The sequence below is a fragment of the Bradyrhizobium sp. AZCC 1578 genome (genome assembly GCF_036924675.1).
Taxonomy (GTDB): domain Bacteria; phylum Pseudomonadota; class Alphaproteobacteria; order Rhizobiales; family Xanthobacteraceae; genus Bradyrhizobium.
Window position 1 is genome coordinate 1402296 of the sequence record NZ_JAZHRZ010000001.1, and the last position, 115343, is coordinate 1517638.

The window sequence follows — 115343 nt, forward strand, 5'->3', positions numbered from 1 at the left end:
ATCGCAAATCCGCGTAGCCATCGCATCGCTCAAAAGTACAAAGGCCTCCGCGAAGGAGGCCTTTTGCTTTTGAAGCGAACAAGTTTTCTTCAGATCGGCAGGAACTTGGTCAGCGTGGTCTGGTACAGCATCGATGTCGTTTGATACGAGGCCTGCAGACTAGTCTGCAGCGCCAGGATCTTGGTCGCCACTTCGTCCTGGTTGATGCCCTCGATCTGGTCGAGCATGGTCTGCGCCATCCCCTTGAGCTGGGTCTGGCGGTCGGTCGAAGCCTTGATGGCGTTCTGCGCGCCGGCGAACTCCGCCTGCATATCCTGAATCGACTGTTGGCCGGTCTGCGGCGCCAGGTTTGCCGAAATCCGCTGTTGCAGCGCGTTCACCTGCGCCTTCGAATTTGGGTTGGCGGCATTGGTCGTGACCGCTGCATACACCGCGATGTTCTGCAACTCGTAGCGCAGCGCCTGCTCGTTGGCGCGCGCGCCGTATTGCACCGTGATGGACTGGTCGATGCGCGCGATCGCCGTGCCGCGCGGCGGATCGGTGCCGACTTCGCCGGTGTACCACGAGACCGTGTTGGCGGTTGTGCCGCCGATCAGATTGGTGGCGGTGGCAAACGGCGGACCGTTCACACGCAGCGGCGCCGGATTTGCGCTCGCCGTGGCGCTGAAGCCCAGCGCCGCGAAGGCGGCCGCGTTCGAACTGGAAATCGTCAGGCTCGCGCCGTCACCACCATGCAGCGCAATCACGCCACCAGTGACGGTCGACGGGGTACCGGTGCCGGTGATCGAATCGATCTTGGCCAGCAAGGCCTGAACGCTGTCGGTGATGTTGAGCTGGTTGCCGGTCGCTCCCGATGCGACGAAGGTGATCGGCGTGCCGTTGACCGTGATGGTGTCGCCGGCCGCAAAGCTCGCAGCCAGCGAGTCCGTCCCCGCCAGGCCGGACAGCAGCGTGGCACCGGTGATCGGCGCCGGCACCGCGGCCTGGTTGTTGACCGCACTCCCGGTGACGGTTGCGGACGGATTGAAGAAATTGTCCGACGCCGCGATGGCGGACGCGGCAACCAACGCCGTGTCGCCCAGTGTCTGGATCGAAGAAGTCAGCGCCGCCTGCATGTTCGCGGTGGTTGCAACCGTATCGACGCCAATCAGAAACGAGCCGGCAGGCGGCGGATTGGTGGTCGTCGCGGTCAGCGCGATCGACTCCGTGGTGCCGTCGGGCAGGTTGAAGTTGAACGTGATCTTGTCGCCATTGTTCGGATTGACGGCGCCGAGATCGACGGTGGCGGCCGGCGGCGCGCCGGTCGGCTGGGTCACGGTCGCCCCGGTCAGTGATGAGCTGATCGCACCGAGCTTCAACCCGAACGATGAACCGTCCTCGGCGAGGCTGGTCACGGTGGTCGTCAATGGCGGCGACGAGACAGTCAGATGCGCCATGTTGCCGACGCCCTGATCGGCCTGACGGCGCTCGTTGATCAGTTGCTTCAGGCCGGCCTGCGTGCCCACGCCGTCGAGCATGACGTCGGCCGGCACCGTCGCTGATGTGTCGGTGGTGCGGCCGGAAAACAGATAGCGGTCGCCTGACTGGCTGTTGAGCAGCGACACCGCATTCGAGAACGCGGCCTGCGCCGTGATCTGGCCGGAAGTCTGACCGTTGTCGTTGAGCACGATGGTCGATGTGCTGGCAGCGCTCTTCACCGACGTGCCGATGTCGACCAGGCCCTGCAGCGCCAGGTTAACGACGTTGAGCCTTGTATTGACGTTGGTTGCGGTGTCCTTGAACGCGTCGATGCTGCTGACCTGCGCGCGCAGGCTGAGCGCGAAGCCTCGATTGGCCCCCTGCCCGGCGTAGGTCGTCGAGACCCGGCCGCTGGCGAGCTGCTGCGTAAGATCATCGAGCTGCTTGCGGATGTTGAGGATCGAGGTCCCAATATAGGATGTCCTGCCGTTAACGCCATCGATCGACATGATACCCTCACATGGCCTGGATCAGCGTGTCGTACATCTGCTTGATGGACGACATCACGCGCGCGTTGGCGGAATAGGCATTCTGCAGCGCAAGCAGATGCGCCATCTCGTCGTCGATATTGACGCCGGAGGCATCCGTCACCTTCTTCTGCAGGGTGTTCAGCACCACAGACTGACCGTCGGCGAGTTGCTTGGCCGCGGTCGCGGCTTCGCCCTGCTGGCTGATGAACTGCTTGGCGAAATTTGTCAGCGTGCCGGTGAACGGAGCGCCGGTAGTTCCGATACCGGTCTGCGGGGAATAGCGATAATTCCCCGACTGCAGTTGCGTGAGAATGAAGTCGGATCGCGTGGTGTCGCCCGAAGGCGTCAGCGGGCTCGTGGAAAACACAATGGCACGCGAGGGATCGCCGAGCAGCCCGAGATTGACGCTGATGCGGCCGGCGAGACCCGTCTGCTGCGACCCGTTGGCGGTGATCGCCCCGGAAAAGAGGCCGCCATTATCCGTGAACAGCGGAAGCTGTGGGTTGCCGCTGGTGAGCGACGACATTGTCGTGGTGACCGATGCCGCCAGCACGTCCGAACGGTTTGGCGCGCCGTCGTCCAGCACGCGCAGGGTCGAGCCCGACGGATTTGAGAACTGCAGATCGCTCGCCCCGAGCGCAGCGTTGAGCTGGGAGACGACCGACGCCATACCGCCGGAAAAATCGATGCCAAGCACCTCGTCGTTCGGATCGAGCGTTGTGGTATTGCTCAGCGGCAGCACGCTCGGATCGTCGACACGCACGATCGAGAGATTATGCGTGATGCCGGTGGTGTTGTCCTTGTAGGTGACGTGAACGACGTTGCCTGACTGCAATCCCGTGAGATCGAGATCATAGCCGGCCTGCGGCAGGACGGACGCGGGAGCGGCAGTGCCTGCGGTCGTCTTGTCCGACAGCGCGCTCGACATCGCCGCCGCGAACTGGTCGATCTGCGCCTGCGCCTTCACCAGCGTGTTGTCGCGCAGCTCGAGATAGGCAGCGATCTTGCCCGAACGAATCGAATTGGTCGAAACCAGATCGTAGCTGCCGCCGTGCGGGAAGTTGATGGTGATGGTGCCGACGTTGTTCTTGGTCGGGTCGGGATTGTACAGCGTGTTGGGCGTCACCGTGCCCTGGGGATTGAACGAAAGCTGCGCCGCCTCGGTGCCGACCAGTTGCACGCCGGAGTTCGTGAACACCGTCACCTGGTTGAGGTCGTTGACGACCGTTCTGATGTCCATCAGGCTCGACAACTGGGTGATGTATTGATCGCGCTGATCCAGCAGCGATGCCGTCGCCGCGTCCGTTTTGCCGTTGTTCTGGAGCTGATTGTTGATGAACGCGATCTGGGCCATCGCGTTGTTCGCCGTAATGATGGAATCGTTGATGCCCATCTCGGCGTTGGCGCGCAGAGCCTGGATCCCCTGCGTCGCCGCATTGAGCGTTTGCGCCATCGTCTGCGCGGCGCTGACGGCGCCGATCCGCGCCGACTGCGAGTCCGGGCTGGTGGACAGGCCCTGAAATGCGGTCAACAGCTTGTTGAACGCATCTTCGATGGTGCCGGTTTCAGCCGGATTTCCGTAGACGTTCTGCAAATTTTGAAGGTAGGTCGAGCGGATATCGGCGTAGGCTGCGCCGGAGGTTTCCGTGCGCAGTTGCGTCTGCAGATACTGATCGAGCTGCCGGTCGACGCCGTGGAGCAGGACGCTCGAGCCGTAATCGCCGGTCACGCCGGCGGACTGGATGATCGATTTCCTGACGTAACCGGGCGTTTCCGCGTTGGCGACGTTCGATCCGACCAGCGAGATCGCAGCTTGCGTCGCGCGCAGGCCGGACATTGCGGTGGAGAGAGCTTGACTCAAACCCATGACTAATTGCCCATCTCAAATCGCGTCGCGAATGGCGCATCGAACTATCGCAGCACGTTCAGGAGATCCTGCACCATCGTGTTGGAAGTCGTGATGACCTTGGTGTTGGCCGAGTACGCCTGCTGAGTGACGATCAGCTTGGTAAACTCGTCGGCGATGTCGGTGTTGGATCCTTCCAGCGACGAGCCGACGATGGTTCCGGCCTTGCCGAACAGCGCCTGTCCGGATGCGTCGGTGACTTCGAATGCGCCGCCGTTAACGCGCTTGAGGAAATTGGTGCCGTTGAACGTCGCGACCGAGATTTCGGCAAGGTCGAGGTTGCGGCCGTTGGAATAGTTGCCGACGATGCGGCCGTTGGTGCCGACGCCGACGGATTGCAACTGGCCGGCCGGGAAGCCGTCCTGCTGGATCTGGTTGACCTGCACGTTGCCGTTGGCGTCCGCGAACTGGGTGACACCGCCGGTGCCGAAGTTGATGACGGGACTGCCCAGCGCGACGCCGTTGACGACGGCATTGGTGAGCTCGATCGAAGGGATCGCCGGCGTCATCTGGCCTGAGGCAGAGAAGGTGAAATTGGTGTTGACGTTTTGCCACGCGACCTGAGTGCCGGTTGCGTTGGGATTGACCTGGTAGAACAGGTTCCAGGTGTCGGTATGGCCCGCACCGAGCGAGGCGCTGTCGACCTTGGCCCAACGGAACTGCAGGTTCACCGGAGCGCCCGAGACGTCGTAGGTCGTAACCGCACCACCCGCGATCGACTCGGCGAGGAACGTCGAATTGTCGTTGCCGACGACCTGACCGGTGCCGACGCCGCCGCCGCCGCCGCGCGTCGCCGTCACGGTGCCGGTAAAGCCGAGCGCGGCCCAAGCCGTGCTGTTTGAACTTGAGACCGAGAGATTGAAGGAGGTGCCGGAATGCAGCGTGATCGAGCCGCCGCTGATTGTGGATGCGACTGACGTTCCCTGGAGCACGTCGATCTTGCCCAGCAAGGTGCCGATGCTGTCGTCGACGTTGATCTGGTTGGGGCCGGCGGCGGTGCCCGACGCCATGAAGGTGAGGGTTTGGCCGTTGACCGTGATGGTGTCGCCCGCGACGAAGTTGGTGGAGATCGAGTTGGTGCCGGCCGCGCCGCTGAGCAGGGTCGCGGCCGTGTTCGCAACCGACGGCGTCGCTTTGTTGTTCTGGGTGGTGCCACTCCTGGAGGCGTCGGTATAGGGCGCCATAGGCGTGCCGAGCGCCAGCGGATTATGTCCGGCACTGTATGATCCGGGCACGATCAATTCCGATCCGGGAACGGAGACGTCGTGCTTGGTCGTCAGCGGATAGCTGGCGAGGTTGGCGCGATAGTCGATCCTGGTGGTTTGCTGCGCCGGCAAGAAGTCGTTCTGGAATCGGAGAACCTGCGGCGAACTGCCGGACGGGTTGCCGGTGGTCGGGTCGATTGGCACACCCTGCAGGTAATAGCCGGCGCCGTTGACGAGATAGCCGCTTTTGTCGAGCTGGAAGTCGCCGCGGCGGGTATAGCGGTCGACGCCGTCGAACACCGGCGTGCCGTCGGTGAAGTTGCCAGGCTTTTGCACCGCAAAAAAGCCGTTGCCGTTGATCGCCATGAAGGTCGCCACCGAGGCCGTCTGCACGTCGCCCTGCACCGAGTTGGTGGAGCGGGATTGCGTGGTCACGCCGCCCGCGAGTTGTGCGGTCGCTGAGGTCTGCGGAATCAGATCGAGGAAGGAGGTGTCGACGCGCTTGAACGCCGTGGTCTGCGAGTTGGCGATATTGCCCGAGACGTTTTCCAATGCGTAGGAGTTGGCGCGGAGGCCGCCGACCGCGGTGGTGAGAGCGCCGAAGATACCCATGACATTTTCTCCAAATTCGATCCGGGCGGCTCGCCGGTCCACGTAAACCCAGGCCGCGTCGGGAGAAGATGTCGCAAGCGTTGTGCCAAACAACAAAACCAATATAAATCAACGTCTTAAGAAAAAAGCCCCGGTCCAAAGACCGGGGCACATTTGCCGGGCGGGCAACAATTGCCGAGTGGTAGCCGTTACGAAGCCGACGGCCCCGCCGGGTGGAACACCAGAGCAAACCCGTCGATGCAATAGCGCAAGCCGGTCGGTTTTGGCCCGTCATCGAAGACGTGTCCGAGATGGCCGCCGCAGCGGCGGCAATGCACCTCGGTGCGCAGTATGCCGTAAGTGCGGTCCTCGGTCTTGCCCAGGGCATTGTCGAGCGGCTGCCAGAAGCTCGGCCAGCCGGTGCCGCTGTCGTATTTGGTTTCCGAGGAGAACAGCGGCAGATCGCAACCGGCGCAGGCGAAGATGCCCTTGCGCTTTTCCTTCAGAAGCGGGCTCGAGCCCGGCCGCTCGGTGCCGTGCTTGCGCAGGATTTCATACTGCTGTGGCGTGAGCTGGGCACGCCATTCGGCGTCGGTCTTTTCCACCTCGAATTTCCCGGCGGCCTGCGCTGGCGTGGTGCGCAGCCAGCGGAAAGCGGCCAGGCCAAACAGGCCGGCTACGGATGCGAGCAGGAAACGGCGGTCGAACATGGAATTCTCCGTGCGAGGCGGGCCTAACGGTTCGCCATCAAGTACGGCCCGGAAGCGCCGAAGTTACACCGATCCGTCCCGGATCTTCTCACTTTCCTGCGAGGGAACGACCGACATCCCGCCGTCCCGGGCCTCTGCCGGCCGTGGCGGCTGTGGACGCACGGAGCGCGGCGCGACCGGCGGACGGCGCGGCGGCCTGGTTCCGGCCTGCCGGTTGGCCTCCGCCAACCGCGCCTCGCGCACCCGTTCCCGGGCGCGGGCGCCTTCGCGGTAACGGGCCAGCGCGCCCGCCGCCGCGGAATGGCCCCGCCCCCACAGGCCGATCAAATGGCCGGCTACGCGGCCGGTGGCGCCGCCCGCCCAGACCAGTTCGAATGGCGAGAACAGTTTCCAGCGGTCCTCACCCCACAGGATGCTGCGCGCGATGACCTGGCCGGCCATCGCCGAAGTGTTCAGCCCGTGGCGTCCGAAGCCGCTGGCAACCCACAGCCCTTTGCGCAACTGGCCGATCTGCGGCATGCCGTGCACGGTCACCCCGACCGCGCCGCCGAACACGTCTGATATCGGGACTTTGCCGAGCGCAGGGAAGATGGTGGCAATGCGGCGCTGAATGAGGGGGGCAAAGCGGCGCGGCCGCGCCTCCCAGGTGGTTTCCGGACTCGCCCACATCAGCCGGTCGCCGTCGATGATTCGGAAATGATCGATGCCGTCGCTGTCGGCCACCGAGCCCCTGAAGGCGATCACCTCGCCGAGCCGTTCGCCGAGCGGCTCTGTCACGGCGGCATAGCGCCAGACCGGCAGCAGCGTCTCAGACAGGCGTCGTAACGGGGCGCCGAGATGAACGTTGCCGGCCAGCACGATATGAGAGGCGCGCAGCCGCGCCGACGGCGTCACGATGCGCTTGCGAATGCCCGACGGATCGATGCTGACGACCGGGGTATCTTCGAAAATGCGCGCGCCTGCCCGCCTTGCCTGCGCGGCAAGGCCATCGATGTATTTGCGGCCGTCGATCTGGAACGCGCGCGGATAATAGATGCCGTGGAAATAGCGTGCCGTCCCGAGCTGATCGCGAACGCGATCGACCTGCCATCCCTCGACTTCAGTCTCGAAATCCTCGCTCAGCGTCTGCAGCCGGCTGATCAGCGTCTCGCCGGCATCGACGTTGGAAACCTCCAGCGCGCCTTCAGTGAGCGCAATTCCCGGCATCGCCTCTTCGGTTGCGGCGGCGCGAACGTAATCGGCGCCCTCCTTCGACAGCGCCCACAATTCGCGCGCGTCTTCGATGCCCACGCGCTCGATCAGGTCGCCGATCGGAAGACTGTAGCCCGGCATGACCGTACCGAGTTGATGGCCGGACGCGTTCCAGCCGACATGCCGGCCTTCGAGTACGGCCACGCTGGCGCCGCGTCGCGCGGCCTCCAGCGCTACCGTAAGACCGGCAAGTCCGGCTCCCACCACGCAAATGTCGACATCCAGGTCGAACGAAAGACGCGAGCGAAAAGGGCCGTCGTCGGGGCCGTTGGTCGCACTTGAGAAAGTCTCGGGCATGGCGTTTCTTACGGCCGGCTGCAGCGCTTGTCACCTCGTCCCAGACATGAGCTTGTAGATTAGTCCAGACTAAGACCGAATCGAGATCGCGCCAATGCGCCGTTTGATACTGCTGCGTCACGCCAAGACCGAACACGATGCGCCTTCGGGCCATGACCACGACCGCCGACTCGACGAGCGCGGACGGCGGGATGCCGTCGCTATCGGAACCTGGATCGGCCGGCATCCGCCTTTTCCCGACGCAGTTCTGGTTTCGACCGCGGTGCGGGCGCGGCAGACCTGGGAAATCGCACGCGACGCGATTAAGGATGCAGTGCGGGAACGGCCGCCGAAGCCGCAGGTCGAACTGCTCGATGAACTCTACGGCGCTGAGCCGACGCGGCTCCTGCGGATCATCCGCATGGCCGAGGTCACCGACCCCGCGCGCCTGATGCTGGTCGGCCACAATCCCGGCATGCATGAGCTGGCGCTGATGCTCGCCGGCAGCGGCGACGCGGCGGCGAAGAAGGCGCTTGAGGACAATCTGCCGACCGCGGGACTGGCGATCCTCGACTTTGCCACCGAGGACTGGAGCGAGGTGGCGTTCCGCCGCGGCAAGCTGGTGCGCTTCACCAGCCCGAAATTGCTGAAGCAGGCGCTGGACGATTGAGGTGCGCGGACATCCAGGCTCTCCCGTGCTAAACTCGCCACGATGCAGTTTTCGAGCGAGTTAAGAACAAGTTCGCGTAAAAGAAAGCGCGTCAAAACAAAGGGCTGGAGTCGGGTTCTGACAAATCAGAACCGGACGGGTTGCAGCGGGAGGCTCAGATGTTCAAGTCGATTCTCGTGCCGATCGATCTGGCTGATACCGATCTGGCCAAGCCCGCGATCGCGACCGCCGCAACGCTGTCGCAAACCTGGAGCGGCTCGGTACGATTGCTCAATGTGTTGCCGATGACGCCAGTGATGCTGGCGGAATACGTGCCGGCCGATTTTGACGTCCAGCAGCGCGCGACCTCGGAGGAAGCGCTCGCGATCGTGGCGCAGGAATCCGGCATCGAGGCGCCGCGCATTTCCACCGCAGTGCGGAAAGGCGGCATCTATCACGAGATCCTTGAAGAAGCGGCGGCGGTCAAGGCCGACCTGATCGTGATGACCTCGCACCGGCCGGCGATGCGGACCTATTTTCTCGGCTCCAACGCCGGCCATGTGGTGCGCTATGCCAAGTGCTCGGTGCTGGTGGTCCGCCATTAGGCCACCTGAGTACCGCGCGATTCTGGTGACCCTTCCACCCGTGCAGGACCAGCGCGAGAAGGGACGTCAGCGCCAGCACGGTTCCAAGCCCGATGGCCGGGTCGCTGGAGAGGATCGCCGTGAGCGAGGCGCCACATGCCGCCCCAGCCATTTGGGAGAAGCCGAACAAGGCTGCCGCCAGGCCGGCCTTACTACCGAATGGCGACAGCGCGGCCGCACTCGACAGCGGGCTCGCGATCCCCACCCCGAACAGAAAGATGGAAGCGGCGACGAGAAACAGCAGCAGCGAGTTCCTCACGACCATAGCCGCGAGAAGCAGCGCGACACCTCCTATAACGACCGATACCAGGCCGACCAGCGTCGCATGATAGGAACCGAACCGTGCCGAAAGTCTCGGCGCCAGCATACCTGCTCCAAACACCAGGAAAACAACGGCTGCATACAGCAGACCCAGCATAACCGGGGACAAGCCGAAGCCTTCGAGAAATATGCGTGGCGCGCCTGAGACAACGGCGTACAGGCCGGCCATCAAGAGACCTGCAGTCCTGGCAGGCGCAACGAACCGGGCGTCTCGAAGCAGGCCGAGATAGGAACCGGCAATGTCGAGCGGATGCAGGGAACTGTCGGAGGCCATCTTGGTTTCGCCGACGAATATCGTATACGCCGCCCCGGCGCAGATCGTGAAGATCGCGACAAAAGCAAACTCCGAGCGCCAGCCGAGAAGATGATCAAGCGCACTGCCCACGAGCGGTGAGAACCCCGGGGCAGCGGCCGTCGCGATCGTGATCGATGCCATCACCTTTGCCAGCGCCTGGCCATCAAACAGATCCCGGGCGATGGCGCGCGAGAGCACGGCAGCCGTACATGCGCCGCAAGCTTGCAGCGATCGGCCAACCAGGAGGCCCAACAGATCGCCCGCAAACGCGCACCAGATCGTTCCGAGCACGAAAATGCAGAGCCCGATCAGGATAGGCATTTGCCGTCCAAGTCGGTCCGACAACGGGCCCACAATCAACTGTCCGACGGCAAAAATCGCCAGAAAAACCGTAATGGTCGAAGTGACGGCCGCGCTGGAAACGCGCAGATCGGCCGCTATCACCGACAGCGAGGGCAGAAAGATATTCGTCGAAAGAATTCCCGTAGCTGCAAATGCACAAATCACTGCCCTGGACGCTATTGCTGGTCGCTGCCTGGGCGCGGTCGCAGGCAATTTGCTCAGAACGACTTCGATGCTCATGGCTTGCGTGCCTTCCGCCGATCGGGACGCTGGCCACCTTGAACAGTTGATTGTTGGGTGTCGTCCTACGAATGCCGGAGAAACTCGCAAATCAACATCCGGGCCCGACCGAACGTCGCGCTCAGTCGGTCAGCGGCGTCGCATAGCCGGCGACGAGCTTGACGAGATCTGCCTGCCGCGCGGTGCCCGTCTTTTCGAACAGGCGGCTGACATGCGTCCTGATCGTCGTGTCGGCAACGCCAAATGCGATCGCGACTTCCGGGATACCGCCGACTTCGACGATCGCCAGCAACACGCGAAGTTCGGTCGGCGTCAGCTTGAACGCGCTGCCGATGGCTTGAGGCGCGGACGAGACCGCCAAGGCCGCCTTGCGAACGAACAAAGCCGCGGCAGCGGTATAGACAACACCGGCGCGGCGGCGTGCGCCCGAGGTCAGCGGCAGGGCATGGGCGACATAGCGCTCGCCATCGCTTCCGATCAGAGGAACGGCGATCCCCTTGTTGCCGAGCGCCGCATCGCCCTGCCCTGCAGCCGCAAAGACGTCTCGCAAGGCGCGGTCGACCTGCGCATCATTGGCTGCCAGCCGCCCGCCCACCGAGCTCAGAATGTCGCTGGTGCCGAGAATGGCGTTGCCGGCGGCATTGGCGTGAATGAGGCGTCCTGCCGCATCGACGAGATACATGCCCGCACCAAGCCCGTCGAGCGCATCGACGAATGTCGCCACCTCCGCCGCCTTGAACTCGAACAGCCGCCCGATCAACACGGCGCGCCTGATATGCGGGGCGATCAGCCTCATCTGTCGGCGCGCGTAGTCGTCGACCATGCCGTTTCGCTTGTGGCGGAACACTCCGAAGATGGCTGAGCTGATCACCGTCCTGTCGAGGACCGCGCTCAGGAAATCAACCAGGGCCCTGAGGCTCGGCCCATTGTCGATAAAAGTCGGTCTGAGCATAGTCTGCGAAAGGCATCAGATCGGTGGTGGCAATCGGCACTTCGAGATCGCCGAGAAAGTGCCCCTCCGCAGCCGAATAGATCTGTCGAAAGAGGGCAACGGGCAACGGCCGCTCAAAGCCAACGCTGTGCGGTATCGCGGCGTGCGGCACTCCGACGTCCTTGCAGAAAAGTCCGGCGCCGGAGCCGCCGACAAAAAGGGCGACCCTTTCGAGGGTGCGCTGCCAAAGCGATGGATCAATGGCGGCATCATAAACGATGCCAATCAGGTCACTGAGCTGTTGCTGATTATGGAAAGCGCCTTCGGAGACCGACCGCAGATGTGACACTGTGTTCATTCCGAAACGCTTCCCGGTGCAGGCGTCATGATGCGCGCTTGCGTACTTGCGATGATCCGGGCTCATCGTCGCCTCAAATTATATTGATCCGGTCGCCGGGAATAACAGCCATCCTCCGAATGGAGGATGGCTGTTGGGGCTCAGGCCAATCGCGGTGCCGCGGCGCATCATTACGATCGCGCCTTACCGGCGCGGGATGGCCTGCCCCCGTCAGAAGGCGACGCGTATGCCACCCCTGGCAGTCCCGATGCGGCTCTGGTCGGACATCGCAACGCCTTCCACGGCGCCGAACAGAGCGACGTTCTTGGCGGTGTGGTAGTCGAAGCCGGCGCCGAACACCGCGCCCATCGTACTGCCCTTGCCCGGTGTCGCGAACGAAAGCCCCTGCCCGATCAGCACCGTGTTGACGGTGGTGTCGCCGACGCGTTGCTGCGCGATCACGCCGCCATGGACACTGGTCTTCAGGCTGTGATCGCCGCCGAAGAAGCTCGTCGTCTTCGACACTTCGAGTTGGCCGCGCTCCTCGAAATTCTGCAGGGTGCGGCTGCCCACCGTCAGCCCCTGCGCCGAACCCGTCTCGGAGTAGCCATCGAAGAAGCCCGCGACATAGCGCACGCGCGCCGTGGGCGTCAGCACATAGCCGTTGCCTATCTGGTAGCGCATGCCATAGGCCAGTTCCGGACTGATGAACCAGCCGTCGTATCGCGCCTTCGCCGTCTCCGCAGCACCGTTGTTCAACACCAGCCGGTCCGACTTGTTGGAGGAGCTGCCGCCCTGCACCGTGAAATCGAAGAACTGAGCGGCCCATTCGAAGCGGCTGTAGGCGCCGGCGAACAAATAATCGGTATCGACATGCTGCGAGCCGAGATCGACCGACAGCCGTCCCGAGCCGCCGCCGATGAAGGCGCCGACCAGCCAATCCGGCCGCACCCTGCGGTCGATGCCCAAGGCGCTGCTCCAGGCGGTGTTGGTGGCGCGCAAGGTGGCGCTGGTCTCGTCCTGGGTGCGCTGACCGCCGAAACTATTGGCCCATACCGTGATCGGCGCAGCGTTGCTCCAGCCGGCAGCGCTGGGAGCCTTGACGAAGCGCCCGGCATCGGTGCTCTCCGGCGCGTATGCCATCGCCATCATCGATCCGTTCGCCGACGGCGGCGCACCGTTCAGCCGGCCCTGCACCAGCGACGACACGCCGCCGGTGAAATCCATCACCGCGCGATCGGCCAGCGCCAGCGCGGTCGGATCGAGGGTTGCGAGCGTCGTCCCGGCCGAGACCGCCGGATTGTTGTTGCCGGTGGAGAAGCTGGTGTTGAGGACACCCGTGAAATTTATGAAAGTTGGAAGCGCCACTGACGTCAGTGACGACACCCGGGTTTTGGGCGCGCTGATCGCAACGTTAACGATGTCGTCGCCAAAACCCATGTCGACCACGCCGACGATGCGCGAACCGGTCCGCAATGTCAGCGTGTCGGCGGCGGAGGTCAGCTTGATTGCGGTACCGCCAGTGCCGACGATGCTACCGGAATTGTCGATGGTGCTGCCGTTACCAAAGGAAAGGATGCCAACGTCGCCCGACACCGTGCCGGAATTGGCTATCGTGCCCCGGTCAACAAGGATGCCGCTAAGCGCTCCCGAAATGCTGCCGGAATTGGTGATGGTCGCAGCGTGTGCCGCCACACCGAACCTGCCTCCCGCAATCGAGCCGGAATTGATGCCCTTGACGTTGTCGCCGAAAACAGCCGATTCGCCGCCAGACATGGCGCCCGAGTTGACGAGATCGATATTGTTCGCGCTGATCGCTCTATTGCTGCCGGAGATATTGCCGGAATTAGTGAGGTTGACGACGCCGGCCGAGAGCGCGATGTCGCGCGAGATGATGCTACCGGAATTGGTGACGTCGATCCTGCCATTACCGCCGTTTCCGGCGGCGATGCCGAATACGCCACCGGAGATGATGCCGCCGTTGTTCACGGTCGTGCGCGTGAAGGCAGTGATGCCGCTGTTCCCGCCCGAGATGGTGCCGGAATTCACCACGTTGGCGACGTCGCCTCCCCGAATGCCGGTGCCGTCTACAGCCGTGGCCTCGATGGTGCCCGCGTTCTCTACACTGGCGACACGGGCGGAAATGCCGAGCTGCCCACCCGAGATGGTGCCGCGGCCGGCATTGTTCACGCTAGCGGTATCACCCTCGATGGCGGCGCTGCTTGCTCCCGCGATCGTGCCGGAGTTGTTCACGTTCAGGGAACCGAGGGAGACAACGCCTCCACGAGCACCCGCAATGATGCCGGTGTTGCGCGTCACGTTGATGTTGCCGCCATCGCGACTGACACTGACAATGCCAAAATTGTTGCCTGAGATGGTGCCGGCATTCGCTACGTTCGCGAGCGTCGTGACGTCGATGCCAGCGAATCCGCCCGAAATGGTGCCGGCGTTAGCCACATCCGCGAAGGTGAAAGTCCTGATGCCCGCCAGCCCACCCGAAATGGCGCCCGAGTTGTTCACAACGGCGGTGGCAGCCGCGATACCGTCCGCGTTGGCCGAGATTGTGCCCGTATTGACTACCTCGGCATTGGCAGCACCGATCCCGATGCCGACACCGTTTGTGCCCGGCGCCAAGATACTGCCGGCATTGTTCACCCGGGCGGTTTCGGCATTGATCCCAATCGCCCCACCCGAAATCGTGCCGGTAACCCTATTAATGGTATCGGCGAAGGTGGCGCTAATGCCGATACCGCTGACGCCGGTCGCCGTTATCGCGCCAGCATTGTCCACCTTGGCGGTGACAGCGCGGATGCCCTGCACCTCACCCGAGATGGTGCCGGTCGACCTGTTGATCACGTCGCCGAAGGTATTCGCAAGGATGCCGGCGCCGTCTGTGCGCGTCGCCAATATCGAGCCGGCATTATCTACTTTGGCAGTACCGGCGGCGATGCCCGCTTCCTCGGCCAATATGGTACCGGAGTTCGTCACGGTGGCGGGGCCCACGGCAATGATACCGGCTGTAGCGGCAATAGTGCCGAAATTATTAACCGTGCCGTCGTTAAATACCAAGCCAATGTCGGTTCCGGCCACCAGGCCACCAGACAGGACGTTGATGGTGTTGCCGCTATCGGTAAAGCTGCCGTAACCGTCAAAGCCATTTGCATTGGTCGTCGTCCCGGTACAGGTGACGGTGACATTGCTGGCCGGCGATGCCGGATCGCACGCGGCCTCGGCGCGGTCCACCGGTGCGGCCAGGGCAATCAACGGCGCCAGCCCGATTGCGTGTCGCAGCATAGAATGGGGTTGAGCCAACAATTTCATTTCCATCTCCAGATTCGTTCGATTTCGCGCTGATCGTTGGGGTACCGATCGCGCACGAAGTCCGCGTCCTACGAACCTGGGAGATGACGACCCGCTTCCTTTCTATTCGGGGTAGTGAGCTATTTTAGCCACGCTGCGTGATCGCGCGTTGCGCGGTACGCGATCCGACAAACAATTTCGGCCCGGTCGATCGACCGGGCCGTTTGATGTGCAGAGCGATTAATCCGGGCACTTCACATGATGCGCCCGAAATCCGGATCGACGGTGCCGCGCACGGCCGATTCAATCCGGCTGTGTTCGATCCCGATGTCGCGGAGCGCACGGTCGTCCAGTTCGCTCAGGGTTTGGATGGCGTAGCGGCGCGGGAAATTAATAATGATCACACATGGCCGGCGCGGGATGGCCTGCCCCCCGTCAGAAGGCCACACGAATTCCTCCCCTGGCAGTCCCGATGCGGCTCTGGTCGGACATCGCAACGCCTTCCACGGCGCCGAACAGAGCGACGTTCTTGGCGGTGTGGTAGTCGAAGCCGGCGCCGAACACCGCGCCCATCGTACTGCCCTTGCCCGGTGTCGCGAACGAAAGCCCCTGCCCGATCAGCACCGTGTTGACGGTGGTGTCGCCGACGCGTTGCTGCGCGATCACGCCGCCATGGACACTGGTCTTCAGGCTGTGATCGCCGCCGAAGAAGCTCGTCGTCTTCGACACTTCGAGTTGGCCGCGCTCCTCGAAATTCTGCAGGGTGCGGCTGCCCACCGTCAGCCCCTGCGCCGAACCCGTCTCGGAGTAGCCATCGAAGAAGCCCGCGACATAGCGCACGCGCGCCGTGGGCGTCAGCACATAGCCGTTGCCTATCTGGTAGCGCATGCCATAGGCCAGTTCCGGACTGATGAACCAGCCGTCGTATCGCGCCTTCGCCGTCTCCGCAGCACCGTTGTTCAACACCAGCCGGTCCGACTTGTTGGAGGAGCTGCCGCCCTGCACCGTGAAATCGAAGAACTGAGCGGCCCATTCGAAGCGGCTGTAGGCGCCGGCGAACAAATAATCGGTATCGACATGCTGCGAGCCGAGATCGACCGACAGCCGTCCCGAGCCGCCGCCGATGAAGGCGCCGACCAGCCAATCCGGCCGCACCCTGCGGTCGATGCCCAAGGCGCTGCTCCAGGCGGTGTTGGTGGCGCGCAAGGTGGCGCTGGTCTCGTCCTGGGTGCGCTGACCGCCGAAACTATTGGCCCATACCGTGATCGGCGCAGCGTTGCTCCAGCCGGCAGCGCTGGGAGCCTTGACGAAGCGCCCGGCATCGGTGCTCTCCGGCGCGTATGCCATCGCCATCATCGATCCGTTCGCCGACGGCGGCGCACCGTTCAGCCGGCCCTGCACCAGCGACGACACGCCGCCGGTGAAATCCATCACCGCGCGATCGGCCAGCGCCAGCGCGGTCGGATCGAGGGTTGCGAGCGTCGTCCCGGCCGAGACCGCCGGATTGTTGTTGCCGGTGGAGAAGCTGGTGTTGAGGACACCCGTGAAATTTATGAAAGTTGGAAGCGCCACTGACGTCAGTGACGACACCCGGGTTTTGGGCGCGCTGATCGCAACGTTAACGATGTCGTCGCCAAAACCCATGTCGACCACGCCGACGATGCGCGAACCGGTCCGCAATGTCAGCGTGTCGGCGGCGGAGGTCAGCTTGATTGCGGTACCGCCAGTGCCGACGATGCTACCGGAATTGTCGATGGTGCTTCCTTTGGTGAAGGTTGTCCGGACGCCGATATCGCCCGAGATGGTACCGGAATTGGTAATGGCAGCACTAGCCGCAAAGATGCCGGTCTCCGCTCCCGATATGCTGCCGGAGTTGGCGACAATCGAATCTCCCGCGTCCATCCCGAATCTACCTCCGGCGATCCTACCCAAATTCACGATGTTGACGTTACCACCCAGAATGGCGGATTCGCCGCCCGACATGACACCCGAATTGACGAGATTGATATCGTTCGCGCTGATCGCTCTGTTGCTGCCGGAGATATTGCCGGAATTGTTGACGTTGATGGTGCCGGACGCGAGAGCGATGTCGCGCGAGGTGACGCTGCCGGAATTGGTGAGGTCGATCGTGCCATTACCGCCGTTTCCGGCCGCGATGCCGAACACACCGCCGGAGATCATACCGCCGTTTCGCACAGTCGCGCGCGTGAAGGCGGTGATGCCGGCGTTCCCTCCCGAGATGGAGCCGGAATTGATGACATCCGCGGTGGCTTGAGCGCGGATACCTTTGCCGCTCACATTCTCGCCCGATATGTTGCCTGCATTATTTACCCTAGTGGCGCCGGCGCTGACGCCGGCGTCATTTCCTAAAATGATGCCAGAATTGTTCACCGTGGCATCTGCGGCGCTAATCGCGATTCCGCCCGCAATCGTCGCGCGGATCAGGCCGGTGCTTGAATTGGTTACATCGACCGCGCTCCCGCTGCTGATCGCTTGTGTGATACCGAAGAGGTTGCCCGAATTAATCACCTTGTCCGGGCTACCGCCGATGGCCTCCACGCCCGTAATCGTGCCTGTGTTGTTGATGGCACCACCGGAAAATCGCACGGTCTGGCCAAACGATGAGATCAGGCCGTCGTTATTGATAGTGCCGTCGACAACAGCAATCGCAGATGTTCCTCCGAATATCCTGCCTGTCGCGAAGTTGTTGATAGTAGCACTAGTGATGGCATTGATGCCGATACCGGCCGCATCGGTCGCTGCAATGCGGCCCGCATTGTCGATCCTGACGGTGGCGGCTTCGATGCCAGCGTGAAAACCAGAGATGTTGCCGCTAACCCCGTTGGCCACATTGACCTCGGCATCAGACCGAATGCCAAACGCTGCAAGCCCAACAATGTCGCCTGTATTGGCAACGTTAAGAGATTTGAGGCTTGATATACCGTCGATATCGCCCCTGATGGTGCCGGTGTTGGAGATTTCGCCGATTCCGCCGTCCCTAAGAAAACTGACACCGGCACCTCCGCCCGAGATAGTGCCCGCATTAGACACCTTGGCTTGATCGACAATCAGAACACCATCACTACCGGTGATGGTGCCGCTTTGCGCGTTCGTCACCTCGCCGCTTTGCAGTTCAACGCCGACTCGCAGTCCGGAGATAATCCCAGAGTTGTTTACAGCCCCTAACAATGCCCCAAAAATTCCGCTGGAGCCTCCCGCAATGGATCCGGAATTGTTGACGGTTCCGCGGCTAAACGTCAGGCCATGGCGCGTTCCTGTCACCGAGGCGCCGGAAGCGACGTTGATGGTGTTGCCGGTATCGGTATCCGTGCCATAACCGTCGGTACCGTTGGCGTTAGTCGTGGTACCCGCGCAGGTGATGGTGGAATTGTTGACCGGCGACGTCGGATCACATGCCGCCTGAGCGCGATCGAACGCCGCGATCGGCGCGACCAGCGGCGCCAGCGCGATGGCGTGCCGCAACATAAGGTGGCTTGCGCGTAACAAGGTCATTTCCATCTCCAGATTCGCTCGGTTCCGTTGCGTTGATCGTTCACGTACCGATCGCGCACGAAGTCGGCGTCCTACGAACCTAGGAGACGGCCACGGGTCTTCATTCTATTCTGGTAGTGGGATATTTTAGCCACGCATGCGCCATTGAACGCCGCCCGGGAGGCTCGCTCGGTTCAACGGAGCGGCGCACGACGCAAGTCGGCCCGATCGATTGACCGGGCCGTTGGCATTGCAGATCGATGAAGCCGAACGCGTCTCACATCATTCGCCCGTACATCGGATCGATGACGCCGCGCACGGCCGCTTCAATTTGGCTGCGCTCGACCCCGATGTCGCGGAGTGCGCGATCATCCAACTCACCTAGTGTTTTGACGGCCTCGCGGTGCGCAAAATGAGTAACGATGGCGTTCACCCAGCGTCCGAGCAGGCCGAAAAATCCGACCGGGCCCTTCCTGGAAGCAGGCTGACCTGCCGTCTGGGATATCGTCGTCATCGTTCTTCTCCTTGCTTTCGCGCGCAAAGCGCTACCGCCGACGCAAACGCTGTCCGAGCGCTTGCACCTATTGAGCTCTGATTGCTTGCACCTCTCTCAGTGCAATCACGGGCTTGATGGGTTCAAAATGATCCGATACACTTCTCGGTGCAAGGAAAACATTGCTCTCGGTGCAATAATGTCGAAGTTCGAGTATTTGAAGCTTGCCGATACCGTCGCCGCCGAGATCGCCAACGGCGCGCTTAAGCCCGGCGATCGCCTGCCGCCGCAGCGCAGCTTCGCCTATCAGCGCAAGATCGCCGTCTCGACCGCGAGCCGCGTCTACACCGAGCTGTTGCGCCGCGGCCTGGTGGTCGGCGAAGTCGGGCGCGGCACGTTCGTTTCGGGCGAGACGCGCCGCGGTATCGCCATGCCGGCAGAGCCGCGCGGCGCGCGCATCGATCTGGAAGTCAATTATCCAATATTGCCGACGCAATCGGCGATGATCGCGAGAAGCCTTGCAGGGCTGGAACGCCCCGAAGTGCTCGATCTCGCGTTGCGGCACTCGACCACGGCAGGCACGCTGGCGGCGCGGACCATTTCCGCCGAGTTTCTCTCCCGCGAGGACTGGTCTCCCGCCCCCGATCAACTCGTCTTCACGGCGAACGGGCGGCAATGTATTGCCGCGGCGCTAGCGGCGGTGGTGCCGAGCGGCGGCCGCTGCGGCGTCGAGGCGCTGACTTATCCGTTCATCAAGGACATCGCCGTCAGGCTTGGCGTGACGCTGGTGCCGCTTGCGATGGATGAGAACGGCGTTCGCCCGGACGCGGTGCAGAAGGCTCACCGCGAAGCGCATTTGTCGGCGCTGTACGTTCAGCCGACGATTCAAAACCCGCTCGGCATGACCATGCCAGCGGCGCGCCGCGCCGATTTGCGGCGCGTGGTCGAGAAGCTCGGCCTCACCGTCATCGAGGATACGGTCTACGGCTTTCTTGACGAAGAAACCCCGATGGCCGCGCTCGCGCCGGATAGTTGCATCACGCTCGACAGCCTGTCGAAGAAGGTGGCGCCCGGCCTTGCACTCGGCTTCATCGTGTCGCCGCCGCGGCTGCGCGAACGCGTGATGTCCGCGGTTCGATCGGGCGGATGGACGGCTTCGGGATTTGCGTTCGCCGCCGGACAACGATTGATGGCGGACGGCACGGTTGCCGAACTGTCACGCCTGAAACGCATCGATGCGGCACGGCGCCAGCAGATGGCGGCCAAATACCTGGCCGGATTCGAGGTCCAGGCCAACGTCAAATCCTACCATCTCTGGCTGAACTTGCCCCAGCACTGGCGCTCGCAGACATTCGTCGCCGCTGCGGCCCGGCGCGACATCGCGTTGACCCCTTCGACCACCTTCGCGGTAAGTCCAGGCCACGCCCCCAACGCTGTCCGCCTGGCGCTCGGCGCTCCCAGCACCGAACAGCTCGAACTGGCGCTGCGAACGTTGTCGGGAATGCTGACGGCGAAAGAAGACGTCGATACGACCGAGTAGAACTATCGGTCGCCTGCCGGGCCTGCCGGCCATTCCGCGATGAAGCCCCTCGCCTGGTACGGCTCGATCTTGTCCCATTCCTGGAGCATGCGGCGGCTGAATTCGGCGTCGGTGTGCCAGAGCGCCCGCGGCGTTGTGAAACTGTCGACCATGACCAGCATCTTCTCCACTTCCGGCCAGTGTCGGTGCAGCGTCATCGGATAGCGGCGCGCGGTCCATGTATTACCGAGGCAGATCACGCTTCGGATGTTGGCAAGGCCGAGCGCAGCGTCGATGATCGGCAGCGAAAAGATCACGTTTTCGCCGGTGTTCATCGCGCGGTCCTCTCTCAGGATGATATCGGCCGGAACGCCCCGCGCGATCATGGCATCCGCAATGACCTCGCATTCCGACAAATCCGATCCCGGCGTCACGCCGCCGCTTACGATCGCCCAGCGAAAATATCCGTCGCGCCACAGCCTGCAGGCTTCATCAACGCGCTCCTCGACATCCTCGCGCGTTCCGAATACGAACAGCAGATCGGCCGGCCGTAACGGCGTCTCGATCAGATGCCGCGTGTTGATCGCGGCAATCTCGGCCTCAGTTGGCGATCGCCTGTTTCGATCCGTCACGGCAGTTCGTCTGATAGCGAAAACGGTCCGATCATCATGCCGTGCGTCACGCGTCCGGCGAAGTCACATTTCATTTCGCCGGATTGCGAGGCGCCGCCGGCAGCAACGTCTCGGGCAGCTCATCGAACGTGTAGAGCCGGGGCTTGTTGCGCCAGATGAAGCCGCCCATCTGCCATCCGAACAGGGCGGCGAACCCGACCAGAAACAAAGCGCCCGCGAATTCACCCGTAGCGACTGCGCGCGCGAGCAATCCTGCGATCGCGATCGCGACCAACGCCAATAGCAGACAGCCGCCGGCATAGGTCATCGGCCCGATGCCGCCGACCAACGCGACCGTGCCGCGCGCGGCCTTCAGGCGCGCATGCAATTGCTCGATAAAGGCGCGGTAATCGCGGTCCTGCGGCGTCATCAGCACGACCGTGTGCCAGCTTGTCGAAAAAGCGGTGATGCGCTGGCCGCTCTTGTGTTCGATGTCGGCGCGAAACCGGCGCGACTGCATCGACATTGGCCGGTAGGAGAGACGCACAGCCACGATATCGACGTACGGCCAGATCCCGGCCTTTCCCCTCGCCTGCCACGACAGCCCTTCATCCCTGAGTTCGAATTCATGCGCCGATCCGACCAGCGATGCCTTGTAAACATAGCGGGTTCCGGGCGTGCCCTCCCCTGCTGTCGTGGCCTGTTCCGTTAATGAAGGGGGCAATTCAAAAATCCCGTTGTCGGTTGAGTGCGGCCTGCTTGCGCGGCGAGCTGGCTTTACCTTACAAGCGGGCCATGGCCGATACGACTTATTTTCCGCGTCGCCTGATCCTGGCCGGCGCGATTGTTTCCGGAGTGCTGCTGGCGCTGGCCGTGCACATGCTGGGCGCGCGTTACGGGCTCGATCTCGGGGGCCTGTGGCGAACCGACACAAGCGAATTCATGCCCGCGGGCGCGGCAATCGCGTGGTGGCTGATCGCGACAGTGGGCTTTTCCGGCGGCTATTCTACCGCCAACCTGATGCACAGCGCGGCCTCGGGCCAAATTCCGCAGCGGATGCGACAATTCCTGATCGCGGTCGGCGTGCTGATCCTTGCCGGCGCCGGACAGGCCGCCTCGGCGCCGAGCCCGGTCCCGACCGTGTCGGGCGTGCTCGCCGGCCTTGCGGCCTTGTGCCTCGGCGCCGTGATGGCATTCTGCGGCGCGCATTTCGCGCTGCGCAAGGCTTAGAGAAGCAAGACTTGAGAAACTAAGCGACGACCCGCGCCCGTGGCTTCGATAGCATCGTTTCCACTTCGGCAGCGGGGCGCGGCGGGCTGAACAGATAGCCTTGCGCCTGCGTGCAGCCCTCCTGGCGCAAGAGGTCGAACTGCGCGTCGGTCTCGACGCCTTCAGCCGTGGTGATGATACCCAGGCTCTTGCCGAGGCCGGTCACGGCGCGGACGATCGCCATCGAATCATCGCGCGTCGCCAGTTCGGTGATGAACGAGCGATCGATCTTGATCTTGTCGAACGGGAAGCTGCGCAGGTAACTGAGGGACGAATATCCGGTTCCGAAGTCGTCGAGCGAAATCCGGACGCCGAAGGCGCGAAGCTCGTGCAGAACCGAGAGCGTGGCCTCGCTGCTCTGCAGCAGCACCGATTCCGTGATCTCGAGCTCGAGCCGGTGCGCCGGAAGACCCGAGGCTTTCAGCGCCTCCGTCACCGTCGATACCAGATTGGGATTCTTGAACTGCACCGGCGACAGATTGACGGCGACGCCGACCTCCTGCGACCAATGGGCCGCGTCGAGGCAGGCTCGGCGCAACACCCAGTCGCCGATCGGCACGATCAGGCCGGTTTCCTCTGCCAGCGGAATGAAGTTGGCCGGAGAGATCATGCCGCGGAGCGAATGATTCCACCGCACCAGCGCTTCGAAACCGACGACGACATCTTTGGCGACGTCGCGGATCGGCTGGTAATAGACTTCGAATTCTCCGCGCTGCAGCGCGGCGCGCAAGTCGAGCTCCAGGAGCCGCCTTGCCTGCGCGCGGGCGTCCATCCCGGTCTCGAAGAAGCGGTAGGTGCCGCGGCCGTCCTCCTTGGCGCGGTAGAGCGCGAGGTCGGCCTTCTTGAGGAGCTCGTCGGGGTTCTTGCCGTCCTCCGGCGCCAGCGAAATGCCGATGCTGACCCCGATGACGAGTTGATGGCCGGCAATCTCGTAAGGCGCGGAAACCTTCTCGACCACGTGGCTGGCGAGCAAGGAAACGGCGGACGGGTCGCAATCGTTGCAGAACTGCACGATCGCGAATTCGTCCCCACCCAGCCTCGCCACCGTGTCATTCTCGGTGATGCATTCGCCGAGACGGCGGGCGACTTCTTTCAAAAGCGCATCGCCGACTGGATGGCCGAGCGAATCGTTGATGTCCTTGAAGTGGTCGAGGTCGAGACAGAGCACCGCAAGCTGATCGCTGCGTTTGGCGAGCCGCAACGCCTTCTCGAGTTGCTCGCGGAACAACGTCCGGTTCGGCAGATTGGTCAGCGCGTCATGGCGCGCCATGTGGGAAATCTGTTCCTGGGCAGCCTGCCATTCGGTGATGTCCTCGAACGTCGCGACCCATCCGCCGCCCTTCATCGGCTGGTCGACGACGCGGAGCGAACGTCCGTTGCGGCCGATCGACTTGGTCACGGTGTTGCCGGCCTTGGCATCCGCTACCACCGCGGCGAAGAATTCATCGGGATCGCCGTCCCATTCGCCGACCGATTTCAGTTCGCGCAGAACGTCGATCAGCAACCGGCCTTGCAGTGGCATGCCGGACCGGTCCATCAACTCGACGTAGCGTTGGTTGAATAGCAGGATGCGGCCGTCCGCATCGAACATGCAAAGTCCCTGCGACATGTTGTCGAGCGCGGTGTCGAGCAGGACTTTCTGTTGATGCAGCTCGCCCTTGGCGCGGCGATCGATCATGGCCGCCAGCAGCGATAGCCCGAGGATAGCGAACGCCGCCACCGCTGTCAGGAAGGAAAGCGCGGTCGGTGAAATCGACAGCCCGTCGGTCCCGAGCGTCGGGTCGGGAATCAGCGTGACGGCGCCCATCGCCGTGAAATGATGCGAAACGATGGCAACCGTCAGCAGTCCGGTGGCGCCCATGGTATAAACGGGATCATCGCGACGCACGGCAACAAGAAGTGCCATGGCGGCAAACACGCTGCCAAAAACGATCGAGGCCACAACGATGCCGGGCGACCACACAATGAACGCCGGAAGCTCGAGTGCGGCCATGCCGGTATAATGCATCGCGGCGACGCCCGCGCCAATCACGGCACCACCAATCGCAACCACCGGCCACAGTGCGCTCGACAGCGCAATGCACAGACCGACAGCGACGATGCCTATCGCGAAGACCAGCGACAACAGCGTAATGGGAATGCTGTATCCGGCTCCGGCGCCGGGATCGTAGGCCAGCATCGCGACGAAATGGGTGGCCCAGATTCCGCAGCCGCCGACCGCTGCGTCGAGGCCGATCCAGATCGCGCGCGTACGGCCGCGCGAGGCCCTGGCACGATGAAACAGACTGATGGCGACTGCGCTGGCGAGCCAGCAAATGGCACCGGCGAGCACGACCAGACGCCAGTCATGCTCGGCAGTGAGGCAAGTTAGGACGCGGTACATACAGACCCCCGAAGGCCTGTAACAGCACCCTATTGGTATATTTGGCGTAACCGCCGCGACGCAGTTGCGCGGATGGTGAACAAACGCTTTTTGGCATGCCAGGCATGCCGGCACGGAGACGCCGCGCGAGCCACTTGACCGCGCGGCGTTTTGCCTCAATGGCGCGATGAATCAGCTTGCGGCTCGCAGGTTAACCTTGCCTTCCGCCAGCGAGGTCAGCTTCTTGTCGACCGTCTTTTCCTCATCGAGCGTCTTCTGCAGGATGCTGGCGCAATCGTTGCGGCCGAGCTGCCGTGCCCACGCGACCAGGCTGCCGTAACGGGTGATTTCGTAGTGCTCGGCAGCCTGCGCGGCGTTGATCAGGGCCGCGTCCAACACGGCCTTATCAGCGATCTCGCCCGCGACATCATCGGCTTCCTCGATGATGCCGTCGATCGCCGGGCAATCGACCGCCTTCACCTCGGCGCCGTGCATACGGAATATCTCTTCGAGGCGCTGCACATGCGTCTTGGTTTCGTCGAGATGGCTCAGGAATCCTTGCTTGAGCTGCTTGTCGGTGGCCTTTTCGGCCATTTTTGGCAGCGCTTTCACGAGCTGCTTCTCGGCATAGTAGATATCCTGCAATTGATGGACGAACAGGTCGTTCATGGTCTTGATGTCTTTGGTGAACAGTCCCATTGCGGTTCTCCTTCATTTGGGAACACGCAGGGCGCAGGCCTCGTGCTGGCCGGGCGCGCGCTTCATGTTCGGTGCTGTTAGAGGCTAACTTGCTTGCGAAAAGGACGTTCCTGAAAGCCGCGAAAACGCCGCGATGGAACGGACGGAACGGCGCGGCAAAAAGTGCCCGCGGAACGGACCTCGTTGCGACTCAAATTCGTTAACGCCGCGACATATGTATGGCGTATGACAAAGGCGGCGAACGACGCCAAAAGGCATGCTTGTCAAGGGCTGCACAACGGCCCGGTTTTGGCTTATGGGTTTCGCGCACGGTGCCTCTGACCGTCGACTGTCACCCGTCGTGACAGGCCCCATCTTTACGTACTGCCGCCCCGCCGGGAGGATGAATGCATCGGCTGCTGACCGCGCTCAGGCGTGGCTTCAAGGAGAAGGTCGGCTGGAAACGGCTGGGAATTGTCGCGAGTCTTCTCATCATAGCTCTTGCGATCACCCATCTGGTGCGCACCCTCAAGGGCGTCGACACCGGGGTCATTCTGACTGCGCTGACCGAAATCGCACCGCATCGCATCGCGCTGGCTGCGCTGTGCGTGGTGGGAGCGTTTTGCACGCTGACTTTCTATGATTTCTTTGCCTTGCGAACCATTGGCAAGACGCACGTGCCCTATCGCATCGCCGCGCTGTCGAGCTTCACGAGCTACACCATCGGCCACAATATCGGCGCCACCGTGTTTACCGGCGGCGCGATCAGGTTCCGGATCTATTCGGACTACGGTCTGACGGCGATCGATGTCGCAAAAATCTGCTTCCTCTCGGGCCTCACCTTCTGGCTCGGCAATCTGTTCGTGCTCGGCCTGGGCATGGCTTGGCATCCCGAGGCGGCGTCGGCGATGGACCTGTTGCCGCCGGCCATGAACCGCTTGATCGCGATCGGCTGCCTTGCCGGCATCGCCGCCTATTTCGTCTGGCTATTGATGGGCGAGGGCCGCCGCGAACTCGGCCAGAACGGCTGGAAGGTCGTGTTGCCCTCCGCCCGGCTGACGCTGCTGCAGATCCTCATCGGCGTCGTCGATCTCGGCTTCTGCGCGCTGGCGATGTATCTGTTGATGCCGATGGCGCCGCACATCGATTTCGTTTCGCTGGCGGTGGTATTCATCCTGGCGACGCTGCTCGGTTTTGCCAGCCATGCGCCCGGCAGCATCGGCGTGTTCGACGCGGCGATGCTGGTGGCGCTGCCACAGTTCGGCAGGGAAGAATTGCTGGCGACGCTGGTGGTGTTCCGGATCCTCTACTTCCTGATCCCCTTCGGCATCTCGATTTCGATCATGGGGACGCGCGAAGTCTGGCTCAGCGTGGTGCAGCCCTGGCAGGAACGGCGCCGGCTCAGCGAAGCCTGTACGGCCAAGGCCAGGGTGCGGCAACCGATCAAGGGCCGGCAACCCTGAAGCTGGTAACGGCGTCGTTATCTGCGCCGTCTGGTGTTTTGGGCCGGAGCTGCCTCATTCTCTTATTTCTGCCTTACCACTAACGTCAAACGACGCCATGGCTGGAATTCTCCTACGTTCGATGATGTCGGCCGCGCTGCTTGCCGGCGTGCTGACTGGAATAGTCACGTCCGCGGCGGAAGCCCAGACCGCCGGCGGCTACGGGCCGCTGCAGATTTCCTGGGAGGTGCGTAACCGCTTCCGCCTGTTCCGCGAGGAGCGGGATTTCCTGCTGCATGCCGAAACCGGACGCGGCCGCAGCGTGCTGGCTTCGGAGCAGGTGCTGGCGATCCAGAGCGACGGCCGCGGCTGGGCGCGCAACACCGTGAACCGGCTCTGTATCGATCTTGCAGGCCGCGTCAGCGAGCCCTGCACGCGCGACAACACCAAAGAAAGCTATCTGACGCCGATCGATCATCCGGTCGTGATCCGTCTGACGGGCCCGGTGCCGGTCGGCGCGACCTGCGCCTGGACGGTCGACGACGGCGACGGCCCGCAAACTTCCACTTTCGACTGCGCCGAACCGGTCAATCTCCGCGTCCGCTATGGCCGCACCACAGTCGTGACCGCCGACATATCCAGCTCCGAGGGCAGTCAGCGCGCTTTCACCGAGATCGCGGTACGCGACATCTTCATCGCGGGTCTCGGCGACAGCATCGCGTCCGGCGAGGGAAATCCGGACCGTCCCATTGCGCTCGCTGATGAAGGTTTTTGCTTCCGCTCCTATCTCGGAACAGCGGCCTCGCAATATTACCGGCCGAGCCGCGCGGGGTATAAAGGCGGACGGGCCTGCGAGGCGCCCGATTCCCTCGCCGTATTGCAGCGGCAGAGCGCGCTCTGGTTCAACCCTGCCTGCCACCGTTCGCTGTACAGCTATCAGACCCGGACCGCACTGGCCCTTGCCATACGATATCCGCACATCGCGGTGACCTATCTGCCGCTGGCCTGCACGGGCGCCACGATTGCCGATGGGCTGTTCGGCTCGCAGCGCGCCCGCGACTGCTTGCCGTCGAAATCGGGCGGTGCGTGCCAGGGCACCGTCAACGGGCAACTAGCCGAACTGCGTGAAGCCGTGACTGCCGCGAAACGCCGCCAGCCGGACCGCCAGCTCGACTTGGTGCTGCTGTCGATCGGCGCCAACGACATCTACTTTTCCGGCCTTGTCGCTGACGTCATCGTGGACACGACGACCGAACGCGCGCTGTTTCGGCGCAGCGGCGTGATGGCCTCGGTGGACGACGCACGCAGTGCGATGACGCGGGACCTGCCGCAGGGCTTTGCCAAGCTGCGCGAGGCGCTGAAGCCGCTTCTCGGCGGCGACCTGTCGCGGGTGGTCTACACCGCCTACGCCAATCCGACGCTGTCGAATGGCGGCGCGCCCTGCCCCGGCGGACGCGCCGGCTTCGACATTCATCCCTCGTTCAATGCCCAGCCGCAGCGGCTGGCGGCCGTGTCGAACTTCGTCGAAAGCGAATTCCTGCCGCAGTTGCGAGCGCTGGCGCTCTGTGAGGGCGGCATCCTGTGCCGCAATCCGCGCGCCGACCGCATGACCTTCGTCGACAGCCATCAAGCCAGTTTTGCCAATCACGGCTTCTGCGCACGCGCCGAAAACGACCCCGAATTCGACCGGCAATGTTTCTCGGCGACCGGCGACAGCTTCGATCCCGATCTCGTCACCGCCGCCAACCAGCCAATGCTGTGCGGCCGCAGCGCCGGCGAGTACCGCGCCTATCTACCGCGGGCGCGCTGGATCCGCGACGCCAACGACAGCTACTTCGCCGCGATGACCTACCCGCAGGGCCTGCCGGCGTCGCAGCAGCCATCCGATATTCATGATGCGACCTGGGGCGTCTTGTCCGCGGTCTATGGCGGCGCGGTGCATCCGAGCGCCGAGGGCCACGCCGCGATGGCCGATGCCGCCGTGCCGGCGGCCGCGGCCGTGCTGCAGCTCGATGCGGCGGTGCCTGAAGTCACCTCACAACCAATGCAGCCGATACCGGTTTTGCCGGGCGTGCCACGTCCGCCAGGCAGAACCGGATTGAACTAGCGTGCAGGTGCAGTAACTGGCGCCGGCGCCGTGGTCTTCTTGGGCGCTGCCGGGGCCTTTGCCGAACCTGCGGGTTGCTTCGTGACCGCGGCATGCGCCGGCAGATATTTTGCGATGACAGCAGGATCGACCTGCGCCAGCGCCGTATCAGGCAGCCGGGTCCATACTTCATCCTTGCCGAACAGCGAAATGCCGAGATAGCCGCGCATCGTCAGCGTCTGCCCATCGGGACTGAGCGTCATCTTCGCCTTGTAGATCTTGCCATCGCGCGGATCGAGCACGTTGCCATTCTCGTACTTCAATCCCTCGCGCTTCATGTCGCGGATGAAGGAGAGCCCGAGCCACGGCGCATCCTTTCGATCGTCAGTGCATTTCGAGCAGGTCGGATTGGGAGCATCGCCGGGTTCGGAAAAGAGCTTGGCGAACGCGCCTTCGAAGGTGCCGTTGCGATCGACGACGAGAAACCATCCGACCGGCTTGCCCTTCTCGACCTTCTCCCACAGCCCGGCGGCAGAAGGTTCCGCCGGCTGCGCGGCGAGTTCACCGGCGAACGCGAGCCCGATCAGAAGCGGGAGTATCAGTTGAAATCCGGCCAGCTTGCGCATCGTCATCACCTGATCAATTCGCTAGAGGAATGGCCGCAGACTAAGGCCATTTCGCGGACGGTTCCAGCGACGATCGCCGCGCGCCCCGACAAAGCTCCGCGAGCCCAACTGTCATTTTTTGGGAATCAGCTGACCCCGAGTTTCTTCTGCAGGCTCGACGACGAGGTGGTGTACTGGAACACCAGCCGCTTGTCCGGATAGACGTAGCGGTGCGCCTTCTGCGCCATCAGCGCGCCCTCATGAAATCCGCACAGAATCAACTTGAGCTTGCCGGGATAGGTGTTGATGTCGCCGATCGCGAAGATGCCGGGAACATTGGTTTCGAACGCCGCGGTGTCGACCGGCACCAGATTGTTCTCGAGCGCGACGCCCCAGTTCGCAACCGGACCGAGCTTCATCGTCAGCCCGAAGAACGGCAGCATCGTATCGCACTCGATCCTTGAGACCGCGTTGTCGTTGCCCTTCATCATCGCCGCGGACAGCTTGCCGCCCTCGCCTTCGAGCGACGTCACCTGACCGATCTTCAGATCCATCTTGCCGCTCGCGACCAGCGCACGCATCTGCTCGACGCTGTGCGGCGCGGCGCGGAAATCGTCGCGCCGGTGCAACAGCGTCACGCGCTTGGCGATCGGATGCAGATTGAGCGTCCAGTCGAGCGCGGAATCGCCGCCGCCGACGATCAGGATGCTCTTGTCGCGGAACTGCTCCATCTTGCGCACGGCATAGAATACCGAAGTGCCCTCATACGCCTCGATGCCCGGCACCGGAGGACGCTTCGGCTGGAACGAACCGCCGCCCGCGGAAATCACCACCACCTTGCACTCGAACACCTTGCCGGCATCGGTGGTCACGCGGAACAGCCGATCGCCGATCTTCTCGATCGTCTCCACCATCTCGTTGAGATGGAAGGTCGGACCGAACGGTTTGATCTGCTCCAGCAGTGCGTCGGTGAGACCCTGCCCGGTGACGAAGGGAATGCCGGGAATGTCGTAGATCGGTTTCTCCGGGTAGAGTTCGGCACACTGGCCGCCGATCTTGTCGAGGATGTCGACCAGATGCGCCTTCATGTCCAACAGGCCCAATTCGAAGACGGCGAACAGGCCGCACGGACCTGCGCCAATAATCAGCACATCGGTTTTGATCGCTTCGCTCATATCAGCTTCTTTTCGGTTGAACCTGGCGAAATGCCGCATCTGTCTAGCCAAGGCAGCGGCAACAGGAAAGCCAAATATCGCGCTCCTGGCCGCGGCAACCCCTTGCCGTCACTCGACAAGTGGGCTGTAAGGAAACGAGACTTTCGGAGATGGCCCCGTGAATGCCCACTTGCGTCCCGACGCGACCCCGCGTCTGGAGGATTTTCCGTACCGCTTGTCGGACAACGTAAGATTTGCCGACCTCGACCCCAACCAGCACGTCAACAACGCAGTCTACGCGACCTATTTCGAAACCGGCCGCGTCACGCTGATGAAGGACCGCAGCTACGGGCTGATGCCGGACGGCGTCACCTGGATCATGGTCCGGCTCGACATGCATTTCCGCGCTGAATTGCGCTGGCCTGGCACGATCGAAATGGGACTGGGCGTCGTCAAGTTCGGCCGAACTTCGGTCACCTTCGATCAGGTGGTTTTCTCCGAAGGCAAATGCGTTGCATCGGCGCAATCGGTTTCGGTGCTGCTTGACGAAGCTACGCGCAAGCCAACGCCATTGACGCCGGAGATCCTGGCCAATTTTGAGCGCTGGATTCGCCGCGGAGCAAGACCGGCATGATGCGCGCGGTGACGTCTTCCAGAGTTCAGGCCTGCCGTTCCGGCGTCGACACCACGAGGCCGTCGAGGTCGTCGCTCACCTTGATCTGACACGACAGGCGCGAGTTCGGCCGCACGTCGAAGCCGAAATCCAGCATGTCTTCTTCCATCGGAGTCGGCGCGCCGACCTTCTCGCGCCAGGCCTCGTCGACATAGACGTGACAAGTTGCGCAGGCGCAGGCTCCGCCGCATTCGGCTTCAATGCCTGGAATGGCGTTGCGGATCGCGGCTTCCATCACGGTCGCGCCGTTCTCGACTTCAATGGTTCGTTTTTCGCCCGTGTGGTCGATAAAGTGGATTTTGGCCATGATCGCTCGTGCTGCCGGATAGGTAAGGAGTCCCGGCAGTCCTATAACGGGTCGATCCGCGCAGCGCCAGCGGTCGGGAAGAAAACCTGAGGCAGCATTTTACCGGGATTTTGGCCGATCCGGACCGCTTTCCGATCAGGAACGATGCAGAACCGCTTCGATCGCTGCCCGCGCCTGCGCAACGGCCTCGTCCAGTTCGGCGAGCGGCGCTGATGCATTGGAGCCACCAGCGATTGCCGCCTCCAGCCGGGCTGCAGCGTCGGCGACCGCAAAAGCGCCGATCGCACGGGCCGAGCCCTTGAGCGTGTGCGCCAGCGTCCCGGCATCCGCAGGCATGGCGGCGAGCCTGTGCACCAGTCTTGCCGATTGGGCCGAGAACATCGTCAATACCTCCCGCTCGAGGCCAGCATCGCTGAGCGTCATGCGGTCGAGATGTTCGAAATCAATCGGCCCGTCGCCGGGAACCAGCGGTGGCGATGGCATCCATTCTACCCGTTCGAGATGAAGCGGCATGGCAAGGTCCGGATCGCCCTGCCGCGTGATTCCCGGAGGGCATTTTGGTCAGCCAATCACGACAGCAGTTAACGGAACGTTCTCGGAATGCGCCGCAACTTTGCCTTGCTTTTGCCGACAATCCGCCTTGATTCCAGATTCGGTTCCAAAAAATTGTGTATCCTTAGGGCCTTAAGGAACAAAGCTGTTAACGATGATTAAGAATGTCTTAATCACGGCCATTTCATTCGTATCGCTCAACCAATAGGATGTTCGCGGATGAGCGGACAAGCTGCCGGCGGGCATGCTTGCGGTCCGCGGGGGATTATGAATCCGGCTTCGAGCTTGCGGGGGCATTTTTGCCAGAGCGGCCGGATGCGTAAGTTTAAGAGGGCTCGGACTGCACATGGCGAACAATCCCAAGAAGGTCAAAGATCCCACTGAAGTCGCGCTCTCCGCCATTCAGGAAGCGCTCAACATCAGCGATACGACCGTCGACCCCAGCCGAAATTCGATCGGCGGCGAACTCACGCAGCCGATCATGCCCTCCGCCGCGCCGCCCTATTCAGAAACGCAATTCGACACGCGCGCAGGCGCCGAGCGACCGGCGTTTGATTCGATCGAAGAGCCGCGCGGCCCCCGCCGCGCCGCCAACGACGATCGCGAAACCATCGGACAGATTCTGCAGGCGATCCAGAAGAACCATCCTGCCCGCAGCGTCTACACGCTTGCCACCGTGTTTGGCGGCGTCTGGGTGCTCGGTTGCGCCCTTCTGACCGCCAGCTTCCTGCCCTCGCTGCAGGCGGCGATCGGACAGAGCGGCGGCGTGCTGGTACTCGCCGGGCTTGCGGCGTTGTTCTTTGCGCCGGTGCTCTTGTTCTACTTCCTCGCCAGCCTTGCCTGGCGCGGCCAGGAAATGCGGATGATCGCGCAGTCGATGGCGCAGGTCGCGATCCGCTTCTCCGAGCCCGAGGGGGCTGCCGCCGATTCGATGGTGACTGTCGGTCAGGCAATCCGCCGTGAAGTCGCCGCGATGGGCGACGGCGTCGAGCGCGCGATCGCGCGCGCCGGCGAGCTGGAAACGCTGGTCGCCAATGAAGTCGCAGCGCTGGAGCGCGCCTATAGCGACAACGAAGTTCGCATTCGCGCGCTGCTGCAGGACATTGCCCATCAGCGCGACAATCTGGTCGGCCAGGCCGAGCAGGTTCGCAGCGCCATCTCCGGCGTCCAGATCGACTTGCGCCACGACATCGCGCTGATCTCGGACGCGATCGCCTCACGCGTCGACGAGGTCGCAAAAAGCATCACCGGCGCACTGGAAGAGCGCGGCCAGCACATCACGAGCGCCTTGAGCCATGCCGGCGACAACATGATCCTCGCGCTCGGCGAGCGCGGCGGCGACCTGCTTGATCGTCTGGAAGAAGCCAGCGCCGAGACCACGCGTGCCGTGCTCGACGCTTCCGAGCGGCTGACCACCAGCCTCAACTTCAAGACCGGGCACGTCCATGACGAGTTCGTCGATCTGGCCGATCGCGTCCACGAGATGCTGAACGAGCGCCTCGATCGCATCACCAGCGAATTTGAGCAGCGCTCCTCGACCATCGTCGACGGCATCTCGGATCGCACCGAGCAGGTCCACGACTCCCTGAAGAATTCGTCCGACTCGCTCTTGCTCGAACTCGAGTTGCGCTCAGGTGATCTCGTCAGCAAGATCGACGACGCCGGCAACCGCCTCGCGAGCCGCATTCTCACCTCCGGCGACAAGGCCAGTGACGCGCTGGACGTGACCGTGAACACGCTGATTGCCAAGGTGATCAGCCAGACCGAGAACGCGCACGACAGCCTCGCCCTGCAGATGAACGCTTTCGACGAGCTGGTGAAGAACCAGGGCTCGGAACTTTCGGAAAAGTTCGCCCGCGACAGCGGCACGCTGGGCGCGCTGATTACGCGGCACATCTCCGAATTCGACCGCACCGTCAAAACCTTTGGCGGCGAGATCGTTGAGCGTATGGGCCAGCGGACCCAGGAGATATCAGACAACCTGAAGAATTACGTCGACACTTTCGACACCCGCCTGGTCTCGAACAGCGGCGAGATCACCGCTTCGCTCGATCAGCGGCTGCTGCAGTTCGAAACCCAGCTCGGCACCCGGGTCAACAGTCTCGACGCTTCGCTCGACAACAAGATCAAGTCGTTCGACGAGACCATCGACGGTCGCCTGAAATCGCTGGAAACCACTTTCGACACCCGCGCCAAATCCGTCACCGAAACCATCGACGGCCGCCTCGGCACGCTGGCAACCTCGTTGACCGATGGCGCGGCGCAGGCGATCCAATCGATCGACCAGCGGCTCACCCTGCTCACCTCCTCGCTGACCGAGGGCACTGCACAGGCGATTGCCGCGGTCGACCATCGCATTGCCAACGTCACCGAGACCATCGACGGTCGCAGCGCCCATTTGACCGACATCATCCAGGCGCGATTCCAGGAAATTCATCAGGGCATCGAAACCCGCGTCGGCGACATTGCCAACGGCGTCGAGACCAGGGTCGGCGGCATCGCCAGCGACATCGACACCCGCGTGGCGCAATTTGAGGATCTGCTCGGTTCGCGCATCGAGGCTGTGGCCGGCCGGATCGAAAGCAGCGGCCGCCAGGCCAGCGAAGATCTGATGTCGCGCGCCGAAATGCTTTCCTCCGGCATCAAGTCGCATGTCGAGGACGCCGAACGTTCTCTGACCAACCTCGTGGTCAATACCTCCGAGACCATCCAGACCGGTGCACGCAGTGCGCAGCAGGCGCTGCTGACGGTTTCCTCCGATGTCGGCGCGCAGCTCAAGCTGACCTCGGCCGAGGTCGAGGCCGCCCTCACCGCGGTCGGCACCGGCGCGGCCACTTCGATCCTGGCCAGCGCCAAAGATGCCCAGACCACGCTGGTGTCCGCGTCCTCCGAGGCTGCCGCCCAGATCAAATCTCTTGCCGCCGACGTCGAACGCACCCTCTCGGCCGCAGGCGACGCCACCGCCGCATCGGTTCTCGCCGGCGCGCGCGAGGCGCAGACCACGCTGGTGACCGCGTCCGCCGACGCCGCAAGCCACGTCAAGTCGCTCGCCATCGACGTCGAGCGCTCGCTGTCGGTCGCCGGGACGGCAACCGCCGAAGCCGTTACCGCAGGTGCCCGTGAAGCACAGAGCACGTTGGTCGCCGCCTCTACCGAGGCCGCCAATCAGGTCAAGTCGCTTGCAGCCGACGTCGAGCGTTCGCTGTCGGTCGCCGGCACGGCAACCGCCGAGGCCGTCACCGCGGGAGCCCGCGAGGCGCAGAGCACGCTCGTTGCCGCCTCCAACGAGGCCGCCAATCAGGTCAAGTCGCTTGCGGCCGACGTACAGCGTTCGCTCTCGATCGCCGGGACGGCGACCGCCGAGGCGATCACGGCAGGCGCCCGCGCGGCTCAGAATACCCTGATGAACGCGTCCGCCGACGCATCGACCCAGGTCAAGGCGCTCGCCGCCGACATGGAGCGTTCGCTCTCGATGGCCGGCAATGCCACCGCTGAATCGATCACGTCGGGCGCACGCGAAGCCCAGAACGCGTTGATCACGGCATCGACGGAAGCCGCCAACCACGTCAAGTCGCTGGCGATCGACGTCGAACGCACGCTGACTTCCGTCGGCACCGACACTGCGGCCTCCATCCTCGGCACCGCGCGCGAGGCCCAGAACTCGTTCTCTGCGACCTCTGCCGAGGCAGCTAACCAGATCAAGGCGATCGCCGCCGACATGGAGCGTTCGCTCGGCGTCGTCACCGCCAGCACGACCGATACCATCCAGACCACCGCGCAGAACGCGCAGAGCGTGCTGGTTGCCGCAACGAACGAGGTCAGCTCCAAGGTCAAATCGACCTCGGCCGATATCGAACGTTCGGTACTCGCCGCGAGCAGCAATTTCGGCTCGACGATGACCGGCAAGACCGACGAAATCGTCACCTACGTCCAGCAGCAGACCGACCGTCTGGCGCAGATCGTCGACAGCCGCCGCGGTTCGTTGGTCGAGGCGCTCAGCGCCAGGACCACGCAACTGACGACAGACATCGACCGTGTCACCGGCGACGCCCTGAAATCGATCGAAACACGCGGTCAAGCGTTCTCGCAATCGATGTCGACCCACGGTTCGGAAGTCGCGCGCACGATTACCACCGCAGGCGATCTCGCCACCGGCGCGGTAGCCAAGTCGCTGAAGGACCTCGAACAGGCGTCGCGCTCGGCCATCGACCAGTCGCGCCAGGTATCGATCGCCGCCGTCACCGAAATGCAGGAGACCAGCAAGATCCTGCGTACCGACACGGTGGCGCTGTTCGAGCGGCTGCGTGAAGGCAACATCCTGCTGCAGGAAGTGCTCACCGGCGCCCACGACAATCTCAACTCGCTGGAACGCGCGCTGGTGACCCGCGTGGCCGACTTCGTATCCGCGATGAACGATGTCACCGCGCGCAACGGCGTCGCGACCCAAACGCTGGAAGACCAGTTGACCGTGTTCAACTCCAAGACGACGAAGGCGCTGGAGGATCTCGGCGCGCTGTCGAGCGAGTTCGAGAAACACGGCAAGGAACTGGTCGAAGCAGCCGGCGTGGTCGAACAGGCCAACCGCTCCACCTCGACGTCGGTCGCTGACCGCAAGTCGCAGCTCGAATCGCTGGTGACCACCATCGACCTGCGGACAACCGACCTCGACCAGCGGCTGTCGCGCTTCACCGGCCTGCTCGATGAATCGCTCGCGGCGGCGGAAGAACGCGCCCGCGATATCGCGCGTGTCGTGGCGGAAACCGCCGGCGCAGGATCGGCCGCGATTAGCCGCCAGTTCGAAGCCGTGCGCGCTGCGGCCGAAAACGAGCGGCAGCAGACCCTCGACGCCATGAACGATCTGTACCAACAGAGCACGCATGAAACCGATGCGATGTTCAAGCAGTCGACCGAGAAGTTCGCTGCGATGGTACAGTCCATGAAGCAGATGGCCGCCGAAATGCATCAGGAGCTCGAGGCGACGCGCAACGAGTTGCGCCGCGGCGTGCTCGAGATGCCGCAGGAAGCGGCCGACAACACCGCGCAGATGCGCAAGGTGATCGTCGACCAGATCGAGGCGCTTGCCGAGCTCAATCGGATTGTCGCGCATCACGGCCGCGGTCTCGACGTCGTGACTTCGGGCCGCGCCAGCGTGCAACGCCAGGAAGAGCCCGTGATGGCAGCAGCCGCCGGCGGCCGCAACGAAGTGCGGATGCGCGAGGCCGGCAGCGCATCGACGCTGCCCCCGCCGGATCTCGGCATGCCCGCCCCGCGCCGCGCCGAAGCTCCACCGGTCAGTCCGGTGAGCCAGGATGCCGGACGCGGCGACGGATGGCTGTCCGACCTGCTCCACCGCACCGACGCAGGTACAGGACGTGAGGCTCCCCGTGGCCGCTCGCCGCAGACCCCGGTCAATCCGCTGGAGTCGCTGTCGCTCGACATTGGCCGGCTGATGGATCGCAATCTCGCCGCCGAAATGTGGGATCGCTACCAGCGCGGCGAGAGCAAGGCGTTCAGCAAACGCCTCTACACGCCGGCCGGCCAGAAGGCGTTTGATGAGGTCGCTCGCAAATATCGCGCCGACCGCAGCTTCAAGCAGACGGTCGATCGCTATATCGCCGAGTTCGAACGGCTCTTGGACGAAGTTGCACGAGAGGATCGCGGACCGCAGGCGCTGCGCGGCCACCTCACCTCGGAGACCGGGCTGGTCTACACCCTGCTCGCTCACGCAGCGGGACGGCTGGGATAACGGCGGCGAATAGCGCGTGGCGAATAGCGAATGAAAACGGAGGCCTCGGGCCTCCGTTTCTGGTTTGAAGCCCGGTGGTCTGAATGCGCTATCTGACAGCCGATGGAATGCTCTCGGGGACAGGGATCCGGGATTCCCTCATTGGGAAATATCTCGATCCCAAAGAAGTCGGATGTTCTCCTGAACTCGTCCGAAGAATCGAGAAGTGGGTCATCGACTACGAAACTGCCCACTACTGCCAGTTCAATAATGAAGCCGAAAATCAACGATTAGATCAGGAAGGCATCGAAATTGCGCGCCAGGCGCAATCACAGCTGCCTGAAATGAAGGTTGAGTATTTCTCGAACGCACAGATGAAAAAAATCCGCTTCAAATAAGACGTTGGAAGGTAAGGTCGAACAGCTCTTGTCGATGTCGTCATTGCGGGCAGCAAAGCGACGAAACAGTCCATGCCGTCCGCGCGGAAGCCATGGATTGCTTCGCTTCGCTCGCAATGACGCGGTGAAATCGCGGCTGTTAATGACCACTGATGTCGTCATGACGATCTTAGACGCTGTGGCGGACTGGATCGTCCGCCTTCTTCGCGGACGATGACAGTTGCGAACGAGGCGGACCATTTGCCGCCTACTGCCGCTTCTGTCCACTCGGCCCCCTTGGGGCCGCCGCGGCCGCTGGCGGCGGTGGCGGCGGTGCTGCCGCCTGGCTGTTGCTGCTGCTGCCTCCACCAAAGATCACCCGTGTCGGATTGCGGTCGAAATTGTTCACGGCGCGGCTGATGTCGGAGAGGGTGCGGCGGCCATCGGCCATCAGCGCTCCCGACCGCTTGTCGAAATCCTCGGCCAATTCGCGGATCGACTTGACCATGAGATTCAGTTCGCCGCCGGCAGCGCCGCCTGCGATGGTGTTGAGCCCGAGCATGAGACTGTCGGCTTTGCCCATGACGCCATCGACCCTGAGCATGACGTTGTCGATCTTCTCGGAGTTGCGCGCGAGCGCTGCCGTAAAGGTCTCGAGGTTTCGCAGCGAGTTCTTCACCGATTCCTGATTATCGGCGACAAGCCGGTTGACGTTCTGCAACGTGGCGCGGATCGACTCCGTGACATCCTGCAGCGCGCTTGGGTCGGCGGTCAGCATCGGCACTCCATCCTCATCGAGCGGCACAGCAGGAGCGGTCTCCTCGCCGCCCTTCAGCGAGATCGCCGCGACGCCGGTCAGCCCCTGGAATTCGAGACCGACGAGGGTGTCTTTCCGGATCGGGGCATTGTTCTCGACCATCGCCAGTGCGACCACGCGCCGCGGATTGTCGAGTTTGACCGAGACAACCTCCCCTATCTTAATACCGTTAAAGTTGACGCTGCCGCCGTTGCGCAACCCGGACGCCGGGCCTTCGAACACGATGCGGATCGGGCTGCGCTGCTTGGTGGTATGCAGGCTCTGAAACCACAGCACGAAGCCGAATGCGGCGGCGATTACCGCCAGCGTGAAGGCCCCGATCAGGACGTAATTCGCCCGCGTTTCCATAATTCAAGGTACTCCGAAATCAGATCTATCCAGCGTCGGCGATAGACCCGTCATTTATCTCATGTTTGAGCACGATCTGATCCGAAAAACCGATCACACTTTTGGGGGCCCTAGCCCATCACAGCGCGGGCGCGCTTGCCGTGAAAATATTGCCTCAGCCAGGGATGCTGCGAGGCCTGCATGTCGGCAATCGATCCTGCAGCAATGATCTTACCGTTCCCTAAAACCGCGATGCGGTCGCAGGCCGTATAAAGGCTGTCGAGATCATGAGTTACCATGAAAACCGTCAGGCCCAAAGTACGCTGCAGGGTGCGCACCAGCTCGTCAAAATCCCCGGCGCCGATCGGATCGAGCCCTGAGGTCGGCTCGTCCAGGAACACCAGCTCGGGGTCGAGCGCCAGCGCGCGCGCCAGCGCCACGCGCTTGATCATGCCGCCCGACAGTTCCGACGGATAGCGATCGGCGACTTCGGGCCGCAGGCCCACCATGCCGAGCTTGGCCACCATGATCTCGTCGAGCAGCCGCTGCGAGACGTTGAGATATTCGCGCACCGGAAACTGGATGTTCTGCCGCACGGTGAGCGAAGAAAACAGCGCACCTTGCTGAAACAGGATGCCCCAGCGGCGCTCGACGCCGCGGCGCTCGGAGGCGCTCGCCGCATCGAGATCGACGCCGAACACCTCGATGCGTCCACTGAGCTTGGGCACCAAACCGATAATGGTGCGCGTCAGCACCGATTTTCCGGCGCCCGACGGGCCGACAAATCCCAAGATCTCGCCGCGCTTGACGTCGAGATTGAGTCCGTCGAGCACCCGCGTCTTGCCGAACTGCACGGTGATGTCGCGGACCCGGATGATGGCGTCGGAAATCTCACCCACCATGGTCACATTCCGATCGACGCGAAGAAGATGGCGAACACGCCGTCCATCACGATCACGAAGAAGATTCCCTTCACCACCGAAGATGTCGTGTGCTGCCCGAGCGACTCGGCGCTGCCCTGCACGGCCAGTCCCTCGACGCAGGCGACGATGCCGATGACGGCCGCCATCACCGGCGCCTTGATGAGACCAACGACGAAATGGTCGATCGAGATGGCATCGCGCAGCCGCAACAGGAAAGCCTCGGGCTCGACCCCGCCATAGAGCCACGCCACCAGCCCGCCGCCGTAAAGCGCCGCCATCGCGCCGAGGAACGCCAATATCGGCAATGCCAACACCAGCGCCAGCATCCGCGGCAGGATCAAAACCTCGATCGGATCGAAGCCCATGGTGCGCAGCGCGTCGATCTCTTCCCGCATCTTCATCGAGCCGAGTTCGGCGGTGTAGGCCGAGCCCGAGCGGCCGGCTACCATGATCGCCACCAGGAGCACGCCGATCTCGCGCAGCACCAGCACGCCCAGCATGTCCACCACGAAGATGTCGGCGCCGAATTTGCGGAAATGGAAAATGCCCTGTTGCGAAATGATACAACCAATCAGGAACGTGATCAGCACCACGATCGGGACCGCGCGCCAGCACACCTGCTCCAGGTGATGGATGGTCGAGGTCAGGCGGAAGTGGCGGGGACGAATCAGGACACGGGCGGCCGCGGCGAGCACCGCGCCGAGCATATCGATCAACCCGATCAAAGTGCCGCCGATGCCGGCGACCGCGCGGCCGATCTGCTCCAGCATGCCTGATATCGTCAGTCGGTCGGTTTCGACGATTGGCTCGGCCTTCACCCGCCGCACCTCGTCGACCAGGCTGGAATAATTGGCCGAGAGCCCGGCGATCTGGACCTCGATGCCGCCATGGGTCAGGCTGCGGCGCAGCCGCTCGATCAGCCAGGCGCCGAACGTGTCGAGCTTCGACACCTGCGAGACGTCGATGGAGATGTTGGGCCGGGTGCCGCTGAGCTTCTCGGCGTCGGCGACCATTCGTTCCAGCACCGGCGCAAAGCGCGCCGTCCAGGAGCCGGCTGCACACAGCGCCAGCCCGTTGCCCCTGGCTATCCGCTCCAATGTCGGGTCGCCGCTCACCAATACCCACCCCTCGGCCGATACCGATGCGAATCCCTTGGGTTCCGCACGCCGTATTGCCTTGTCGAATCTGTCCCTAACCAGCCATAGTTGGTAGCGGCGGGCAAGCTTGCGGTTCAGAAAATTGCCAGATTTTAAAATGACTTCCGGCCTATCTCGAAAGTTTGCCGTCAGCATCGAACGCTGGCCCATCGCAGGCGCGTTCACGATCAGCCGCGGCGCCAAAACCGAAGCGGTCACCGTCGTCGCTGCCGTGAGCCACGGGGACTGTACCGGGCGCGGCGAATGCGTGCCCTACCCGCGTTACGGCGAGACGGCGGAAGCGACGCTTGAAGCCCTTAATGCGATGCAGGAACCTCTTGCCAAGGGACTGGACCGAGCGGCGCTGCAGGCGGCGATGCCGGCCGGCGCCGCCCGTAACGCGCTGGATTGCGCGCTATTGGACTTCGAAGCCAAGAGCTCCGGCCAACGGGTATGGACTCTGCTCGGACGGCCGGCGCCGCGCCCCTGCACCACCGCCTTCACGATTTCGCTGGGCACGCCGGAGGCGATGGCCTCGGCAACCGCCAAGGCAGCGCATCGGCCGCTCTTAAAGATCAAGCTCGGCGGCGATGGCGATGACGCGCGGATTGCGGCGGTCCGCAAGGCGGCCCCCGAATCCGAATTGATCGTCGATGCCAACGAAGCCTGGACGGCGGACAATCTCGAATACCACCTCGCCGCCTGCGCCAACGCCGGGGTCACGCTGGTCGAGCAGCCGCTGCCGGCCGGGCGCGACGAGGCGTTGGCCAGCATCAAGCGCCCGGTCGCGGTCTGCGCCGACGAAAGCGTGCATGACCGCGCCTCGCTCGAAGGCCTGCGCGCGCGCTATGATGCTGTCAACATCAAGCTCGACAAGACCGGCGGGCTGACGGAGGCGCTCGCGATGGCGGATGCAGCCCAGGCGCTCGGCTTCGAGATCATGATCGGCTGCATGGTCGCGACCTCGCTGGCGATGGCGCCGGCCATGCTGCTCGCGCAGCAGGCGAGATTCGTCGATCTCGATGGCCCCCTGTTGCTGGCGCGCGACCGCGACGGCGGCCTGCGCTACGACGGCAGCCTGGTCTATCCGCCGGAAGCCGCCTTGTGGGGCTGATGCGCGAGCCGGTCCCGCGCCAGCCAGACCACCAGCCCGCCGAGAGCGGCCATCGCCGCCATCACGTAATAGATGCCTTGTCCCCAGGTCTCGTAGATCGTGCCTGACGCGACCGAGGCGAGGCCGGCAACGATGCCGCCGCAGGCGGTCAGATAGCCCTGTGCGCGCGCCATCACGTGGCCGGGCACGTGATGCAGCATCAATCCCATGATGCCGACCTGCGTCAGCCCGAAACTCAGCGCATGCGCGAGCTGGACGATCGCAAGGATAGCGAGCGGCAGGTCCTGCGCCGTCAACACCCAGCGCGCGGCCGCGCTCAGCGCCGCGATCACCACCAGCATCGACGGCGGCAGGGTGAACCGCGGGGACAGCGCGAACAGCACGATCTCGGCGATCACGCCGAGCACCCACAGAACCGCAATGGTCAGCCCGTCGAACCCCGCTTGATGCCAGGCAATCGACGCGAAAATGTAATAGGCGGCATGGCTGCCCTGGATCAGCGCCGACGCCACGATGATCGCGATAAAGCCGCCGTCGCGCAGCAATGCGCTCGCGCCCCCGGTGACCGGGCGGGCGCTCTTGACGTCGTCCAGCGGCTGCAACGCGAGGCTGGCGAGCGCCCCAAGCGCCGCCGAGCCGGCGATGATCCAGATCAGGTTTCGGGCGGCGATAAGGTCGAACAACATTCCGCAGACCAGCGCGCCCAAGACGAAGGCGGCAGAACCCCACAGCCGCAACGGCCCATAGTTGAGGCCGTAGCGCTTCACTCCCCGTAACGCATAGGCATCCGTGAGCGGCACCATAGGTGTCCACAGGCAGCAGGTCAGCGCGTAGATCAGGAACACCAGCACCGGCAAATGCTGGGTGCCCAGCACGAAGAAGCCCAAAGCGGTGGCAAAGGCGGTCAGGATGATGCCGCCGCGCAAGGCCTGCCGCCGTTCCGCAAGGCCCGTCACCACCGGAAGGACGGTAAATCGGCTCACCGGCGGCACGGCCGTGATCAGCCCTATCCAAAACGCATCGATCCCGACCGCCTTCAACCATACCGTGAAAAACGGCAGATGGGTGCCGGTCATGCCGAACAGCGTGCCGTAAAACAGCGCCACCCGGGTCGCGAATCGCTTCGATGCACCTTGAGAAGCGATGGGGATTTGTGATTCGCTTGGCATCAATTCAATTGCGATTCGGTCAATATCGTGTTGTTTCGTTATCGCAATGCGCGCCGATTTGCGCGAAGAGTTTGACATGGCCGACGAAGCATTCGCCCTTTCGCCGATCTCAGCACGCGCCGCGCTGCCGAGCGAGGAGGACTATGCTGCGATCGCCGAAGCCTTCATGGAGACTTCGCGGGGCCGCTGGTTCCTGACCGAATACGCCAAGCGCAACCGCAACGCCGACACCCGCATGGTGCTAGACGCGGTGGCGCGGATCGAGCAAAGCCTCGCCGCCCAACGGGAAGAGACCCTTCAGCGGGAAGCAAACCTCCAGCGGGAGGAAGGCCTTTCGGCGCAGCAGGCGGCCGAGGCCGTCGCTGCGGCTGCCGCGGCGCAAGAGCGCCTGACCGAGGCGCTTGCCGCCATCCGCGGCGCGGTCGAGGCGGCCGAGGAATCGGCGGTCGAGGCGCTCGACAGCCTCGCGCTGGAGCAGCGGCTGGCCCCGGTCCGCAAGGGCGCGCGGGTGCTGCGCGAAATCGCCTGGCGGTTACGGGAAATCGGCAATGACGGGCGAATTTGCGACCTGATCGATTCGCAGGTCACCGTCATCGAAAAGGGCACCGAACAGTTCTCATCCGAGGAGGCGCGAGCAGCGCTGCGTGCGGCCTTCGCCGCCCTCCAGGGCCGGCTTGTGGAATTCGGGGACGACGACCAGTCGCCAGCGCCGGCTGCCGAGTCCGAGGCGGCGGCGCCTTCCCCGACCGCGCAGGAAATGCCGCCGGCAGCGGAGACAGCCTTCGCGCAGGAAGCACCGGAAACTGCCGAGACGCCGTTCGCTTCGATGGCCGCATCCGCAGAAGCCGTGCTGACGCAAGCGGAAACGGCGCTGGCTGCCGAAAGCGCCACGGCTCAAGAGGCCTCGATCCAAGATACCTCTGTGCAAGACGCGACCGTCCAGCACGCGGCCGCCCAAGACGCTGCTGCCCAAGACAACTCCGTCCAGAACGCCGACGCCCAGGCCGCTGATGCGCAAGACGCTGATGCGCAAGACGAGGCGCTCCTCGACATGATCGCGATGGAGATGGGCGCACCGGATCCGATCAGCGACGAGGAGATCGCCGAAGCGATAGCCGAGCAGGTCCGCTTGGCGGAGCCTCCCAAGATCGTCGCCGAAGCGCCCGAACCGGTCGCCACACCGTCGCCGCCGCCGGTCCAACAGACGGTTCAGCCGCCTCCGCCGCCCGCTGCCGCACCGGCACCCGTCGCGGCAGTAGAAGTGTCGCTCGGCTCGACCCTCATCGCGAGCGGCATACTGCGAAAGCCGGTCACGGCGGCCAACGACCCGCTGGCGCCGATCCGGCGCATGAGCCAGGCCGAGAAGATCGCGTTCTTTTCGTAAGAGCTCTGCGCCGCCGCCTGGAAACCGCGCCGGCTTCCATGACGCGTCCGCAGCAAAGTGGGGCACCAGATCGCCCGGACGTCCCTAACAGAAAAAGGAGCGAGATGACGATTCGAAGAAAGGCCATCTCGCTCTAGTAGGCAGGGAGGAGCTACGCGCTTCGGGTGGTAGGCTGCCACGCATAAGCCAACCATCCGATGCCATGGGAAATCAGATCGACGCCGAGCAGCAATCCGAGGACCCACAAGCCGGTGATCGGAAATCCAGTCAGAATGACGAGGCCAGCCACTACGCCGAACGCGCCGGATAGCAGCATGATCCAGCCCGACTCTCGCCAATGGCTGATGCCGATCAGGATGCGGACGAAACCGGAAATCAGCAACACCAGGCCGAGGACGTAGGTGAGAATCAAGGCGCTGGCGACCGGCTGGCCCACCAGCACGACGCCAAAGGCGATGTACAGGATGCCGAGAACCACCTGCCATACGAATCCTCCCCATCCCTTGGTCCAGAATGCATGGACGATCTCGAAGGCGCCGGCGACGATCGAAACCCAGCCGATGAAGATAGTGCTGATCACGGTGACGAGCATGACGTCGCCGAGAACCAGGAAGCCGGCCAGGATCAAGGCGAGTCCAAGCAGAACACAGATCCAGAACGGCGGCGCAGGCAGGTTGGTGACGCCCATCGGCGAGCTGTTGTCAATTGTGGTCATGTCAGTCTCCTCACTTCACGTCTCATCGCACCCTCGAGCAGCGTGGCCATCACCGCCATCGCCAGCCGCAGACGCGACGGCCGCGGTGCCACCAACAGACCCAACGGCGACGCCGACGACGATGCCAGTGATGAGGGGGACGCGACGGCCGCGTGGGCGGCCGTCCAGGCGGTCGTCGCGGTGGCCGTCCAGCCGGTGATCCAGGCGGCCGCGTGCCAGGGCCTTGAGCCTCGAGCTTGAAATCTCCGGCGTTCTTTCCAGGATCCTTCTGCACCGCGAGCGGCGCCGCCTCGGCCGGATTTGCTACCAAGCCTGCGCCCAATCCAGCGGCGACAACACCGCAAAGAAGGCCCCGCAGCGCACTGCGGCGATCAATTGCATCCATCGTTGTTCTTCTCCTTGCCGGGATGTCCCTCTCCTCGCCTTCTTGTCTTCAGTCAGTTCGACCTCACTCGGTCACCCGTCGGCGCATCGCTCGGTATCTCGCCCGGCAGGTAGTTTGGAAGCCGGCCCGCCGGGATGATCGCCAACAGCGCAAGACCGGCCATGATCAGCAGTCCGATCTTCAGGGCACGCAGCCGCGCTTCGGTATTCACGCGCACCGCTTCCTCGACCTGCTGCGGCGTCGCGGTCGTTCCTTCCATCACGCTCCGCAGCCGGTCGTTGCTGACGAAGGTGATGTTGTCGAGATCGACCTGGCTCTGGATCTCCTTCGGCAGCTCGGGGCTGGCCGCGATACTGCTGAGCGCGATCGCACTCAACAGACCGACCAGAAGTGCACCCGCCACCGCCGTTCCAACCGCAGCGGCAAGATTTTGCGTGGTGCCGCGCAGCGACCCGACGTCGCCTGCGAGTTCCTTGGGCGAGGCGGTGACCAGCACGTTGAACAACAGCGTCACCAGCGAACCCTGCCCGATCCCGAACAGAACCAGGCCGATCAGCACAGGAACCTCGCTCCAGTCGTTGCGCACGACGATAGCCAACCACACCAGACCAACCGTACACAGCAGGAAGCCGTAGCGGCCGATCTGCCGCGGCGTCAGCCGGTCGTAGACATTGACGATAAGCATCGCCGTGAAGAACACCGTCAGATTGAACGGCATCATCGCAATCGCAGTCGCAAGCGGCGAGCGGCCCTGCACGATCTGAATGTACAACGGCACTGAGAAATTGAGCGCCGCCTCCAGCGCGACCACGGCAAACAGCGCATAGACCGCACAGCGCTCTTCCGGCGAGTCGATCACCTCGAGCGCCAATAGCGGGGTCTTCCCGGCGGCCTGACGCCGATGCGTCCACATCAGGAATGCCTGCCCGAGCACCACGCCGAGAACCATCATGATCGGCGCCGGCGAAAGGCCAAGCAGGTCGAACGGCGCATTGGCGGTGGCCAGCGCTAGCCCCCATCCGTTCAGATTGTTGAAGCCGAAACTGATGAGCACGATCGCCGATGCCGCCAGAACCACACCGACGAAATCGATATGCACATCCGGGCGGCCATAGTCTCGCTTGAGACGGAAACTCAGGAGGAACACAATCGCGGAAACCGCGATCAGGATACCGAATGCCGGGCGCCAGCCGATATAGGTGCCGAGCACGCCGCCGATGATGAACGCCAGCACGCCGGCCGCCGCGCGCGCGGAGCCGAGCGCACCCACCGCCGTCGCCTGCTGCCTTCCCGTGTAATTCTCGGCAATCAGCGCCACCAGCGACGGTACGATCACGGCGCCGGCCGCACCGCAGAGCGCTTGCGCTGTGATCATCAACGTCGCCGTGGGGCTGAATGTCATCAGTATCTGCGACGCGCAGAACAGGATGACAGCGAAGCGGAACACCTGCAACGCGCCGAACCGCTGCGCGAGCTTTGCGCCGAGCATCACGAAACCGGCCACCAGCATGGAATAGGTCACGATGCCGGTCGCAACCGTCGTCGGCGGGACGCCAAAACTCTTCACCATCCCGCCGAGCGCCACTGGTAGCGAGGCGACGTTGTAGGACATGATCATCTGGCCGAGCGCAATGGCGATCATCGGTACCCATGACTCCCGCGCACCTTCCCGGATTGCTCCGATCGACATCGAGTGCGTCGCCATGGTGTCCTCCCGAGCGGCTCGGTTCCGGATCGATCGAGCTATCGGCTCGATCAATCCACTCTTTGCATCTGCTTCAGTTTTCCGGTTGCGATACGAACAGATCCATTCCCAGCCGCTGCGACAGGAATTTTGCCGCGAACTGCCCCTTCACGCTGTTGCCAGCCGCGTCGAGCGGCGGCGCGAAGGTACCGAAGCCGCCCTTGCCGGGAGAGACCGCGACGATGCCGCCGCCGATCCCGCTCTTGCCCGGCAGGCCGATGTCGTAGAGCCAGTCGCCCGACGTCTCGTATAGGCCAGCAGTGATCATCACGGTGAGCACGTAGTGGCAGACCGCAGCATCCACTACGCGCTGCCGGGTGACTGGATTGACGCCGCCGTCCGCCAGCGTCGCGCCCATGACCGCCAGATCGCGCGCACTCACATTCAGCGAGCATTGTTTGGTATAGAGATCGGTTGCCTGCTTGGCGTCGCAATAGATGCGGTCGTAGCTCTGCAGCAGCCGGGCGATACTGCGGTTGCGATAGTTGGTTTGCGATGCCGAGGCGTACACCTCTTCATTGAGCGCAAGCTTGCGGCCGGCAAACCGTGACAGCCCGTCATGAATGAATTGCCATTGGCCTTCAGCCGTCAGGCCCGGCACCAGGCTGGTGGTCGCGATCGCGCCCGCATTGACCATCGGGTTGGTGCGGCCACCGCCCTGCTCGATCGCCGCGAGAGAGTTGAAGGGCAATCCGGTGGCGTTCGCCCCAAGTCTTCTGCGCGCCTCTTCCGGGCCGATCGTCTCGCAAACAAGCGCGAACACGAACGGCTTCGATACGCTCATGATCGAGAATTCATAGCCGGTGTCGCCGGCCTCGTAGACGCGCCCGCTGGTGCCGACGACGCAGACCCCGAACAGCTCTCGCGGCACCCTGGCGAGCGCCGGATAGACTTGTGAATTCTGTCCGTCTCCGTTCGACTTGAAGCGCCGGTACGCCTCCGACACCAGCTCTTGCACCAGTTCGGGTTCTGGCAGGTGTCCTGTCGAGATGTAGGGGCGTTCTGTGGATTCCGAAATCGAAGGTGAGTCCATCGGACTCCTCCATCCGGCTCGACATGCTGCGCGCAGATGATCGAGCCGTTCGGCAACACGAGTTACATGCTGATAGACAGTCTGCGTCGACCGTCTCAGCTTCGTCTGACTTGCACGCACCGTAACGCTCGAAAGTGCATCGAGTCAATTACACAACCTTAAAGTACGTCTGCGTCGGGTGTGTTCCGCTACACAACTTTGTGACAAATCACGCGAACGCCGATGGCTCCGTATCGACAAACCTCCGCGAATTAGCGACCAATTTGACCGAGCTAATGCGGTATTGAGCAATGACGAAGCCGATCTCCGAGCGACACGTCACCAAAGCCGCAGAGAACATGCTGGTCGATCCGCGCAACGGCGATATCGAGGATGATGCCGCCAGTCCGGGGCAGCGGTCGCTGCTGGCAATCGCCGGAAGCCTGCTGGTCGAAATCAGTTTGCCGAAGCTCTTGTTCGCCTGGACGATCTTGCTGTTGTTGCCGGCGGTGTTGCTCGGTCTGGCGCCGTTGCTGGCTTCGGCCTGGTTCTCCACCTTGTCGGAACAGCTTGCAGCCCTGACCGAAATCGGCGCGGCGCTGGTGCTGGCTGCGATCGTAGCGGCGGGATGGATCGGATGGCGTCCGCTGCTTCGGATCGCCGAGATCAATTTCTGGTCGCTCAATGCACTCGCGGTACAGCCCGGCTATGCGTTTGTGCGCGAAGCCTTGCGTCATCTGGCTGAGCTGATCGCGGGAAAAAACTTCACTCCTGCCGGCCGGGCGCGCTTGCGCAGCGCCAATTCGGTTGGCGCCGGCATCTTGTTGTCGGCATGCGCGGCGATGATCGCGATACTCGCCTGGCCTGCCTCGCGGTGGGCTGGTAACTGGAGCGATCTGCTCTTGCTGCATCGGCTCGCCGTGCCCACGCTTGCGAATGCCGTCGTACTGATGGCGGGCTATCTGGCGGTCGCATCGCTGGTTTGGGGTTTTGCCGATGCCAGCATGCCCCAACCGCTCGACCTTACCAGGTTCGATGCCGCCTCGGCCGAAGGCCGGATCTGGCGCGTCGCGCATCTGTCGGACCTTCACGTGATCGGCGAGCAGTATGGCTTTCGCATCGAAAGCGGACGGGCTGGCCCGCGCGGCAATGGCCGGCTCAATCTAATCCTCGCGCGGCTGGCCGCCATCCATGCCAGCAATCCGCTCGATCACGTTGTGGTCACGGGCGACATGACCGACGCCGGCCGCGCGAGCGAATGGGCGTTAATCCTCGAAGCGCTGGCGCGCCACCCGGAGCTTGCCGCACGCACGATCCTGTTGCCGGGCAATCACGACGTCAACATCGTCGACCGCACCAATCCGGCCAGGCTCGACCTGCCGTTCAGCACCGGCAAGCGGCTGCGGCAAATTCGGACGCTGTCGGCGATGGCGGCCGTGCAAGGTGAACGGGTGCACGTCGTCGATGCCAACGGAAGACCGGCCGCTACGCTGCAGCAGGCGCTGGCGCTGCACCGTGACGCGATCATGGCCGTTGCGGAGTTTGGAGGTTTGCGCCGTGTCGCCGAGCTGCACAGCCTCTTCGACGACCAGTTTCCGATGATCCTGCCGCCGGAACCGGAAGATGGCCTCGGAATAGCCATCCTGAACTCGAATGCAAAGACCCACTTTTCCTTCACCAACGCGCTCGGACTGGTCTCCGTCGAACAGGCGCATCGCCTGGAGGCAGCCATCGGATATTTTCCACGGGCGCGCTGGATCGTCGCATTGCACCACCACCTGGCGGAATATCCCATGCCGGTGAAAGCATTTTCCGAGCGCATCGGAACGGCGCTGATCAACGGCAGTTGGTTCGTCCGCAGATTGGCAGCGCTGGGAGATCGCGCCGTCGTGATGCATGGCCACCGTCATATCGACTGGATCGGCGCATGCGGCGGGTTAAAAATCATCTCCGCTCCGTCGCCCGTGATGGGTGCGACCGACGCTGCGGCGACGTACTTCTATATTCATTCCCTGACGACCGGCCAGGATGGCCGGCTGGGCCTGTTGCCGCCCGAGCGGGTCGAGGTCGCGGGCGAGACAGCCGACTAGGGCTTGCCGGGTTTCTCCGGCTCCGGTCCGCCGAGCAGATCAGCAATCCAGCGGCTCGACGGATGCTGGGCACAGAAGGTGAGTATGGCGAGCGTGATGGGCACGCCGATGAAGGTTCCGAACAGGCCCCACAGGAACGTCCAGAAGAAGATCGCAAACAGCACCACCACCGGCGAGATCGACAACAGGCTGCCGGCCACCCGCGGCTCGATGTAGCTGCCGACCGCGAACTGAATGATGTTCAGGCACACGAATACGCCGAGCACCGCCGGCCAGGTCTCGAACTGCGTCATCGCCAACAGGGTCGGAAACAGTGTCGCGACGAACGGGCCGATGAACGGAATGTAGTTCAGCACGGACGCGATCACGCCCCATTCGAACGCGAATGGCAGCCCGGTAATCCAGGCGAAGCTGCCGACCAGCAGGCCGGTGACCGCGCTCATCTGCGTCCGCACCAAAAGGTACTTTCGGAATTTCGCCGCGGTCGCTTCGCTGCCGTCGAGCAGCACGCGTGCTGCGACACGGTTATCCAGCCGTTCGATGTTTCGCCTGATGCTCTCGACTTCGAGAAGCCCCAGCATGACGTAAACCAGCGCAATCACCCAGAAGCTGAGCGTCGTGTTCACCCGTCCGGTGACATATTGCGTGGCGCGCAGCAGCCAGCTTACGTTGAAATGTTCAGCCCACAGGCCCGCAACCGAGACGCCGTGGCCGTCCAGCCAATCTACGGTCGCCGCATAAAGGGCCTGGTAGCGCGCCAGGTCGGCGAGCAGTGATTGTCCTACCCGACCAAATCCCCAGGCTGCGAGCGAGGCGAAGGCGAGGCAGATTGCCACGGTGGCGATGATGGTGATCGCCAGCGCGGCAAGTTTTGGCATCCAGGACTGCAACTGCTTCTGGATCGGCCACACAATCGCAATGATGAACAATGCGGCCGCAAGCGGCGCGAACACACTGCTCGCCTGAGCCAGCGCCGCCATGACCAGCACGGCTGCGATGATTCCTGTGGTGGTCTTTAGCCCGAAGCCCATTTTGGGTTCCTTCGACCGTTCAGCAACCCGAGATTGTCAGCGGCATCGCGCGTCGGCAAGCGTGGAAGCGCCGCGCGCTGCAACCGTGATCGCGGTCACGTACGACGGCCCGCACCCGGCTTAGCGTCCCAGCAAATCTCGCAACGAGGTCTCGCCTGAGGAGGCAGCCATGTCCCGCTTTAAGTCATCGCTATTGGGTGCCGGCCTGCTTGCAGGCCTGCTCGGCTTCGCTGGTGCGGCGTTGGCTGAAGCCCCGAATGTCGACATCCGCAACGGCGTGCAAACGCCGCCGGCGGACCAGCGCGTTGCGCTGGTGATCGGCAATTCGAATTACCAGATCGCGCCAAAGCTCGCCAATCCCGGCAACGACGCGCAGTCGATGGCGCAGCTTTTGAACTCCGCCGGCTTCGAGGTCACCCAGGCCACCGACCTGACGCGCAGCGACATGGTCAAGGTCGTGCAGGACTTCTCCGCCAGGGTCGCCGAGCGCGGCCCCGGCACCGTCGCCATGATCTATTATGCCGGTCACGGCGTGCAGGTGGCGGGTGAGAACTATCTGCTTCCGGTCGATGCGAAGATCGCTTCGCCGTCCGATCTTGACGGCAATTCGGTCCGGCTGGTCGACGTGATGGGCACGCTGGAATCGATCCCGAGCCGGATGCGCATCGTGGTGCTCGATGCCTGCCGCAACAATCCGTTCCCCGAGATCAACGACGCCGGACGGGGCTTGGCAATCGTCGATGCGCCCCGAGGCTCGATCGTCGGCTACTCGACCGCACCGGGTATGGAAGCGCAGGACGGCGACGGCAACCACAGCCCGTATACGTCAGCTTTCCTGAATGTCGCACGCGAGCCGAACCTGCCGATCGAGCAATTGTTCAAGCGCGTCCGGCTCGAAGTGAACAACACCACGTCCGGAAAGCAGACACCGTGGGAAAGTTCGTCGTTGACCTCCGACTTCTATTTCTTCGGCGATACCGCGGTCGCCGCAGGCCGCGCGCCGGATCGCCGCCCGATCATCCAGGCCGCGTCGAATCTGCCGTCGCGTTCGGTGCGCCAGGCTTACGACTACGTGCTGTCGGAAGGCTCGCCCGAGCACTATGAGGAATTCATCCGCCTTTACCCGCACGATCCGCTGTGCGACCACATCCGCCTGCTGCTCGGCAATTTGCGGATGGCGACGGCGTGGCACAAAGCGGTGGTCGCCAACTCGCCGTTCGCCTACAAGACGTTCCATGACAATTATTCCAACAGCCCCTACGCCAAGTCCGCGCTGAAGCTACAGGGCGCGCCGAAGGCCGTGCCACTGATGCAGTTCACGCATCTGGCGAAGCAGTCGCCGACATTCAAGCCGGGCAACATCGGTAATTCACCCATACTCGGCATCTCCAAGCACAATCTTGGCGCCCATGCCCACATGCCGGTGCCTTCCAAGATCATCACGCTGCCTGCCAAGGGCACGGCAACGAATAGCCCGATCAATGGCGGCATCAACAACGGCAACGCGGGCAAGGTCACGACCCTGCCTGGCAAGCTCACTGGCAATAGTAGTGGTATTGGCGGAAAGGCCACGACCCCGCCCGGCAAGATCAACCCGATCCCTGTCAATGCCGGCAACAACAGCAGCAAGATCGGCAAGGTCACGACCTTGCCGCCCGGGATTCATAACAATCCGATGCGGGTCACCAAACCCATCACGACCAGGCCCATGATGACTAGGCCCATGATGACCACCGCGCCGCGTCGGTTCAGCGGCGGCATGGGCGGCGGAGGAGGTTTCAGCCAGCGCTTCGCCTCGAGCCCGTCCCGCAGCTCGTTCGGCGGGTCATTCGGCGGCGGCTTCAGGCGCTGAATAAGGAGCTCCGGACAACAAAAAGCGGGCAGAGCACATGCTCTGCCCGCTTCCGTTTAAGATGTGATGGTCAGGCGACCAGCTTGGCGAACAGGTCCGCGTCGACATTGCCACCGGAAAGCACGATGACGACGTTCTTTCCCCTGGCATCGATGCGGCCGGCCAACAGTGCGGCGAGGCCGACCGCCCCGCCGGGCTCGACCACCAGCTTCAATTCCCGGTAGGCATAGGCCACCGCCGCGCCGACTTCCTCGTCGGACGCGGTCACGCCGTTTGCGAGCAGCTTGCTGTTGATCGAAAAGGTGAGTTCGCCCGGCATCGCCGCCATCAGCGCATCGCAGATGGTGCGGCCGGCGGCGTGATGGGGCTCGCGGTGGCCGGCGCGGAGGGACAGGCCGTGATCGTCATAGTCCTTGGGCTCGGCGACGATCACCTGCGCTTGCGGAAATTTTGCCTTCACGGCCGTCGCGACGCCGGCGATCAGCCCGCCGCCGGAGGCCGGCGCTACCACGATATCGGGCACGAGCCCGAGCGCTGTCATGTCCTCGGCGATTTCACGGCCCGCAGTGCCCTGCCCTGCAATGACGAAGGGATCGTCATAGGGCCGGACCAGCGTCGCACCGCGTTTGCCGGCGATGCCGTTGGCGATCGCTTCGCGGTCCTCCTTGTCGCGGTCGTAGAGCACCACCTCGGCGCCATAGCCCTTGGTGCGCTCGCGCTTGGTGATAGGCGAGTCCGCCGGCATCACGATGGTGGCCTGCATGTTGAGGATCTGCGCCGCCGCTGCCACGCCCTGGGCGTGGTTGCCGGAAGAGAATGCGACCACCCCGCCGCCGCGCTTATCCTGCGGAATCGAGGCCAGCTTGTTGAAGGCGCCGCGGAACTTGAACGATCCGGTCCGCTGCAGCATTTCGGGCTTCAGAAAGACCTTGGTCCCGACGCGCTCGTTGAGAACGGGGAACGACAACAGCGGCGTCCGCACCGCGAACGGGCCAACCACTCGCGCCGCCGCATCGATATCTGCAGCACCGACCGGTGCCGTTGAGGCTTTTTCCGTCATGCGCACTTTGTATCGCGCAAGCGGACCGGCGGGCAATACAGATTCAGGTGATATCAGGCGGCGAAATGCGGGTCCTCCGCCACGAATTCGGCCAGCTCGCCTTCCGGCCGCAGGGGACCAAGATTGAGGGCATGATGGACGAAAGCCCGTGCCGAGGCTTGCCAGCTATGGGCGGCAGCAAATTCCACGCATTCTTTCCGCGAAATCTGCAGCGCCTCCAGGCAGGCCGCGCGCAAATCCTCGTTCAGCACGCCAACCGGCGCCGAGCCGATCACGTCGCGGGGACCGTTGACTGGAAAAGCCGCAACCGGCAGACCGCTGGCCAGCGCCTCCAGCAGCACCAAGCCAAACGTGTCGGTCTTGCTGGGAAAGACGAAAACATTGGCCGCCGCATAGATTTCGGCCAGTTCCTCGCCATGCCGCGCGCCGAGGAACACGGCGTTAGGATATTTGCGCTCCAGCGCCATCCGGGCCGGCCCATCGCCGACGATGAGCTTGGTGCCGGGCAGATCGAGATCGAGGAAGGCTTCGAGATTCTTCTCTACCGCGACACGGCCGACGCTGAGATATACAGGCATCGGCAGGCAGAGATCGGCGCTGCGCGGATGGAACAGCGAGGTATCGACGCCGCGTGACCACAGTACCACGTTACGAAAGCCACGCAGGCGCAGCTCAGCCGCCAGCGCCGGCGTCGCCGCCATTACCGCCCGGCTCGGCCGGTGGAAGGCACGTAGCGCCCACCAAACCCAGGATTCCGGAATCGGCGAGCGCGCCGACACATATTCCGGAAACCGGGTGTGAAAGCTCGTGGTGAACGGCAAGCCGCGCTTGCGGCAATAGCGCCGCACCAACAGCCCGATTGGCCCCTCGGTCGCGATATGTATGCTGTCGGGCCTTGCCGCTTCGATCAGTTGCGCGATCTTGCCGGGAAGCGGCAGAGCCAGCCGCAGGTCGGGATAGCTCGGCATCGCAAAGGTGCGAAATGATTGCGGCGTCAGAAAGCTCACCTCGACGCCAAGCCCCGTGGCCGCCTCCGTCATCGCGGTCAGCGTGCGTACTACCCCGTTGACCTGGGGATGCCACGCATCGGTCGCGACCAGGATATGCGTCATGCGGCGCGCGCCGCGACGCGGGGAACTGGCGCCGCCCTTCGCTGCGGATCGGTCCAGGTGATGATCTCGAACCGGCCGTCCTCGTGCTCGGCGAGCGCGGTGCAGCTTTCCACCCAGTCGCCGCAATTCATGTAGCGGATGCCGTGCTCGTCGCGGATGGTGGCATAGTGAATGTGGCCGCAGATCACGCCGTCGGCGCCGTGACGTCGCGCCTCGCCGGCCAGCGTCTGTTCAAACGCGCCGATGTAGTTCACGGCGTTCTTGACCTTCAGCTTCGCCCATTGCGACAGCGACCAATACGGCACGCCGAACATGCGGCGGAAGAAGTTGACGAGGCGATTCATCTGAATGGCGAAGTCGTAGGCCTTGTCGCCGAGATGGGCGAGCCAGCGCGCGTTCTGCACCACGAGATCGAAGATATCGCCGTGGATGACGAGATAGCGTTGGCCATCGACGCCGGTATGAATGGTGTTTTCCACCACGTCGATGCCGCCGAAATGCGTGCCGTAATAGTTGCGCAGGAACTCGTCGTGATTGCCCGGCACGTAGATGACCTTGGCGCCCTTGCGCGCCTTGCGCAGCATCTTCTGCACGAAGTCGTTGTGCGATTGCGGCCAGTACCAGCTCGACTTCAGCGCCCAGCCATCGACGATATCGCCGACGAGATAGATGGTGTCGGCGTCGTGGCTTTTGAGGAAGTCCAGCAAACGGTCGGCTTGCGAGCCGCGGGCGCCGAGATGGACGTCGGAGATGAACAAGGTACGAAAGCGCCGTTCGGGGCTCTCTTCACTCAAGGAGTCACTACCCATACCTGTCCCCTGACAGATTTCTGTGACAGGGCGATGACTGTTCACGCCGCGATATTCCCGCGAGAATCAATGCCGTGCCCCACAACTTGCGGATAGCAGCGCGATGCGACAGACAAGCGACATTGGAGAGGCAACTTCTCGACGTTGTCTCTGCCTCGTGCGCAATCGCGCATTAACCCATCATCAACAGGGTCAATTATCGTGGAAGATTAACCATCCCCGTAATTCAACGGATGCGCCGCGGCGCAAAAAGTCCCTGCGCGATTGCGCACCAGACAAGGACGGCAGCTAATAAAACTTATGAAAATGGTGGATCGGGCCGTGACCGCGGCCGACGCTGAAGCGATCTGCCGCCGCAATCGCAGCGCTGACCCACGCCTTGGCGTTACGCACGGCGGTTTCCATGCCCGCGCCCTTCGCGAGTTCCGCTGCAATCGCCGAGGACAATGAGCAGCCGGTGCCATGGGTATTTTTCGTCGCAATGCGCGGCGCGGCCAGCGCGATGGTGCCGCTCGTGCCGATCAGATAGTCGATGCACTCGGCGCCCTCCCCGTGGCCGCCCTTGATCAGCACCGCCTTGCAGCCCATGGCCAGCAATCGCCTGCCTTGGCTTGCGACGGCGGCCTCACCCGCAGCCACCGGTTCGTCGAGCAGCGCGGCGGCCTCAGGCAAATTGGGCGTAATGACCGAAGCTAACGGAATGAGTTTTGTCCGCAGCGCCTCGACCGCTTCGGCAGCCAGCAGCCGGTCGCCGGAGGTTGCGACCATCACGGGATCGAGCACAACATGCTTCGGCGACCAGCGCTTGAGGCCGGCGACGATGGCGTCGATAATCGATGGCTGCGCCACCATGCCGATCTTGACCGCTCCGACGTCGAGATCGGAAAACACCGCATCGATCTGCGCGGTCACGAACTCCGCCGGCATCTGATGGATGCCGCTGACGCCTTCGGTATTCTGTGCCGTCAGCGCCGTGATCACGGAGGCGCCGTAGACGCTGAGCGAGGCAAACGTCTTCAGGTCGGCCTGGATACCGGCGCCGCCAGAGGAATCGGAGCCGGCGATGGTCAGCGCGATCGGCGCCGTCATCGCAAGCCTCGTGCAAGTCGTCGGTTGAAGGCCATGTAATGTCCTACCGCGCCATGGCATGGGCAGCAAGCTGGCTTGCCATTATCGGCGGTTTTTGGCCTATTGGGACCAACTAATTCGGAGACGACAGCGATGGTTCCCTTCTTTGTCCAGTTCAAATGCAAACTCGGCCAATCCTATGCCGTCGCCAATGCGCTCGCGGAGGCCGAGATCGCTTCGGAGATCTATTCCACTGCCGGTGACTACGATCTGCTGGTCAAGTTCTACGTCGATAAGGACACCGACATCGGCCATTTCGTCAACGAGAAGGTGCAGGTGATTCCAGGGATCCAGGACACCCACACCATCATCACCTTCAAGGCGTTCGGCTCGGGTTAGGCATCGGCCTGCCTCCCCAAGGCCGCGTCCCTGGCGCGGCCGATAGGTCCGCCTGTGATGGAGGAGCTGCCAGCCCTGCCCGCCTGCCACGCCAATTGAGCGCCCCACCGCAATGGATGGTTAACGACGTTAACCATGGCATGCTTTTGCCATAAGGGGATCATGCTACCGCCTTGATATTTTTGATTATCTAGGGCGTCGTCAATCGGAAGTTCCGCGGCGGGGACGGTCCGAGGGGGAAACGGTCGCGAGTACCACCATGGGGACGCTGTACGATTTGCTCGGAGCGCTTCCGAGTGATGACGCCGAGGAATTGCGGAAGGCATTCCGCAAGGCCGCGAAGGCGACTCATCCCGATATCAATCCCGACGATCCCGATGCTGCGCTGAGGTTCAGGGAACTCATGCGCGCCTATGACATCCTGACCGACACCGAGCAGCGCGCGACCTACGATCAGTTGCTCGCCATTGCGCTGCAGCCGCCGGCCACCAAGGCAATCCAGACATACGAGACCGTACGAAAGGTCGCCTCCAACACGATGGCGGCAACGGTCATTTCCGCGGTGCTGGTCGGCGGCTACACGGTGTTCGGATTGTTTTCAAAACCGCCGGGCGCCGCAGAAATCGCAGATGGCGTGCAGCAGGTTGCCGCGCTGCAGCCCGACGCTACCGCGCAGGACGGATCCCGTGCCCAGCGCGAAGAAGAACTTTCAACCGGCAGCGTGGCCCCCATCGCTGCCACGGCACCCGCCGCAAAGGAAGCCCGCGCCGCGCCGCTCGGCCGCTTCGAGCCGGTCCCGGCCTTCGCCACGTACAATCTCGGGGTCCAATATTATCCGCGCTTCGCAGCCGCCTATTTCGATCGCGGCGGCGTGCTGTATCGGGTGGGCGATTTCGATCGCACACTCGGTGACGTCGCTTTGACCAAGCGCTCCACGGATTTGAAGCGGACCAAAGCCGCCACGCCGCCCGTGCCGCGTAAGCCGCTGTCGATCGTGCCGACCTTGCCGGAGCGGCGCCAACCGATCACCGCAGCCGTGACGCCCTGACGACGCGCGAACTCGCGTCTCACGTAAGAGCTCTCAGCCTTCTTTCGCTTTCTTCGGCCGCGGCGGTCCCTCAACCGGCGCCAGCGACTTGACATACTCCGCGATGGCATCGCGATCTTCCGGCGGCAATTGCGAGGTGTTCTTGATCACGCGGACCATCGATCCGCCTGCGCTGTCGCCATCGGGCGTTTGCCCGGTTTCGAGGAAGTAGGCGATATCCTTCGCGCTCCACTCCTCCAATCGTTTCTGGGTGATGTTGGGTACCCAGCCCTCTCCTTCCGGATTAGGTCCGCCGGCGAAGCGTTGCGCCTGGACGATACCGCCGAGGAAGTTGCGCGGGCTGTGGCACTCGGCGCAATGACCCATACCGTTGACGAGGTAAGCCCCGCGATTCCACGACGCCGAATGTGAGGCGTCGGCTATGTGAGGCTTTCTGTCCATGAACAACCATTTCCAGACGCCGATGTTGCGGCGGATGTTGAATGGAAACGGAACGTCGTGATCGCGCGTCTTGCCGGCCACCGGCGCAAGCGTCTTCAGATAGGCAAAGAGATCGCGAACGTCATCGACGGAAGCGTTCTGGTACGACGTATATGGAAAGGCCGGAAAATAATGCACGCCGTCCGGCGACGTCCCCCTGAGCACCGCCGCCACGAAATCAGCCTCGCTCCAGCGGCCAATACCATAGGTGGGATCTGACGAGATGTTGGGAACGTAAAACGTCCCGAACGGAGACGGCATTGCGAGCCCGCCGCCCAGTTTCAACCGATCGGGCTGGTTGGGAACGGCATGGCAGGAGGAACAGCCTCCGGCATTGAACGTTGCAACGCCATTGGCAAGGTTCGGCGTGCGGGGAGGAAGCGAGGCTGGGGCAACCACCGCCGGGATCGTGAGCCACCAGAAAACACCGGCGCCGGCGACGCCAGCCAAAATCAAGCCAAGGAGAATTCGTCGCAGCATTCACTGATCCGTTGTCAGGGAGTCCTAAACTCAACAACCAGTATGGACGCACTTTGCGCCATAGGCTTCTGCGAAATTTCGAGCCTTTGTCTGCATCTCGGGAATAAATTCGCAACGGCGTTGTTTTGAGGCTGACATCGCCGTTTTGACGTCCACAGGGAGAAACACCATGTCGAACAAGACCATGCTTGTCACGCTTGCGTTGGGGGCAGCGATTGCTTTTGCCGGATCCGCGTCTGCCGACAAGATGAAGGCGACACTCGACGGCAAGTCCCAGGTGCCGCCCAACACCAGCACCGCCAAGGGCACCGCCGACATCGACTACGATCCCGCCAGCAAGAAGCTGAGCTGGAAGTTGAGCTATTCCGGCCTGTCCGGCCCAGCGACCGCCGCACATTTCCACGGTCCCGCCGAAGCCGGCAAGAATGCCGGTGTTGCGGTCGCCATTCCCAATGCGACGTCGAGCCCGGTCGAAGGCAGCGCGACGCTGACCGATGCGCAGGCCGCAGACCTAGTGGCCGGCAAGTACTACGTCAACATTCACACCGCAGCCAATCCGGGCGGTGAAATCCGCGGCCAGGTGACCAAATAAATCAAGTCACCAAGTAAATTTGGTGACGAAGTAGGTAGGTTCGAACGCGAGTAAACAAGAAACAAGGGTAACACAAAAGGGCGGACGCTTCGCGGCGTCCGCCCTTTTTGAGGTCACAGCCTGATCCGGAAAAATGTGTAGCGGTTCTTCGAGAAGATCATGCTCAAAGTTGGAATGCGATCAGCCCTTCTTGATCCGGTATGTCTCGTGACAGCCGCTGCACTGCTTGCCGATGACAGGCAGTTCCGCCTTTAGCGTGTCGAGATTCTTGATCTTGCCTTTGGCATCGGCGACGACCTTGGCGAAGCTCTTAATTTGGGACTCGAAGCCGGCCTTGTCTGTCCAGATTTTCGGCGAGGGGTCGTAATCACCCTCGAACTTGACGCCTTTCATGCTCTCGGGGAACAGCGTCGGAAGGTTCTTGGCGGTGTCATCGAACTGGGCCAGCGCGGCATTGACAGTCGACTGGTCGTAAGGCTTTTCGCCTTTGACCATCGCCGACAACGCGCCTGCGTTCTTGCCATTGTCCTTCATCATGGCCTGGGTCCGCTTGAGCTGGTCCTGCTGTGCAACGACCGCACCGGCACTGAATGCAAGCACGGCTGCGACGACGACGATCCGCTTCATTGGCAAAATTCCCTTCAATTCGGGTTTGTTCCGGCCCCAAGATGGTGCAGACCGGCTGTTTGCAAACACCGCATTCGGCGCATCATTCCGCATGCGACAAAATATCAGAGATTATGCTGTTTCTGCGCCTCGCGGATTGCGATCCAGACCCGCTCGGCCGTGGCCGGCATGTCGATGTGGTCGATCTTGTACTCGCGCCATAGGCCCTCGATGATCGCGTTGACCACCGCGGGGCAGGAACCGATCGCGCCCGCCTCGCCCGCGCCCTTGACGCCGAGCGGATTGGTCGTGCATGGCACATTGTGCGTTTCGAAATGGAATGACGGGCCGTCGGAAGCGCGCGGCACCGCATAGTCCATGAAGGTGCCGGTGACGAGCTGGCCATCGGTTGCGCTATAGACCGCGTGCTCCATCAAGGCCTGACCGATGCCCTGCATCGCCCCGCCATGCACCTGGCCGGCGAGCAGCAGCGGATTGAGCGTGACGCCGAAATCGTCGACGATGACATAGTTGACGATTCTGATGATGCCGGTTGCCGGATCGATCTCGACTTCGGCGAGATGCGTGCCGTTCGGGTAGGTGCCGTCGGCCTGCGCAAACGTCGCGCTGGCATTCAGTTTCGACGGATCGACGCCTGGCCGTTTCGCGAGGTCGGCGAAGCTGATCGAGCGATCGGTGCCGGCGATGCGCACGACGCCATTGCTGATCTCGAGGTCGCCGGCGCTGGTTTCCAGCGCTTCGGCCGCGATCTCCTTCAGCTTGTTGCCGAGTTCGCGCGTGGCCCGCTCGACGCTGACGCCGCCGGTCGGAATCGACGACGAGCCGCCGGTACCGAGGCCCGTAGGGATCTTGTCGGTATCGCCCTGCAGGACGTGAACGCGCTCCGGAGCTACGCCGAACTGTTCGGCGACGAGCTGCGCATAGGCCGTCTGGTGGCCCTGCCCGCTCGACTGCGTGCCGATCAGGATGTTGATGTCGCCGTTGGGATCGAGCGCGACGTTGGCGGTCTCCTCGCCCATCGTGCCGCATATCTCGACATAGCAGGACATGCCGATGCCGCGCACGAGACCTTGCTTCTTCGCCGCCTTGGCGCGCTTGGGAAATTCCTTCCAGTTGGCGACTTCCATCGCGCGCTTCATATGCGCGGTGAAGTCACCGGAATCGTAGACCTTTCCGGTTGCGGTCTTGTAGGGCATCGCCTTCGGCGGAATGAAGTTCTTGCGCCGGATCGCATCCGGCGTCATCCCGAGCTTGCGTGCCGCTGCATCGACCAGCCGCTCGACCACATACGCCGCTTCGGGGCGCCCGGCGCCGCGATAGGCGTCGACCGGCACGGTATTGGTGAATACGGTGCGGACGCGGCAATGGAAGGCCTGGATATCGTAGAGCCCGGGCAGCATGCCGGCGCCGCCATGCGGGATGTAGGGCCCAAAGGTCGAGAGATAGGCGCCCATGTCGCCCATCAGATCGACGTCCATGCCGAGGAATTTGCCGTCCTCGGCCAACGCCATCTTAGCCGTCGTGACGTTGTCGCGGCCCTGCGCGTCGCCCATGAAGTGATCGGAGCGATCGGCGGTCCATTTGATGGTCTTGCGCAGCTTGCGCGCAGCCACCGAAATCAGCGCATACTCGCGGTAAGGAAAGAGCTTTGTGCCGAAGCCGCCGCCGACGTCGGGGCAGATCACCCGCATCTTTTCCATCGGAATCTTCAGCACCATGCCGCACAGGATTTCGCGCAGGCGATGGCTGCCCTGGCTGCCGATGGTCAGCGTCAGATGATCGCGCTTGGCGTCGTATTCGGCGACCGCGGCGCGCGTCTCCATGAAGTTGGTGATGACGCGCGGGTTGACGATCGATATCTCGGCGATCGCGTGCGCCTTGGCAAAGGCGGCCTCAGCCGCCTTCTTGTCGCCGATCGATACGTCGAACAGCACGTTGCCGGGCTTGTCAGGCCAGACCAGCGGCGCGTCTTTCTTCACGGCGTTGACGACGCCGACCACCGACGGAAGCGGCGTCCAGTTGACGTCGATCGCCTCGATCGCGTCACGGGCCTGATCGATGGTGTCGGCGACCACGAAGGCGACGGCGTCGCCGACATGGCGCACCTCGTCCTTGGGAAGAATCGGATAGGGCGGGCCAGTGAACGGATCGACTTCCAGGTTGAACAGGCACGGCAGGTCGCCGAGATCCCTGACGTCGTCGGCGGTCAGGATCGCAGCCACGCCCGGCATCCCGCGGGCCTTGGTAACGTTGAGGGTGAACTTCGCGTGCGCATGCGGCGAGCGCAGCATCAGCGCGTGCAACGCCGGCTGTGGCGAATGGTCGTCGGTATAGCGGCCCTTGCCGCGAATGAGCGCGTCGTCTTCCTTGCGAAGAACGCTTTGACCGACGCCGAACTTGATGGGAGCTGCCATCGTCTCTCCAATTCCCGGTGTTTCGAGCGGTCGCCATATTGCAGCGGTTGTCGGCTCAGCGCAAACCGCTTTCGCCCGACGAATTCGTGATCGCGGCGCAATGCGGATCACGCGGCGCTGCGTCCGGGCGCGCTCGCCGGAATTTTTCGTTTAACTATAGAGATTTAGCGCGAGGATTGGCGATCGCGGAGGAGCGAAAACAGCCACCCCCTGCCGAACAGCAGCATGATTGCGACCCCGTACACGAACGCGCCGGCTGCAATCAGCAACGCCAACACGGTCTCATCGCGGAACGTGTGCATCTGCGCAAAATAGACGCTCGCGAATCGCGCGGTGGCCCACAACGAGGCACCGAGCACGACACCGGCCGCGGCGAACTTGGCGAGCGACGTCATCCAGGCGCGGTCGAGCTCGAGGTAGCCCGCCCGCACCGCGAAGGCGAGCACCAGCAAGAGATTGACCCAGGCAGCAATGGCGGTGGCGAGCGCCAGGCCGATTTGTGCCAGCGCGCCCATCAGCGCGACCTTCAGTGCGACGTTGACGGCAACGCCGGTCAGTGCCGCCTTGACCGGCGTCGCGGTGTCCTGACGGGCATAGAAGGTCGCTACTGCACTGCGGATGGTCACGAACGGGATGAGTCCGATTGCGTAAGCGGCCAGCGTGGCGCCGGCAGCCACCGCATCCGCGTTCGAGAACGCGCCGCGCGCAAACATCGCGCGCATGATCACGTCAGGCACGGTGAGGAAGGCGGCGACGAAGGGCACCGAAAACAGCAGCGAGAATTCGAACGCCCGCCGCTGCGCGGCGGATGCACCGGTGATATCGTTCGCCGTGAGGCGCCGCGACATTTCCGGCAGCAGCACGGTGCCGATCGCGATCCCGATCACGCCGATCGGCAACTGGTTGAGACGGTCGGCATAATACAGCGCCGAAAGCGCGCCTGCCGGCAGAAAGGTCGCGATGATCGTATCGGCGAACAACGCGATCTGCGTTCCCATCGAGCCGATGGTCGCAGGCCCCAGCGCCCGGAAGAACGCACGCACGTCTTCGTCGAATTTGACGAAAGCGAATTTCGGCAGGATGCCGGTCTTGGCCGCGTCGCCAGCCAGCAGCAGGAATTCAAGGATGCCGGCAAGCAGAACGCCCCATGCGGCGGCGTAGCCAGCGCCCGGAAAGAACGCCGCCAGCGCCAGCGTCGCCATCATCGACAGATTGAGGAAGATCGGCGCGGCGGCAGCGCTGGCGAAGCGATGCATCACATTGAGCATGCCGCCGTACAGCGTCACCAGCGTGATCAGCAGCAAATACGGAAACGTGATCCGCGTCAGCGAAATCGCCAGTTCGCCACGCGCCGGATCGTCCTTGAACCCCGGCGCTAGAATGGCGATCACTTCCGGCATGAACACCCAGGCCACAACCAGCAAAACAACCTGCGCGGCGAACAAGAGCGTGAAGATCCGATCGGCAAACAGTTTTGCCGATGCTTCGCTTTTGCCGTGCAGATGCGCATAGGCCGGCACGAAGGCAGCGTTGAAGGCACCTTCGGCGAAGATCGCGCGAAAATGATTGGGCAGCCGCAGCGCCACGAAAAACGCGTCCGCGACGGGGCCTGCGCCGAGAATCGCGGCGAGCATGATATCGCGCGCGAATCCGGTCAGCCGCGAAAGCAGCGTATAACCGCCGACGGTGAAGATGCGTCCAAGCATGCGCCGCTTCTAGCGCATATTCGCAAAACGGGGAAATCAGTCCGCTAGCAGCTTAGCCTTGATGTTGACCGAAACCGGCCACCACCTTGCTGACGCTGCCCTTCGGGTCGGGTTCACGCCTGAAGCGCGCCGCGTACCGCCTTGATGACCCGCTCCTGCGTCGGCTCTTCGAGATAGGCATGTATCGGCAGGCTGATGACGTCGGCGGACAGGCTCTCGCACGCCGGCAGTCCGCCATCCGCGACCGGGAAATCGCGATAGGCGGTCTGCTGATGCATCGATTTCGCGTAATAGATCGCGGTCGGAATCCCATGCGCTTTGAGGTCGGCAGCGAAGCGGTCACGGTCCGTGCCTTTGGGCAGGCGGATCGTATAGCAGGCCCAGATCGAGCTGCAGCCGCTGGCAAGACGGGGCACCGTCACGACATTGCCGAGCCCCCGCGCATAGCGCTCCGCGACCACATTGCGCGCCGCGATCTCGTCCTCGAAGATTTTTAGCTTCTCGATCAGAATCGCAGCCTGCATGGTGTCGAGCCGCGCGGTAAGCCCGACACGGACGTTGTCGTATTTGTCCGAGCCCTGGCCGTGGACGCGGATGCTGCGCAGCGTTTCGGCCAGCGCATCGTCGTCGGTGAAGATCGCGCCGCCGTCCCCGAAGCAGCCGAGCGGCTTTGCGGGAAAGAAGCTGGTGGTGGTCGCCAGACCGAAGGTGCCGAGCCGGCGGCCCTTGTAGGTGGCGCCAAAGCTCTGGGCGGCGTCGTTGAGCACGAACAGGCCCTCGGCTTCGGCGATGGCGCTGATCGCGTCCTGGTCGGCCGGCTGTCCAAACAGGTCGACCGGAATGACGGCGCGCGGATTCAGGCCACGCTGCCGCGCCGTCGCGATTCCGCGCTTGAGCGAGCCGGGGTCGATGTTGAAGGTCACCTCATCGACATCGACGAAGACGGGCGTGGCACCGGTCAGCACCACCACCTCGCCGGTCGCGCAAAAAGTGAAGGACGGACACAGCACGGCATCGCCTGGGCCGATATTTTTCGCCATCAGCACCATCAGCAGCGCGTCGGTGCCGCTGGCGCAGCTCACCACATGCTTGGCGCCGCAAAATTTTGCCAGCGCGGCTTCCAGCTCAGTGACCTCCGGTCCGTTGATGAACTGGCAGTGATCGAGCACGCGGGCAACGGCCTCATCGATCGATTTGCCGAGCCGGCGGCGCTGCGCAGCGATATCAGCGAAGGGAACGGGTTCTGGGCGCATGTGCTGGTTCATGGAGTCTTGCTCGGTTCTGGAAGGAATTCAGCCGGCGATACGGCGCGGCCCCTTGCGCGCGGCGGAGGCCGCGGGCTTGGCGGGCTGCTCGAGGCAGCGAATGGCGATTTCAAGACTGGCGACGCCCTCGTCGCCGGAAACCGCCGGCATATTGCCCGTGCGGACGGCATCGAGGAATGCGATCAGCTCGGCGCGTAGCGGTTCGTCATGACCGACGGGCAGATGCCGCATCGAGTAGCTGCCGTCGGGCTTGAAACCGAAGCACTCGGTCACCTGCCGTGTCAAAAGATCGCCCATCACATATTTGCCGCGGGTTGCGACCGTAACGCTGCGCGCCTTGAACGGGGTCAGCCAGTTGGTGTTGATATGGGCAAGCACGCCGGAGGCGGTGCGGAACTGCAAGAGCGCGATGTCCTCGCGCTCGGCAACCGCGCTGGAAAGCTGCGGCTGCACCTCGACGATATCGGACTCGGTGAACCAGCGGATCAGGTCGATATCGTGGACGGCGAGATCGATCACGACGCCAACATTGGACATCCGCGGCGGAAACGGCCCGACGCGGGTGATGCCGATCGAAAGAATGTCCTCGCCCGAGATCGCCTGCTTGATCGCGGCGACTGCCGGATTGAAGCGCTCGACATGGCCGACCATCAGCGTCACGCCGGCACTACGCGCCGCATTGACGATGTCCTGCCCTTCCTCGACGGTCGAGGCCACCGGCTTCTCGACCAAGAGGTGGATGTTGCGGGTAATGCAGGCGAGCGCAATCTCGTGATGGAGATGGGTCGGCGCCGCGATCGTCACGGCATCGACGCCCTCGTCAAACAGCTCGTCGAGTTCGGCGAACGCACGGCAGCCGGCGAGCGCGGTGGCGCGCGCGCGGTGTTCGGGTAACGGATCGACAATGCCGACCAGCGTCACGCCGGGTAGACCGGCCAGCACGCGGGCATGGTTGCTGCCCATCACACCCGCGCCGACTACGCCGACGCGCAAGCCGCGTTTTGCGTCGGCCTTCGCGTCGAATGCGGACCCTTTGGAACTCATGTTTTGTCGACCCCAAGCAGATTCTAGGCAGATTCTAGGCAGAACCGCGCCGGTAGTATCCCCGGCGGTTCTCTAGCACGCCATCACAGATGTGGCGAACGCGATCGGCGGTTTTCGGACACGTTTTGATTCAAACAATTACAACCGTCGACTCGGTAGAACTACGGTCTGCTCAACTGCGCTGGTAGTCGTCCTCGATGCGGATGATGTCGTCCTCGCCGAAATAGCTGCCGGTCTGGACCTCGATCAGCTCGAGCTGGATCTTGCCCGGATTTTCCAACCGGTGCACGGCGCCGATCGGGATGTAGATCGATTCGTTCTCGTGCACGGTCTTGACCAGTTCGTTGACCGTCACCTGCGCCGTTCCGCGCACCACGATCCAGTGCTCGGCGCGGTGGTGGTGTTTCTGCAGCGACAGCCGCCCGCCCGGCTTGACGATGATCCGCTTGACCTGATGCCGATCGCCATTGTCGACCGACTGATAGGATCCCCAGGGCCGATGCACCCTGATGTGGTCTTCCGTCACCTGCGGCGCCACTGTCTTCAGTTTCGCGACCAGCCGCTTCAGCCCGTTGGCGTCCTTCTGCCGGCTCACCAGCACGGCGTCCTGGGTTGCGACCACCACGAGGTCGTCGACGCCTTCGAGCGCAACGAGCGCGCGATCGGTCGATACGTTGCAATTGCGCGAATCCTCAAACACGGCTGCGCCGCGCGCCGCGTTGCCCTCGCCGTCCTTGCCGGACAATTCCCACACCGCATGCCAGGAGCCGACATCGGACCAGCCGCACGCGACCGGCACGACCGCGGCACGCGAGGTCTTCTCCATCACCGCATAGTCGATCGAGATCGATTTCGCCGATCCGAACGCGGCCTCGTCAAGCTTGACGAAGCCGAGGTCGGCGCCTGCCTTCGTCACGGCATCAGTGACGGCTTGGACGCTGTCCGCATCGACCTTGCCATACTCATCCGACAGCACGGCAGCGCGGAACATGAAGTTGCCGCTATTCCAGAGATAGCCCGACTTGACGTAATCAGCAGCGGTTGCCGGATCGGGCTTCTCGACGAACTTCGCGACTGCGCGAACCTTGCCGGAAATGAGTTCGCCGGGATTGATGTAGCCATATTCGGTGGCGGCGCGTTCGGGCTGCACGCCGAACGTCACGATGTGCCCGGCTTCCGCGGCAGCCAGCCCTTCGCGGCAGGCGGCGAGGAAAGCGGGCGTGTCGCGCACCACATGGTCGGCGGCGAGCGCCAGCACGATGGCGCCCTTGTCGCGCGCTTGCGCAAAGGCGGCGCCGGCCGCGATCGCAGGCCCGGAATCACGCCGCATCGGTTCGAGAAGCACGTCGGCTTCCCGTCCGATCTCCGCCAGTTGCTCGAGCACCATGAAGCGATAGGCGTTGTTGGTGATGATGACGGGCCGTTCGAACAGACCAGCATCCGAAACCCGCAACAGCGTATCCTGGAACGTCGAACGCGCGCCGAACAGGGACAGGAACTGCTTGGGATGAACCTCGCGCGAGGCCGGCCACAGCCGCGTTCCGGCGCCGCCACACATGATGAGAGGAATAATTCGTCGGTTCATCGGCGCCTCAAATCAAATCCTGTGGTAGTCGCGATACCAGGCAACGAAGTCGCGAAGCCCTTCCTCGATCGAAGTCTGCGGCCTGAAGCCGGTGTCGCGCATCAGTTCGGTTACGTCAGCAAAAGTCTCGGTCACATCTCCGGGCTGCATCGGCAGCATCTCCTTGACCGCCGCGCGGCCCAATTCCCGCTCTAAAACCGCTACCACATGGGTCAGCTCTTCCGGATGATTATTGCCGACATTGTAGACTTTTGCCGGCGCCCCGGCGCCCTGCCCGCCGTCGCGCGGGGCCTGGTCGACCAGCCGCAATACGGCACGCGTCACGTCCTCGATATAGGTAAAGTCGCGTCGCATCCTGCCATGGTTAAAGAGCCTGATCGGGGTACCCTCCACGATCGCCTTGGTAAACAGATAAACCGCCATGTCGGGCCGTCCCCATGGCCCATAGATGGTGAAGAACCGCAGGCCCGTTACCGGAAGACGGTAGAGATGGCTGTAGGAATGCGCGATCAGCTCATTGGCCTTCTTGGTGGCGGCATAGAGGCTGATCGGATGGTCGGTCTTGTCCTCCACCGAAAACGGTAGTTTCGTATTGGCGCCGTAGACCGATGAGGACGAGGCGTAGACCAGATGGCCGCATCCATGATGCCGGCAGCCTTCCAGCACGTTGACGAAGCCCGCTAGATTGGCATCGACATAGGCGTGCGGATGATCGATCGAATAACGCACGCCGGCCTGGGCTGCGAGATGCACCACGCTTGGAAAGCGGTGTTTGGCGAACAGGTGTTCCACTGACGTGCGACTAGCGAGATCGATCTGCTCGAATGTGAAACCCTGCTCCCGGCGCAGAACCTCCAGCCGCGCCCGCTTCAACGCCGGATCGTAATAGTCGTTGAGATTGTCGAGCCCGATCACGGCGCGGCCTTCGGCCAGCAGCCGGCGCGCAACGTGGAAGCCGATGAAACCCGCAGCTCCGGTGACCAATATGGGTTGATCCGGCATCGTATCCTTGGAAGGCGCCGCTCGATGGCTGAAATTTCTGTCGCCAGGCCTCTTTACCTGCGTTGCCGAGGCCACCGCAACACCTACCAGTCCCGCTATTGCCAGATCGGCCCGAAAACCATACCAAGGCGCCCGAATTGCATCGCTTTTTGCACCCCCTTCTCAAACCCGGCACGGGCGAGATGCGCCGAATCCTGCTTTCGACATTGAAGATACTGGTCTCGGCGGCGCTCTTGTATTTCTCGTTGCGCAAGGTCGACCTCGCCGACCTCGCGGCCCGCATCGACGTTTCCAGCCTGGCCTGGATCGGCGTGGCGATTGCCGTGTCGTTCCTCCAGATATTCGTCGGCGTCCTGCGATGGCGCGAGATCGGGGCGGAATGCGGCGCGCCGCTGCCGACCCGGCAGGCGATGCGCTTCAACGTGATCGGGATGTTCTTCAACCAGACGCTACCGTCCTCGATCGGCGGCGATGCGGTCAGGCTATGGCTCGTCGCGCGCAACGGCGCCGGCTGGCGGGCGGCGACCTATTCCATCTTCGTCGACCGTGCCATCGGCCTGATCGCGCTCGCCGTCGTCATCGTTGCGAGCCTGCCGTGGAGCTATCGCCTGATCACCGATCCCCATGGCAGGTCGGCGCTGCTGTTCGTCGATTTCGCGGCGCTTGCCGGTGGCCTCGGATTTCTCCTGCTCGGCAGGCTGCGGTGGCCGTGGCTGAAGCACTGGTGGGGCACCCATCACATCCACGCCTGCTCGGTGATCGCCAATCGCGTGCTGTTCAGCCGCACTCACGGCCCGAAAGTCGCGGTGCTGTCGTTATTGGTGCACGTGCTTGCCGTCGTCATCGCCTGGTGCGTGGTGCAGTCGATCGCCGCCCCCGTTGTGTTCGGCCAGATCTTCCAGCTTGTTCCGCCCGTCATGCTGATCACCATGCTGCCGATCTCGATTGCCGGCTGGGGTGTCCGCGAAGCCACCATGGGGCTGGCGTTCGGGTATGCCGGCCTGATGGCCAACGAGGGCGTCAACATCTCCCTGCTCTATGGCGCGGTATCCTTCATCGTCGGCGCGATCGGCGGCCTGGTCTGGATTTTCAGCGCCGAGAAAGCCGCGCAGGGCGTAACGCCGATCGAAGTTCCCAAATAATTTTCGAACAACATGCCGCGCGGGTAGAATGGCCAATTCGCAACTATTGCTGTCGTTTGCCACAGTAGCGACGGCTGCGCTGTTGTCGGCCGTCCTGACATGGGCGATCCGGCCGCTGATGGTGCGGATAGTGCTGGCAAAACCGAATGCGCGCTCTTCCCATCGGGTTCCGACACCGCAGGGCGCGGGCGTCGCGGTGATCGCGGCCACGCTGATCGCGGCGGCTGCGGTCATCGCGCTTGCCGACGCGGCGGAGATGAGAATTCCCGTCGCCGTGTTCGGCGCGACGCTGTTCATCGCGGCCGTCGGCTTCGCCGATGACGTCAACTCAATTCCCGTGGTGCCGCGGCTGTTGCTGCAGGGACTGACCGTCGCGGCGGTGATCTTGGTCGCCCCCGACAGCTTACGGATCGTTCCTGCCTGCCCGCTCTGGCTCGAGCGCGGCCTCCTGATCCTCGCAGGGCTGTGGTTCGTGAACCTCGTCAACTTCATGGACGGGTTGGACCTGATGACGGTCGCCGAGATCGTGCCCATCACCGGCGCACTCGTTCTGCTCGGCTGGCTCGGCGGACTTCCGGCGTCAACGATGGTCGCCGCCGCAGCACTGTTCGGCGCGATGCTCGGCTTCGCGCCCTTCAACCGGCCGGTAGCAAAAATCTTTCTCGGGGACGTCGGCAGCCTGCCGATCGGCTTGTTGGTGGGCTGGTGTCTCTTGCAACTCGCCTGGCATCAGCAAGTGGCAGCGGCGCTGCTGTTGCCGCTCTATTACCTCGCCGATGCGACCGCCACGCTGCTACGGCGCGTCGCGCGGCGCGAGCCGTTCTGGGCCGCGCATCGCACCCACTTCTATCAGCGCGCCACCGACAACGGCTTTTCGGTATCGCGCGTGGTGAGCGAAGTGTTCGCGCTCAACCTCGTGCTGGCTACGCTGGCGGTCGGCGCGGCCATGACCTCGTCCGCTGCGATAGCCGGCCTGTTACTCGGTGCTGGAGGCGCCGCGACGGCGGTCTTGATGCACCGTTTCTCACGCCGTCAACCGTCTCGCGTCTGATCCAGCTACTTCTGCGCGAGTTCCCGGATTAGCCCGCAATAGTCGTCCATGGCGATCTCAAAATCGAAGCGCTTGGAGATTTCAGCTGCGCGCTCGGCCCGTTGCCGGTCAATGGAAGCGGCGGCACGACCGACCGTTTTCGCCAGTTCATCGGCCTTGCCGGGTTCGACGACCCAGCCGACATCGTGCTCGGTCACCGTCAACGCCGCTTCGGCATCCGCTTCGGAAACCAGGATCACTGGACGGCCGATCGCCAGCAGATTGTAGAACCGGCTCGGCACCGATATGCCGGCAACGTTCTTGCGATACGGAATGATCCAGGCGTCCGCGGCCGAAAGAAAGGCCTCCAACTGCTCGTCCTCGACGCGGTCGACCAGGGTGACGTTGGGAAGTTTTGCCTCGGCCTGCAGGGCCTTCAACTGGTCGAACCCGATCCCCCAGCCCGACAGCAGGAAGTGTATATCCTTGTCGTCGCGCAGCAGGCGCGCCGCTTCGAACACGATGACGGGATCGTGGGTAAAGCCGAGATTGCCAGACAGTCCGACGACGAAGCGGGCGGAAAGCGAGCGGCGGTACGGATTGTCCGGGTCGATCGCGCGAACGCCACGTGCAAGTGTCGCCCAGTTCGGAATGAAGCGGATCTTGTCACTTGTCATTCCGCCATAGCGCAGCAGCAGCTTCTCGGTGTCGCGGCCAATGATGACGACGGCATCGAGCGCGCGAAACATCGGCGCGTTCAAGGCGCGCATCGCTTTCGCCACGATCGACTGCGGCTTCAACAGGCCAGCCATGACGAGGACGTCGGGATAGAGATCGTGCATGATCAGCGCTGATCTCGCGCCTTTCAATCTGGCCGCGGCGGCAAAAGCGTAAGGCAGCATGAAGGGCGCCGGCACGGTCAGCGTGACGTCGCCGCGCCGCAACCTCGCCAGCAGCACGAAAAACATCCGGACCGTGAACAGCAATTCGGCCACGGCGCGCCTTCCCAGCGCGCCCTTGCCCGGCATCCAGTTCTTGACCTCGACGACCTCAGGCTTGCCCGCTTGCGCCGAGATCGCGGAGCCCGCCGTTCCCGACAGCACCGTCACCTCGGCCTCCTGCGCCACGTGGTCGGAAATCGCGGCCATGATCGCCGCCGTCGTGCTCGGATCGGGCGGATAATGCTGGCTGACGACGACGACTTTTCCGGACTTCTGCATCATGGCTTCCGAAGGGGCACGAATGGCCGCGGGGACGGACCAGGCGAGGCAGCAAAATCAGGCGGCGTTCGATCCGAATTCCGGCACGGCATCCTTGAGCACCGCACGGATGGTGGAGCGGTCATCGCGCGCGATTGCATCCTCCAGCGCCGCAAGCCATTTGCACAAGGTCTGCATCGGCGGCTCATTCGGCTTCGCCGCCATGATGCCGGCGACCCCGATCTCGACCGTCGGCTCCTCGGTGGCGAACAGGATCTCGTTCAGCCGCTCGCCCGGCCGTATGCCGGTGAACACCACCTCGATGTCGACGCCCGGTTCGAGGCCGGAAAGGCGGATCATCCGCTCGGCAAGCTCCACGATCTTCACCGGCTGTCCCATGTTGAGGACATAGACGGAGACGTCGGGCCGCGCCGGCGTCAGCGCGTGCGTGGCTGCGGTCAGCACGAGATCGCAGGCTTCGCGGATGGTCATGAAGTACCGGACCATGTCCGGATGCGTCACCGTGACAGGACCGCCGGCCTCGATCTGCGCCTTGAATTTCGGCACCACCGATCCGTTCGAGGCCAGCACGTTGCCGAACCGCACCGAGATCAGCCTCATGTGCGGCTTGCCCTCCGATTGCGTCATCAGGTCGTGGTCGAGCGCCTGACAATACATTTCGGCGAAGCGCTTGGTCAGGCCCAGCATCGAGACCGGCTCGATCGCCTTGTCGGTCGAGATCATCACCATGGCTTCTGCGCCCGCCGCCCGCGCGGCATCGGCGACATTGACCGATCCGAAGATGTTGGTCTTGACGCCCTCGCTCCAATCGCGCTCGAGGATCGGCACGTGCTTCAGCGCGGCGGCATGGAACACGATATCCGGCTTGAACTCCCGCATCAGGTTTATGATCCGGTCGCGATCGCGGATGTCGGCGATTCGGCCTTCGATGGCGGCATTGGCTGCGCGTGCCGTCAGCGCTTCCGTGACTGCGTAAAGCGCCGGCTCCGAGTGCTCGATCACCAACAGCCGCGCAGCGCCAAAGGTCGCGACGCGGTCGCATATCTCCGAACCGATCGAGCCACCGCCGCCGGTGACGATCACTGCCTTGCCCTTCACCAGCGTTTCAAGCCGCGCGTAATCGATCTTCTCGCTTGGCCGCAGCAAAAGGTCTTCGACGGCGACATTGGTCAGCCTCGGCACGTCGCCGCCTTCGAGCGACGGCAGGCGGCTGACAAATAGCCCGAGCCGCTTGGCCCGCATCAGAACCGCCTCGGGATGCGCCTCGGGTTCGAACGCCGACGGCGTCATGACGACCCGCGAAATCGGCTTTCCCCGTCCGGCATAATCGCGGACCACGTCCTCGACATCGTCGATCCCGCCCAGCACCGGCACGTTGCGGATCGACTGCCCGCGGTCCGCGGCCGAAGGCGACAGCACGCCAACCGGCCAAAGCTGCTTGACTGCGCCGCTCTCGATCGCGCGCAACAGCACCTCGGCGTCGGCGGCGCGGCCAATCAACAGCGTTGCCGATGCGCCTTCGGTCCGGGCATGGCGGCGAACCCGCGTGTAACGGAAATAGCGATATCCGAAGCGGAGTGCGCTCAGCGCGAACACTTGCAGGAACCAGTAGAGCACGATGGTGATACGGCCGAACAGCACCGGCGCCTTGCCGTTCGATGCGGCGAAAATGAAGGCGTAGTCCAGCACGATAAGCGCGACCGCCAGAGTGGTCGCCACGCGCAGGATATTCAGTGCATCAGGAAGCGAAATGAAACGCCATTTCGTGGTCGTCAGATTGAAGACGTAGCAGATAACGATGCTGAAGGCGACGAACAGCGGTAGAATCTTCAGCAGCGGCGGCAGCCGGTCATAGAAGGCCTCGCCTCCCTCGAACCGCAGGTAGAAGCTCGCGAGCAGCGCAAGCGCGGTCGCCAACCCATCGTGCGCTGCGATCAGGTAATTGCGACGGGTCAATTGCGAAAGAGGCGTCATTCCATTGGCCGGCTGCGGAGACGATCGGGCTTCGCGGGGCGTTCCTCGCCCGCTGATATCTTATCTGCGGCGTGCATGCCAGCGATCATGGCCGGGCTGTTCCGGAAGATTCCGCCGCCTCTGACCTGGCGCGCAGCACCATGCCTCCGGCAACTCCGACGCCCAGCACATACATCCAGCCTTCATGGAAGTCGAAGATGTGGGAGTTGAATAGCGAGGTGAAGATATTCTGCACTACGACCAAAAGCCCGATCCAATTCGCAAGCCCATCGCCACGGAACAGGAACAGGTGCAACAGCCACATCGCGTACAGCATGACGACACCGACAATGCCCCATTGCACCGCGACGTTGAGCGTCTGGTTATGGGGGTTTCCGATCACTTCGCTGCTGGCCTGGTATGAGCCGTGCGTGGCGACGCGCTCGAACAGGCCGCGCGTCGCGCCCGTGCCATGGCCGATCAGCGGTGCCTCGGCAAAGAAACCGAGAGACTTCCGCCAGAACTCGAGCCGCAGCCCGATCGATGTCGGAATGTTTTGTTCCTTGTAGAGCTGGTATTCCCGGGTAAACGTCTCCGCGGTCCGGCGCAACGCCGGCGAGGTCTGCCAGGCAACGGCGGCGAACGCGGCCGCTACGCACAGGATGATGACGATGCTGCGCCACCTCAGATGCAACAGCGCAAACACCGCGAACATGATCGGCACCGTGACCAATGCCGTGCGCGACACCACCAGGAACGCCATGTTGACGAAGAAGCCGAAGGCGATGGCGGTGAGCAGCACGGCCAGCGCAGTCCGCTTTGCCCGCAGCAGCATGATGACCGGATAGGCCAGCGCAACCGCGCACAGCGTGAATTCCTGACTCTGGGCGATGTAGTTCTTGACAAAGATGCCGCGTGCGGCGAGCTCCGGCGTCCGCAACGAAAGTTCGGGACGCAAAAACACCAGCCAGGACATCAGCATCAAGAGCGTGCACGAAGCGAGGAACGCCACAAACACCCACGACCCGCGCGCCGAGCGCTCGAAATGATAGAGCAGGACCGGAAGTACCAGGAGCTTCGCGGCCGGCCCCACGGCATAGAATCGCGCGCCCCAAGCGGCGTCCGACCACAGGGTTCCAACAAACGCCAGAACGAACAGGGCGATCGGCAGCGCAGAAATCGGGCGCTTCAGCGAGGCAAGAAAGCCCTTCAACTCGACCGTCGGCGCAACCGTGGCCAGAAGCACAGCGCCGAAAATGCCGACCAGCGAAGTCGACCATGGCAGCGACAGCGCAAGCAGGACCGCGACGACGTCGCTCACCTTCATCCATGCGGCCGGATCGCGCCAGATCGGCAGCGCCTTGGCGATCGGCGACGAAGCTGCGTTCGCGTTCACGCCTTGCCTCCCCGGGCGCGGCCGACCAGCGACGTCGTGCTGTGGCCCGGCAGGATATCGACAAGCACGACCTCGCCGCCGGTAGCCTCGACGATCTCGTGGCCGACGACCTGCTCGCGCGTATAATCGCCGCCCTTGACCAGCACGCTCGGCCTCACCCGCGTGATCAGGTCGATCGGCGTGTCCTCCGCGAAGATCGCGACGAGATCGACCGCCTCCAGCGCTGCCAGCACTTCGGCGCGCGCCCGCTCATCCTGCACCGGGCGTCCCTCGCCCTTCAATCGTTTCACCGAGGCATCGCTGTTGAGGCCGACGATCAGGCGGTCGCAGGTGCCGCGCGCCGCCGTCAGCACTTTGACGTGGCCGGGATGCAGAATATCGAAGCAGCCATTGGTGAAGCCGATGCGCAGCCCCTGCCGGCGCCACTCCGCCAGAGGCATCGCGAGATCGCCGCCTGCCGGCACGATCTTCTCTTCGGCCGCCAGCGACGCATGCGGCAGGATTTTCCGCCGCAGCTCCGCGGGCGTGACGGTAGCGGTGCCCTTCTTGCCGACCGCGACCGCGGCCGCCGCGTTCGCCATCCTGAGCGCCGTCTCCCAATCGGCCTGGGCAGCAAGCGTCAACGCCAGCACCGCGGCAACCGTGTCACCCGCGCCCGAGACGTCGCGTACCTTGACCGGAAGCGCCGGCACATGGATCGCCTCGCCGCCGCGAACCACCAGCGTCATGCCGTGTTCGCTTTGCGTTACCAGCATGGCCTCGCAGTCGGCAAGGTACATCGCGTCCTGCGCCGCCTCGGCAATGTTCTGGTCAGTGTCGGCGCGGCTGCGGGTCGCTTCGGCAAACTCCTTGCGGTTGGGAGTCAGCAGCGTGGCGCCGCGATAGATCGCGAAATTTGCGCTCTTGGGATCGACGACCACGCGCTTGCCGAGCTTTTTCGCGGCGTCGATGGTGTTGCGGATGACGCGCGCCGTCAGCACGCCCTTGGCATAGTCGGACAGCAGCACGATGTCGGCGCGGGGCATAAGCGGCAGGATCGCATCGATCAGCCGCTGCTCGACGTCGGCCGAGGCCGGCACGGCCTGCTCCCAATCCGCGCGCAGCATATGGGTGGAAAAATGCTCGGAGACGAAGCGCACCTTGCGCGTGGTCGGACGGGAAGGATCTGATACCAGCACGGCCTCGATCAGGCTTTCCCGCGCCAGATCGGCCTTCAGCTTCGCACCCGCCTCGTCTTCGCCGATCAGGCCGGCAAAGATGCAGCGTGCGCCGAGCGAGGTGATGTTGCGCGCGACGTTGCCGGCACCGCCGACATTGGTCTCGCTACGCTGGACCGCGATAACGGGCGCCGGTGCTTCCGGCGAAACACGGGACACGTCGCCATAGACGAACTCGTCGAGCATGAGATCGCCGACGCAGAGCACGGTCTGATTTGGGATCACCTGGCTCAGGGCTTCAAAATCGAACATCTGTCTACCTGGTGCCCATCAGCGAAAGCGATCGGGACGATTGAGAAAAGCCTTCACGTAGGTCTCGACCGCGTCTTCGAGCGCGGTGAAACCACCATTATACCCGGCATTCAGCAGCTGATCGACTTCGCTCTGGGTGAAGTACTGATAGCTGCCGCGGATCTGCTCGGGCATGTCGATATACTGGATGTTCGGTGTGATGCCGAGCGCGGCATAGGCCGACAGCATCAGATCGCGAAAGCTGCGCGCCGTGCCGGTTCCGACGTTAAAGATGCCGCTGACCGATGGCGTCGAGAGCAGCCACATCGTGACGCGCACGACGTCGTCGACATAGATGAAGTCGCGCCGCTGTTCCCCGTCGGCGATCCCTTCCCGATGCGACTTGAACAATTGCACCGGACGGCCGGCCTTGATGTCGTCGAAGCGCCGCGCCAGCACGCTCATCATCGTGCCCTTGTGATATTCGTTGGGGCCGAACACGTTGAAGAACTTCAATCCCGCCCATTGCGGCGGCAGCCGTTCGCCGCGCGCTGAGCGTTCGGCGACCGCCATGTCGAACAGATGCTTGCTCCAGCCATAGAGGTTCATCGGCCGCAGCCGCTTCAGCGCGTCCATTGACTGGTCGTCGCGAAAGCCACTGCTGCCGTCGCCATAGGTCGCGGCCGAGGACGCGTAGATCAGCGGCGTGGCGTTGGCCGTGCACCAGTCGAGCAACCGCATCGACAAGCGGAAATTGGTCTCGATCACCAGGTCGCCGTCGGTTGCCGTGGTCTCGGAAATGGCGCCGAGATGGACGACCGCCTCCAGCCGGCGGCCCTTCAGCCAGTCCATCAGTTCCGAAGGCGGCACAAAATCGGCCAGCCGGCGTTTGGCCAGATTGCGCCATTTGCCGTCATGGCCGAGCACGTCGCACACGGCAACGTCCCGGCCGACGTCATTCAACGCACCCACGACGTTCGACCCGATAAAACCGGCACCCCCGGTCACCAGCAACATGCCATCCCCTGCCATGATTGTTCGGGCGAAAGCTTTGCCTCACTCCCGCGCGGCAGGCAACTTTGCTTCTCAGCGAATCCAAGACCGAATCGACCGGCTTTACGTGTCGCCTTGGAGCGGTTACCGACGGGCCTGCAATTGGTTAGCGGCGAAACAGTCAAGATATGAACTTAAATTCACTAAATGGGATCGAAATGGAAGATAGCGCTGACACCAGGCCTATCCTGATCGTTCCCTATATGTGGATTGGCGATTTCGTCCGCGGCCATACGGTGGTGCGGGTATTGAAGCAGCGCTGGCCGAACCGCCCGGTCGACCTCCTGGTGACCCCCCTTTGCGCACCGCTGGTTGACTATATGCCCGGCGTCCGGGCGGGCATTGTCTGGAACCTGCCGCGCAGCCGGCTTGCGCTGGCCAAACAGCGGGGGCTCGCCACCGAACTGCGCGCCCGCGGCTATGGAACCGCCCTCGTCCTGCCCCGCACCTGGAAGGCGGCGATTGCGCCCGCGCTGGCCGGGATTCCCGAGCGCGTCGGCTTTTTCGGCGAGGCGCGATTTGGCCTGATCAACCGGATGCGCTGGGGCGAAAAGGCCCTGCCCCGCTTTATCGACAAGAATGCCGCGCTGGCGCTGCCCGATAGCGCACCGCTGCCGCCGGAATGGCCGGTGCCGCAGCTCGTGGTTCCGCTGGAGGAAGCCGCCCGCTGGCGGCAGGCGAGCGGGCTTGGCACGGGTCCCGCCGTAGCGCTCGGCCCGGGCTCCGTCGGCGCCTCAAAGCGATGGACTTATTATCCGGAAGCCGCGCGGCTCCTGATCGAGCGCGGCCTCGACGTCTGGGTGGTCGGCGGTCCCGGCGAAAAGACACTGGCGCAGGAAATCGTCTCCACCACCGGCGGCAAGGCCCGCGACCTCACCGGCACTGATCTGCGCAACGGCATACTGGCGATGGCGGCGGCGAGCGTGGCGATCTCGAACGACTCCGGCCTGATGCACATCGCGGCTGCGATCGGCACGCCGACCATGGGCATTTTCGGCCCCACCAGCCCCTATCTCTGGGCGCCGCTGAACGGCCTTGCCGCCACAGTGTTGCAGACCAAATCAAAGCTATCCTGCCAGCCCTGCCAGCGCACAGTCTGCACCATGAACGACCACCGCTGCATGCGCGACATTGCGGCGGCCGAGGTGGCCGACATCGCGCAGCGCGTGATGGCTCAATCGAGCGTGCGATAGACTGCGGCGATCGCATTAGCCTCCGCCTCAAGACTGAACTTTTCCAGCACGCGCGCACGCGCCCGCTCGCCCATCGCATGTGCCGAGGCCGGATCGCGCATCAAAGGCTCAAGCGCCGCGACCAGCGCCTCAGTATCGCCCGGCGGCGCCAGCACGCCGGTCACGCCGTCCTCGACCACGAACTCCGCTGCGCCTGCCCGCGCCGCCACCAGCGCCGCGCCTGCCGCCATCGCCTCGATCAGCGTCAGGCCAAAGCCTTCATTGCGCGAGGTGAACGCGTAGATCGTCAGCCGCTGATACCAGCGCTGTACTTCCTCGATTTCGAGCTCGCCCGTGATGACGATGCGCGATTGCAGCCCGGCCGCCTCGATCTGTCGTTTCAAGCCATCGGCAAAACCCTGCTGCTCCGGCACGACCGCGCCGACGATGACAGCGGTGAAATCCGGGTAGCGCGGCAGCAACCGGCACATCGCCTCGACGAACACATCCGTGCCCTTTTGCGCGCGCACCCGCCCGAAGCAGCCGATCGCGTAATGTCCCGGCAGTTTCGCCTCGGCAAACGCCGCTGCGCGATCTGCCGGCGGTGTGTAGGCGTTGGTATCGACGCCGTGCATCACCACCGTCGCCTCGCGCTTGAGAAAGGACGCTGACAGCTCGGAGGTCGCGATCACGGCATCCATCTGCCGGATCAGCCAGCGCGTCAGCCAGGTGTGATGCCGCTGCGCCGCCGAGGTGAAGACCAGTTTCAGCGGCCAGCCCAGCGCACGCAGCAAGACGCCGACAATCATCTCGTCGTTGCGCCGCGCGTGCCAGATCACGGAGTTGCGGCGGTGCCAGAGTTTCAACACATCCGCAAAACCCATCCGCGCGATGCCGTCGGGCGCGTGCGGCCCGAGCCATGCTGCGCGGTACATCTGCGCGAGCTTCGGCGCCACCATCCGGTTGGTCGCCGTCACGCCCGAATAGCGCCTGTGCAGATTCGGCACGATCAGCTGCAGATCACTGGCCAAATTGTTCTCGATCGGCACGTCCGGCTCCGTTTCGGCCAGTTCCTATACGCAACATTAAGCATAGTGGCCAGTTCGCCGGCGCCGAAACCCCCTCTTCACCGCACCACAGCTAGCATCGCCTGCAAATAAATCGGGAGAGGTGACCCATGACCGTGCTCGTCACCGGTGGCGCCGGCTATATCGGAAGTCATACGGTTCATGCGCTGGTGGACGCCGGCGAAAGCGTCGTCGTGATCGACAACCTGTCCACCGGATTTTCCTCACTTTTGCCCCGCCCCGTGCCGCTGTTCATCGGCGACGCCGGCGACGAAAACCTCGTCGAGGGCGTGATCGCCCAGCACCGCGTCGAGAGCATCATTCATTTCGCAGGCTCCGTCGTGGTGCCGGATTCGATGCGCGATCCGCTCGGCTATTACCGCAACAACACCATGACGACCCGCAGCCTCTTGAATTCAGCGGTGAAGGCCGGCGTCAGCCGCTTCATCTTTTCGTCAACGGCTGCCGTCTATGGCAATCCGGACCAGGTGCCGGTGCCGGAACATGCGCCGACGCGGCCGATGTCGCCTTACGGCTCATCCAAGCTGATGACTGAAATCATGCTGCATGACGTCGCCGGTGCCCACGACATGAAATACGTCGTGTTGCGCTATTTCAACGTCGCCGGCGCCGATCCGAACGGCCGCTGCGGTCTCTCGACCGTCGGCGCGACGCATCTGCTCAAGATTGCGGTCGAAGCCGCCACCGGACAGCGCGCCAAGGTCGACGTGTACGGAACCGACTACCCGACGCCGGACGGAAGCTGCATTCGCGATTTCATCCATGTCAGCGATCTCGCGGAGGCCCATCGCGCCGCGCTGTCATACCTGCGAGGCGGCGGAAGCTCGATCACGCTGAACTGCGGCTACGGCCGCGGCTATTCGGTGCTGGAAACCGTCGAGGCCGTCCGCCGCGTCTCGATGCGCAATTTCGCGGTTCAATATGCGCCGCGCCGCCCCGGCGACATCGTGACCATGGTTGCCGACACCAGCCGCATTCGTTCGATGCTGGAGTGGACGCCGCAATACGATAATCTCGAAACCATCGCTGGCCACGCGCTGACCTGGGAAAAGAGGCTGTTCAGCGAGCGCGGCGGCCTTCCGCAGCGTGCGGAATCAGCCTGAAATCAAGCGCTTATTTGGCTTGAAAAAGCCCCTCTAAGCAGGCAAGGAGGCATCGCAGCAGCCCTGACGCGCCGGGCTATCCAGGCGCCGTCAATGGAACGCGGATGACCGAACTTCCTACAGAAACTCCGAAGAAAATCACCGACGACCCATATGGTGCGGCGATCCTGATTCGGCGCCTCGTCGCTGAACAGGGGCTCGCCTACTGGCGGCGCTATCTGCTCGCCTTTTCGCTGATGGGATTAGCGGCGGTGACAACCGCGAGTTCCGCCTACCTGCTCGGCGAGGTCATCAACAAGGCCTATGTCGACAAGGATGTGCGCGGGATTGCGCTCTTGTCGCTGATCACCGTCGTCATCTTTACGATCAAGGGTGCGGCGACCTACGGACACACCGTGATCCTGTCGCAGATCGGCAATGCGATCCTCGCAAATAACCAGCGCCGGCTGTTTGCCAAGCTGATGAGCGAAAACATCGCGTTCTTCTCCGAGCGGCATTCATCGGAATTCCTGGCGCGGCTCACCGCTGGCGCTACCGCGGTGACGCAGGTGCTCAATCTCCTGATCAACGCCATCGGCCGCGATCTGCTGTCGCTGATCGCACTCGTCATCGTCATGGTGATGACCGATCCCCTGATGGCGCTGCTTGGTTTTGCGGTGGCACCGCCGGCGATGATCGTACTGCGCAAGCTGGTGAAGCGCATCAAGGGTCTTGCACACAACCAGTTCTCCGGCACCGCCGACATCATGGAGACGATGCAGGAATCGCTGCAGGGCATCCGCACCGTGAAAGCCTTTACGCTCGAACAGGCGATGCGCGAACGGATCGACGCCAGCATCGCCGCGGTCGAGCGCAACGCCAACAAGATGGCGCGCGTTTCCAACCGCTCCAGCCCATTGATGGAAACCCTCGGCGGCTTCGCGATCGCGGGCGGCCTGATGTATGGCGGCTATCGCGTGGTCGCGATGGGCGCTTCGCCCGGCCAGTTCTTTTCATTCCTGACCGCGTTCCTATTGGCCTATGAGCCGGCCAAGCGGCTGGCGCGGCTCAACATCGAGCTCAACAGCAACCTGATCGGCGCGCGCAAGTTGCTCGAAATCGTCGACAGCCCACCGAGCGAGCCTGACGACAGTGACAAGCCGACGCTGAAACTCACTGACGCGCGGGTCGAGTTCCGCGACGTGACCTTCGGCTACCGGCCAGGCGAGCCGGTCCTCAATCGCATGAGCTTCGTCGCCGAGCCTGGCAAGACCACCGCGCTGGTCGGCCCGTCCGGCGCCGGCAAGTCAACGGTACTTGCGCTGCTGCTGCGGCTCTACGAGGTGAACCAAGGCGAAATCCTGGTCGACGGCCAGAACATTTCCGGCGTGTCGCGGCGCTCGCTGCGCCGGCAGACCGCCTATGTCGGGCAGGACGTCTATTTGTTCCGCGACACGATCGGCGCCAACATCGCTTTCGGCAAGGAAGGCGCCAGCCAGGATAAGATCGTGGCGGCCGCGAAGGCGGCCTGCGCGCACGATTTCATCATGGGCTTTCCACTCGGCTATGACACGCCGGTCGGCGAGCACGGCACGCAGCTATCCGGCGGCCAGCGCCAGCGCATCGCAGTGGCCCGGGCGCTGATCAAGAACGCGCCGATCATTCTGCTCGATGAGGCCACCGCGGCGCTCGATTCCGAATCCGAGAAAGCCGTGCAGGAGGCGATCGAGCATCTTTGCCGGAACCGCACCACCATCGTGATCGCCCACCGCCTGCACACCATCATGCATGCCGATGCCATCCTGGTGGTCGAGGCCGGCGAGATCGTCGAACGCGGCCAGCATGACGATTTGCTGCGCCGCGGCGGGCGTTATGCTTCTTTCTTCCGCCTGCAGCAGCGCGAAGCCGGTCCGCCCAGTCTGGCGCCGATCAGCGCAACCGCGTAAAAGCTAGAGCACGATCCGGAAAAGTGGGCACCGGTTTTCCGAAAAGATCATGCCCAACTAGAAGACTCCGGAATTCCACCGTAACCCGAGACCCTTTTCATGACCGCAGCCTCCTACGTCATATCAGCAACCCCGCAGCCCACGCTTCCCGTCGTCGGCGAGACCGGCTCCTATCCGGTTCGCCGCATCTGGTGCGTCGGGCGCAACTATCTCGAGCACATCAGAGAGATGGGCAATGACGAGCGTGCGCCGCCGTTCTTCTTCGCCAAGCACGCCGACATGCTGGTGCCCGACGGCGCCACGATTCCCTATCCGCCGCTGACCAAGGACCTGCATCACGAAGTCGAACTGATCGTCGCGATGAAGAGCGGCGGCCTCAACATCCTGGCCGACAAGGCGCTCGATCATGTCTACGGCTACGCCGTCGGTATCGACCTAACCCGCCGCGACCTGCAGATCGCCTCGCGCAAGAAGGAGCGGCCGTGGGAAGTCGGAAAGTCCTTCGACTATTCCGCGCCCTGCTCCGCTATCCAGCCCGCATCCAAGATCGGCCATCCCGCCAAGGGCAAGATCTGGCTGACGGTCAACGGCAAGGAAACGCAGAAGGGCGACCTCACCGAACTGATCTGGAGCGTACCCGAAATCATCTGGCAGCTCTCGCAGCAGGTGAAACTCGCCGCCGGCGACATCATCATGACCGGCACGCCGGCCGGAGTCTCGCAGCTCAATCCCGGCGACAAGATCGAGTGCGGCGTCGACGGCGTCGGCACGCTGAAGGTGAATATCGGCAAGCCGGAATAGGCCGACGATACTTTCGACATCAAGAAGCCCCGGATACATCCGGGGCTTTTTATTGCAGGAAGGCCTATTTCTGCGTCACTGCGTGCTCGCTGAGATAGGCCTGATAGGCGAGCCGGATGCCGTCCTCGAGCTTCGTGCTGGCGCGCCAGCCGAGTTTTGCCAGGCGGCTGACGTCGAGCAGCTTTCGCGGGGTGCCGTCCGGGCGCGAGGCATCAAAACCGATCTCGCCGCTGTAGCCGACGGTAGAAGCGACCACGCGGGCGAATTCGGCGATCGTGATGTCCTCGCCGGTGCCGATATTGACCAGCTCGCGATCCGAATAGGTCTTCATCAGGTGGATGCAGGCATCCGCCAGATCGTCGACATAGAGGAATTCGCGCCGCGGCGTCCCGGTGCCCCAGACCACGACTTTGTCAGCGCCGGCAACCTTGGCCTCGTGAAAGCGGCGGATCAGGGCGGCGACGACGTGGCTGTATTCGGGATGATAATTGTCGCCGCGCCCATAAAGGTTGGTCGGCATCACGTTGATGAAGTCGGCGCCGTACTGGCTGCGATAGGCCTCCACCATCTTGATCCCGGCGATCTTGGCAATCGCATAGGGCTCGTTGGTCGGCTCCAGCGGGCCCGTCAGCATCGAATCCTCGCGCAAAGGCTGCGGCGCCAGCTTGGGGTAGATGCAGGACGAGCCTAGGAACATCAGCTTCTCGGCGTCGTGGATATGCGCGGCATGGATCACGTTCGAAGCAATCGCCAGATTGTCGTAGAGGAATTCGGCGCGCAGCGTGTTGTTGGCGACGATGCCGCCGACCTTGGCGGCGGCCAGAAACACCACCTGGGGCCGGTTGGCGGCAAACCACGCATTGACCGCGGCCTGATTGCGCAGATCGACCTCATTGCGCGGCGGCGTCAGCAGTTCGACGTCTTCCCGCGCCAGCCGGCGCACCAGCGCGGCGCCGACCATGCCGCGGTGGCCGGCGACGTAGACGGTCTTGCCCGTCAGCTCAAACGGCAGGCTTGCCATTGGCGACCTCCCGCCGCGCGTCTGCGAGATCGTTCGCGACCATTTCCTTGACCATCTGGGCGAACGACGTCTTGGGCTTCCAGCCGAGTTTCTCGCGCGCCTTGCTGGCATCGCCGACCAGAAGATCGACCTCGGTCGGCCGGAAATAGACCGGATCGATGCGGATCACGGTCTTGCCGGATTTGGTGTCGACGCCGGTCTCGTCGACGCCCTGGCCGCGCCACTCGATGCGGCGGCCGACCTCGGCGAACGCCAGTTCGACGAATTCGCGCACCGAACGGGTCTCGCCGGTCGCCAGCACGAAATCGTCGGGCGCATCCGCCTGCAGGATCTTGTGCATGCCCTCGATATAGTCCCGTGCATGGCCCCAGTCGCGCTTGGCCTCGAGGTTGCCGAGATAGAGCGCCTCGTCGAGGCCGGCCTCGATACGGGCGACGCTGCGGGTGATCTTGCGGGTGACGAACGTCTCGCCGCGGATCGGGCTCTCGTGGTTGAACAGGATGCCGTTACTGGCAAACATGCCGTAGGCCTCGCGGTAATTGACCGTGATCCAGTAGCCGTACAGCTTGGCGACGCCGTAAGGCGAGCGCGGGTAGAACGGCGTGGTCTCCTTCTGCGGCACCTCCTGGACCAGGCCGTAGAGCTCCGAGGTCGAGGCCTGATAGAACCGCGTCTCCTTCTCCATGCCGAGGATGCGGATCGCCTCCAGCAGCCGCAGCACGCCGATGGCGTCGGCGTTGGCGGTGTATTCCGGGCTTTCGAAGCTGACGCCGACATGGCTCTGGGCGGCGAGGTTGTAGATCTCGGTCGGCCTGATCTGCTGCATCAGCCGGATCAGGTTGGTGGAGTCGGTCATGTCGCCGTAATGCAGCAGGAACGGCACCTTGCGGGAATGCGGGTCCTGGTAGAGGTGGTCGATCCGCGCGGTGTTGAACGAGGACGACCGCCGCTTGATGCCGTGGACCTCATAGCCGAGGCCGAGCAGATATTCGGCCAAGTAGGCACCGTCCTGACCGGTGACGCCGGTGATCAGCGCCACGCGCCGCTTTAAATCCTGAGCCGCCATATCTTCTCCAAACCCGTCCGTCGCGCAGGCCATAGCACTCGACCTGCGTCAAGTCTATCGCCAAAGCCGTTTGAAATCAGGCTCTTAGGCACCTAATCGCCATGATGCCGCAAGCGTTCGAGTTCGATGATGGTGACGCCGCCATATTCGAGCCGCAGCAAGCCCTCCTTCTCGAGCCGCTTCAGGCACTGGTTGGCGTTTTGCCGCGAAATACCGGAGAGCGCTCCGATTTCCTCCTGCGTGATCTCCAGGTGGCGCGTCATGTCCGGATAGAGAATCGGGTTGAACAGCGAGGCGATGGAACGTGCGACGCGGCTGGTTGCATCGAGCGTGCGGCCATGTTCCACCGCTCCGATGAACTGGCCGAGCCGCTCGTTGAGCTGTCGGACCAGAAAGCGGTTGAACGCGACGCTGTTCTCGAACAGCCAGAAGAAGGTGCTGCGGTCCATCAGCGCCAGCCTGGTGTCGCGCAATGCCACCACGTCGTAACGGCGCGGCTCGCCCTTCAGCACCGAGCCTTCGCCAAACCAGGCACCGGCCGTGAGGCCTGCGAAGGTCGCGGCCTTGCCCCCGCTCGACACGGTACTCATCCGGGCAAGACCTGTGACGATGCCGGTCCAGTAGTCGAAGGGATCGCCGCGCATGAAGATATGCTCGTTGGCGCGATAGGATTTCTCGACGATGCCGGCACGGGCGACCTCGATTTCCCGCTCGTTCAGTTCACGCGACCAGGCCGCGATGCGTTTGAGGTTATCCGCAGCAATCATGATCGCATCGACCGTCGCGCCCCTATGCTTGTTGCACTGCAACAGAAGTGTTGCCTGGCAAAATTTCCCGACGAATTGTCAGGCAAAAGACATTTCAAACTATCGCATTGCCCTAAGGAGGGCCACCTTGGCGGGTGTGCCCCTGGCACCACCGGTTGGGGTGCGGCGTTACCACGCGTGAGGCCGGCCGTGATCGGCATCGTTGGTCGGATGGCCGGAAGGTCACTCCCGGATGTAAGATTGCGGGTGTAGTTGCGAACGATAGATAAAGAGCGCGGCAAGCGCCTTATCTGGAGGGAATGAGTGGCTCATACGTTGGAAGTGCGCGGCGTGTCGCTGCGCTTCGGTGGCGTCCGTGCACTGACCGAGGTCTCGTTCGGCGTGAACGAGGGCGAATTGTTCTCGATCATCGGCCCGAACGGCGCCGGCAAGACCTCCATCGTCAATTGCATTTCCGGCCGCTACAAGCCGACCGAAGGCCGGCTATTCTACCGCGGCAAGGATATCACCGGCCTCAATCCGAACGCGCGGCCACAGCTCGGCATCGGCCGCACTTTCCAGAACCTGGCGCTGTTCCACCACATGAGCGTGCTCGACAACATCATGGTCGGGCGGCACCACCTCTTGAAGAACAATTTTATCACGGGCTCGCTCTACTGGCTGACCGGCGCGCGGCGCGAGGAACTCGAGCACCGCCGCAAGGTGGAGGAGATCATCGATTTCCTTGACCTGCAGTCGGTGCGCAAGGCGACCGCCGGCACCCTGCCCTACGGCCTGCGCAAGCGCGTCGAGCTGGCCCGCGCGATGGCGCTGGAGCCGCAATTGATCCTGCTCGACGAGCCGATGGCCGGCATGAACTTCGAGGAAAAGGAGGACATGGCGCGCTACATCGTCGATCTCAACGAAGAGTTCGGCATGACCGTGATGATGATCGAGCACGACATGGGCGTGGTGATGGATATCTCCCACCGAGTCATGGTGCTGGATTTCGGCCGCAAGATCGCCGAAGGCGATCCCGCCTCTGTCCTCGCTGATCCGCATGTGAAACGTGCCTATCTCGGCGAGGAGGATGAGGTCCTGGTCGACCCCGACGACACTCCGGCGCCTCGGGAGAGCGTGGCATGATGGATTACGCCACGCGCGCCGCCCTAGCCGATACCTTTCCAAAGCTGCTGCGCCTCAACGCGAGGGAGCACGGCGGCGAGATTGCGCTGCGCGAAAAGGATCTCGGGCTGTGGCGCATCTTCACCTGGAGCGATTACCAGACCCGCGTGCACGATTTCGCGCTCGGCTTGGTCGAACTGGGTCTTGGGCGCGGCGACGTCATCGGCATCATCGGCGACAATCGCCCGGACTGGGTGGCCGCTGAAATCGCAACCCATGCCATCGGCGCCATGAGCCTGGGTCTTTATCGCGACGTGCTGGACGAGGAAGCGGCCTATCTGCTCAGCTACGGCGAGGCGAAACTGGTGTTCGCCGAGGACGAGGAGCAGGTCGACAAGCTGCTGGCGCTCGCCGATCGCGCGCCCAACCTCAAGCACATCGTCTATTCCGATCCACGCGGCATGCGGAAATACGACGATCCGCGCCTGATGGAAGCCGGGAAGCTGGCCACGATGGGGCGCGACCGCGCCGCGCGCGAGCCCGGGCTCTACGACCGACTGGTGGATGCGACGCGCGGCGAGGACGTCGCGATCCTCTGCACCACCTCGGGCACCACGGCCAATCCCAAGCTGGCGATGCTGGCGGCTGGCCGCGTCCTCAGACATTGCGCGACCTATCTCGCCTTCGATCCGAAGGGGCCGGACGACGAATACGTTTCGGTGCTGCCGCTGCCCTGGATCATGGAACAGGTCTACGCGCTCGGCAAAGGGCTGCTGTGCCGGATGAAGGTCAACTTCGTCGAAGAGCCCGAGACCATGATGCACGATTTTCGCGAGATCGCGCCGACTTTCGTGCTGTTCGCACCGCGGCTCTGGGAATCGATTGCCGCCGATGTCCGCGCCGGCGTGATGGATTCCTCGCCGTTGAAGCAAAAGCTGTTCGACATCGGCATGAAGACAGGGCTCTCGGCGCTCGCGCAGGGCAAGCATTCGATGTTCGCCAATCAGCTCCTGTTCCGCGCGCTGCGCGACCGCCTGGGCTTCACGCGGTTGCGCTCGGCTGCAACCGGCGGCGCGGCCCTCGGGCCTGACACCTTCAAGTTCTTCCAGGCGATGGGCGTGCCACTGCGCACGCTCTATGGCCAGACCGAATTGCTGGGCGCCTACACGCTGCATCCGACCGGCAAGGTCGATCCGGATACGACCGGCGTGCCGATGGCCGCTGACATCGAGATCCGCGTCGACAACCCCGACGTCAACGGCGTCGGCGAGATCGTCGTGCGCCACCCCAATATGTTCCTCGGCTACTACAAGAATCCGGAAGCCTCGGCCGCCGACATCAAGGACGGCTGGATGCATTCCGGTGACGCCGGCTATTTCAACAATGATGGCCAACTCGTCGTCATCGACCGCATCAAGGATCTCGCCGAGACCGCGCGCGGTGAGCGCTTCTCGCCGCAATATCTGGAAAACAAGCTAAAATTCTCGCCCTACATCGCCGAGACAGTGGTGCTCGGCGCCGGCCGCGACGCGCTGGCGGCGATGATCTGCATCCGCTACTCGATCATCTCGAAATGGGCGGAGAAGAACCGCATCTCGTTCACGACCTATACCGACCTCTCCTCGCGCCCCGAGGTTTATGCGCTGTTGCGCAAGGAGGTGGAAGGCGTCAACGCCACGCTGCCGCCGGCGCAGCGTATCTCCCGCTTCCTGCTGCTCTACAAGGAGCTCGACGCCGACGACGGCGAATTGACCCGTACCCGCAAGGTCCGCCGCAGCGTCATCAACGAGAAATACGCCGATATCATCGACGCGATCTACGCCGGCAAGAGCGACATTCCCGTCGATACCGTGATCCGCTTCCAGGACGGCACCACCCAGCGCATCCGCACCACGCTGCGGGTCGTCGATCTCGGCGGGCCTGCGCCGCTGGCGGAGGCCGCGGAATGAAGCTGATGTTTGCCGGTGGCGCCGCAAAACTGATCGTCATGCGCGGGCTTGACCCGCGCATCCATCCTCTTCGGAAAAAGTGCTTCTTCAGGCGATGGATCGCCGGGTCAAGCCCGGCGATGACAGCTTGCACGTCTGGTGACTTCGCATGAACACCCAGCTCCTGATCCAGCTTCTCGTCAACGGCCTCGTGGTCGGCACGCTCTATGGCGTGGTCGCCATGTCGTTCGTGCTGATCTACAAGGCGACGCAGGTGGTGAACTTCGCGCAGGGCGAACTGCTGCTGGTCGGCGCCTGGGTATGCTGGTGGCTGCTGACCAAATATCAGGTGCCGTTCTACCTGGGCATGCCGATCACGCTGGTGTTCATGTTCATGTTCGGCATCGCGATCCAGATCGTCATCCTGCGCCCCATGATCGGCGAGCCGATCATTTCCGTGATCATGGTGACGATCGCGCTCTCGACCGTGTTTTCGGCACTGATGAAATGGATGTTCGGGGTCAATCTGCAGCCGTTCCCGCGCATCTTCGAGACCCAGAACGTCAACATCCTCGGCCTGAAGGTGCAGACCGTCTACCTGATGAGCCTCGCAGTCTCGGTGGCGATGATGGTGGGCATGGCGTGGTTCTTCCGCCTCTCCAAATATGGTCTGGCGATGCGCGCCACCGCGTTCAACCAGCAGGTGGCGCAGTCACTCGGCATTTCCGTCAAAGGCGTATTCGCGATGGCCTGGGCGATCTCGGCGACCGTCTCTGCCGTCGCCGGCGTGGTGGTGGCCGTCGTCAATGGCGTCTCGGCAGGCCTCTCCGCCTATGGCGTCAAGGTGTTTCCGGCGGCGATCCTCGGCGGCCTCGACAGCGTTGGCGGCGCCGTGCTCGGCGGCATCATCATCGGTCTGCTGGAAAACGTCGCGCACTTTCTCGACAGCGAATATCTGCACTGGGGCAATCTCTACGAGATCGCGCCGTTCTATGCGCTCATCATCATCCTCATGATCAAGCCGTACGGCCTGTTCGGCACCAAAGACATCGAGCGGGTGTAAATCATTATGGCAGGCCAAACCCTCATTCCCGCCGGCGATTTCCGCACCAGCTATGCGGCGGATACCACCGTGTTTCCGACCACGACCAGCCGCAACGCCATGATCGCCGGTATCGCGCTGATTTGCTTTGCGCCACACGTCGTCAACGAATACATCCTCAGCCTGCTGATCCAGATCGGCATATTCGGCATCGCCGCGCTCGGGCTCAACATCGTCGTCGGCTTCACCGGCCAGATCTCGATCGGTCATGCTGCCTTCTTCGGTTTCGGGGCCTTTACCTCGGCCTATCTCTCGAACCGGTTCAGCATTCCCGTCTTCTTCTGCATTCCGCTCGCCGGCGTCGTGACGGCCGCGGTCGGTCTGGTCTTCGGCCTGCCCGCGGCGCGACTGAAAGGGCTTTATCTCGCGATCGCGACGCTGGCGGCGCAATACATCCTGCTCGACTTCTTTGCCCGTGCCGAGTGGTTCACCGGCGGCAGCGTTCCCGCCAGCGCCGAACCCTTCTCGATCTTCGGATACATGCTGCGCGGCGATAAGCAATATTTTTACGTCGTGCTGGCCTATGTCGTCGTCTGTTATCTGCTGGTCACCAACCTGATCCGTTCGCGCGACGGACGCGCGCTGGTCGCCGTGCGCGACCATTATCTGTCCGCCGAGATCATGGGCATCAACCTGACCAAGTACCGGACGCTGTCGTTCGGCCTCGCCGCCTTCTTTGCCGGCGTCGGCGGCGCGCTCTATGCGCATTACAATCAGGTGGTCTCCAACGAAGGCTTTGGCATCGATCGCTCGATCATCTTCCTCGCCATGATCATCATCGGCGGGCTCGGTTCGATCATGGGCACGCTGATGGGCACCGCCTTCATGGTGCTGCTGCCGGAATCGATGGAATGGCTCAGCGTCGCGCTCCGCGACAGCCCGATCGATCAATTTCTGGGACTAAAGAACAATATCGCTTTCTTGCGCGAGATGGCCATCGGCCTGATCATCATCATCTTTCTGGTGTTCGAGCCGGATGGACTTGCGCATCGATGGCGGCAGATCAAGGCATACTGGAAACTCTACCCGTTCTCGCATTGAGGTCGGAACGGGACGAACAACGAGAAGACCTCGAGAAGTAACCGGGAGGACTATGTCCATGACGATGAAGACTCTGTTGAGCACAGCCTCGCTTGCTTTGCTGTTGAGTTCTACCACTGCATCGGCCCAGGCGCCGGTCGCACTGGGACATCTCACCGACTATTCAGGACCAACTTCGGACGTCGGAACGCCGTTCGGACAGGGTGTCGCCGACACCTATGCATGGATCAACAAGAGCGGCGGCATCAACGGCGCCAAGGTCAACCTCGATACCGTCGATTACGGCTATCAGGTGCCGCGCGCCATCGCCCAGTACAAAAAATGGTCGGGCGCCGACAAGGTCGCCGCCATTCTCGGCTGGGGCACCGCCGACACCGAAGCGCTGACGGGTTTCCTGGCCCAGGACAAGATCCCGGATATCTCGGCATCCTATGCCGCAGCACTCTCCGATCCGACCGGCGCCGGCGGAAAGGCCAAGCCGGCGCCCTACAACTTCTTCTATGGACCGAGCTATTCGGACGCACTTCGCGGCATGCTGACCTGGGCCGCCGAGGACTGGAAAGCCAAGGGCAAGCCCGGCAAGCCGAAATACGTCCACATGGGCGCCAACCACCCCTATCCGAACGCGCCGAAGGCGGCTGGCGAAGCGATTGCCACCGACCTCGGGTTCGAAGTGCTGCCGCCGATCGTGTTCGCATTGACGCCCGGCGACTACAGCGCGCAGTGCCTGACGCTGAAGAGCTCTGGCGCCAACTACGCCTATCTCGGCAATACCGCCGGCTCCAATATTTCCGTGCTCAACGCCTGCAAGGCGGCCGGCGTCGACGTGCAGTTCCTCGGCAACGTCTGGGGCATGGATGAGAACGCCGCCAAGGCCGCCGGTACTGCCGCCGACGGCGTGGTGTTTCCGCTGCGCACCGCGATCGCCTGGGGCGGCAACGCGCCCGGCATGAAGGCGTTCACGGAAATCTCCAAGATGTCGGACACAGCCGGTACCGCCTACCGTCCCGTGCATTACCTCGCCGGCGTCTGCACCGCGCTCTACATGAAGGAAGCCGTCGAATGGGCGGCCAAGAACGGCGGCGCCACCGGCGAGAATGTCAAGAAGGGCTTCTACCAGAAGAAGGATTGGGTGCCCGCCGGCGGCGAAGGCATCTGCAACGCCTCGACCTTCACCGAGAAGGATCACCGCGGCACGCTCAAGGTCGATCTGTATCGCATGAAGGTCGCAGGCGCGACCGACGCCCCGCTCAACGAGCTCGTCAAGAACGGCGGCATCAAGATGGAAAAGGTGAAGACGATCGACCTGCCGCGCAAGCCCGAGTGGCTCGGCTGGTGAGGTCGGGAGGCGCCTGTAGTCGCCTCAACACTCAACTGTCATCCCCGCGAAAGCGGGGATCCAGTACGCCGCGGCTTCTCGATTGATCGCAGGTGCCTCTGGAATACTGGATCACCCGCATACGGGTGATGACGGCGGTGGGTGGAGCGGACGACCCGCTCCACTAACAACGCCAGGATCGGAAAAATGACTGAAGCAACCGAACTCAATCGTCCTGCGAAGACTGCCGCGCAAGCCGCCGGCCCGCTGCTCAGCGTCCACAACATCGAGGTGGTCTACGACAAGGTCATCCTGGTGCTGCGCGGCTTGAGCCTTGAAGTGCCGAAGGGCGCGATTGTGGCGCTGCTCGGCGCCAACGGCGCCGGCAAGTCGACGACGCTGAAGGCGATCTCGGGCCTGCTCAAGACTGAGGACGGCGAGGTGATCCGGGGCGAAATCGTCTTCGATGGCGAGCGCATCAACGGCATCGACCCCGACAAGATCGTCCGCCGCGGCATCTTCCAGGTGATGGAAGGCCGCCGTATCATCGCGGACATGACGTCGATCGAAAATCTGAAGCTCGGCGCGTTCACGCGCTCCGACGACGAGATTGCCGCCGACATCGACATGGTGTTCAGATATTTCCCGCGACTCAAGGAGCGTACCGGGCTCGCCGGCTATCTCTCCGGCGGCGAACAGCAGATGCTGGCGATCGGCCGCGCGCTGATGGCGCGCCCCAAGATGATCCTGATGGACGAGCCGTCGATGGGCCTGTCGCCGCTCCTGGTCAAGGAAGTGTTTGGGATCATCAAAGCGATCAACCGCGACCTCGGCGTCACCATCCTGCTGGTGGAGCAGAACGCGCGCGCGGCGCTGTCGGTCGCGAGCCACGGCTACATCATGGAACAGGGCAAGGTGGTGCTCGACGGCACCGCTGACGAGCTGCGCGACAACGAGGACGTCAAGGAGTTCTATCTCGGCGGCGCCGGCGACCAGCGCAAGAGCTTCAAGAACCTCAAAAGCTTCAAGCGGCGAAAGCGGTGGTTGTGAGCGCCGTCCCACGCTTAGCCGAGCACCTGTTCCGCTTCCGCTATCGCGCTGAGAACATGATAGAACGAAGACGCAGGAATGGTGGCGACCAGCGAGTGGCCGTCACGGTCGAATTGGTCGTACCAGCCGCCCGTGACGGGATGGCTGAGATAGTGCCGTTCGAGCCGCGCCAGCGCCGCGCGCGCTTCATCGGCCGCTCCCGCTTCCCCTGCCTCGGCCTGCGCGATCCAAGCCCTGGCAATTTCCGTCTGCGGCCACAACCGGCGCGTATGCCGCCTGATGTTGCCGCGGGCGTCGCCCTCGTCGATCAGGCAGCCGGTCGCCTCGTCGCGATAGCGCAGCGCTGTTGCCAGCAATTCGCCGCGATAGCGCCCGGTCGGACAGCCGGTGATGCGCTCAAAACCTTTCAGCAGCCACGCCCATTCCGCCTGATGTCCGGGCTCGACGCTGACCGGCTCGATCTTCGACCAGTCCTCCTCGAAATATTCGCCAAGCACCTGCTGCTGCTTATCGTAGAGGTTAGCCAGAAACAGGCTGAAGAAATTGCCGGCCCTGTTCTGGAACACGAGGTCATGTGTCGCGTCGAACGCGGCAATCATCGCCTCGAACAGGTGCATCTGCGGGTTCTGCCGCCGCGGCATCGATACCGGCAATCCTTCGTGAACCCCGCCGTGCGGCGAGCGCAGTTGCGTCTCGACGAAGTGGCACAGCGCGTCGATCTCGGCGCGGATCTGCGCATCGCGATCGAGCGCGTAGACGGTTGCCAGTGCCAACAGCACGAAGGCGTGGTCGTAGGAATCTCGCAGTGGATCCAGCACCGCGCCATCAGGCTGCAGCGTGTGCACAAAGCCCGGCTTGCCGTCGGGGGCTTTCGCCTTCGCCAGCAGGTGCTCCAGCCCTTTGAGCGCGATCGCGCTCCCCTGCGGATACCAGCCCATCTGCGCCGCCTTGGCGAAGCAATAAATCTGGCGCGCCTGTACAAAAACCCGGCGCGGCGCCAGGCGGTCTGCACGGCCGTCCGGATCGAGCCGATCGATAAAGCCGCCCGCTCTGTCGTCCCACCCCTCGGTCGACCACAGCGGCAGGCAATGGTCGATCATGCGAAGCTTCAGCTTGGCGACGATATCGGCCGAATCCAGCGTGTATGCCGCCGCAGCGGTATCTCTTTCAGCCATTGCGTTCCCTGGAACATCAACACCGGTAGAAGCCGTCTGATAGCACGTCAGAGGCGGCACGCAATCGGCCCTCACCTGAGGCATCAGCCATGACCGACCACTACGACGCCCTTGAAACGCGCGAGCCGGGCATACGCGAGGCGGAGCTGTTTTCAAAGCTTCCGGACGTCCTGCGCAAGGCGCTCGCCGCGCCGGCCTATGCCGAGCGGCTGAAAGGCATCGATCCCGCCGCCGTGACCAGCCGCGCCGCGCTTGCTGAGTTGCCTGTGCTACGCAAATCGGAACTCCCTGCCCTGCACAAGGCCGCGCCGCCCTTCGGCGGGTTTGTGGCGGGGCCGCTTGGGTCGTTCGGACGGCTGTTTACCTCGCCGGGACCGATCTTCGAGCCCGAGCCCGTTCACGCCGACCCATGGCGTGGCGCGCGGGCGCTGTTCGCGGCGGGCTTTCGGCCCGGCGACGTGGTGCTCAACACCTTCAGTTACCATCTGACGCCGGGCGGCTTCATTTTCGATGCCTCGGCGCGAGCGCTGGGCTGCGCGGTGATTCCGGCCGGCCCCGGCAATACCGAACAGCAGTTTGAACTGATCGAGGCCTATCGGCCGGTCGGCTATAGCGGCACGCCTGATTTCCTCAAGATCCTGCTCGACGCAGCGGCATCCGCCGGGCGCGACGTCTCCTCGATCAAGCGCGCGCTGGTATCAGGCGCGGCGTTTCCGAAATCACTGCAGGACGAAGTCAAGGCACGCGGCATCGACGCCTATCAGGCGTTCGGCACCGCCGACCTCGGCCTGGTCGCTTTCGAAACGCCGGCGCGCGAAGGCATGGTCGTCAACGAGGACCTGATCATGGAGATCGTGCGCCCCGGCACCGGCGATCCCGTCGCACCCGGCGACGTCGGCGAAATCGTCGTCACCTCGCTCGATCCGCAGCATCCCTGGATCCGGCTCGCGCTCGGCGATCTCACGGCGGCACTGCCGGGCGCAAGCCCATGCGGGCGCACCAACATGCGCATCAAGGGCTGGATGGGTCGCGCCGACCAGACCACCAAGGTCAAGGGCATGTTCGTCCGCCCCGAGCAGATCGCCGAGATCGCCAAGCGCCATCAGCAACTCGGAAGACTACGCCTCGTCGTCACGCGGTCCGGCGAGAACGACCTGATGACGCTGAAGGCGGAAACGGCTTCGCCCGGTGAGGCGCTAAAGGGCGAACTCGCGGCAACGCTGCGCGCGGTGACGAAGCTCGGCGGCAATGTCGAGCTGGTTGGCGCAGGCGCGCTGCCGAATGACGGCAAGGTGATCGCCGACGAGCGCTGAGCGCTCAAAACTTGCGAACCAGATCGATCACTTGGTCCTGCTGCGCCCGAGTGATCTCGGCAAACATTGGCAGCGACAGAATACGTTCCTGATCGCCAAACGCATTCGGAAACTGCTCCGGGCGATGGCCGAACCGCTGATACGCGGCCAGGAACGGCAGCGCCGTCGGATAGTTGATCGCCGTCTGCACGCCGTTCGCGTTCAGATGCGCCGCCAGCGCGTCGCGGCGCGGATGCTTGATCGTGTAGAGATGATAGACGTGGGTGCGGTCAGGCGCGACCTGAGGCACGATCACATCCTCGATCTGGTTGAGGCCGGCATCGTAGGCTTTCGCCGCATCCTGACGCGCCTTGGTCCACTGCGAGAGATGCGGCAGTTTCGCCGACAGGATCGCAGCCTGCATGCCGTCGAGCCGGCTGTTGATGCCTTCTATATGATGCTGATGCTTCACCAGGCCGCCGTGCCGTGCCAGCATCGTCATGTGTTCGGCCAATGCATCATCGTTGGTGACGACCGCGCCGGCATCGCCCATCGCGCCGAGATTCTTGCCCGGATAGAACGAATAGGTCGCGGCCGCGCCAAACGTGCCTACCTGCTGGCCCTTGTAACGGGCCAGATGGGCCTGCGCGCAATCCTCGATCACCCAGAGCTTGTGCTTGTGGGCAATCGCCATGATCGCGTCCATGTCCGCCGGCTGCCCGTAGAGGTGTACGGGAATGATACCGACGGTGCGCGGCGTGATCGCGGCCTCGACCGCCGCCGGATCGATTGTGAAGGTCGAGCCATCGGTGTCGCAGAACACCACGGTGGCGCCGGCATGCGTGATCATTGCGGACGTGCTGATCCAGGAATGCGCCGTGGTGATCACCTCGTCGCCCGGCTTGACCTTCAACGCGGCCATGGCGAGATACAGCGCATCGGTGCCGTTGGCGCAGGACACGCAATGCTTGACGTCAACGGCAGCGGCGAACTCCCGTTCGAACGCGTCGACGTAGGACCCGCGAATGAAGGCGTTGTCGCGGATGACTGAGGCAATCGCGCCATCGATCTCGCTCTTGATGGTCTGATACTGCAGTTGCAGATCCGCAAAAGGCACCGGCATCGGTCTTCTTCCTACTTGTCCGCCAGCAGCCGGCGCGCCGGGTTGCCGGCATAGGTCCCCGGCGACGTGATATCTCTGGTCACAACGGAGCCTGCGCCGATCACGACGTCATCGGCGATCCTCACCGGCAAGATGGTGGCGTTGGAGCCGATCGAGACGCGGTTTCCGATCACGGTCTCGCGCCATAAATCCCTGTTGCCGCGCGCCGGGCCGCCGGTCGAGAACGTGTCGTTCACGAACATCACCCCGTGCCCGACAAAACAGTCTTCGCCGATCGTGACCAGTTCGCAAATGAAGGCGTGAGACTGCACCCGCGTGCGGGCGCCGATCACGACGCCTTTCTGGATCTCGGTAAACGGCCCGACAAAGCAATCGTCGCCGATTTTGCAGCCATACAGATTGCACGGATCAACGATCCTGACGCGCGCGCCGAACTCGACGTCGCGCACGCCCGCCTGATGTATCTCCGGCCGGTTCACGACACGACACCGAGCCGGCCCAGCCGAGGCGCGAAGCGAAGCGGCACCTCGGCGCCCGTCTCGATTGATTCGTAGAGCGCCGAAATCAGCTCCAGGCTCTTGCGCCCTTCGAGACCATCAACCAGCGCCGAACGCTGGTTCACCAGACAGTCGATCACGTGCTGATAATATGCCTGATGGCCGAAGCCGTAGACGTTCGGCGGATTGACGGAAAACTTCTCGACCACGTCCTTGTCCGAGGCAAGTTCCTCGACAAAGCGCCAGTGCCGGATCTGGTTGACGGCGAAACCCGCGATCTCGACCGTTCCTCTCTCTCCAAGGATCGACAGTGATCCTTCGAGGTCGGTAGGACGTGCAGCCGTGGTCGCCTCGATGATCCCGAGCGCGCCGTTGCGGAACTTCAGGGTGGCAACCGCGGTGTCCTCGGTCTCGATCTTTGCCAGCGCAGTCACGGCGCGGGCATGAACGCTGATGACGTCGCCGAAGAACCATTCCAGCATGTCGATGTGATGGCTGGCCTGGTTCGAGAGCACGCCACCGTCATAGGCCCAGGTGCCGCGCCAGGCATCCTGGTCGTAATAGGCCTGGTTGCGGCACCAGCGGACGCGCACCGTGCCGAGAATCAGACGGCCGAAGCGCCCGGCCTCCAGCGCCTCGCGCGCCTTCACCACAGGAACGTTGAAGCGATTCTGCTTGACGACGAACAGCTTGACGCCGGCCTCGTCGCAGGCGCGGACCATGTCGTCGGCGTCCTGAAGCCGCAGCGCCATCGGCTTCTCGACGATGGCGTGCTTTCCGGCCTTCGCGCAGGCGATGACGTGGGCGGGATGCATCCCGCTCGGCGTCAGCACCGCCACCGCGTCGATATCGTTCCGGGCGAGGAATTCGTCCGTGTCATAGATCGCCGGGACACCGAACCTCGACGCGATCGCGTCGGCGCGGTTGCGAACGGTGTCACAAACGGCAACGAGCCTGGCTCCGTTGATATGGTTGCCGCCCAAAAGTTCTGAGTGACGTTTGGCAATGCGTCCGCAACCCAGGAGGCCAAACCTGACCATCAATGCTCCCTTTTTTCCATCGAGCAGCAATCCAAGGGGAAGCACAAGGACTATATTGTCTGAGCAACACAAACGCTATTTGGTAAACCACTCATGTCCACATTGCTCTGGCTCAGCCCCCACACTGCCCCTTTCACCTCATTCCAATTCACTTCATTCAACAATTTCTTCGGTCATGGACATCCGAGATGTCAAGATGTTATGAGCCGCAAGCGGGCGCTCCGGACCTGATCGCGGCCCATTTGGAACCGGCAGCGACATCATGCCAAACGCAGGTTGTGTTGGCGGACCTATGGAGAAGTACTGGTGAACGCCTCAAAACGTCGTGTCGCGCTGATCACCGGCGTCACCGGTCAGGACGGTGCCTACTTGGCCGAATATCTGCTCGGCCTCGGCTATGAAGTCCACGGCATCAAGCGGCGGTCGTCCTCGTTCAACACCGCGCGGATCGACCACCTCTACCAGGACCCGCATTCCCGCAAGGTGCCGTTCCTGCTGCATTACGGCGACATGACCGACTCCACCAACCTGATCCGGCTGATGCAGCAGATCAGGCCGACCGAGATCTACAACCTCGCCGCCCAGAGCCATGTCGGCGTCAGCTTCGAAAGCCCGGAATACACCGCCAACGCCGACGCCATCGGCGTGCTGCGGCTGCTGGAGGCGATCCGCATCCTCGGCATGGAGAAGGAGACGCGGTTCTATCAGGCCTCGACCTCGGAGCTCTACGGCCTGGTCCAGGAGGTGCCGCAGAAGGAGACCACGCCGTTCTACCCGCGCTCGCCTTACGGCGTCGCCAAGCTGTACGGCTACTGGATCACGGTCAATTACCGCGAGGCCTACGGCATGTTTGCCTCGAACGGCATCCTGTTCAACCACGAGAGCCCGATCCGCGGCGAGACGTTCGTCACCCGCAAGATCACCCGCAGCGTCGCCCGCATCGAGGCCGGCCTCGACGAGGCGCTCTATCTCGGCAACCTCGAGGCCAAGCGCGACTGGGGCCATGCGCGCGACTACATCGAGGGCATGCACAAGATCCTGCAGGCGGATGCGCCCGACGATTTCGTGCTGGCGACCGGCGAGACCCGTTCGGTGCGCGAATTCGTCGAACTGGCGTTCGCCGAAGTCGGCCGCCGCATCGAGTGGCGCGGCCAGGGCGTCGACGAGACCGGCGTCGACACCAAATCCGGCAAGACCGTGGTCCGCATCGATCCGGTCTATTTCCGGCCGACCGAAGTCGATCTTCTGGTCGGCGATGCCAGCAAGGCGCGCGAGAAACTGGGCTGGAAGCCCAAGACGTCGTTCGCCCAGATGGTCAAGGAAATGGTCGCGAACGATCTCACAGACGCGCGGCGGGAGGTCGCCAATGGCAAGCCTGCCGTTTGAGCTGACGGGCAAGACCGTCTACGTCGCCGGCCACCGCGGCATGGTCGGCGCCGCGCTGGTGCGCCGGCTGGCGCGAGAAGACGTCGAATTGCTGACGCCGCCGCGCAATGAGGTCGATCTGCGCAATCAGGCCGCGGTCAATGCGTGGTTTGCCGCCAACCGGCCCCAGGTGGTGTTTCTGGCGGCCGCCAAGGTCGGCGGCATCGTCGCCAACAACACGCTGCGCGCCGAATTCCTCTACGACAATCTGGCGATTGCTTCGAACGTGATCCATGCCGCGCATGTCCACGACGCCGAGAAGCTGATGTTCCTCGGCTCCTCCTGCATCTACCCCAAGCTGGCGCCGCAGCCGCTGCGCGAGGATTCCATGCTGACGGGGCCGCTGGAGCCGACCAACGAGCCCTATGCGATTGCCAAGATCGCCGGGATCAAGATGGTGGAGGCCTATCGCAGCCAGTACGGCGCCGACTTCATCAACGTGATGCCGACCAACCTTTATGGGCGCGGCGACAATTATCATCCCGAATACAGCCATGTCGTCGCCGCGCTGATCCGCCGCTTTCACGAGGCCAAGGTTGCCGGCGCTGACAAAGTCGTGGTCTGGGGCACCGGGACGCCGCGGCGCGAATTCCTCTATGTCGACGATCTGGCGGATGCCTGCATCCACCTGATGAAGACCTATTCGGATCGCGAGCTGGTCAATATCGGCACCGGCGAGGACATCACGATCGCCGAATTCGCCCGCGTGGTCGCGGCTACCGTCGGCTATACCGGGGCGATCGGCTTTGATACCTCGCGCCCGGACGGCACCCCGCGCAAGCTGCTCGACGTCAGCCGCTTGGCAAAACTCGGCTGGCGCGCCAGCACGAAGCTCGAAGATGGGATCAAGCTCGCCTATCAGGCCTACGTGAGCGAATCGAAATTGACCACGAACTAGTCACTTCTGTGGCGAGAGCCGCATCTCCGCTATCACCAGCTAACTTTAACGGTCCGGAAGAGTGGAGAACTGCTTGCAGAAACCGGAAGTGGAAAAGATTGGTAGTGAGCAGCTAATCTAGTCTCTCCACTTTTGATTTCCTGGTCAGACGCGAGAAGCACCTCTGAGCGCATGTGCCGCAACGATAGCTGCGCGCGCAAGAATCCATCCGCTTCTTTAGTCCCGACCTCTCCGCCCGCGTTATTAGAGGTGTGCATCTTCTGTTGCCGATGCGCGACTAGCAAACGATCTCGCTCAGAAATCGCGCTCAGAGGAACGAGTTAAGGACAGGCGCCCCACCCGCCTAACAAGCGGCACGAGGTCACGCCGAAACCGGCCTGAGATACCTTCCATTTCGGCGCATCAGGTTGGGGGCGCAGCTAGGTTCAAAGAGAATTCAGATTTTCTTGAACGCTCTTCCACCTGAGCATCGTAGAATGGGAAACCGGCTTTAAGCGCTTCCGCTGCATCGGCCGGTTGATTCCCGAGCCGACAGTGGCGACGTCCACTGCCCCTTTGATGACGTGGCCGGCAATCCCGGCAAGGGCAGGAAGGATTTTCCCTTCCCGAAGGCCGTAACGCCATGACGCGCCAATGAGTGCTGCGCGCCCAGGCAACAATTTCCTAAGCGTGAGTCGGTCCTGGCGATACCCGAGTAAGATCGTGTCGAGCCCGGCAAACTTACTGTGCCGGAAGTTTCGTAGCAACAGATCCTGGTCCTCGGCATAGGTAGGCTTGGAATCATATGGATGGCGGCGGAACCAAGCCGTTCGTCCGCACCAAGTTGGGTGAGGAAGAGGAAAACCGACAAACGGTCGCGCGATTATGTCCTTGTGGGTGCGCCCGATCGGCATTTCGCCAATGAGCTCGCCGCTGCTGGTGAACACCACCGCCCCGCACCCGAGAAGATCGATCTGCGGGTCACGCTGCAGTCGCTCAATCTGGTGGACCAATCGGTCCGGGAAGCAAATATCATCCGCATCCATGCGAGCAATAAATTCGCCTCTGCTTAGGGCTACCGCCTGATTGAGCCGCAACGCAAGTCCGGCAGAACAATGCTCGCGAACGATTCGAATGCGCTCATCGCCGAAGCCCTCAACGATCGCACTACTCTGATCACTGGAGCCGTCGTCCACGACGATCATCTCCCAATCCTGCAGTGCCTGCAGTTGAACCGACCGGATCGCGTCTGCTACCGTCGATGCGCTGTTCCGCATCGACATAATGATAGAAACGAGTGGGAGGTGTGCCACAGTGTTGACTTTTGTGTGCACGTGCAAAGCGTACGCGCTGGGGTTTAGAATTCAAAGCGATACCATGCGGCTACCGACAAGAACTCGTCTCAAATGCTCGCAAGCAACGTCATACCTGGCAACCCAAGCCCGGAGTTGATGACCTTGAAGCGGGACGGGTACTTTGCGACGATTTCGTCGATGGCGCGCGCGGGTCCGACGTTATACTTCGACTCTGCCGATTGGAAGAACGTATCGTGCGCAAGAGCGCTGGCGTCCGGCACAGTCGAGAAGATCCGGTCCAGCTCGGTACGAACGGACTCGTAGGCGTGATCGCCATCGACGAAGAATAGCGGCCGCTTCGGTTGCCCGAGTTTCTGCCAAAGGTCGAGTGCAACCTCAACGCCGTTGCCCCGATGCAGATGGACCTTGTCTAGACCGCGAACGAGGAAGCCGTGCTCCTGGCCGGGATGTTCGACGTGAGTGGCGTCCGGCGGCAGATCAATCGAATGAATTTCATATCCGAACTTGAACGCCCGGTCGCATTCGTAAAAAACCCTGGCAGAAACGCCAATATGCGTTCCCCAATCAAATATCACTGACGGCTTCAGCCGGCACGCTGCGGCAGTCATGAGCAGCAACTCGTTAACCGGGTATGGGTGGACACCCACCACAGGCACGACCCTTTCCAGCAGAAAGCCCGACAGACTCCAGAGATCAACCTCGAACTCGGCCGCGCCGGGATTCCGGACAGGATCAGGCCAGGAGCGTGTCAGTTCCGGTGTTGTTGCGTCTGCAATTTTTTTTGCTTTCCGACGTAACAAATGAATGATCGAGCGAGCTGTTAGTGGCACTGCGATACTCTCGTTGCGAGTTGAAAGAGTTATTGTCGCGAATGATCAGACCAAGACCCACCCGGGGGGGTAAAGATCATGTGTATTGAGCTTCTTCAATTCATTCGGCGCAAACCAGGCGCGCGGCGCGATGACGACCTTGTCCGGCGAGCGATTGAGCCAAGCGCCCCACCAGCTAAAGGAACTGTTGGCGATGATATGGTGCCGGCAACGTGCCATCAGTGCCATGTCCTCCCAAGGCCGCTGCGGATCGCCCCGGACATGGACCAGCCGCGATTTCGGCACGAAATTCAGAACCTCCTCCGCCGCGGTCGGATCATCGGAAAACACGAACAATGTCGATTCCTGACCGATCCCCGCCTCGAGCCGATCGAGCGCCTGGCGATAATACCGTTCGCCCAAGATGCCGTGGAATTCTGCGGTTCCGGGATTGAGGTAGTCGCCCCGGCGGACATGCGTCGATACGGATAGCCGGCTGCATTCGATGCGGGCGAGCACTTCCGCGGCCGCGTCGCTCAAGGGTTCTCGGGGAGAAAACCAGTCGCGCAACCTTTCAGCGATGCAGCCAAAGTAACGCTCGCTTTGGAAATAGCCAAACAGCACAGTTCGTGGGCCAAGCGCTTCGAAAGCCGGGTCGTAGTGGAAATGCGGCTCTCGATACTCCTGTGGCGAAGATGCAAGTTTCGGCAGGCCGGCCAAGCCAAGCAGCCTATCGACTCGCCCTTTCCACAGTGCGCGCGCAAATTGCTTTTGATCTTTCTCCGCGGCCTTGGACTGGGCCAGCGAAACGACTGTCTCCGGCACGCGCAGGCGCTCCAACAGGAAGGAGCGGTCCGAATAATTACGGAAACCGCTGAGGTCAAGCGCAAGTCCGACGCCATGGCGTTCGGCGAGCGCCTTGCCGGCTGCGTACTGAAACATCTGATTGCCCAGTCCGCCAATCAGGGACACCGTAATCACGTGGCCGTTCATCCTTGTCCCTGGGACCGGTAATGTGTCGCGACCGCAGCGCGGACACCTTCATCTAGTTCTGTCGAGGGCTGCCAGCCGAGTTCTGAACGAAGCAGATAGGGCGAGCCAACCAGCCAGGGTTCGTCATCCTTCCGCATGTCGATCGCACCGAAGCCAAGCAGCGAAGCATCCGCATGCATTGCCGCTGCGACGCGTTCGGCGAACTCCCGCACTGAATGGCCGCGGCCCGTCGCAACGTTCCAAGTCGCGATACCGCCTTGCTCGCGGCAATGCGCGTCGGCGCGCAACAGCGCTTCGACAACATCGTCAATGTAGACAAAGTCGAGGATTTGCGTTCCGGTCGATATCGCCACACGCTCGCGTTTTATCAATCCGCTGAACAGCGTCGGCAGCAGGCGATGAGGCGCTTCACCCGCACCATAGACTTTGAAGAGCCGCAACAGCCGGAACCCGGTGCCGCTGCCGTTAGCGATCGCGCTTGCCATGAGACCGCCGGCGGCTTTTGACGAACCATAAAGCTTGCCTTGCTCCAGCGGCGAGCTTTCCGTAAGAAGGTCCTGGCTCGAAGGGCGGCCGTATTCCGAAAAGGTACCTGCCATGATCATCCGAGCGTGCCATTCAGCGCATAGCCGGACCAAAATAGCAGGCAACCCGACGTTGATGGCCATCATTTCACCGATGTCGCGGTGGTTCGGTCGGACGCCATAGGCGGCCAAATGGAATATCGTCTCGACAGGCGCGTGAAGCACCCGCCGCAAACCCCGCTCGCTGAAATCATCGGACGTAATGACACTGACACGATCGCGCCACTCCAGCGGCAGTGCGCTGGACGATCTTGCCAGAACGGTCACGCGGCTGCCCTCCGATAGGAGGCGAGCGACGAGATGAGCGCCAATGAAGCCCGTGGCACCAGTGATGAGAGCGCTAGCAGGCGGCATGATTCCTCAGGGCGTTGCGATAGTGTTCAATCTGCCGAACCGTAATGTTCGAGGCCTCCGCCGGATTGGCCGCAAAATCGCGATACCAACCAGCGGTCAGCTCGACGGTGTCCTCAAACAATAAGGGAGGCGTCCAGCCTAGCAGGGTCCGCGCCTTGGTACTGTCGAGATGGAGGAAGCGCGTTTCGGGGAAACTGCCGGATGCATAACTAACTTCCGGTTCAGTCCAGACACCGCCGAGTTGCTCGACCAAATCCCGAACGGTCCGAGCGGCCTCGTCGCGGGGACCGAAGTTCCAATTATCCGCGGCCATGCGATCTCCACTCAACAGACGGGCTGCAAGGACAAGGTAACCGTGAACAAGGGCCATCACATGCTGCCAAGGACGAACCGCTCCCGGATTGCGCAACGAAATCGGCTGGCCTGCGGTCACAGCGCGGACAAAGTCTGGCACGATTCGATCGGCAGACCAGTCTCCGCCGCCGATAATATTGCCGCCCCTCGCGTTCGCGATCAGCACACCGTTGCCCCGCTCGGCCAGCGTCGCACGATAAGAGGCTGCAATCAGCTCGGCGCAGGCCTTGGAAGCGCTATATGGATCCTTCCCGCCGAGCGGATCCTGTTCGCGATATCCCCATGGCCAGTCCTGGTCGTGATAGACCTTGTCAGTTGTGATGCAGACGACCGCCTTGACACTAGACGTGTTCCGCGCCGATTCGAGCACGTGCGCAGTTCCGATCGCGTTGACGGCGAACGTTTCGACCGGGTCAGCAAAGGAACGGGACACCAGCGGCTGTGCTGCCAGATGGATGATCACTGATGGTCGGTGGCGCTCGATCGCTTCACGCACCGTGGTGAGATCCCGGATGTCACCAATGGTCGAGTCGATTCCCTCAGCCACATTTGCTGCAAAAAACAAATTAGGTTCGGTAGCAGGTTCAAGCGCCAGCCCGGCAATCTTGCAACCGATAAGCTTGAGCCAGCTCACAAGCCAGCTGCCCGTAAAGCCGCTGTGCCCCGTTACGAATATCCGCTCTTGTTTCAGCGGTACTTCGAAGTCGAGCAGGTGAGGATCGATCGTCATCGAACGCAACATCTCATGAGAAGAAACAAAGCGAAGCACCAGCGTTGACCGATGGCCCCTCTTGATGGATAGACTTTCTCATCCGTTGACCGCCCTCTCAGCCGCTTCAGGGTACATCGGCGACACTACTGTTTCTCCACGCAAAACGCGTTCATAGGAATGCGCTATCTTCGACCAGGTGAAGCGTTCGCGCCAAGCCCGACGGCCGGCGTCACCGAGTTCGCGCAGACGGTCCGGAGCATGGATACCCTTCTCCATCTCGCGCGCCAAGACCGATGGGGAAACCTTGATATATCCGCGATCGTCGGCATCGGCAGGGCACAGCCATCCACCTCCCGTCCAGCGAACGATTTCACCGGCATTTCCGGCGGGCACGGTGAGAAACGGCGTTCCGGCCGCAGCAGATTCGAACAAGACCAGCGGCGAGTATTCGACTTTTGACGCGAAAACAAAGAGATCAGCCTCGAAGAAAGCGTCAACGACCTTGTGACGTGGCAGATCGAGGCGGAGCACGGTTTTTTTGGCGGGAGCGGAGCGTGGAGCAGAAGGGGTGGGCTGCGGGCTATCCGTACTCGCCGGCAGCGCCGGAGCAACTGTCGCAATCCTGGTCAGCTCATCCGGCGGCTTGGGAAAGAGTCGGTCGATCACGCCTCTCATTCCCGCCTCGCGGAACAGCCGAACACCCTTCCGCATTGAGTTCAGGCTGGCAAAGCGCTGTAAGACAGCCCGGAAGTGATCGCTCCTGAACCGGGTGCCCGGCGGTGGCCAGTTGCCATTGAGAATCAACGTTGCATCTCGACCAGCAGTATCGACCTGCGCAAAGGCCTCTGCGACAGTCTCGTGGCCCTTGGCGTTTATGGGCGCGCCCACGGTCAGGAAAACCAGATCGGTCGTGGGGATGCCAAGCTCTCGCCGCAAGCGGCCGTCTCGGCGCGTTTCGCGTGCGAACTCCACTTCGCTGGCTCCGTTGGGAATGATCGAAAAGCTCGTGATCCCGCTTGCCCGGGCGAAATCGATGTCGCGATAGTGCTCTGCGTAGAAGATGAGATGATCGAACTTTCGCAGAATATCCGGAAGCTGCTGGAAATAGCTCTTGAAGGAGGGCTCATAGAAACTGGAGAAGCCACACGGAACGAACACCTTCCGCGCCTTGATCTGGTCGAGGACAGGCCACAGCGCATCGAAACTCCACTGCTGTGCCGCCTTGATCAAAATGGCATCACCATCGAAGCTGGTGAGTAATTGCCGGTACCGATCAACCTCCCCTCGAATACCGGTTACAAGATTTCCGCTCACCTCAAAGTCGTGGATGTGGACGCCATTGTGATGTTTCGTCTTTCGATCGGGATGGACGCGCGTCGCCACACTCACTTCGTGCCCTGCTGCCGCCATCCGCTCGGCGATCTGGCGCATAACTACCTGCACCCCTCCCTGGTGGGGCCAATAGCTCTCGCAGCAGAAGAGAAGCTTCATCGTTAACTCCCCTCAACGCGCGGCCGGTATCAAACGGCGCAAATGGCCTCGGATATTACGCGCTGCACGCCACACCAGGCCATAGCCCGGCTGCTGCCGAAGCATGAACCGATGGCGGATCTGAGCCTGCGCGTGAAGTATCCGTTGCGCGAGCTCAGGCTTGGGTTGACCTCCACCGATCCTATGTCCCGCCTCCGCCAGGACGGCGCACATGCCTTCAACGTCCGGTTTCGGCGAAACCAGGGCCTCTGCTCCGTGAACGAGCGCGGCAATGTCCACGTGAACCTGTTCAGGCTCCGCAACTCCGGTTGCGTACGCCAGATTCTCCGACGAAATTGTGACGAGCTTCTGCAGAAATGGCTGGGCGCCGGCCCGCGACATGCTGGAGGGAACCTCCCGGTAGATAGTCAACCGCTCGGGCAAATTGGCTACGCGATATTGTCGCGAAATGCGGGACCACAGTTCATAGTCTTCGGGCGGCTGCCGCGCAGGATCAGTTGTGTATACCCCGACACGATCGAGCGCCGATTTTCGTATCATCACCGAAGAGTGCACAAAGGGATTGTTGAAGATAAGATCAAATCGAAGGATCTCGTCTTCCGTAGGGTGGTCATGAAAACGGCCGCTTGGTTTGTCGCCTACCCATATCTCGGCACGCGTGCCGATCAAGGCGTGCTCAGGATGGCTCTCCAGAAACTGGACCTGCTTGGCTATCCGGCTCGGATCCGCGAGATCGTCATGGTCCTGCCTCGCGACATACCGCCCTCGTGCTAGCGAGATACCGCGGTTGAGCGCTCCGGCGAGACCAGCGTCGGTCTGATGGAAAACGCGAACGCGTGGATCGGTAATGCTGTCCAAATAGGGGCCGGTCTCGTCGGTCGAGCCATTATCAATCGCGATTAGCTCGAAGTCGGCGAACGACTGGTCAAGAATCGTCCCGAGCGCCTGCGGTAAATCACGGCCGCCGTTCTTCACCGACAAAACAACGCTGACCGTCGGGTAGCCCCCTTGGCTATTCATCATTTGTGTTGCCCTGGCTGTTCAGGATCAGGGGCTCGGGCACAGGAATGATGAATCGGCCCGTCCAATCGGGGATCTGATTGATTTGCGCTACGATTTCCTCCCGCAGGTTCCACGGCAGAATGAGAACGTAGTCGGGCCGCCGTTTTGCGATCTCATCGGGAGCGAGAACCGGGATTCGTGTTCCCGGCAACAGCAGACCTTGCTTATGGACATTGCGATCGACAGTGAAGCCGATAATGTCGCGACCAACTCCGCAGTAGTTGAGCAGCGTATTGCCCTTCGCAGGCGCGCCATACGCCGCGATCGATTTTCCTTCCTCGATCAGCCCAATCAACAGGCGCAGCAACGACCGCTTCAGCTTCCGAACGCGATGCCCGAAGGCCTCGTACGTGGCGAGGCGGTCCAGTCCCGCCTGGATCTCTTCCTGCTTCAGTTGCTTGATGGCCTCGGACGCGACGACACGACCGGCATGCGCGACATAGAGGCGAAGCGATCCACCATGGGTCGACAAGCGCTCCACATCGATGAGCTGCAATCCATGCCGCCCGAATAAGGGTTCCAGCGCCAGTAGCGACAAATATGAATAGTGCTCGTGGTAAATGGTGTCGAACTCGACGTTGCGGATCATTTCGAGGACATGCGGAAACTCGAACGTCGCTACCCCCTGCTCACTGAGCAGAATTTTGAAACCGGCGACGAAGTCGTTGATGTCGGGCACGTGGGCAAGCACGTTGTTGGCGATGATCAAGTCCGCAGCACCGCCCTCTGCGCGCAACCTCGTGGCCGCCCTCGAACCAAAGAAAGCGACCTCGGTCGGCACACGCCGCAAATCCCGCGCCGCTTTAGCGCAGTTGGCTGCGGGATCCACACCGAGGCAAGGTATGCCTCTCTGAACGAAATACTGCAGCAGATACCCATCATTGCTGCCGACTTCGACGACGCGGGAGCTTGCATCGAGCGCGAAGCGAGCGATTGCCCTTTCGACAAATGCGCGTGCGTGAGCGAGCCAACTGTCCGAAAACGACGAAAAATAAACATATTCGCCGTGAAAGTGCGTCTCCGGCGTCTCGAAGTCCTCAAGCTGCACCAACCAGCAGCGATCACACACAAAGCTCTTCAGTGGATAAAATCGTTCACTAAACGAAGCCTGATCGGCACGAACAAACGCATTCGAGATCGGCGTCATACCGAGGTCGATGAGCACCGCTGTCAGCGGCGCGCCACAAGACCGACATGCCGGCGGGTTTGCAGCCATCCAGTTCAGTTCCACAGCCGCCAAGGCGCGCGACCAGCCTGCCAGAGCTCCTCAAGCATCATCTTGTCGCGAAGCGTGTCCATCGGCTGCCAGAAGCCATAGTGCCGATGAGCGCATAGCTGTTCGTCCCTGGCAAGCGCCTCAAGCGGGGTCGACTCCCACGATGTCTTGTCGCCCTCGATCCGGTCGATCACCGCGGGGTTGAGTACAAAGAAGCCGCCATTGATGTAGGCATTGTCGCCAGGCGGCTTCTCGACGAAGGATTTCACCGTCGATCCGTCGATCTCCAACGCACCATAACGTCCTGGCGGCCGCACAGCAGTCACCGTCGCCTGTTTTCCGTGACTGCGGTGAAAGGCAATGGAAGCCGTGATATCGATATCGGACAGACCGTCACCGTAGGTGAAGCAGAACGGCTCCTGCGGATCGAGATATTTGTGCACCCGCTTGAGGCGCCCGCCGGTCAACGTCGTCTCGCCGGTATCCACGAGCGTGATCCGCCAGGGCTCGACACTGCTCTGATGATAGGTCACGTTATTCTTCGTCGCATCGATGGTGACATCGGAATGATGCAGCACGAAGTTCATGAAGTATTCCTTGATCATGTAGCCCTTGTAGCCGAGGCAGATCACGAAATCCGTGAGTCCGTGATGCGCATACAGCTTCATGATGTGCCACAAGATCGGTCTTCCGCCGATTTCGATCATCGGCTTAGGTCGCACCAAGGTCTCTTCCGAGATTCGGGTGCCCATACCACCTGCGAGAATGACAACTTTCACGATCCACCTGCCTATTCAGTTTGCGCGGCCGCGACTCTTCAAGCTTGAGAATTGACTTGCTTCCGCTTTGCTTCCACGTGGAAGCCAATCGTGAATTCCTTCAACAGAATTTTCTTGTCGAGTTCATAAAAATAGCGCGGCAGAACGTCCCCTATCAGGCGGACAAATTCCTCTTCATACCCCCCGTGATCGAGATTAAGTCGATCAAATTGCCAACTAGATCTGGCACATTCCTGAGCCAAGTGCGCAAAAAATCCGTGGTTCGGCTCGATCGAAACAATCTCGCAACCAAACTCAGTCAGAAACTTGCGATACCAATGGTCAGTATAGCCTCCGTAGAAATGATAAGGCTCCTGATGAAGTCCTGATCCCAGAGGCGCGGTCAGGAATAGTCTCCCACCCGGTTTGGTAATTCTTATCATTTCGCGGAGCGATTCGATCGGGCGTGGAACGTGCTCCAGAACTTCAGTGCACAAGATGACGTCAAAGCTGGCGTCCGGCACTGGAACATCTGTGATGTCCGAAACGTAATCAATGTGAGCGTACTGTCCTTCGGCGCCCTTGTAGCCGTCATACTCCGCAAAATCCTGAGTCTCGTATTTGCAATGCTCGAACAGGTTCCGATAGGGCGCTGTGCCCGCGCCAACGTCCAGAACACGCGATCCTGGCAAGACGGATCTCGCGCGGTCAGCCACCCATTTATCCCGCGAACGCGAATTAAATTCGCGAGCCTCGGCTACCGAGACGGTTGCTCTCTCTTCAAGAAGAGAGAGCATCGCTTGGGCCCTGTATACAGCGCTAAGCTTCCGCAAGAAAGCCCACTTCGAGTCCTTCAGGTCGCTAACGAATTGTCCGATGACGGAGGTGCTGGTCACCCTGCTTATATCCTTAAATGTTGTGCACGCTTCATACGACCACTGGCTCCGATCAGAGCTAACTGACGCGCTTGAGGTACCCGTCCGGTGCCACGGTGATCAGCAGCTTATGCTGTATGCTCTTGTCGATTTCAAATTCCGGGTGAAGCTTGAGAAATTCCCATACTGCGGTTTTCGCATTGTTGCCCCTGCTCCACGGCCTATCGGAGAACGTATCATCGGGCATATCTTCAATTACCGTGTCGAAGACGACACAATAGCTTCCGATCGACGCAAGGCGGGCATAGGCATCAAGTTCGGCAAGCACATGATCGTGGGTATGATTGCTATCGAGAAGAACGAGTACGCTCCTCTTGCCCGCGGCCCTGGCGCTGACCTCGGCCACCACCTCGGGCGCAATACTCGATCCCTCAATCATCGAAATGCGCCGGGCCATCGGATGAGCTTCGATTGCCGAGCGGTTATGCGCGCGAATGTCGATATCGATACCAAGCACTTGCGCATCCTGTGGCCCACCACAGATCGCGCTCAATTCCAGCATTGACGCAGAAAAAATCAAAGATCCACCGTGAGCGATGCCCGTTTCGATGATCAGATCTGGCTTGACCGACCAGATGAGTTCCTGCGTCGCGATGATGTCCTGGGGATATTGGATCACTGGCCGGCCGAGCCATTCGAAGTGATACGGATACCGCGCCGCTTGGGCATGGTTCATCCAGTTGCTCGAGATGCGATGCAACTCCGTATCGTCGGCCATAGCTTCGATCTCACGCTTGCGTTGCCTTGCGAATGCCAGATATTCGTTCACGGCTCGCGCCTTTCGTCTTCGTGAATGGTAACAATCTCAATTTATGGGAACGAGCTCGCCGGAAATGCCTGCGGCAGCTGCCGCATCGGCTATCTCGCCGAGATAGAGCGGA

98 protein-coding genes and 2 pseudogenes (2 of these 100 cut by a window edge) are annotated in these 115343 nt (G+C 62.8%); 34 read left to right on the top strand and 66 right to left on the bottom strand.

The features are described from left to right. Positions 1–17, top strand: partial view of a flagellar biosynthesis repressor FlbT gene (gene flbT, locus V1290_RS07260; protein ID WP_334363743.1) — the 3' end only. It extends 412 nt beyond the left edge of the window; the window shows 17 of its 429 coding nt (coding positions 413–429); its start codon lies off the left edge, out of view; its stop codon occupies positions 15–17. A 72-nt stretch (positions 18–89) separates the two neighbouring features. Here flbT and V1290_RS07265 read toward each other — a convergent pair whose 3' ends face one another. The 5 genes from V1290_RS07265 to V1290_RS07285 all read right to left on the bottom strand — a co-directional run bounded on the left by V1290_RS07265 (position 90) and on the right by V1290_RS07285 (position 7948). Beyond that, entirely contained in the window at positions 90–1967 is a 1878-nt protein-coding gene (locus V1290_RS07265; RefSeq protein ID WP_334363744.1) for a flagellar protein, read from the bottom strand. A 7-nt stretch (positions 1968–1974) separates the two neighbouring features. After that, a complete protein-coding gene (gene flgK / locus V1290_RS07270; RefSeq protein WP_334363746.1) occupies positions 1975–3855 on the bottom strand; it encodes a flagellar hook-associated protein FlgK in 1881 nt (626 codons plus the stop codon). A 44-nt stretch (positions 3856–3899) separates the two neighbouring features. Beyond that, positions 3900–5711 (bottom strand): flagellar hook-basal body complex protein, encoded by a 1812-nt coding sequence (locus V1290_RS07275; protein ID WP_334363747.1) that lies wholly within the window; start codon positions 5709–5711, stop codon positions 3900–3902. Between the two features lie 188 nt (positions 5712–5899). Beyond that, positions 5900–6400: a peptide-methionine (R)-S-oxide reductase MsrB gene (msrB, locus tag V1290_RS07280; RefSeq protein ID WP_334363748.1), complete on the bottom strand. Its 501-nt coding sequence runs from the start codon at positions 6398–6400 to the stop codon at positions 5900–5902. 63 nt (positions 6401–6463) lie between these two features. Further along, positions 6464–7948 carry an NAD(P)/FAD-dependent oxidoreductase gene (locus tag V1290_RS07285; protein WP_334363749.1) on the bottom strand — a complete coding sequence of 495 codons (1485 nt, stop codon included), beginning with the start codon at positions 7946–7948 and terminating at the stop codon, positions 6464–6466. A 94-nt stretch (positions 7949–8042) separates the two neighbouring features. Here V1290_RS07285 and V1290_RS07290 point away from each other — a divergent pair, with 94 nt between their 5' ends. After that, complete coding sequence (locus V1290_RS07290; RefSeq protein ID WP_334363750.1) at positions 8043–8597, top strand: SixA phosphatase family protein; 555 nt, start codon at positions 8043–8045, stop codon at positions 8595–8597. Positions 8598–8755: 158 nt separating this feature from the next. Continuing rightward, complete coding sequence (locus V1290_RS07295) at positions 8756–9181, top strand: universal stress protein (RefSeq protein WP_334363751.1); 426 nt, start codon at positions 8756–8758, stop codon at positions 9179–9181. Between the two features lie 115 nt (positions 9182–9296). On the opposite strand, the pseudogene V1290_RS07300 reads toward V1290_RS07295, so the two are convergent. The 7 genes and pseudogenes from V1290_RS07300 to V1290_RS07330 form a co-directional block, all read right to left on the bottom strand. Continuing rightward, positions 9297–10418: pseudogene (locus tag V1290_RS07300) on the bottom strand (Bcr/CflA family efflux MFS transporter); the annotation flags it as partial. Between the two features lie 121 nt (positions 10419–10539). Further along, the gene (locus V1290_RS07305) at positions 10540–11289 is read right to left on the bottom strand and encodes a helix-turn-helix transcriptional regulator (protein WP_334363752.1); all 750 of its coding nucleotides are present in this window, start codon (positions 11287–11289) and stop codon (positions 10540–10542) included. 28 nt (positions 11290–11317) lie between these two features. Further along, positions 11318–11773, bottom strand: coding sequence for a hypothetical protein (locus V1290_RS07310; RefSeq protein ID WP_334363753.1), 456 nt, complete (start codon positions 11771–11773; stop codon positions 11318–11320). Between the two features lie 144 nt (positions 11774–11917). Then, entirely contained in the window at positions 11918–15007 is a 3090-nt protein-coding gene (locus V1290_RS07315; protein ID WP_334363754.1) for an autotransporter outer membrane beta-barrel domain-containing protein, read from the bottom strand. A 233-nt stretch (positions 15008–15240) separates the two neighbouring features. Next, positions 15241–15435: a DUF1127 domain-containing protein gene (locus tag V1290_RS07320; RefSeq protein ID WP_442894971.1), complete on the bottom strand. Its 195-nt coding sequence runs from the start codon at positions 15433–15435 to the stop codon at positions 15241–15243. Further along, the gene (locus tag V1290_RS07325; RefSeq protein ID WP_334363756.1) at positions 15422–18499 is read right to left on the bottom strand and encodes an autotransporter outer membrane beta-barrel domain-containing protein; all 3078 of its coding nucleotides are present in this window, start codon (positions 18497–18499) and stop codon (positions 15422–15424) included. The genes V1290_RS07320 and V1290_RS07325 overlap by 14 nt, the downstream gene beginning before the upstream one ends. 256 nt (positions 18500–18755) lie before the next feature. Then, positions 18756–18992 carry a DUF1127 domain-containing protein gene (locus V1290_RS07330; protein WP_334363757.1) on the bottom strand — a complete coding sequence of 79 codons (237 nt, stop codon included), beginning with the start codon at positions 18990–18992 and terminating at the stop codon, positions 18756–18758. A gap of 178 nt (positions 18993–19170) precedes the next feature. On the opposite strand from V1290_RS07330, the gene V1290_RS07335 reads away from it, so the two are divergent. Then, positions 19171–20511: an aminotransferase-like domain-containing protein gene (locus V1290_RS07335; protein WP_334363758.1), complete on the top strand. Its 1341-nt coding sequence runs from the start codon at positions 19171–19173 to the stop codon at positions 20509–20511. Positions 20512–20513: 2 nt separating this feature from the next. Here the strand turns inward: V1290_RS07335 and V1290_RS07340 are convergent, their stop codons facing one another. Continuing rightward, complete coding sequence (locus V1290_RS07340; protein ID WP_334363760.1) at positions 20514–21122, bottom strand: YdcF family protein; 609 nt, start codon at positions 21120–21122, stop codon at positions 20514–20516. A 70-nt stretch (positions 21123–21192) separates the two neighbouring features. Continuing rightward, positions 21193–21825: a hypothetical protein gene (locus V1290_RS07345; protein WP_334363761.1), complete on the bottom strand. Its 633-nt coding sequence runs from the start codon at positions 21823–21825 to the stop codon at positions 21193–21195. A 71-nt stretch (positions 21826–21896) separates the two neighbouring features. Here V1290_RS07345 and V1290_RS07350 point away from each other — a divergent pair, with 71 nt between their 5' ends. Then, positions 21897–22331 (top strand): hypothetical protein, encoded by a 435-nt coding sequence (locus V1290_RS07350; protein WP_334363762.1) that lies wholly within the window; start codon positions 21897–21899, stop codon positions 22329–22331. A 19-nt stretch (positions 22332–22350) separates the two neighbouring features. Here the strand turns inward: V1290_RS07350 and V1290_RS07355 are convergent, their stop codons facing one another. Further along, positions 22351–24753, bottom strand: coding sequence for an EAL domain-containing protein (locus V1290_RS07355; protein ID WP_334363764.1), 2403 nt, complete (start codon positions 24751–24753; stop codon positions 22351–22353). A gap of 171 nt (positions 24754–24924) precedes the next feature. Beyond that, positions 24925–25431 (bottom strand): YciE/YciF ferroxidase family protein, encoded by a 507-nt coding sequence (locus V1290_RS07360; protein ID WP_334363765.1) that lies wholly within the window; start codon positions 25429–25431, stop codon positions 24925–24927. A gap of 386 nt (positions 25432–25817) precedes the next feature. Here V1290_RS07360 and V1290_RS07365 point away from each other — a divergent pair, with 386 nt between their 5' ends. Next, positions 25818–26873 (top strand): lysylphosphatidylglycerol synthase transmembrane domain-containing protein, encoded by a 1056-nt coding sequence (locus V1290_RS07365; protein WP_334363766.1) that lies wholly within the window; start codon positions 25818–25820, stop codon positions 26871–26873. Between the two features lie 97 nt (positions 26874–26970). Then, on the top strand, positions 26971–28959 hold the full coding sequence (locus tag V1290_RS07370) for a hypothetical protein (protein ID WP_334363767.1): 1989 nt from the start codon (positions 26971–26973) through the stop codon (positions 28957–28959). On the opposite strand, the gene V1290_RS07375 is transcribed toward V1290_RS07370, so the two are convergent. Both V1290_RS07375 and V1290_RS07380 read right to left on the bottom strand, forming a co-directional pair. Next, the gene (locus V1290_RS07375; RefSeq protein WP_334363768.1) at positions 28956–29564 is read right to left on the bottom strand and encodes a DUF2147 domain-containing protein; all 609 of its coding nucleotides are present in this window, start codon (positions 29562–29564) and stop codon (positions 28956–28958) included. The genes V1290_RS07370 and V1290_RS07375 overlap by 4 nt on opposite strands. Positions 29565–29689: 125 nt before the next feature. Further along, a complete protein-coding gene (locus V1290_RS07380) occupies positions 29690–30718 on the bottom strand; it encodes an NAD(P)/FAD-dependent oxidoreductase (RefSeq protein WP_334363769.1) in 1029 nt (342 codons plus the stop codon). A gap of 157 nt (positions 30719–30875) precedes the next feature. On the opposite strand from V1290_RS07380, the gene V1290_RS07385 reads away from it, so the two are divergent. Continuing rightward, a complete protein-coding gene (locus tag V1290_RS07385; protein WP_334363770.1) occupies positions 30876–31331 on the top strand; it encodes an acyl-CoA thioesterase in 456 nt (151 codons plus the stop codon). Between the two features lie 25 nt (positions 31332–31356). Here the strand turns inward: V1290_RS07385 and V1290_RS07390 are convergent, their stop codons facing one another. Both V1290_RS07390 and V1290_RS07395 read right to left on the bottom strand, forming a co-directional pair. Next, positions 31357–31677, bottom strand: a complete 321-nt coding sequence (locus tag V1290_RS07390; RefSeq protein ID WP_028348595.1) for a 2Fe-2S iron-sulfur cluster-binding protein — start codon at positions 31675–31677, stop codon at positions 31357–31359. A 135-nt stretch (positions 31678–31812) separates the two neighbouring features. Beyond that, complete coding sequence (locus V1290_RS07395) at positions 31813–32190, bottom strand: Hpt domain-containing protein (RefSeq protein WP_334363771.1); 378 nt, start codon at positions 32188–32190, stop codon at positions 31813–31815. Between the two features lie 385 nt (positions 32191–32575). Between V1290_RS07395 and V1290_RS07400 the strand changes: the two genes are divergently transcribed. Both V1290_RS07400 and V1290_RS07405 read left to right on the top strand, forming a co-directional pair. After that, entirely contained in the window at positions 32576–37975 is a 5400-nt protein-coding gene (locus V1290_RS07400) for a hypothetical protein (protein ID WP_334363772.1), read from the top strand. A gap of 83 nt (positions 37976–38058) precedes the next feature. Beyond that, on the top strand, positions 38059–38352 hold the full coding sequence (locus V1290_RS07405) for a hypothetical protein (RefSeq protein WP_334363773.1): 294 nt from the start codon (positions 38059–38061) through the stop codon (positions 38350–38352). A 247-nt stretch (positions 38353–38599) separates the two neighbouring features. On the opposite strand, the gene V1290_RS07410 is transcribed toward V1290_RS07405, so the two are convergent. From V1290_RS07410 to V1290_RS07420, 3 genes are all read right to left on the bottom strand, one after another. Beyond that, the gene (locus V1290_RS07410) at positions 38600–39496 is read right to left on the bottom strand and encodes an MlaD family protein (protein WP_334363774.1); all 897 of its coding nucleotides are present in this window, start codon (positions 39494–39496) and stop codon (positions 38600–38602) included. Between the two features lie 110 nt (positions 39497–39606). Next, the gene (locus V1290_RS07415; RefSeq protein WP_065749298.1) at positions 39607–40377 is read right to left on the bottom strand and encodes an ABC transporter ATP-binding protein; all 771 of its coding nucleotides are present in this window, start codon (positions 40375–40377) and stop codon (positions 39607–39609) included. 2 nt (positions 40378–40379) lie between these two features. Next, positions 40380–41513, bottom strand: coding sequence for an ABC transporter permease (locus tag V1290_RS07420; protein ID WP_334363775.1), 1134 nt, complete (start codon positions 41511–41513; stop codon positions 40380–40382). Between the two features lie 139 nt (positions 41514–41652). On the opposite strand from V1290_RS07420, the gene dgcA reads away from it, so the two are divergent. Further along, positions 41653–42648 carry an N-acetyl-D-Glu racemase DgcA gene (dgcA, locus tag V1290_RS07425; protein ID WP_334363776.1) on the top strand — a complete coding sequence of 332 codons (996 nt, stop codon included), beginning with the start codon at positions 41653–41655 and terminating at the stop codon, positions 42646–42648. On the opposite strand, the gene V1290_RS07430 is transcribed toward dgcA, so the two are convergent. Next, positions 42618–43817, bottom strand: coding sequence for an MFS transporter (locus tag V1290_RS07430; protein ID WP_334363777.1), 1200 nt, complete (start codon positions 43815–43817; stop codon positions 42618–42620). The two genes, dgcA and V1290_RS07430, sit on opposite strands and share 31 nt — an antisense overlap. Positions 43818–43863: 46 nt before the next feature. On the opposite strand from V1290_RS07430, the gene V1290_RS07435 reads away from it, so the two are divergent. Beyond that, positions 43864–45201 carry a hypothetical protein gene (locus tag V1290_RS07435; RefSeq protein ID WP_334363778.1) on the top strand — a complete coding sequence of 446 codons (1338 nt, stop codon included), beginning with the start codon at positions 43864–43866 and terminating at the stop codon, positions 45199–45201. A 151-nt stretch (positions 45202–45352) separates the two neighbouring features. Here V1290_RS07435 and V1290_RS07440 read toward each other — a convergent pair whose 3' ends face one another. Continuing rightward, positions 45353–45916, bottom strand: a complete 564-nt coding sequence (locus tag V1290_RS07440; RefSeq protein WP_334363779.1) for an HdeD family acid-resistance protein — start codon at positions 45914–45916, stop codon at positions 45353–45355. A 42-nt stretch (positions 45917–45958) separates the two neighbouring features. Between V1290_RS07440 and V1290_RS07445 the strand changes: the two genes are divergently transcribed. Further along, complete coding sequence (locus tag V1290_RS07445) at positions 45959–46156, top strand: hypothetical protein (protein WP_334363780.1); 198 nt, start codon at positions 45959–45961, stop codon at positions 46154–46156. A gap of 58 nt (positions 46157–46214) precedes the next feature. On the opposite strand, the pseudogene V1290_RS36445 reads toward V1290_RS07445, so the two are convergent. From V1290_RS36445 to glsA, 3 genes and pseudogenes are all read right to left on the bottom strand, one after another. Further along, a pseudogene (locus V1290_RS36445) lies at positions 46215–46301 on the bottom strand (twin-arginine translocation signal domain-containing protein); the annotation flags it as partial. A 52-nt stretch (positions 46302–46353) separates the two neighbouring features. After that, on the bottom strand, positions 46354–48006 hold the full coding sequence (locus V1290_RS07450) for an MFS transporter (protein ID WP_334363781.1): 1653 nt from the start codon (positions 48004–48006) through the stop codon (positions 46354–46356). 73 nt (positions 48007–48079) lie between these two features. Beyond that, the gene (glsA, locus tag V1290_RS07455; protein ID WP_334363782.1) at positions 48080–49078 is read right to left on the bottom strand and encodes a glutaminase A; all 999 of its coding nucleotides are present in this window, start codon (positions 49076–49078) and stop codon (positions 48080–48082) included. Between the two features lie 290 nt (positions 49079–49368). Between glsA and V1290_RS07460 the strand changes: the two genes are divergently transcribed. Continuing rightward, entirely contained in the window at positions 49369–51147 is a 1779-nt protein-coding gene (locus tag V1290_RS07460) for a metallophosphoesterase family protein (protein WP_334363783.1), read from the top strand. On the opposite strand, the gene V1290_RS07465 is transcribed toward V1290_RS07460, so the two are convergent. Next, entirely contained in the window at positions 51144–52178 is a 1035-nt protein-coding gene (locus V1290_RS07465; RefSeq protein WP_334363784.1) for an AI-2E family transporter, read from the bottom strand. The two genes, V1290_RS07460 and V1290_RS07465, sit on opposite strands and share 4 nt — an antisense overlap. 169 nt (positions 52179–52347) lie before the next feature. Between V1290_RS07465 and V1290_RS07470 the strand changes: the two genes are divergently transcribed. Continuing rightward, the gene (locus V1290_RS07470) at positions 52348–54030 is read left to right on the top strand and encodes a caspase family protein (RefSeq protein ID WP_334363785.1); all 1683 of its coding nucleotides are present in this window, start codon (positions 52348–52350) and stop codon (positions 54028–54030) included. Between the two features lie 70 nt (positions 54031–54100). Here V1290_RS07470 and V1290_RS07475 read toward each other — a convergent pair whose 3' ends face one another. The 4 genes from V1290_RS07475 to thiD form a co-directional block, all read right to left on the bottom strand. Then, on the bottom strand, positions 54101–55090 hold the full coding sequence (locus V1290_RS07475; protein ID WP_334363786.1) for a threonine ammonia-lyase: 990 nt from the start codon (positions 55088–55090) through the stop codon (positions 54101–54103). Positions 55091–55143: 53 nt separating this feature from the next. Further along, a complete protein-coding gene (locus V1290_RS07480; RefSeq protein ID WP_334363787.1) occupies positions 55144–56202 on the bottom strand; it encodes a glycosyltransferase family 4 protein in 1059 nt (352 codons plus the stop codon). Further along, entirely contained in the window at positions 56199–57011 is an 813-nt protein-coding gene (locus tag V1290_RS07485) for a UDP-2,3-diacylglucosamine diphosphatase (protein ID WP_334363788.1), read from the bottom strand. The genes V1290_RS07480 and V1290_RS07485 overlap by 4 nt, the downstream gene beginning before the upstream one ends. Before the next feature lie 288 nt (positions 57012–57299). After that, positions 57300–58100: a bifunctional hydroxymethylpyrimidine kinase/phosphomethylpyrimidine kinase gene (gene thiD / locus V1290_RS07490; protein WP_334363789.1), complete on the bottom strand. Its 801-nt coding sequence runs from the start codon at positions 58098–58100 to the stop codon at positions 57300–57302. Positions 58101–58232: 132 nt separating this feature from the next. Here thiD and V1290_RS07495 point away from each other — a divergent pair, with 132 nt between their 5' ends. Together V1290_RS07495 and V1290_RS07500 are read left to right on the top strand one after the other, a co-directional pair. Beyond that, positions 58233–58478 (top strand): Lrp/AsnC ligand binding domain-containing protein, encoded by a 246-nt coding sequence (locus tag V1290_RS07495; RefSeq protein ID WP_334363790.1) that lies wholly within the window; start codon positions 58233–58235, stop codon positions 58476–58478. Between the two features lie 259 nt (positions 58479–58737). Beyond that, positions 58738–59526: a J domain-containing protein gene (locus V1290_RS07500; protein ID WP_334363791.1), complete on the top strand. Its 789-nt coding sequence runs from the start codon at positions 58738–58740 to the stop codon at positions 59524–59526. A 33-nt stretch (positions 59527–59559) separates the two neighbouring features. Here the strand turns inward: V1290_RS07500 and V1290_RS07505 are convergent, their stop codons facing one another. Beyond that, complete coding sequence (locus V1290_RS07505; protein ID WP_334363792.1) at positions 59560–60486, bottom strand: c-type cytochrome; 927 nt, start codon at positions 60484–60486, stop codon at positions 59560–59562. 169 nt (positions 60487–60655) lie between these two features. On the opposite strand from V1290_RS07505, the gene V1290_RS07510 reads away from it, so the two are divergent. Then, on the top strand, positions 60656–61078 hold the full coding sequence (locus tag V1290_RS07510; RefSeq protein WP_334363794.1) for a CHRD domain-containing protein: 423 nt from the start codon (positions 60656–60658) through the stop codon (positions 61076–61078). Between the two features lie 180 nt (positions 61079–61258). Here the strand turns inward: V1290_RS07510 and V1290_RS07515 are convergent, their stop codons facing one another. The 7 genes from V1290_RS07515 to V1290_RS07545 all read right to left on the bottom strand — a co-directional run bounded on the left by V1290_RS07515 (position 61259) and on the right by V1290_RS07545 (position 70721). Beyond that, positions 61259–61705, bottom strand: coding sequence for a c-type cytochrome (locus V1290_RS07515; protein WP_334363795.1), 447 nt, complete (start codon positions 61703–61705; stop codon positions 61259–61261). A 104-nt stretch (positions 61706–61809) separates the two neighbouring features. Further along, positions 61810–64119, bottom strand: coding sequence for a xanthine dehydrogenase family protein molybdopterin-binding subunit (locus tag V1290_RS07520; RefSeq protein WP_334363796.1), 2310 nt, complete (start codon positions 64117–64119; stop codon positions 61810–61812). Positions 64120–64283: 164 nt separating this feature from the next. Beyond that, on the bottom strand, positions 64284–65825 hold the full coding sequence (gene murJ, locus V1290_RS07525; RefSeq protein WP_334363797.1) for a murein biosynthesis integral membrane protein MurJ: 1542 nt from the start codon (positions 65823–65825) through the stop codon (positions 64284–64286). Between the two features lie 113 nt (positions 65826–65938). After that, a complete protein-coding gene (locus V1290_RS07530; protein ID WP_334363798.1) occupies positions 65939–67090 on the bottom strand; it encodes a DegT/DnrJ/EryC1/StrS family aminotransferase in 1152 nt (383 codons plus the stop codon). A gap of 27 nt (positions 67091–67117) precedes the next feature. Continuing rightward, positions 67118–68134 (bottom strand): Gfo/Idh/MocA family oxidoreductase, encoded by a 1017-nt coding sequence (locus V1290_RS07535; RefSeq protein ID WP_334363799.1) that lies wholly within the window; start codon positions 68132–68134, stop codon positions 67118–67120. Between the two features lie 172 nt (positions 68135–68306). Beyond that, positions 68307–69719, bottom strand: coding sequence for a mannose-1-phosphate guanylyltransferase/mannose-6-phosphate isomerase (locus V1290_RS07540; RefSeq protein ID WP_334363800.1), 1413 nt, complete (start codon positions 69717–69719; stop codon positions 68307–68309). A 12-nt stretch (positions 69720–69731) separates the two neighbouring features. After that, positions 69732–70721, bottom strand: a complete 990-nt coding sequence (locus V1290_RS07545; protein WP_334363801.1) for an NAD-dependent epimerase — start codon at positions 70719–70721, stop codon at positions 69732–69734. Positions 70722–70903: 182 nt separating this feature from the next. Between V1290_RS07545 and V1290_RS07550 the strand changes: the two genes are divergently transcribed. Both V1290_RS07550 and V1290_RS07555 read left to right on the top strand, forming a co-directional pair. After that, entirely contained in the window at positions 70904–71863 is a 960-nt protein-coding gene (locus V1290_RS07550; RefSeq protein ID WP_334363802.1) for a lysylphosphatidylglycerol synthase transmembrane domain-containing protein, read from the top strand. 28 nt (positions 71864–71891) lie between these two features. Then, positions 71892–72914 (top strand): glycosyl transferase, encoded by a 1023-nt coding sequence (locus V1290_RS07555; protein WP_334363803.1) that lies wholly within the window; start codon positions 71892–71894, stop codon positions 72912–72914. A 5-nt stretch (positions 72915–72919) separates the two neighbouring features. On the opposite strand, the gene V1290_RS07560 is transcribed toward V1290_RS07555, so the two are convergent. The 5 genes from V1290_RS07560 to rfaD all read right to left on the bottom strand — a co-directional run bounded on the left by V1290_RS07560 (position 72920) and on the right by rfaD (position 79927). Next, positions 72920–74113, bottom strand: coding sequence for a glycosyltransferase family 4 protein (locus V1290_RS07560; protein ID WP_334363804.1), 1194 nt, complete (start codon positions 74111–74113; stop codon positions 72920–72922). Positions 74114–74170: 57 nt separating this feature from the next. Continuing rightward, positions 74171–76087 (bottom strand): SDR family NAD(P)-dependent oxidoreductase, encoded by a 1917-nt coding sequence (locus V1290_RS07565; RefSeq protein ID WP_334363805.1) that lies wholly within the window; start codon positions 76085–76087, stop codon positions 74171–74173. A gap of 85 nt (positions 76088–76172) precedes the next feature. Next, positions 76173–77393, bottom strand: coding sequence for an O-antigen ligase family protein (locus V1290_RS07570; protein ID WP_334368960.1), 1221 nt, complete (start codon positions 77391–77393; stop codon positions 76173–76175). A gap of 65 nt (positions 77394–77458) precedes the next feature. After that, positions 77459–78931 (bottom strand): D-glycero-beta-D-manno-heptose-7-phosphate kinase, encoded by a 1473-nt coding sequence (rfaE1, locus tag V1290_RS07575; protein ID WP_334363806.1) that lies wholly within the window; start codon positions 78929–78931, stop codon positions 77459–77461. Between the two features lie 18 nt (positions 78932–78949). Beyond that, entirely contained in the window at positions 78950–79927 is a 978-nt protein-coding gene (rfaD, locus tag V1290_RS07580; protein ID WP_334363807.1) for an ADP-glyceromanno-heptose 6-epimerase, read from the bottom strand. Between the two features lie 164 nt (positions 79928–80091). Here rfaD and waaF point away from each other — a divergent pair, with 164 nt between their 5' ends. Then, positions 80092–81156 carry a lipopolysaccharide heptosyltransferase II gene (waaF, locus tag V1290_RS07585; protein WP_334363808.1) on the top strand — a complete coding sequence of 355 codons (1065 nt, stop codon included), beginning with the start codon at positions 80092–80094 and terminating at the stop codon, positions 81154–81156. Here the strand turns inward: waaF and V1290_RS07590 are convergent. Beyond that, positions 81138–82184 (bottom strand): glycosyltransferase family 4 protein, encoded by a 1047-nt coding sequence (locus V1290_RS07590; protein WP_334363809.1) that lies wholly within the window; start codon positions 82182–82184, stop codon positions 81138–81140. The two genes, waaF and V1290_RS07590, sit on opposite strands and share 19 nt — an antisense overlap. A gap of 128 nt (positions 82185–82312) precedes the next feature. On the opposite strand from V1290_RS07590, the gene galE reads away from it, so the two are divergent. The 3 genes from galE to V1290_RS07605 all read left to right on the top strand — a co-directional run bounded on the left by galE (position 82313) and on the right by V1290_RS07605 (position 86052). After that, entirely contained in the window at positions 82313–83326 is a 1014-nt protein-coding gene (galE, locus tag V1290_RS07595) for a UDP-glucose 4-epimerase GalE (protein ID WP_334363810.1), read from the top strand. 104 nt (positions 83327–83430) lie between these two features. Next, the gene (locus V1290_RS07600; protein ID WP_334363811.1) at positions 83431–85251 is read left to right on the top strand and encodes an ABC transporter ATP-binding protein; all 1821 of its coding nucleotides are present in this window, start codon (positions 83431–83433) and stop codon (positions 85249–85251) included. Between the two features lie 99 nt (positions 85252–85350). Next, positions 85351–86052 (top strand): fumarylacetoacetate hydrolase family protein, encoded by a 702-nt coding sequence (locus V1290_RS07605; RefSeq protein ID WP_334363812.1) that lies wholly within the window; start codon positions 85351–85353, stop codon positions 86050–86052. 64 nt (positions 86053–86116) lie between these two features. On the opposite strand, the gene fcl (V1290_RS07610) is transcribed toward V1290_RS07605, so the two are convergent. From fcl (V1290_RS07610) to V1290_RS07620, 3 genes are all read right to left on the bottom strand, one after another. After that, a complete protein-coding gene (gene fcl / locus V1290_RS07610; protein ID WP_334363813.1) occupies positions 86117–87073 on the bottom strand; it encodes a GDP-L-fucose synthase in 957 nt (318 codons plus the stop codon). After that, the gene (gmd, locus tag V1290_RS07615) at positions 87054–88139 is read right to left on the bottom strand and encodes a GDP-mannose 4,6-dehydratase (RefSeq protein WP_334363814.1); all 1086 of its coding nucleotides are present in this window, start codon (positions 88137–88139) and stop codon (positions 87054–87056) included. The genes fcl (V1290_RS07610) and gmd (V1290_RS07615) overlap by 20 nt, the downstream gene beginning before the upstream one ends. Before the next feature lie 92 nt (positions 88140–88231). After that, positions 88232–88906, bottom strand: a complete 675-nt coding sequence (locus V1290_RS07620) for a Crp/Fnr family transcriptional regulator (protein ID WP_334363816.1) — start codon at positions 88904–88906, stop codon at positions 88232–88234. 303 nt (positions 88907–89209) lie between these two features. Here V1290_RS07620 and V1290_RS07625 point away from each other — a divergent pair, with 303 nt between their 5' ends. From V1290_RS07625 to V1290_RS07655, 7 genes are all read left to right on the top strand, one after another. Then, positions 89210–90031, top strand: coding sequence for an ABC transporter ATP-binding protein (locus V1290_RS07625; protein ID WP_028351612.1), 822 nt, complete (start codon positions 89210–89212; stop codon positions 90029–90031). Continuing rightward, on the top strand, positions 90028–91959 hold the full coding sequence (locus tag V1290_RS07630) for a long-chain fatty acid--CoA ligase (RefSeq protein ID WP_334363817.1): 1932 nt from the start codon (positions 90028–90030) through the stop codon (positions 91957–91959). Before V1290_RS07625 ends, V1290_RS07630 begins: the two co-directional genes overlap by 4 nt. Continuing rightward, a complete protein-coding gene (locus tag V1290_RS07635) occupies positions 91956–92111 on the top strand; it encodes a hypothetical protein (protein WP_334363818.1) in 156 nt (51 codons plus the stop codon). The genes V1290_RS07630 and V1290_RS07635 overlap by 4 nt, the downstream gene beginning before the upstream one ends. Next, complete coding sequence (locus V1290_RS07640; protein ID WP_334363819.1) at positions 92108–93001, top strand: branched-chain amino acid ABC transporter permease; 894 nt, start codon at positions 92108–92110, stop codon at positions 92999–93001. The genes V1290_RS07635 and V1290_RS07640 overlap by 4 nt, the downstream gene beginning before the upstream one ends. 6 nt (positions 93002–93007) lie before the next feature. Continuing rightward, positions 93008–94081, top strand: a complete 1074-nt coding sequence (locus V1290_RS07645) for a branched-chain amino acid ABC transporter permease (RefSeq protein ID WP_334363820.1) — start codon at positions 93008–93010, stop codon at positions 94079–94081. A gap of 58 nt (positions 94082–94139) precedes the next feature. Beyond that, entirely contained in the window at positions 94140–95420 is a 1281-nt protein-coding gene (locus V1290_RS07650; RefSeq protein WP_334363821.1) for an ABC transporter substrate-binding protein, read from the top strand. Positions 95421–95606: 186 nt separating this feature from the next. Next, the gene (locus V1290_RS07655; protein WP_334363822.1) at positions 95607–96449 is read left to right on the top strand and encodes an ABC transporter ATP-binding protein; all 843 of its coding nucleotides are present in this window, start codon (positions 95607–95609) and stop codon (positions 96447–96449) included. Positions 96450–96463: 14 nt separating this feature from the next. Here the strand turns inward: V1290_RS07655 and V1290_RS07660 are convergent, their stop codons facing one another. Next, the gene (locus V1290_RS07660) at positions 96464–97624 is read right to left on the bottom strand and encodes an AGE family epimerase/isomerase (protein WP_334363824.1); all 1161 of its coding nucleotides are present in this window, start codon (positions 97622–97624) and stop codon (positions 96464–96466) included. A gap of 89 nt (positions 97625–97713) precedes the next feature. Here V1290_RS07660 and V1290_RS07665 point away from each other — a divergent pair, with 89 nt between their 5' ends. Continuing rightward, entirely contained in the window at positions 97714–98937 is a 1224-nt protein-coding gene (locus tag V1290_RS07665) for a phenylacetate--CoA ligase family protein (protein WP_334363826.1), read from the top strand. Between the two features lie 4 nt (positions 98938–98941). Here the strand turns inward: V1290_RS07665 and V1290_RS07670 are convergent, their stop codons facing one another. From V1290_RS07670 to V1290_RS07680, 3 genes are read right to left on the bottom strand one after another with little or no spacing between them, the layout of a single operon-like run. After that, positions 98942–100039 (bottom strand): DegT/DnrJ/EryC1/StrS family aminotransferase, encoded by a 1098-nt coding sequence (locus V1290_RS07670; RefSeq protein ID WP_334363827.1) that lies wholly within the window; start codon positions 100037–100039, stop codon positions 98942–98944. Between the two features lie 11 nt (positions 100040–100050). Next, positions 100051–100518, bottom strand: coding sequence for an acyltransferase (locus V1290_RS07675; RefSeq protein WP_334363829.1), 468 nt, complete (start codon positions 100516–100518; stop codon positions 100051–100053). Continuing rightward, positions 100515–101576 (bottom strand): Gfo/Idh/MocA family protein, encoded by a 1062-nt coding sequence (locus V1290_RS07680; protein ID WP_334363830.1) that lies wholly within the window; start codon positions 101574–101576, stop codon positions 100515–100517. Before V1290_RS07680 ends, V1290_RS07675 begins: the two co-directional genes overlap by 4 nt. A gap of 306 nt (positions 101577–101882) precedes the next feature. Here V1290_RS07680 and gmd (V1290_RS07685) point away from each other — a divergent pair, with 306 nt between their 5' ends. Then, positions 101883–102962, top strand: a complete 1080-nt coding sequence (gene gmd / locus V1290_RS07685) for a GDP-mannose 4,6-dehydratase (protein ID WP_334363831.1) — start codon at positions 101883–101885, stop codon at positions 102960–102962. Then, positions 102943–103899, top strand: a complete 957-nt coding sequence (fcl, locus tag V1290_RS07690; RefSeq protein WP_334363833.1) for a GDP-L-fucose synthase — start codon at positions 102943–102945, stop codon at positions 103897–103899. Before gmd (V1290_RS07685) ends, fcl (V1290_RS07690) begins: the two co-directional genes overlap by 20 nt. Before the next feature lie 425 nt (positions 103900–104324). On the opposite strand, the gene V1290_RS07695 is transcribed toward fcl (V1290_RS07690), so the two are convergent. The 12 genes from V1290_RS07695 to V1290_RS07750 form a co-directional block, all read right to left on the bottom strand. Beyond that, positions 104325–105161, bottom strand: coding sequence for a glycosyltransferase family 2 protein (locus V1290_RS07695; protein ID WP_334368961.1), 837 nt, complete (start codon positions 105159–105161; stop codon positions 104325–104327). Between the two features lie 119 nt (positions 105162–105280). Further along, positions 105281–106024 carry a class I SAM-dependent methyltransferase gene (locus V1290_RS07700; RefSeq protein WP_334363834.1) on the bottom strand — a complete coding sequence of 248 codons (744 nt, stop codon included), beginning with the start codon at positions 106022–106024 and terminating at the stop codon, positions 105281–105283. Between the two features lie 45 nt (positions 106025–106069). Continuing rightward, positions 106070–106984, bottom strand: coding sequence for an alpha-1,2-fucosyltransferase (locus V1290_RS07705; RefSeq protein ID WP_334363835.1), 915 nt, complete (start codon positions 106982–106984; stop codon positions 106070–106072). Between the two features lie 8 nt (positions 106985–106992). After that, positions 106993–107934, bottom strand: a complete 942-nt coding sequence (locus V1290_RS07710) for an NAD-dependent epimerase/dehydratase family protein (protein ID WP_334363836.1) — start codon at positions 107932–107934, stop codon at positions 106993–106995. Next, positions 107921–109018 (bottom strand): CDP-glucose 4,6-dehydratase, encoded by a 1098-nt coding sequence (gene rfbG / locus V1290_RS07715; RefSeq protein WP_334363837.1) that lies wholly within the window; start codon positions 109016–109018, stop codon positions 107921–107923. Before rfbG ends, V1290_RS07710 begins: the two co-directional genes overlap by 14 nt. 78 nt (positions 109019–109096) lie before the next feature. Next, positions 109097–110491: a glycosyltransferase family 4 protein gene (locus V1290_RS07720; RefSeq protein WP_334363838.1), complete on the bottom strand. Its 1395-nt coding sequence runs from the start codon at positions 110489–110491 to the stop codon at positions 109097–109099. A 12-nt stretch (positions 110492–110503) separates the two neighbouring features. After that, the gene (locus tag V1290_RS07725; protein ID WP_334363839.1) at positions 110504–111514 is read right to left on the bottom strand and encodes a glycosyltransferase family 2 protein; all 1011 of its coding nucleotides are present in this window, start codon (positions 111512–111514) and stop codon (positions 110504–110506) included. Next, positions 111504–112769, bottom strand: a complete 1266-nt coding sequence (locus tag V1290_RS07730; RefSeq protein ID WP_334363840.1) for a class I SAM-dependent methyltransferase — start codon at positions 112767–112769, stop codon at positions 111504–111506. The genes V1290_RS07725 and V1290_RS07730 overlap by 11 nt, the downstream gene beginning before the upstream one ends. A gap of 5 nt (positions 112770–112774) precedes the next feature. Then, the gene (rfbF, locus tag V1290_RS07735) at positions 112775–113548 is read right to left on the bottom strand and encodes a glucose-1-phosphate cytidylyltransferase (RefSeq protein ID WP_334363841.1); all 774 of its coding nucleotides are present in this window, start codon (positions 113546–113548) and stop codon (positions 112775–112777) included. A 38-nt stretch (positions 113549–113586) separates the two neighbouring features. Further along, positions 113587–114423 carry a methyltransferase domain-containing protein gene (locus tag V1290_RS07740; RefSeq protein WP_334363842.1) on the bottom strand — a complete coding sequence of 279 codons (837 nt, stop codon included), beginning with the start codon at positions 114421–114423 and terminating at the stop codon, positions 113587–113589. A 58-nt stretch (positions 114424–114481) separates the two neighbouring features. Continuing rightward, entirely contained in the window at positions 114482–115180 is a 699-nt protein-coding gene (locus V1290_RS07745; RefSeq protein ID WP_442895049.1) for a cephalosporin hydroxylase family protein, read from the bottom strand. A gap of 87 nt (positions 115181–115267) precedes the next feature. Beyond that, positions 115268–115343: the 3' portion of a class I SAM-dependent methyltransferase gene (locus tag V1290_RS07750; RefSeq protein WP_334363845.1), read on the bottom strand. 1103 nt of this gene lie beyond the right edge of the window; 76 of the gene's 1179 nt are visible here — the last part of the coding sequence; the start codon falls outside the window, past its right edge — the gene reads right to left on this strand; its stop codon occupies positions 115268–115270.

What these genes read in the sequence shown, in the direction of transcription:
- V1290_RS07265 (WP_334363744.1), bottom strand. Translation starts at nt 1,967, where the DNA reads ATGTCGATCGATGGCGTTAACGGCAGGACATCCTATATTGGGACCTCG.
- flgK (WP_334363746.1), bottom strand. Translation starts at nt 3,855, where the DNA reads ATGGGTTTGAGTCAAGCTCTCTCCACCGCAATGTCCGGCCTGCGCGCG.
- V1290_RS07275 (WP_334363747.1), bottom strand. Translation starts at nt 5,711, where the DNA reads ATGGGTATCTTCGGCGCTCTCACCACCGCGGTCGGCGGCCTCCGCGCC.
- msrB (WP_334363748.1), bottom strand. Translation starts at nt 6,400, where the DNA reads ATGTTCGACCGCCGTTTCCTGCTCGCATCCGTAGCCGGCCTGTTTGGC.
- V1290_RS07285 (WP_334363749.1), bottom strand. Translation starts at nt 7,948, where the DNA reads ATGCCCGAGACTTTCTCAAGTGCGACCAACGGCCCCGACGACGGCCCT.
- V1290_RS07290 (WP_334363750.1), top strand. Translation starts at nt 8,043, where the DNA reads ATGCGCCGTTTGATACTGCTGCGTCACGCCAAGACCGAACACGATGCG.
- V1290_RS07295 (WP_334363751.1), top strand. Translation starts at nt 8,756, where the DNA reads ATGTTCAAGTCGATTCTCGTGCCGATCGATCTGGCTGATACCGATCTG.
- V1290_RS07310 (WP_334363753.1), bottom strand. Translation starts at nt 11,773, where the DNA reads ATGAGCCCGGATCATCGCAAGTACGCAAGCGCGCATCATGACGCCTGC.
- V1290_RS07315 (WP_334363754.1), bottom strand. Translation starts at nt 15,007, where the DNA reads ATGAAATTGTTGGCTCAACCCCATTCTATGCTGCGACACGCAATCGGG.
- V1290_RS07325 (WP_334363756.1), bottom strand. Translation starts at nt 18,499, where the DNA reads ATGACCTTGTTACGCGCAAGCCACCTTATGTTGCGGCACGCCATCGCG.
- V1290_RS07330 (WP_334363757.1), bottom strand. Translation starts at nt 18,992, where the DNA reads ATGACGACGATATCCCAGACGGCAGGTCAGCCTGCTTCCAGGAAGGGC.
- V1290_RS07335 (WP_334363758.1), top strand. Translation starts at nt 19,171, where the DNA reads ATGTCGAAGTTCGAGTATTTGAAGCTTGCCGATACCGTCGCCGCCGAG.
- V1290_RS07350 (WP_334363762.1), top strand. Translation starts at nt 21,897, where the DNA reads ATGGCCGATACGACTTATTTTCCGCGTCGCCTGATCCTGGCCGGCGCG.
- V1290_RS07355 (WP_334363764.1), bottom strand. Translation starts at nt 24,753, where the DNA reads ATGTACCGCGTCCTAACTTGCCTCACTGCCGAGCATGACTGGCGTCTG.
- V1290_RS07360 (WP_334363765.1), bottom strand. Translation starts at nt 25,431, where the DNA reads ATGGGACTGTTCACCAAAGACATCAAGACCATGAACGACCTGTTCGTC.
- V1290_RS07365 (WP_334363766.1), top strand. Translation starts at nt 25,818, where the DNA reads ATGCATCGGCTGCTGACCGCGCTCAGGCGTGGCTTCAAGGAGAAGGTC.
- V1290_RS07370 (WP_334363767.1), top strand. Translation starts at nt 26,971, where the DNA reads ATGGCTGGAATTCTCCTACGTTCGATGATGTCGGCCGCGCTGCTTGCC.
- V1290_RS07375 (WP_334363768.1), bottom strand. Translation starts at nt 29,564, where the DNA reads ATGCGCAAGCTGGCCGGATTTCAACTGATACTCCCGCTTCTGATCGGG.
- V1290_RS07380 (WP_334363769.1), bottom strand. Translation starts at nt 30,718, where the DNA reads ATGAGCGAAGCGATCAAAACCGATGTGCTGATTATTGGCGCAGGTCCG.
- V1290_RS07390 (WP_028348595.1), bottom strand. Translation starts at nt 31,677, where the DNA reads ATGGCCAAAATCCACTTTATCGACCACACGGGCGAAAAACGAACCATT.
- V1290_RS07395 (WP_334363771.1), bottom strand. Translation starts at nt 32,190, where the DNA reads ATGCCGCTTCATCTCGAACGGGTAGAATGGATGCCATCGCCACCGCTG.
- V1290_RS07400 (WP_334363772.1), top strand. Translation starts at nt 32,576, where the DNA reads ATGGCGAACAATCCCAAGAAGGTCAAAGATCCCACTGAAGTCGCGCTC.
- V1290_RS07405 (WP_334363773.1), top strand. Translation starts at nt 38,059, where the DNA reads ATGCGCTATCTGACAGCCGATGGAATGCTCTCGGGGACAGGGATCCGG.
- V1290_RS07410 (WP_334363774.1), bottom strand. Translation starts at nt 39,496, where the DNA reads ATGGAAACGCGGGCGAATTACGTCCTGATCGGGGCCTTCACGCTGGCG.
- V1290_RS07415 (WP_065749298.1), bottom strand. Translation starts at nt 40,377, where the DNA reads ATGGTGGGTGAGATTTCCGACGCCATCATCCGGGTCCGCGACATCACC.
- dgcA (WP_334363776.1), top strand. Translation starts at nt 41,653, where the DNA reads ATGACTTCCGGCCTATCTCGAAAGTTTGCCGTCAGCATCGAACGCTGG.
- V1290_RS07430 (WP_334363777.1), bottom strand. Translation starts at nt 43,817, where the DNA reads ATGCCAAGCGAATCACAAATCCCCATCGCTTCTCAAGGTGCATCGAAG.
- V1290_RS07435 (WP_334363778.1), top strand. Translation starts at nt 43,864, where the DNA reads ATGCGCGCCGATTTGCGCGAAGAGTTTGACATGGCCGACGAAGCATTC.
- V1290_RS07440 (WP_334363779.1), bottom strand. Translation starts at nt 45,916, where the DNA reads ATGACCACAATTGACAACAGCTCGCCGATGGGCGTCACCAACCTGCCT.
- V1290_RS07450 (WP_334363781.1), bottom strand. Translation starts at nt 48,006, where the DNA reads ATGGCGACGCACTCGATGTCGATCGGAGCAATCCGGGAAGGTGCGCGG.
- glsA (WP_334363782.1), bottom strand. Translation starts at nt 49,078, where the DNA reads ATGGACTCACCTTCGATTTCGGAATCCACAGAACGCCCCTACATCTCG.
- V1290_RS07460 (WP_334363783.1), top strand. Translation starts at nt 49,369, where the DNA reads ATGACGAAGCCGATCTCCGAGCGACACGTCACCAAAGCCGCAGAGAAC.
- V1290_RS07465 (WP_334363784.1), bottom strand. Translation starts at nt 52,178, where the DNA reads ATGGGCTTCGGGCTAAAGACCACCACAGGAATCATCGCAGCCGTGCTG.
- V1290_RS07470 (WP_334363785.1), top strand. Translation starts at nt 52,348, where the DNA reads ATGTCCCGCTTTAAGTCATCGCTATTGGGTGCCGGCCTGCTTGCAGGC.
- V1290_RS07475 (WP_334363786.1), bottom strand. Translation starts at nt 55,090, where the DNA reads ATGACGGAAAAAGCCTCAACGGCACCGGTCGGTGCTGCAGATATCGAT.
- V1290_RS07480 (WP_334363787.1), bottom strand. Translation starts at nt 56,202, where the DNA reads ATGACGCATATCCTGGTCGCGACCGATGCGTGGCATCCCCAGGTCAAC.
- V1290_RS07485 (WP_334363788.1), bottom strand. Translation starts at nt 57,011, where the DNA reads ATGGGTAGTGACTCCTTGAGTGAAGAGAGCCCCGAACGGCGCTTTCGT.
- thiD (WP_334363789.1), bottom strand. Translation starts at nt 58,100, where the DNA reads ATGACGGCGCCGATCGCGCTGACCATCGCCGGCTCCGATTCCTCTGGC.
- V1290_RS07495 (WP_334363790.1), top strand. Translation starts at nt 58,233, where the DNA reads ATGGTTCCCTTCTTTGTCCAGTTCAAATGCAAACTCGGCCAATCCTAT.
- V1290_RS07500 (WP_334363791.1), top strand. Translation starts at nt 58,738, where the DNA reads ATGGGGACGCTGTACGATTTGCTCGGAGCGCTTCCGAGTGATGACGCC.
- V1290_RS07505 (WP_334363792.1), bottom strand. Translation starts at nt 60,486, where the DNA reads ATGCTGCGACGAATTCTCCTTGGCTTGATTTTGGCTGGCGTCGCCGGC.
- V1290_RS07510 (WP_334363794.1), top strand. Translation starts at nt 60,656, where the DNA reads ATGTCGAACAAGACCATGCTTGTCACGCTTGCGTTGGGGGCAGCGATT.
- V1290_RS07515 (WP_334363795.1), bottom strand. Translation starts at nt 61,705, where the DNA reads ATGAAGCGGATCGTCGTCGTCGCAGCCGTGCTTGCATTCAGTGCCGGT.
- V1290_RS07520 (WP_334363796.1), bottom strand. Translation starts at nt 64,119, where the DNA reads ATGGCAGCTCCCATCAAGTTCGGCGTCGGTCAAAGCGTTCTTCGCAAG.
- murJ (WP_334363797.1), bottom strand. Translation starts at nt 65,825, where the DNA reads ATGCTTGGACGCATCTTCACCGTCGGCGGTTATACGCTGCTTTCGCGG.
- V1290_RS07530 (WP_334363798.1), bottom strand. Translation starts at nt 67,090, where the DNA reads ATGAACCAGCACATGCGCCCAGAACCCGTTCCCTTCGCTGATATCGCT.
- V1290_RS07535 (WP_334363799.1), bottom strand. Translation starts at nt 68,134, where the DNA reads ATGAGTTCCAAAGGGTCCGCATTCGACGCGAAGGCCGACGCAAAACGC.
- V1290_RS07540 (WP_334363800.1), bottom strand. Translation starts at nt 69,719, where the DNA reads ATGAACCGACGAATTATTCCTCTCATCATGTGTGGCGGCGCCGGAACG.
- V1290_RS07545 (WP_334363801.1), bottom strand. Translation starts at nt 70,721, where the DNA reads ATGCCGGATCAACCCATATTGGTCACCGGAGCTGCGGGTTTCATCGGC.
- V1290_RS07550 (WP_334363802.1), top strand. Translation starts at nt 70,904, where the DNA reads ATGCGCCGAATCCTGCTTTCGACATTGAAGATACTGGTCTCGGCGGCG.
- V1290_RS07555 (WP_334363803.1), top strand. Translation starts at nt 71,892, where the DNA reads ATGGCCAATTCGCAACTATTGCTGTCGTTTGCCACAGTAGCGACGGCT.
- V1290_RS07560 (WP_334363804.1), bottom strand. Translation starts at nt 74,113, where the DNA reads ATGCAGAAGTCCGGAAAAGTCGTCGTCGTCAGCCAGCATTATCCGCCC.
- V1290_RS07565 (WP_334363805.1), bottom strand. Translation starts at nt 76,087, where the DNA reads ATGACGCCTCTTTCGCAATTGACCCGTCGCAATTACCTGATCGCAGCG.
- V1290_RS07570 (WP_334368960.1), bottom strand. Translation starts at nt 77,393, where the DNA reads ATGAAGGTGAGCGACGTCGTCGCGGTCCTGCTTGCGCTGTCGCTGCCA.
- rfaE1 (WP_334363806.1), bottom strand. Translation starts at nt 78,931, where the DNA reads ATGTTCGATTTTGAAGCCCTGAGCCAGGTGATCCCAAATCAGACCGTG.
- rfaD (WP_334363807.1), bottom strand. Translation starts at nt 79,927, where the DNA reads ATGTTGCTGGTGACCGGGGGTGCCGGTTTTATCGGGTCGAACGTCGTG.
- waaF (WP_334363808.1), top strand. Translation starts at nt 80,092, where the DNA reads ATGAACTTAAATTCACTAAATGGGATCGAAATGGAAGATAGCGCTGAC.
- galE (WP_334363810.1), top strand. Translation starts at nt 82,313, where the DNA reads ATGACCGTGCTCGTCACCGGTGGCGCCGGCTATATCGGAAGTCATACG.
- V1290_RS07600 (WP_334363811.1), top strand. Translation starts at nt 83,431, where the DNA reads ATGACCGAACTTCCTACAGAAACTCCGAAGAAAATCACCGACGACCCA.
- V1290_RS07605 (WP_334363812.1), top strand. Translation starts at nt 85,351, where the DNA reads ATGACCGCAGCCTCCTACGTCATATCAGCAACCCCGCAGCCCACGCTT.
- fcl (WP_334363813.1), bottom strand. Translation starts at nt 87,073, where the DNA reads ATGGCAAGCCTGCCGTTTGAGCTGACGGGCAAGACCGTCTACGTCGCC.
- gmd (WP_334363814.1), bottom strand. Translation starts at nt 88,139, where the DNA reads ATGGCGGCTCAGGATTTAAAGCGGCGCGTGGCGCTGATCACCGGCGTC.
- V1290_RS07620 (WP_334363816.1), bottom strand. Translation starts at nt 88,906, where the DNA reads ATGATTGCTGCGGATAACCTCAAACGCATCGCGGCCTGGTCGCGTGAA.
- V1290_RS07630 (WP_334363817.1), top strand. Translation starts at nt 90,028, where the DNA reads ATGATGGATTACGCCACGCGCGCCGCCCTAGCCGATACCTTTCCAAAG.
- V1290_RS07635 (WP_334363818.1), top strand. Translation starts at nt 91,956, where the DNA reads ATGAAGCTGATGTTTGCCGGTGGCGCCGCAAAACTGATCGTCATGCGC.
- V1290_RS07640 (WP_334363819.1), top strand. Translation starts at nt 92,108, where the DNA reads ATGAACACCCAGCTCCTGATCCAGCTTCTCGTCAACGGCCTCGTGGTC.
- V1290_RS07645 (WP_334363820.1), top strand. Translation starts at nt 93,008, where the DNA reads ATGGCAGGCCAAACCCTCATTCCCGCCGGCGATTTCCGCACCAGCTAT.
- V1290_RS07650 (WP_334363821.1), top strand. Translation starts at nt 94,140, where the DNA reads ATGACGATGAAGACTCTGTTGAGCACAGCCTCGCTTGCTTTGCTGTTG.
- V1290_RS07655 (WP_334363822.1), top strand. Translation starts at nt 95,607, where the DNA reads ATGACTGAAGCAACCGAACTCAATCGTCCTGCGAAGACTGCCGCGCAA.
- V1290_RS07660 (WP_334363824.1), bottom strand. Translation starts at nt 97,624, where the DNA reads ATGGCTGAAAGAGATACCGCTGCGGCGGCATACACGCTGGATTCGGCC.
- V1290_RS07665 (WP_334363826.1), top strand. Translation starts at nt 97,714, where the DNA reads ATGACCGACCACTACGACGCCCTTGAAACGCGCGAGCCGGGCATACGC.
- V1290_RS07670 (WP_334363827.1), bottom strand. Translation starts at nt 100,039, where the DNA reads ATGCCGGTGCCTTTTGCGGATCTGCAACTGCAGTATCAGACCATCAAG.
- V1290_RS07680 (WP_334363830.1), bottom strand. Translation starts at nt 101,576, where the DNA reads ATGGTCAGGTTTGGCCTCCTGGGTTGCGGACGCATTGCCAAACGTCAC.
- fcl (WP_334363833.1), top strand. Translation starts at nt 102,943, where the DNA reads ATGGCAAGCCTGCCGTTTGAGCTGACGGGCAAGACCGTCTACGTCGCC.
- V1290_RS07695 (WP_334368961.1), bottom strand. Translation starts at nt 105,161, where the DNA reads ATGTCGATGCGGAACAGCGCATCGACGGTAGCAGACGCGATCCGGTCG.
- V1290_RS07710 (WP_334363836.1), bottom strand. Translation starts at nt 107,934, where the DNA reads ATGCCGCCTGCTAGCGCTCTCATCACTGGTGCCACGGGCTTCATTGGC.
- rfbG (WP_334363837.1), bottom strand. Translation starts at nt 109,018, where the DNA reads ATGACGATCGATCCTCACCTGCTCGACTTCGAAGTACCGCTGAAACAA.
- V1290_RS07720 (WP_334363838.1), bottom strand. Translation starts at nt 110,491, where the DNA reads ATGAAGCTTCTCTTCTGCTGCGAGAGCTATTGGCCCCACCAGGGAGGG.
- V1290_RS07725 (WP_334363839.1), bottom strand. Translation starts at nt 111,514, where the DNA reads ATGATGAATAGCCAAGGGGGCTACCCGACGGTCAGCGTTGTTTTGTCG.
- V1290_RS07730 (WP_334363840.1), bottom strand. Translation starts at nt 112,769, where the DNA reads ATGGCTGCAAACCCGCCGGCATGTCGGTCTTGTGGCGCGCCGCTGACA.
- V1290_RS07745 (WP_442895049.1), bottom strand. Translation starts at nt 115,180, where the DNA reads ATGGCCGACGATACGGAGTTGCATCGCATCTCGAGCAACTGGATGAAC.